Annotated in this window: 100 protein-coding genes and 1 pseudogene; 30 read left to right on the forward strand and 71 right to left on the reverse strand. The window is 66.3% G+C overall.

Translation table 11 applies throughout. The features are described from left to right. Positions 1–145: 145 nt before the first annotated feature. Entirely contained in the window at positions 146–1,321 is a 1,176-nt protein-coding gene (locus AC1DGP_RS02155) for a hypothetical protein (RefSeq protein WP_441507917.1), read from the reverse strand. A gap of 269 nt (positions 1,322–1,590) precedes the next feature. Further along, the gene (gene yghX, locus AC1DGP_RS02160) at positions 1,591–2,478 is read right to left on the reverse strand and encodes a YghX family hydrolase (protein ID WP_441507918.1); all 888 of its coding nucleotides are present in this window, start codon (positions 2,476–2,478) and stop codon (positions 1,591–1,593) included. 520 nt (positions 2,479–2,998) lie between these two features. Here yghX and AC1DGP_RS02165 point away from each other — a divergent pair. Next, positions 2,999–3,565, forward strand: coding sequence for a manganese efflux pump MntP (locus tag AC1DGP_RS02165; RefSeq protein WP_441507919.1), 567 nt, complete (start codon positions 2,999–3,001; stop codon positions 3,563–3,565). A 3-nt stretch (positions 3,566–3,568) separates the two neighbouring features. Here the strand turns inward: AC1DGP_RS02165 and AC1DGP_RS02170 are convergent, their stop codons facing one another. After that, positions 3,569–4,462: a LysR substrate-binding domain-containing protein gene (locus AC1DGP_RS02170; protein ID WP_441507920.1), complete on the reverse strand. Its 894-nt coding sequence runs from the start codon at positions 4,460–4,462 to the stop codon at positions 3,569–3,571. 467 nt (positions 4,463–4,929) lie between these two features. Between AC1DGP_RS02170 and AC1DGP_RS02175 the strand changes: the two genes are divergently transcribed. Then, complete coding sequence (locus AC1DGP_RS02175; protein WP_441507953.1) at positions 4,930–6,099, forward strand: mandelate racemase/muconate lactonizing enzyme family protein; 1,170 nt, start codon at positions 4,930–4,932, stop codon at positions 6,097–6,099. Between the two features lie 155 nt (positions 6,100–6,254). Continuing rightward, positions 6,255–8,072 (forward strand): chloride channel protein, encoded by a 1,818-nt coding sequence (locus AC1DGP_RS02180; protein ID WP_441507954.1) that lies wholly within the window; start codon positions 6,255–6,257, stop codon positions 8,070–8,072. 163 nt (positions 8,073–8,235) lie between these two features. Here the strand turns inward: AC1DGP_RS02180 and AC1DGP_RS02185 are convergent, their stop codons facing one another. The 6 genes from AC1DGP_RS02185 to AC1DGP_RS02210 form a co-directional block, all read right to left on the reverse strand. Then, entirely contained in the window at positions 8,236–9,117 is an 882-nt protein-coding gene (locus AC1DGP_RS02185) for a hypothetical protein (protein WP_441507921.1), read from the reverse strand. Positions 9,118–9,458: 341 nt separating this feature from the next. Then, complete coding sequence (locus tag AC1DGP_RS02190) at positions 9,459–9,821, reverse strand: hypothetical protein (RefSeq protein WP_441507922.1); 363 nt, start codon at positions 9,819–9,821, stop codon at positions 9,459–9,461. A gap of 299 nt (positions 9,822–10,120) precedes the next feature. Beyond that, entirely contained in the window at positions 10,121–10,252 is a 132-nt protein-coding gene (locus tag AC1DGP_RS02195; protein WP_113517473.1) for an ABC transporter, read from the reverse strand. A gap of 456 nt (positions 10,253–10,708) precedes the next feature. Then, entirely contained in the window at positions 10,709–11,146 is a 438-nt protein-coding gene (locus AC1DGP_RS02200) for a GNAT family N-acetyltransferase (protein ID WP_441507923.1), read from the reverse strand. A gap of 147 nt (positions 11,147–11,293) precedes the next feature. Next, a complete protein-coding gene (locus AC1DGP_RS02205; protein ID WP_441507924.1) occupies positions 11,294–13,384 on the reverse strand; it encodes a catalase in 2,091 nt (696 codons plus the stop codon). A gap of 335 nt (positions 13,385–13,719) precedes the next feature. Continuing rightward, positions 13,720–14,796 carry a D-alanine--D-alanine ligase family protein gene (locus AC1DGP_RS02210; RefSeq protein ID WP_441507925.1) on the reverse strand — a complete coding sequence of 359 codons (1,077 nt, stop codon included), beginning with the start codon at positions 14,794–14,796 and terminating at the stop codon, positions 13,720–13,722. 247 nt (positions 14,797–15,043) lie between these two features. Between AC1DGP_RS02210 and pdxR the strand changes: the two genes are divergently transcribed. Further along, positions 15,044–16,549 carry a MocR-like pyridoxine biosynthesis transcription factor PdxR gene (gene pdxR, locus AC1DGP_RS02215; RefSeq protein ID WP_441507926.1) on the forward strand — a complete coding sequence of 502 codons (1,506 nt, stop codon included), beginning with the start codon at positions 15,044–15,046 and terminating at the stop codon, positions 16,547–16,549. Positions 16,550–16,588: 39 nt separating this feature from the next. Here pdxR and AC1DGP_RS02220 read toward each other — a convergent pair whose 3' ends face one another. From AC1DGP_RS02220 to AC1DGP_RS02230, 3 genes are all read right to left on the reverse strand, one after another. Beyond that, positions 16,589–16,990 carry a GFA family protein gene (locus AC1DGP_RS02220; RefSeq protein ID WP_441507927.1) on the reverse strand — a complete coding sequence of 134 codons (402 nt, stop codon included), beginning with the start codon at positions 16,988–16,990 and terminating at the stop codon, positions 16,589–16,591. Positions 16,991–17,082: 92 nt separating this feature from the next. Then, on the reverse strand, positions 17,083–17,343 hold the full coding sequence (locus AC1DGP_RS02225; RefSeq protein ID WP_441488374.1) for a hypothetical protein: 261 nt from the start codon (positions 17,341–17,343) through the stop codon (positions 17,083–17,085). 309 nt (positions 17,344–17,652) lie between these two features. Further along, positions 17,653–18,525: a DMT family transporter gene (locus AC1DGP_RS02230; protein WP_441507928.1), complete on the reverse strand. Its 873-nt coding sequence runs from the start codon at positions 18,523–18,525 to the stop codon at positions 17,653–17,655. Between the two features lie 152 nt (positions 18,526–18,677). On the opposite strand from AC1DGP_RS02230, the gene AC1DGP_RS02235 reads away from it, so the two are divergent. Then, complete coding sequence (locus tag AC1DGP_RS02235) at positions 18,678–19,295, forward strand: TetR/AcrR family transcriptional regulator (protein WP_476769755.1); 618 nt, start codon at positions 18,678–18,680, stop codon at positions 19,293–19,295. Between the two features lie 89 nt (positions 19,296–19,384). Here AC1DGP_RS02235 and AC1DGP_RS02240 read toward each other — a convergent pair whose 3' ends face one another. The 9 genes from AC1DGP_RS02240 to AC1DGP_RS02280 form a co-directional block, all read right to left on the reverse strand. Continuing rightward, positions 19,385–20,872, reverse strand: a complete 1,488-nt coding sequence (locus AC1DGP_RS02240; RefSeq protein ID WP_441507930.1) for a mannitol dehydrogenase family protein — start codon at positions 20,870–20,872, stop codon at positions 19,385–19,387. Positions 20,873–20,876: 4 nt separating this feature from the next. Further along, positions 20,877–21,635 (reverse strand): glycerophosphodiester phosphodiesterase family protein, encoded by a 759-nt coding sequence (locus AC1DGP_RS02245; RefSeq protein WP_441507931.1) that lies wholly within the window; start codon positions 21,633–21,635, stop codon positions 20,877–20,879. Positions 21,636–21,666: 31 nt separating this feature from the next. Next, entirely contained in the window at positions 21,667–22,557 is an 891-nt protein-coding gene (gene ugpE / locus AC1DGP_RS02250; RefSeq protein ID WP_441488379.1) for a sn-glycerol-3-phosphate ABC transporter permease UgpE, read from the reverse strand. Between the two features lie 15 nt (positions 22,558–22,572). Then, on the reverse strand, positions 22,573–23,577 hold the full coding sequence (locus AC1DGP_RS02255; RefSeq protein WP_441488380.1) for an ABC transporter permease subunit: 1,005 nt from the start codon (positions 23,575–23,577) through the stop codon (positions 22,573–22,575). Further along, positions 23,561–24,874 carry an extracellular solute-binding protein gene (locus AC1DGP_RS02260; protein ID WP_113517495.1) on the reverse strand — a complete coding sequence of 438 codons (1,314 nt, stop codon included), beginning with the start codon at positions 24,872–24,874 and terminating at the stop codon, positions 23,561–23,563. Before AC1DGP_RS02260 ends, AC1DGP_RS02255 begins: the two co-directional genes overlap by 17 nt. 185 nt (positions 24,875–25,059) lie before the next feature. Next, positions 25,060–26,007: a sugar-binding transcriptional regulator gene (locus AC1DGP_RS02265; protein ID WP_441507932.1), complete on the reverse strand. Its 948-nt coding sequence runs from the start codon at positions 26,005–26,007 to the stop codon at positions 25,060–25,062. 6 nt (positions 26,008–26,013) lie between these two features. Then, on the reverse strand, positions 26,014–26,688 hold the full coding sequence (locus AC1DGP_RS02270; RefSeq protein ID WP_441507933.1) for an HAD family hydrolase: 675 nt from the start codon (positions 26,686–26,688) through the stop codon (positions 26,014–26,016). Between the two features lie 76 nt (positions 26,689–26,764). Further along, positions 26,765–28,225 carry a xylulokinase gene (gene xylB, locus AC1DGP_RS02275; protein ID WP_441507934.1) on the reverse strand — a complete coding sequence of 487 codons (1,461 nt, stop codon included), beginning with the start codon at positions 28,223–28,225 and terminating at the stop codon, positions 26,765–26,767. A gap of 209 nt (positions 28,226–28,434) precedes the next feature. Next, positions 28,435–29,475, reverse strand: coding sequence for a zinc-dependent alcohol dehydrogenase (locus AC1DGP_RS02280; RefSeq protein WP_441488384.1), 1,041 nt, complete (start codon positions 29,473–29,475; stop codon positions 28,435–28,437). Positions 29,476–29,691: 216 nt separating this feature from the next. On the opposite strand from AC1DGP_RS02280, the gene AC1DGP_RS02285 reads away from it, so the two are divergent. After that, entirely contained in the window at positions 29,692–30,639 is a 948-nt protein-coding gene (locus AC1DGP_RS02285; protein ID WP_441488385.1) for a sugar-binding transcriptional regulator, read from the forward strand. Positions 30,640–30,659: 20 nt separating this feature from the next. Here the strand turns inward: AC1DGP_RS02285 and AC1DGP_RS02290 are convergent, their stop codons facing one another. Continuing rightward, complete coding sequence (locus AC1DGP_RS02290) at positions 30,660–30,896, reverse strand: DUF1127 domain-containing protein (RefSeq protein ID WP_441488386.1); 237 nt, start codon at positions 30,894–30,896, stop codon at positions 30,660–30,662. Between the two features lie 127 nt (positions 30,897–31,023). Here AC1DGP_RS02290 and AC1DGP_RS02295 point away from each other — a divergent pair, with 127 nt between their 5' ends. After that, complete coding sequence (locus AC1DGP_RS02295; protein ID WP_441507935.1) at positions 31,024–32,538, forward strand: winged helix-turn-helix domain-containing tetratricopeptide repeat protein; 1,515 nt, start codon at positions 31,024–31,026, stop codon at positions 32,536–32,538. A 28-nt stretch (positions 32,539–32,566) separates the two neighbouring features. On the opposite strand, the gene AC1DGP_RS02300 is transcribed toward AC1DGP_RS02295, so the two are convergent. The 15 genes from AC1DGP_RS02300 to AC1DGP_RS02370 all read right to left on the reverse strand — a co-directional run bounded on the left by AC1DGP_RS02300 (position 32,567) and on the right by AC1DGP_RS02370 (position 49,321). After that, positions 32,567–32,956 (reverse strand): GFA family protein, encoded by a 390-nt coding sequence (locus AC1DGP_RS02300; RefSeq protein WP_441488388.1) that lies wholly within the window; start codon positions 32,954–32,956, stop codon positions 32,567–32,569. A 74-nt stretch (positions 32,957–33,030) separates the two neighbouring features. Next, complete coding sequence (locus AC1DGP_RS02305; protein ID WP_441488389.1) at positions 33,031–33,822, reverse strand: inositol monophosphatase family protein; 792 nt, start codon at positions 33,820–33,822, stop codon at positions 33,031–33,033. After that, on the reverse strand, positions 33,815–34,660 hold the full coding sequence (locus AC1DGP_RS02310; RefSeq protein ID WP_441488390.1) for a phosphodiesterase: 846 nt from the start codon (positions 34,658–34,660) through the stop codon (positions 33,815–33,817). The genes AC1DGP_RS02305 and AC1DGP_RS02310 overlap by 8 nt, the downstream gene beginning before the upstream one ends. Before the next feature lie 92 nt (positions 34,661–34,752). Continuing rightward, positions 34,753–36,024: an ABC transporter substrate-binding protein gene (locus AC1DGP_RS02315; RefSeq protein ID WP_441488391.1), complete on the reverse strand. Its 1,272-nt coding sequence runs from the start codon at positions 36,022–36,024 to the stop codon at positions 34,753–34,755. A gap of 108 nt (positions 36,025–36,132) precedes the next feature. Continuing rightward, the gene (locus tag AC1DGP_RS02320; RefSeq protein WP_441488829.1) at positions 36,133–36,897 is read right to left on the reverse strand and encodes a carbohydrate ABC transporter permease; all 765 of its coding nucleotides are present in this window, start codon (positions 36,895–36,897) and stop codon (positions 36,133–36,135) included. Between the two features lie 110 nt (positions 36,898–37,007). Next, complete coding sequence (locus AC1DGP_RS02325; protein WP_441507937.1) at positions 37,008–37,931, reverse strand: carbohydrate ABC transporter permease; 924 nt, start codon at positions 37,929–37,931, stop codon at positions 37,008–37,010. A gap of 2 nt (positions 37,932–37,933) precedes the next feature. Then, positions 37,934–39,115, reverse strand: a complete 1,182-nt coding sequence (locus AC1DGP_RS02330; RefSeq protein ID WP_441507938.1) for an ABC transporter ATP-binding protein — start codon at positions 39,113–39,115, stop codon at positions 37,934–37,936. Positions 39,116–39,190: 75 nt separating this feature from the next. Further along, positions 39,191–40,012 carry a metallophosphoesterase family protein gene (locus AC1DGP_RS02335; protein ID WP_441488394.1) on the reverse strand — a complete coding sequence of 274 codons (822 nt, stop codon included), beginning with the start codon at positions 40,010–40,012 and terminating at the stop codon, positions 39,191–39,193. A gap of 507 nt (positions 40,013–40,519) precedes the next feature. Further along, positions 40,520–41,656 (reverse strand): M24 family metallopeptidase, encoded by a 1,137-nt coding sequence (locus tag AC1DGP_RS02340; protein WP_441507939.1) that lies wholly within the window; start codon positions 41,654–41,656, stop codon positions 40,520–40,522. Then, complete coding sequence (locus AC1DGP_RS02345) at positions 41,653–42,873, reverse strand: M20 family metallopeptidase (protein ID WP_441488396.1); 1,221 nt, start codon at positions 42,871–42,873, stop codon at positions 41,653–41,655. Before AC1DGP_RS02345 ends, AC1DGP_RS02340 begins: the two co-directional genes overlap by 4 nt. A gap of 17 nt (positions 42,874–42,890) precedes the next feature. Then, complete coding sequence (locus tag AC1DGP_RS02350) at positions 42,891–44,513, reverse strand: dipeptide ABC transporter ATP-binding protein (protein WP_441488397.1); 1,623 nt, start codon at positions 44,511–44,513, stop codon at positions 42,891–42,893. 4 nt (positions 44,514–44,517) lie between these two features. Continuing rightward, entirely contained in the window at positions 44,518–45,342 is an 825-nt protein-coding gene (locus tag AC1DGP_RS02355) for an ABC transporter permease (protein ID WP_476831710.1), read from the reverse strand. After that, a complete protein-coding gene (locus AC1DGP_RS02360; protein WP_441488399.1) occupies positions 45,335–46,282 on the reverse strand; it encodes an ABC transporter permease in 948 nt (315 codons plus the stop codon). Before AC1DGP_RS02360 ends, AC1DGP_RS02355 begins: the two co-directional genes overlap by 8 nt. An 89-nt stretch (positions 46,283–46,371) precedes the next feature. Further along, positions 46,372–47,928 (reverse strand): ABC transporter substrate-binding protein, encoded by a 1,557-nt coding sequence (locus AC1DGP_RS02365; protein WP_441488400.1) that lies wholly within the window; start codon positions 47,926–47,928, stop codon positions 46,372–46,374. Between the two features lie 34 nt (positions 47,929–47,962). Further along, positions 47,963–49,321, reverse strand: coding sequence for a M20 family metallopeptidase (locus tag AC1DGP_RS02370; RefSeq protein WP_441488401.1), 1,359 nt, complete (start codon positions 49,319–49,321; stop codon positions 47,963–47,965). A 182-nt stretch (positions 49,322–49,503) separates the two neighbouring features. On the opposite strand from AC1DGP_RS02370, the gene AC1DGP_RS02375 reads away from it, so the two are divergent. Then, complete coding sequence (locus AC1DGP_RS02375; protein WP_441507940.1) at positions 49,504–50,268, forward strand: GntR family transcriptional regulator; 765 nt, start codon at positions 49,504–49,506, stop codon at positions 50,266–50,268. A 134-nt stretch (positions 50,269–50,402) separates the two neighbouring features. On the opposite strand, the gene AC1DGP_RS02380 is transcribed toward AC1DGP_RS02375, so the two are convergent. Further along, entirely contained in the window at positions 50,403–51,662 is a 1,260-nt protein-coding gene (locus AC1DGP_RS02380) for a flavin monoamine oxidase family protein (protein WP_441507941.1), read from the reverse strand. After that, on the reverse strand, positions 51,659–53,203 hold the full coding sequence (locus AC1DGP_RS02385; protein ID WP_441507942.1) for a cation:proton antiporter: 1,545 nt from the start codon (positions 53,201–53,203) through the stop codon (positions 51,659–51,661). Before AC1DGP_RS02385 ends, AC1DGP_RS02380 begins: the two co-directional genes overlap by 4 nt. A gap of 351 nt (positions 53,204–53,554) precedes the next feature. On the opposite strand from AC1DGP_RS02385, the pseudogene AC1DGP_RS02390 reads away from it, so the two are divergent. The 6 genes and pseudogenes from AC1DGP_RS02390 (at position 53,555) to AC1DGP_RS02415 (ending at position 57,958) form a co-directional block, all read left to right on the forward strand. Continuing rightward, positions 53,555–54,951: pseudogene (locus AC1DGP_RS02390) on the forward strand (metal-dependent hydrolase family protein). Positions 54,952–55,125: 174 nt separating this feature from the next. After that, complete coding sequence (locus AC1DGP_RS02395; protein ID WP_441507955.1) at positions 55,126–55,599, forward strand: VOC family protein; 474 nt, start codon at positions 55,126–55,128, stop codon at positions 55,597–55,599. A gap of 206 nt (positions 55,600–55,805) precedes the next feature. Further along, positions 55,806–56,081 carry an AbrB/MazE/SpoVT family DNA-binding domain-containing protein gene (locus tag AC1DGP_RS02400; protein ID WP_441507944.1) on the forward strand — a complete coding sequence of 92 codons (276 nt, stop codon included), beginning with the start codon at positions 55,806–55,808 and terminating at the stop codon, positions 56,079–56,081. Then, complete coding sequence (locus AC1DGP_RS02405) at positions 56,068–56,457, forward strand: type II toxin-antitoxin system VapC family toxin (protein ID WP_441488406.1); 390 nt, start codon at positions 56,068–56,070, stop codon at positions 56,455–56,457. The genes AC1DGP_RS02400 and AC1DGP_RS02405 overlap by 14 nt, the downstream gene beginning before the upstream one ends. A gap of 339 nt (positions 56,458–56,796) precedes the next feature. Beyond that, entirely contained in the window at positions 56,797–57,261 is a 465-nt protein-coding gene (locus AC1DGP_RS02410) for an Rrf2 family transcriptional regulator (protein WP_441507945.1), read from the forward strand. After that, complete coding sequence (locus tag AC1DGP_RS02415; RefSeq protein WP_441507946.1) at positions 57,251–57,958, forward strand: methyltransferase domain-containing protein; 708 nt, start codon at positions 57,251–57,253, stop codon at positions 57,956–57,958. The genes AC1DGP_RS02410 and AC1DGP_RS02415 overlap by 11 nt, the downstream gene beginning before the upstream one ends. Positions 57,959–57,990: 32 nt before the next feature. On the opposite strand, the gene AC1DGP_RS02420 is transcribed toward AC1DGP_RS02415, so the two are convergent. Next, entirely contained in the window at positions 57,991–58,572 is a 582-nt protein-coding gene (locus AC1DGP_RS02420) for a LysE family translocator (RefSeq protein ID WP_441507947.1), read from the reverse strand. A 154-nt stretch (positions 58,573–58,726) separates the two neighbouring features. On the opposite strand from AC1DGP_RS02420, the gene AC1DGP_RS02425 reads away from it, so the two are divergent. From AC1DGP_RS02425 to AC1DGP_RS02435, 3 genes are all read left to right on the forward strand, one after another. Further along, positions 58,727–59,662: a LysR family transcriptional regulator gene (locus AC1DGP_RS02425; protein WP_441507948.1), complete on the forward strand. Its 936-nt coding sequence runs from the start codon at positions 58,727–58,729 to the stop codon at positions 59,660–59,662. 95 nt (positions 59,663–59,757) lie between these two features. Further along, positions 59,758–60,528 (forward strand): class II aldolase/adducin family protein, encoded by a 771-nt coding sequence (locus AC1DGP_RS02430; RefSeq protein ID WP_441507949.1) that lies wholly within the window; start codon positions 59,758–59,760, stop codon positions 60,526–60,528. Between the two features lie 42 nt (positions 60,529–60,570). Continuing rightward, positions 60,571–61,524: a Bug family tripartite tricarboxylate transporter substrate binding protein gene (locus tag AC1DGP_RS02435; protein WP_441507950.1), complete on the forward strand. Its 954-nt coding sequence runs from the start codon at positions 60,571–60,573 to the stop codon at positions 61,522–61,524. Between the two features lie 137 nt (positions 61,525–61,661). Here AC1DGP_RS02435 and AC1DGP_RS02440 read toward each other — a convergent pair whose 3' ends face one another. From AC1DGP_RS02440 to AC1DGP_RS02515, 16 genes are all read right to left on the reverse strand, one after another. After that, a complete protein-coding gene (locus AC1DGP_RS02440) occupies positions 61,662–62,672 on the reverse strand; it encodes an aldo/keto reductase (RefSeq protein ID WP_441507951.1) in 1,011 nt (336 codons plus the stop codon). Positions 62,673–62,709: 37 nt separating this feature from the next. Further along, a complete protein-coding gene (locus tag AC1DGP_RS02445) occupies positions 62,710–62,952 on the reverse strand; it encodes a hypothetical protein (protein WP_441507952.1) in 243 nt (80 codons plus the stop codon). 79 nt (positions 62,953–63,031) lie between these two features. Further along, complete coding sequence (locus AC1DGP_RS02450) at positions 63,032–65,680, reverse strand: AMP-binding protein (RefSeq protein ID WP_476831745.1); 2,649 nt, start codon at positions 65,678–65,680, stop codon at positions 63,032–63,034. A gap of 307 nt (positions 65,681–65,987) precedes the next feature. Next, positions 65,988–66,392: a leucine zipper domain-containing protein gene (locus AC1DGP_RS02455; RefSeq protein WP_441504517.1), complete on the reverse strand. Its 405-nt coding sequence runs from the start codon at positions 66,390–66,392 to the stop codon at positions 65,988–65,990. Between the two features lie 188 nt (positions 66,393–66,580). Beyond that, positions 66,581–67,753, reverse strand: coding sequence for an acyl-CoA dehydrogenase family protein (locus tag AC1DGP_RS02460; protein ID WP_441488414.1), 1,173 nt, complete (start codon positions 67,751–67,753; stop codon positions 66,581–66,583). Beyond that, entirely contained in the window at positions 67,750–68,982 is a 1,233-nt protein-coding gene (locus tag AC1DGP_RS02465; RefSeq protein WP_441504518.1) for a dihydrolipoamide acetyltransferase family protein, read from the reverse strand. Before AC1DGP_RS02465 ends, AC1DGP_RS02460 begins: the two co-directional genes overlap by 4 nt. 2 nt (positions 68,983–68,984) lie before the next feature. After that, positions 68,985–69,767 carry an enoyl-CoA hydratase/isomerase family protein gene (locus AC1DGP_RS02470; RefSeq protein ID WP_441478142.1) on the reverse strand — a complete coding sequence of 261 codons (783 nt, stop codon included), beginning with the start codon at positions 69,765–69,767 and terminating at the stop codon, positions 68,985–68,987. Between the two features lie 17 nt (positions 69,768–69,784). Further along, positions 69,785–70,759: an alpha-ketoacid dehydrogenase subunit beta gene (locus AC1DGP_RS02475; RefSeq protein ID WP_441504519.1), complete on the reverse strand. Its 975-nt coding sequence runs from the start codon at positions 70,757–70,759 to the stop codon at positions 69,785–69,787. Further along, positions 70,759–71,772: a thiamine pyrophosphate-dependent dehydrogenase E1 component subunit alpha gene (locus AC1DGP_RS02480; RefSeq protein ID WP_441504520.1), complete on the reverse strand. Its 1,014-nt coding sequence runs from the start codon at positions 71,770–71,772 to the stop codon at positions 70,759–70,761. The genes AC1DGP_RS02475 and AC1DGP_RS02480 overlap by 1 nt, the downstream gene beginning before the upstream one ends. Before the next feature lie 133 nt (positions 71,773–71,905). Next, complete coding sequence (locus AC1DGP_RS02485; RefSeq protein WP_441504521.1) at positions 71,906–73,264, reverse strand: MmgE/PrpD family protein; 1,359 nt, start codon at positions 73,262–73,264, stop codon at positions 71,906–71,908. 18 nt (positions 73,265–73,282) lie between these two features. Next, positions 73,283–74,014, reverse strand: a complete 732-nt coding sequence (locus AC1DGP_RS02490; RefSeq protein WP_441504522.1) for an ABC transporter ATP-binding protein — start codon at positions 74,012–74,014, stop codon at positions 73,283–73,285. Beyond that, positions 74,011–74,763 (reverse strand): ABC transporter ATP-binding protein, encoded by a 753-nt coding sequence (locus AC1DGP_RS02495; protein ID WP_441488420.1) that lies wholly within the window; start codon positions 74,761–74,763, stop codon positions 74,011–74,013. Before AC1DGP_RS02495 ends, AC1DGP_RS02490 begins: the two co-directional genes overlap by 4 nt. Further along, entirely contained in the window at positions 74,756–75,544 is a 789-nt protein-coding gene (locus AC1DGP_RS02500) for an SDR family NAD(P)-dependent oxidoreductase (RefSeq protein ID WP_441504523.1), read from the reverse strand. Before AC1DGP_RS02500 ends, AC1DGP_RS02495 begins: the two co-directional genes overlap by 8 nt. Beyond that, positions 75,541–76,539, reverse strand: a complete 999-nt coding sequence (locus tag AC1DGP_RS02505; protein ID WP_441504524.1) for a branched-chain amino acid ABC transporter permease — start codon at positions 76,537–76,539, stop codon at positions 75,541–75,543. The genes AC1DGP_RS02500 and AC1DGP_RS02505 overlap by 4 nt, the downstream gene beginning before the upstream one ends. A 1-nt stretch (position 76,540) precedes the next feature. Then, a complete protein-coding gene (locus AC1DGP_RS02510; RefSeq protein WP_113517917.1) occupies positions 76,541–77,443 on the reverse strand; it encodes a branched-chain amino acid ABC transporter permease in 903 nt (300 codons plus the stop codon). 102 nt (positions 77,444–77,545) lie between these two features. Next, complete coding sequence (locus tag AC1DGP_RS02515; protein WP_441504525.1) at positions 77,546–78,805, reverse strand: ABC transporter substrate-binding protein; 1,260 nt, start codon at positions 78,803–78,805, stop codon at positions 77,546–77,548. Positions 78,806–79,007: 202 nt separating this feature from the next. Here AC1DGP_RS02515 and AC1DGP_RS02520 point away from each other — a divergent pair, with 202 nt between their 5' ends. Together AC1DGP_RS02520 and AC1DGP_RS02525 are read left to right on the forward strand one after the other, a co-directional pair. Next, a complete protein-coding gene (locus AC1DGP_RS02520; RefSeq protein WP_441504526.1) occupies positions 79,008–80,498 on the forward strand; it encodes an AMP-binding protein in 1,491 nt (496 codons plus the stop codon). Positions 80,499–80,553: 55 nt separating this feature from the next. After that, positions 80,554–81,192, forward strand: a complete 639-nt coding sequence (locus AC1DGP_RS02525; protein WP_441504527.1) for a TetR/AcrR family transcriptional regulator — start codon at positions 80,554–80,556, stop codon at positions 81,190–81,192. 88 nt (positions 81,193–81,280) lie between these two features. Here the strand turns inward: AC1DGP_RS02525 and AC1DGP_RS02530 are convergent, their stop codons facing one another. Then, on the reverse strand, positions 81,281–82,222 hold the full coding sequence (locus AC1DGP_RS02530) for a LysR family transcriptional regulator ArgP (protein ID WP_441488426.1): 942 nt from the start codon (positions 82,220–82,222) through the stop codon (positions 81,281–81,283). A gap of 69 nt (positions 82,223–82,291) precedes the next feature. Between AC1DGP_RS02530 and AC1DGP_RS02535 the strand changes: the two genes are divergently transcribed. After that, the gene (locus AC1DGP_RS02535; protein ID WP_441504528.1) at positions 82,292–82,930 is read left to right on the forward strand and encodes a LysE/ArgO family amino acid transporter; all 639 of its coding nucleotides are present in this window, start codon (positions 82,292–82,294) and stop codon (positions 82,928–82,930) included. Positions 82,931–83,081: 151 nt separating this feature from the next. Continuing rightward, a complete protein-coding gene (locus AC1DGP_RS02540; RefSeq protein ID WP_441504529.1) occupies positions 83,082–83,543 on the forward strand; it encodes a DUF6894 family protein in 462 nt (153 codons plus the stop codon). Between the two features lie 144 nt (positions 83,544–83,687). Here AC1DGP_RS02540 and AC1DGP_RS02545 read toward each other — a convergent pair whose 3' ends face one another. After that, on the reverse strand, positions 83,688–84,713 hold the full coding sequence (locus AC1DGP_RS02545) for an extracellular catalytic domain type 1 short-chain-length polyhydroxyalkanoate depolymerase (RefSeq protein ID WP_441504847.1): 1,026 nt from the start codon (positions 84,711–84,713) through the stop codon (positions 83,688–83,690). Between AC1DGP_RS02545 and AC1DGP_RS02550 the strand changes: the two genes are divergently transcribed. Next, positions 84,607–84,879, forward strand: a complete 273-nt coding sequence (locus tag AC1DGP_RS02550) for a hypothetical protein (RefSeq protein ID WP_441504862.1) — start codon at positions 84,607–84,609, stop codon at positions 84,877–84,879. The two genes, AC1DGP_RS02545 and AC1DGP_RS02550, sit on opposite strands and share 107 nt — an antisense overlap. Before the next feature lie 47 nt (positions 84,880–84,926). On the opposite strand, the gene AC1DGP_RS02555 is transcribed toward AC1DGP_RS02550, so the two are convergent. Next, positions 84,927–85,583, reverse strand: coding sequence for a hypothetical protein (locus tag AC1DGP_RS02555; protein ID WP_441504530.1), 657 nt, complete (start codon positions 85,581–85,583; stop codon positions 84,927–84,929). A 52-nt stretch (positions 85,584–85,635) separates the two neighbouring features. Then, positions 85,636–85,974, reverse strand: a complete 339-nt coding sequence (locus tag AC1DGP_RS02560; protein WP_441504531.1) for a hypothetical protein — start codon at positions 85,972–85,974, stop codon at positions 85,636–85,638. A gap of 399 nt (positions 85,975–86,373) precedes the next feature. Between AC1DGP_RS02560 and AC1DGP_RS02565 the strand changes: the two genes are divergently transcribed. Continuing rightward, the gene (locus AC1DGP_RS02565; RefSeq protein ID WP_441504532.1) at positions 86,374–86,556 is read left to right on the forward strand and encodes a DUF3606 domain-containing protein; all 183 of its coding nucleotides are present in this window, start codon (positions 86,374–86,376) and stop codon (positions 86,554–86,556) included. 440 nt (positions 86,557–86,996) lie between these two features. Here the strand turns inward: AC1DGP_RS02565 and AC1DGP_RS02570 are convergent, their stop codons facing one another. Continuing rightward, positions 86,997–87,320: a hypothetical protein gene (locus AC1DGP_RS02570; protein ID WP_441488432.1), complete on the reverse strand. Its 324-nt coding sequence runs from the start codon at positions 87,318–87,320 to the stop codon at positions 86,997–86,999. Positions 87,321–87,421: 101 nt separating this feature from the next. Beyond that, on the reverse strand, positions 87,422–88,321 hold the full coding sequence (locus AC1DGP_RS02575) for a LysR family transcriptional regulator (RefSeq protein ID WP_476831711.1): 900 nt from the start codon (positions 88,319–88,321) through the stop codon (positions 87,422–87,424). Positions 88,322–88,486: 165 nt separating this feature from the next. On the opposite strand from AC1DGP_RS02575, the gene AC1DGP_RS02580 reads away from it, so the two are divergent. From AC1DGP_RS02580 to AC1DGP_RS02595, 4 genes are all read left to right on the forward strand, one after another. Beyond that, complete coding sequence (locus AC1DGP_RS02580; protein WP_441504534.1) at positions 88,487–90,607, forward strand: hydantoinase/oxoprolinase family protein; 2,121 nt, start codon at positions 88,487–88,489, stop codon at positions 90,605–90,607. Then, the gene (locus tag AC1DGP_RS02585) at positions 90,604–92,325 is read left to right on the forward strand and encodes a hydantoinase B/oxoprolinase family protein (protein ID WP_441504848.1); all 1,722 of its coding nucleotides are present in this window, start codon (positions 90,604–90,606) and stop codon (positions 92,323–92,325) included. Before AC1DGP_RS02580 ends, AC1DGP_RS02585 begins: the two co-directional genes overlap by 4 nt. Before the next feature lie 91 nt (positions 92,326–92,416). Beyond that, the gene (locus AC1DGP_RS02590; RefSeq protein ID WP_441504535.1) at positions 92,417–93,232 is read left to right on the forward strand and encodes an NAD-dependent epimerase/dehydratase family protein; all 816 of its coding nucleotides are present in this window, start codon (positions 92,417–92,419) and stop codon (positions 93,230–93,232) included. An 82-nt stretch (positions 93,233–93,314) separates the two neighbouring features. Continuing rightward, positions 93,315–94,598: an NAD(P)/FAD-dependent oxidoreductase gene (locus AC1DGP_RS02595; RefSeq protein ID WP_441504536.1), complete on the forward strand. Its 1,284-nt coding sequence runs from the start codon at positions 93,315–93,317 to the stop codon at positions 94,596–94,598. 97 nt (positions 94,599–94,695) lie between these two features. On the opposite strand, the gene AC1DGP_RS02600 is transcribed toward AC1DGP_RS02595, so the two are convergent. Next, entirely contained in the window at positions 94,696–98,712 is a 4,017-nt protein-coding gene (locus AC1DGP_RS02600) for an ATP-binding protein (protein WP_441504537.1), read from the reverse strand. A gap of 189 nt (positions 98,713–98,901) precedes the next feature. Here AC1DGP_RS02600 and AC1DGP_RS02605 point away from each other — a divergent pair, with 189 nt between their 5' ends. After that, entirely contained in the window at positions 98,902–103,386 is a 4,485-nt protein-coding gene (locus tag AC1DGP_RS02605; protein WP_441504538.1) for an autotransporter domain-containing protein, read from the forward strand. Positions 103,387–103,512: 126 nt separating this feature from the next. Here the strand turns inward: AC1DGP_RS02605 and AC1DGP_RS02610 are convergent, their stop codons facing one another. The 3 genes from AC1DGP_RS02610 to AC1DGP_RS02620 all read right to left on the reverse strand — a co-directional run bounded on the left by AC1DGP_RS02610 (position 103,513) and on the right by AC1DGP_RS02620 (position 107,016). After that, entirely contained in the window at positions 103,513–104,187 is a 675-nt protein-coding gene (locus tag AC1DGP_RS02610) for a phosphoribosylanthranilate isomerase (protein ID WP_441504539.1), read from the reverse strand. A 122-nt stretch (positions 104,188–104,309) separates the two neighbouring features. Next, positions 104,310–104,927: a GyrI-like domain-containing protein gene (locus tag AC1DGP_RS02615; RefSeq protein ID WP_441504540.1), complete on the reverse strand. Its 618-nt coding sequence runs from the start codon at positions 104,925–104,927 to the stop codon at positions 104,310–104,312. Positions 104,928–105,228: 301 nt separating this feature from the next. Continuing rightward, a complete protein-coding gene (locus AC1DGP_RS02620; protein ID WP_441488441.1) occupies positions 105,229–107,016 on the reverse strand; it encodes a peptide ABC transporter substrate-binding protein in 1,788 nt (595 codons plus the stop codon). Positions 107,017–107,530: 514 nt separating this feature from the next. Between AC1DGP_RS02620 and AC1DGP_RS02625 the strand changes: the two genes are divergently transcribed. Further along, entirely contained in the window at positions 107,531–108,247 is a 717-nt protein-coding gene (locus tag AC1DGP_RS02625) for a carbonic anhydrase (protein ID WP_441504541.1), read from the forward strand. Between the two features lie 142 nt (positions 108,248–108,389). Here the strand turns inward: AC1DGP_RS02625 and AC1DGP_RS02630 are convergent, their stop codons facing one another. The 4 genes from AC1DGP_RS02630 to AC1DGP_RS02645 are packed head-to-tail and all read right to left on the reverse strand — an operon-like array spanning position 108,390 to position 112,439. Beyond that, positions 108,390–109,739 (reverse strand): LLM class flavin-dependent oxidoreductase, encoded by a 1,350-nt coding sequence (locus AC1DGP_RS02630; protein ID WP_441504542.1) that lies wholly within the window; start codon positions 109,737–109,739, stop codon positions 108,390–108,392. Positions 109,740–109,762: 23 nt separating this feature from the next. Continuing rightward, complete coding sequence (locus AC1DGP_RS02635) at positions 109,763–110,506, reverse strand: ABC transporter ATP-binding protein (RefSeq protein ID WP_441504543.1); 744 nt, start codon at positions 110,504–110,506, stop codon at positions 109,763–109,765. After that, positions 110,503–111,387, reverse strand: a complete 885-nt coding sequence (locus AC1DGP_RS02640; RefSeq protein ID WP_441504544.1) for an ABC transporter permease — start codon at positions 111,385–111,387, stop codon at positions 110,503–110,505. The genes AC1DGP_RS02635 and AC1DGP_RS02640 overlap by 4 nt, the downstream gene beginning before the upstream one ends. 8 nt (positions 111,388–111,395) lie before the next feature. Further along, positions 111,396–112,439 carry a PhnD/SsuA/transferrin family substrate-binding protein gene (locus AC1DGP_RS02645; protein ID WP_441504545.1) on the reverse strand — a complete coding sequence of 348 codons (1,044 nt, stop codon included), beginning with the start codon at positions 112,437–112,439 and terminating at the stop codon, positions 111,396–111,398. 405 nt (positions 112,440–112,844) lie between these two features. Here AC1DGP_RS02645 and AC1DGP_RS02650 point away from each other — a divergent pair, with 405 nt between their 5' ends. Further along, positions 112,845–113,321 (forward strand): CYTH domain-containing protein, encoded by a 477-nt coding sequence (locus tag AC1DGP_RS02650; RefSeq protein WP_441504849.1) that lies wholly within the window; start codon positions 112,845–112,847, stop codon positions 113,319–113,321. A gap of 147 nt (positions 113,322–113,468) precedes the next feature. On the opposite strand, the gene AC1DGP_RS02655 is transcribed toward AC1DGP_RS02650, so the two are convergent. Beyond that, positions 113,469–113,801, reverse strand: a complete 333-nt coding sequence (locus AC1DGP_RS02655) for a hypothetical protein (protein ID WP_441504546.1) — start codon at positions 113,799–113,801, stop codon at positions 113,469–113,471. Between the last annotated feature and the right edge of the window lie 94 nt (positions 113,802–113,895).

Here is a 113,895-nt window from a genome sequence, read left to right on the forward strand (position 1 = left end):
CACCGCAACCGGATCGAGCGATGCTTCAATCGCCTCAAGCACTTCCGCCGCTTCGCCACACGCTACGACCGCAGAACCATCCACTTCACAGGCTTCGTCCACCTCGCCGCAGCAATGATATGGCTACGCTGAATGTCGATCCGCTCTAGAACTCGTAGGAGATCTTCAATTTGGCCTGGTGACGGGCGAAGTTGTCGAGATCGAGCCGCCGGCCTGGCGTGGCTTCCGACTTCCCGGCAATCTGGGCGGAGTAGGCCGCGGAGATCGACACGGTCTCGCTGAGCTTGGCGTAGAGGGTCGGGCCGACGAAGACGGCGTGTCCTTCGAAGCTGTTCAACCCGAGCCCGGCATAGGAGCGCAAATAGCGAACCTCGCCGCCGATAAAGACATTGGGGTTGATCTGGATCGCGAGTGCTCCCGAGAGCCCGAGGAGAGAGGACCGCTCCGCTGACTTGCGCCGCGCGGACGCGACGCATGTCTCCAGGGCGTCGTCCTCGGCATAGGGCTGGCACGGCCCGGATAACACGCCTTCCAAGGGCTCGGCTTCGCCATTGAACAGGTTTACGCCGCGCGGGCGGAATTTCTCCAATTCGTAGATCAGGTTGAGTCCACCGAACAACCTCCTGGGAACAAGTTCGGCATCAAGCGCGATCCGCCCCTCCAGCCCCACGCCCCGGCCACGCCCGCCAGCCTCCGCGTCGCGAAAGCTCGCGCCCGGCTCGACGATAAAGGTCAGGCCGACGGGCGAGGCGTCTCCCCGCTTGATAGCCTGCCATTTCAACTCGGCGGCAAAGCCACCGAAGCCGCCGCCGTGGCGATTGTCCAGTCCCGGTACGTCGCGGATCGAGACGCGGTTGCCGACCGCCCCCAACTCGATGCTGAGCCCGTCGACCGGGGCGAACGCAAAGCTGCCACCCAGGCCTCCCGTCCGATACCGGCCGAGGCGCTTGCCGAATGCACCCTCGCCGGCGCCGGAGATTTCGAACTTGCCCTTTTCGAGGATGCTGGTGCCCTCCGTAAAGCCGAACATGTCCTCGGTTTCGGCGCCCTCCTCGGCGTCATCGTCATCCCGGCTGCTCTTGCCGCCGCCACTGGCGCTGGCCTTGAGGACCCCGACACAGTCGTCGAACTGGCGTTCGCCGGCCTCCCGCTCCGCCCGGCGCAGCGTGCCGAGAAGTGTGTCCCGGTCGGGAGGGGCAGGTCTTGCAGCAGTCGCGCTGCGCAGGCGCGCGATGCCGGCGAGGCACTCGCTGCGCTCATCGGCATGGGTTGGGAGAGCCGTGAACAGAAGAGCGGCAGTCGTGGTCAAGACAAGGCGCATGGGACCTCGCGGGAACGATAGGCTGCAGCGCTCGGGATCATGAGGCTGATTCGGCTATAAACCGAGCCCAAGCGTCACGAACAGAATGTGCGCTCTCGCGGAGCACGTCCCCGAACAGCGCGTGCCCACCCTTGGCCCTTGCACGCCCAGGCGCAGTACTCCGCGCAGAGCGAACGGCCCATGGCCGTCCTACCCCGTGCGGAGACCGCGAATTCTGGCGCGCCCCGGTCGCTCTCACCCACGCTCGGGCGGGATGAGGCTCCGCTCGTTCAACTCAGGTAGCGCTTGAACCAGGCGATGGTCCGGTCCCAGGCCAGCTTGGCGGCCGCTTCGTCATAACGGGGGGTGGAGTCGTTGTGGAAGCCATGATTGGCGCCTGGATAGATATAGGCCTCATAGGTTTTCCCGCCCGCCTTCAAGGCCGCCTCATAGGCCGGCCAGCCGGCATTGATGCCGGTGTCGAGAGCGCCGTAATGGATCAGGAGCGGCGCCTTGATCCGCGGCACGTCCTCGGCGCGGGGCTGACGGCCATAGAACGGCACGGCCGCGCCGAGTTCGGGATAGGCGACGGCAGCCGCGTTGGCGACGCCACCGCCATAGCAGAAGCCGGTGATGCCGACCTTGCCGGTGGTCTGATCGCTCTTCATCAGGAATTCGATGGCCGCGAAGAAGTCATTCATCAGCTTCTCCGGATTGACCTGCTGCTGCAGTTCTCGGCCCTTCTCGTCATTGCCGGGATAACCGCCGACGGAGCTCAGGCCATCCGGAGCAAGCGCGATGAAGCCGGCCTTCGCGACCCGGCGCGCGACATCCTCGATATAGGGGTTCAAACCGCGGTTCTCATGCACGACGACCACCGCGGGGACGCGGCCGGATAGTTTTGCCGGACGCACCAGATAGCCGCGGACATCGCCATTCCCCTTCGGCGAGGGGTAGGTGAGGTAACTGGCGGTGATATCGGGGTCCGTGAACGAGATCTGTTGCGCGAGCGCGTAGTCGGGGCTCATCGAGGCCAGGATCGACGCCGCCGTCATGCCACCCACGGCGAATTTGCCGGCGCGATCGAAAAACTCGCGCTTGGTGATCCGTCCGTGCGCATAATAGTCGTACAGTTCGAGCAGTTCCTGCGGAAAATCCTTGGCGGTCAGGCGCGGCACAGTCGTTCTCCCCTGTGGTGTTATTGGCATCACGCGGCCGATCCTACGCGCCGGACCATTCCTGTCTTGGGAATTCCGGTTGCTGCCGTTTCAAGATCGCGTGTTTGACGTCCGGCAGGGACAGGACTGGTGCAAGCGCGATAGTCGAGAGGCACGAAATCGGCCTGGCGGATGTGCCCCTCCCCGCGTGATCTCACCAGCCGTAGCCTTCGACGCAGAGGTCGTCGAGCGCGCCCGGCGTCGCTTCGGCAGGGCCGCGGCATTCTTCTACATGCAAATGCGTCTCAATGCTAAGAATTTGAAATCGTTATCGAATTGACATCATGAGCGTGATTCACTAGGTGCAGACGCATCGGGGAGTAGCGGCGTGCTTCGGCGCGCGATCGCATCAACACGCTCGCGGCGAGGACTGCGTGGTGCGATCAGCCGGATGATTTCGGCCAAGCGAGACCGTGACGGAGAGGCCTTGCGGACAAGGCCCGAGATCCGTCTGGTCCTCCGTCCGCAATTTGAGACTGCCATGTCACCTGCTTCTATCGCCGTGCTCGCCGTGGGCATGTCCGTCGACGCCCTGCTGGCCTCGATCGGGCGGGGCGCCGCCTCCAGCCGCCCGCGTTTCACGCAGGCGCTTCGCACCGGTGTGGTCTTCGGCATCGTTGAGGCCATCACGCCGCTCATAGGCTGGGCCGCGGGGTTTGCCGCAAGCCAGTATGTCGCGGCCGTCGACCACTGGATCGCCTTCGTTCTGCTCGGCATCGTCGGCGGGCGCATGCTCCTGCATTCCATGAAGCCTGCGGCCGAGCGCAATGATGCTGCGCATGGCAACTCGCTCTGGGCCCTGATGGCGACCGCGATCGGCACCAGCATCGATGCCATGGCGGTCGGCGTGTCGCTCGCCTTCCTGGACGTGAACATCTTCGTCGTCGCGCTGGCCATCGGCTTTGCGACATTCGTGATGTCGACGGGGGGCATGATGGCCGGCAACCTGGTCGGCGCCAAATTCGGGCGCTGGGCCGAGCGGATCGGCGGTCTCGCCCTCATCGGCCTCGGCACCTCGATCCTGTTCAGCCACCTGATAGCGGGCTGAACCTCAACCCCGCTCGAATGCGGCCCAGACGGCCTCGGCAACGGGCCCCTGACGGGCCATGGGACGAAACAGCCGGATCTCAATCGGTATGGCCAGGCCGGGATCACCGGCCTGGACCAGTCGGCCGAGCGACATATCCTCCTCCGCCAATGTTCGGGGCAGCCATGCGACCCCGTCTCCGGCGCGCGCCATCGAGAGCAATGTGGCGGCGAGGTGCGATGTAAAGACCGTCTCCAGCGCAACATTTCGATCTGCAGCGCGCCGAAGCCCGGTAATGATCCGCCCCAGGCCGGACTGCTCGCTGTAACCGAGATACTTGACCGGCACAGTGCGCTCGAGCCGCCAGCGCGGCGCCCCATCCTGGTCGGGCGCACAAAGCGGCACGAGCGTATCGGCCCCGACCACGATGCTCTTGAACTGGCTGGTTTCGACCCGGCTGCCAATGCTGGGGTGATGGTGGCAAAGCAGGAACTGCACATCCCCCCGCAGCATCATCTGCTCGCAGGCCTGCATGCTGTCGGAGATCAGGTTGAGGGTCCCAAGGGCCAGGATCTTCTCATTTCCACGAACCCATTTCGGAAAGAACGTGAAGGAAAGGGCGTGGGTTGCCGCGATAGACAACGGACCGGCGCCACGTCCGGCAACCTCCAGGGTATCGCGCCGCAACTGATGCAACGCGCGTGTCAGAACCTCCGCCTGATTGCGGAACTGCTCGCCTGCCGGTGTCAGCGCGACGCTATGCGTGGTGCGGATGAACAAGGGCGCACCGATCCAATCCTCAAGCGCGCGGATCCTCCGGCTGAAGGCCGGCTGGGTCACGTGCCGTGCAGAAGCGGCCCTGGAGAAATTCAAGGCATCAGCCAGCGCCAGGTAATCCTCAAGCCAGATCAGTTCCATTGGTAATGCCTAAAACGCATGATCAATTCCGGCAACAGCATTGGCGTTTGCCGCAAAGCAGTTCTAACCGTCGCTCCCGTCGTCATCTGCGGCTGTTCCCGCCCCTCAGCGGAGGTTCCGCCGGACGGCGCCCGAACAGAGGCAAGCAAGCGCCTCGCGGAACGGAATGGGGCGCCTTATCGAATGGAAAACTGGTCAATAATCAGCAGGATCAGCGAATTCTGCCTCCAGCGTCGATCGACCTTCGAGCAGGTTCGGACGGGCCTCGCCCAAGGTCGACACCAGCTTGCAGCGGATCGCCCAGGCTTCACCAGGCGAGCGAATGTCCCCAGCCTCCCCTCTTCGGAAACATTCGCTGTCGGCATAGCCAAGCCGAGCGGTCCCACGGAGGCCAGCAGGCCGGGATCGCGCCGGGCCTGGCGCATTGACGCTCCACCAGCACAAAATCCAGAACCGAACGGAAGGACCTGACCATGCGTATCGTCGATGTCGTCGAGATCACGAAGCCCATCGCCTCTCCCATCCGCAACGCCTATATCGACTTCTCGAAGATGACGGCGAGCCTTGTTGCCGTCGTGACCGATGTCGTGCGCGACGGCCGACGCGTAGTTGGATACGGCTTCAATTCCAACGGGCGCTATGGCCAGGGCGGCCTCATCCGAGAGCGCTTCCGCAATCGCATTCTCGAGGCCGAGCCGAAGAGCCTGCTCGATGATGCCGGCACCAATCTCGATCCCCAGCGCGTCTGGGCAGCGATGATGTCGAATGAGAAGCCGGGCGGACATGGCGAGCGCTCCGTCGCGGTCGGCACTCTCGACATGGCGGTCTGGGATGCGGTCGCGAAGATCGCCGGCAAGCCCCTGTTCCGCCTTCTGGCCGAGAAGAAGGGCCGCGAAGCCGATCCGCGTGTCTTCGTCTATGCGGCAGGCGGCTACTATTATCCAGGAAAGGACAACTCGGCGCTCCAGGCGGAGATGCGGGGCTATCTCGATCGTGGCTACACTGTCGTCAAGATGAAAATCGGTGGGGCCCCGATCGACGAGGACCGCGAGCGCATCGAGGCGGCGCTGAAGGAGATCGGATCGCAAGCCCAGCTGGCGGTGGATGCGAATGGCCGTTTCGACCTGGAGACCGGCATCGCCTACGCCAAGATGCTGCGGGATTATCCTCTATTCTGGTACGAGGAAGTCGGCGATCCGCTCGACTACGCCCTCCAGGCCGCCCTCTCGGAATTCTATCCGGGGCCGATGGCGACGGGCGAGAACCTCTTCTCTCACCAGGACGCACGCAACCTGCTGCGCTACGGCGGCATGCGCCCGGATCGCGACTGGCTTCAGTTCGACTGCGCCCTGTCATACGGGCTTGTCGAATATCTCAGAACGCTCGATGTCCTCCAGCAATTTGGCTGGTCGCCGTCCCGCTGCATTCCCCATGGCGGGCATCAGATGTCGCTGAATATTGCGGCTGGCCTCGGCCTGGGCGGCAACGAGAGCTACCCCGATCTCTTCCAGCCCTATGGCGGCTTCCCGGATTCGGTTCGTGTCGAGGACGGCCACATCGTCATGCCGGACCTGCCGGGAATCGGATTCGAGGGAAAATCCGACCTGATCAAGGTCATGCGAGCGCTGGCTGAGTGAGCGCGCGCTGATGCAGCCAATGCAGCGCGATCGTCAGGGGCAGCGGATCGACGAGAACCGTCGGCGGGTTGACGCGCAGGGGGCGGGCCATCTAGCACGCGGCAGGTTGACACGGCCGGGGCGGCTCGATGCGCCTCGTCGTGGTTCCCAGCCGAATGCGGCTAGCTGGGGTGACAGGCGTGGTGGAGCCAACGGTCTTCGGAACCCTCGGTCGCAACCGTCTGCGCCGCAACGCGCGTGCGGCCTGGCTACGCTTCAGACGGGACCTGCCACGGCGGCTGCGCAGCGACGAGATCGCGCTCGTCGTCTTCGCCGGCCTGGTCGGCATCGCGGCCGGCCTGCTCGTCGTTGCGATGGTCGGGGCTTCGAAATTCCTGCACCTGTCCTTTTTTGCGACCCATAAGGGCGACGTCAGCGGCGCAGCCCTGGTCGATCCGCTCCGCGCGGTCGCAATACCTGTCCTGGGGGGCCTCTTGATGGGAGTGCTCGGCGTGGTGCTGGCTCGCCGCAGGCGGGGCTCCGTCGTCGACCCGATCGAGGCCAATGCTCTCCACGGCGGGCGCCTGTCGCTTCGGGACAGCCTGATCCTCGTGGCCCAGACGCTGGTCTCGAACGGTTTTGGCGCGTCCGTTGGCATGGAGGCCGGCTATACGCAGGGCGGTGCCGCCTTCGCCTCCAAGATCGGACGCCTGCTGCAGGTCCGGCGCGCCGACTTGCGGGTGCTGGTCGGCTGCGGCGCCGCCGGCGCGATCGCCGCGGCCTTCGATGCGCCGCTGACCGGCGCCTTCTACGCCTTCGAGCTCATCATCGCGACCTATACCGTCGCGATGCTCGCCCCGGTCGTCGTCGCCTCGCTCTGCGCCATAGGCGTGACCCGGCTCTTCCTGACGCCGATGCCGTTCCAGGTCGACATCACCGCGCCGCTCACCGGGCAGGACTATGTCCTCGTGATGGTGATGGGGGCACTCTGCGCCGGCCTCGGCATCCTGCTGATGCGGGGCGTATCGCTGGCCGAGTACCTGTTCAGGCAAAGCCGACTGCCGCTCGCCCTGCGTCCCGCCATCGGGGGGTTGATGGTGGGCCTGCTGGCCCTGCTGACGCCGACCGTCCTGTCCTCGGGACACAGCGCGCTGCATGTCGGCTTCGCCGCCGACTACACGGCGTCCTTCCTCCTCACCGTGATCCTGCTGAAATCGATCGCCTCGGCGGTCTCGATCGGCTCCGGCTTTCGCGGCGGCCTGTTCTTCGCCTCGCTCTTCATCGGCGCCATGTTCGGCAAGCTGATGGCTCTGGCCTGGACCGCCGGGTTCGGGATTCCGGCCGCTTCGACGGTCTTCGCCGTCGTCGGCATGAGCGCGATGGCAACCGCAGTCGTCGGTGGCCCGCTGACCATGGCCCTGCTCGCCCTGGAGACGACGGGGAGCCTGCCGCTCACGGTGGCGGTGCTCGCCGCCTCGGTCGTCTCCTCGATCACGGTGCGCCGCACCTTCGGCTATTCCTTCGCGACCTGGCGCTTCCACCTGCGCGGCGAGGCGATCCGCAGCGCTGCCGATATCGGCTGGGTTCGCGACCTCGCCGTCGGGCGCATGATGCGCCGGGATGTCCGGACGGTCGCGGAAGGCACATCCCTCGAAGGCTTCCGCCGCGCATTCCCGCTGGGCGCGAACCAGCGCGCCGTGCTGGTCGATGGACAGGGCCGCTATGCCGGCCTGGTGCTGGTATCCGAGGCGTATGGCGCCGATCTGGAGGTCGCCACGGTCGCTGAACTCGCCCGCAACCAGAAGGACGTCCTGCTGCCTTCGATGAATATCCGCGAGGCTGCGGCGCTGTTTGCCGCATCGCAGAGCGAGGAACTCGCCGTCGTCGACAGTCGCGAGACGCTGCAAGTGATCGGCCTTCTGACCGAGCAGTTCGCCCTGCGCCGCTACAATGCGGAGCTCGATCGCCAAAGCCGCGACCTGACCGGCGGCTGAGCGCAACCCAAACAGGGGGGCTCCCGCCCCTCCGCTGCCGCGATTGCGGAGCCCCTGGGCCCGAGAACGCAGAAGGGCCGCCAATCCCGGCGGCCGCTTCATCCTGCCTGAACGCAAGGACAGGCCGAAACCCGGCGGGCTTCGACCTGTGGGAACGCCTGGATCAGAGACGGCGCCGGCCCCAACCCGGCATTTCGCGCTGCTCGTCACGGTGGCCACCTCCAAGCACCGCCCCGAACCAGCCCGCGGCAGCACCGACGAGAAGCACGGCGGCCGTCAGGAAGGCCGAGATGATGCCGACCTTCCGTGCCTTTTCGGCGGCCTGCTTCGCCGTCTCCTTGGCCTGGTTCAGTTTTGCCAGCGTGTCATCGACACGCTTTTCCGCCTCGGGCTTGCCGATCCCGGCACGGCTTGCCATGCGGGTCGCGATATAGTCGCGGTCCGCCGGATCGAGCGTGCCATTCCCCATCGCCGTCGACATCAGCCGGCTCAGCTCCGAACGCTCTTCGGGCGTCACCGGCGCACCGGCGCCGGGCGCCCGCAGGATGCCATCGATGGCCGAGCCGAGCGGATCCGGCTGCAGCTTCAGGAGCGAAGTCGCCCCCGAGGTTGCGGCTGCCGCGCCCTCAAGGGCTGTGCGGCCCGCGCCAACAGCCGATGACGTCGCGATGAAAGCCAGCAGGAGCGCCCCCGTTGCCCAGACCAGGAGGCCATGCGCTCCGTCACGCATCTCCCGTTCGTGGGCGGTGGCATCGGGAACAGGGCGCCGCATCCGGCCGGCCACATAGCCGCCGGCAATGCAGGCCGAGACGGTGACCCAGAGCGCCCATAGCGCTGCTGCGATGCCGAGCACGGCGAGCGAAGAGCTGCGCGAAGGCTCCGCCGAAACCAAGGAAAGCCCGATCGCCGATCCGAAGGCCGTCATGATCGAGGAGATGGCGGCTGCGAGCACCGCTCCCCCCAGGATGGGGGCCCATTCCAGATAGGAGGACGGAGCCGGCGCGACCGCGATCGAGACATCGGTTTCTGTGGGAAGAACAGCCATTCTCGCCTCCTCTCAACGCAGACCAAGGAACGAGAGGATGGCCATGACCACCACAATCAACCCGACGAGATAGATGATACCGTCCATTGCCCCCTCCTCCTGATTGCCCGTGGCCAGCGCCACAATCGAGCAACCTCCGGTGGGGCATTCGGTTCCCTGCGCTATGGGGCGGCCTCTCAGGCCAGCGAACGAGCGGCTACCATTGCTCAGGACGACCGGCTGAAGCTGCGCCGTGACGTCGCGATGCTCCCGGCTCCGCAGCGTGCTCTGTATTTCTCGTCCACGGGCATGTTGGGCTGATCCGCCCGCTCGTTGCTCCTCGCCCATACGATCGCGCGCAATTACGACCCCTGCCCGCACTTCGCGCCAATAAATCGTTTGGTCGATGCGGCGAGATGCTCGGTGCCTCGGTGGAAATCTCCGTCGTATAAAAATTCCTTGCTGCCCATGTGGAGAATAAATCTGCGGTATCCCACATAGGCGCCGAAGCTATTCTTTGAATCGATCCATCCGCAAAGGTATACGTTCTCAGACACAGGCCTGACATTTCTGATTTTAGTCGAAGTACCGTCGTTCATGTGCAGATCGATAGCCTCAATCAGGGTTGCTCGGTCTATCGGCTCCAGCTTGGCCAAACTGCCATCGATATCTTCGAATGCGACGACGCCTGTCACGAGCAGCGCCGCAATGACCACAATGGACATTCGCAACATCTGGCTTCAATCCTCTATGACAGGCCAAGTTCGCTGAACAGCAGGGTGTCGTTGCCAGCAGTTCGGATCGCGCGGTCGGCAGCCGATCATCCACCCCGCCCTCGATTATCGTCAACACCCAGCGGACGAGGCGCTCGGCCGTTCGGCAGCGGGTGCCACGCGCGGCTCGCTGTAGCGGCAGGTCGGGCCGATCCGCGGCAGGACCGGCACAGGCAGACAAAAAAAGACCCGCCGCCCCTTTCGGAGCAGCGGGCAAACTCGGGCGACCCGAGGGTCGCTGGATTCGGGCCTCAGCCCTTGGTCACGATCGGCGAAGCCACCGGCGGCGGGGCTTTGCCTTTGCCCTTGCCGTACATATCGGCGGCACAGCCACCAATGCCCATCAGCCCCACAGAAACGGCCAGAACCAGTATGGTTTTCATATCGGTTATCCCTCGTTGCCAGGACGACGACGCCGCCCATCCAATGTAGCATGACGGAAGGGAAATTCCCATTTCCCCGATCGGTTCCATCGATTGAGGAAGTTATCGTGCGAAGGTTAACGAAAAAGACCCACCATCTCTCTCGGGATGGCGGGCCAGTTCGTGGGAATCCTCGCGGATCACTGTGAAACGAACGGGCATCCCTCCGGTTCCCGATGGGCCGCCCTGGGCGCCCCGGTCGCCCGCGTCCTGGCCGGCACGGTGCCGGGACGCGACTGCTGACGGGTCAAGCGCAGGCCGGCTCTGCACATGCCGGATTGGCAAGGTTGCAGAGGCTAGACGAGCGATCCGAACCTTGTTGCCCGCGAATTTCATGAATTTCGTACCGAATTCAACGGCACCGGCTGAGCGCTCCGGAGACGGGCCAGTCGGCGGCGATCCGATGCCAGCGCGCGGCTAGAGCGTCTTGCGAAGAACCCATTCGCCATGGCGCGTGGTCTCATTCGCCTCTGTAAATCCAAGCGACAGGTAAAAGCCCAGCGGGCTGTGCTGGCCCAGAACAACGCTGGTGATCAAGGTATCGAAGCCGAGCGCACGCCATTCCGTAAAGGCCAATTCCATCGCGGCACGCGCATGGCCTTTTCCCTGGTGCTTCCTGTCGACCATGAAGCGCCAGAGATAAGCCGATTTCGGCTGTTCCCCGCTGCGCCACAGGATGAAGCCCACGGGCTCGTCATCCGCATAGATCGCTCGAAACATCGATGTCGGCTCGAAATGAGCCTGAGCTATCGATACCGCTACAGGCGCAACATAGGTGCGCTGTTCGTCGGCGACCTCCAGGCTGCAGATCGATCGAACGGTTGCGGCGGTCACTTCGCGCAGCTCGACGCCCATGCTTCGCCTATCCGCGTCCCACCCGATCTGCCGCATTCCTAGCAGCAAACCGCTTTGACGCCTCCTGCCCAACGGAAAGACCCACCACCGTTCTGCATGGTGGGCCCATCCCGCAGGCCGAGCCTTGCGGGTTCCCGACCTTCCGGCTCAAGCCAGGGTACGAACCTTTGGCTCGCGGCCCCATTGGCGCGTGCAGGCGGGGGCAAGAAAGGCCTGAGCCTTGGCACCGAGCTCCACGACGCCCGCATCCGCGACGATGCCCGCCTTGTCGAGGAGCGGTTTCGCTTCGGCGCTGAAGCCGATCGCCTTGAGATGGCCAAAGGCGTCCTTGGCGAAATCGATGGCTGCGCCCTCGCTGAGCAGGGCTGCGCAACCTGCTTCGGACAGCACGAGGGCGATAGCGTCGAACATCACCGACGGCGTGCCCGCCAGTTGACCGTCGGCCTTCAGCGTCCTGCCGCCCTTCAAGGTCACGCCGCCGATCCTTGGCGCGACGATCTTGACCGTGCCGCCCTCGCCCTCGACGGCCTTTCCAAGCATGTCGATCAAGGCTCCGTCCGCCCCGTCCGAAACCAGGACACCGACCACCCGGCCCTTCAGCGTCTCGGGATACTTGCCGACGATGCGCAGGGCTGGCGAAACCTCCATGTCCTGCGGGGCCACGGCCGGCGCCGATGCCTTGGGCAGCGCCATGTTCATGCCGTCCGCGACGCGACCGGCCAGTGTCTCGTCGACATTGCGTAGATTGGAGAGAACCCGCAAGCGGACATGGTCGAGCGAGACCTTCGACAGCTCGAAGACCAGCGCGCTGGCGATGTGGGCCTGCTCGATCTCCGTCTGCGATCGAAAGAACAGTCGGGCGTGCGAGTAATGGTCGGCGAAACTCTCCGAACGCAGCCTGAGCTTCGTCTCCTCCACCGGCAGGGCGAAGGTCCGGAAGCCGCCGTTCGGATCCTCGCGCGGCCCGCCGTCCTCGCCGGCCTCGCTGAGGCTGTTGGGCTCGTAATTCGCGCGCCCCGTGAACACCTTTGTCTGCATCTGCCCGTCGCGCTGCAGATTCTGGAAGGGACAGCCCTTGGCCTTGTTGATCGGGATCTGGTGGAAGTTGACGGTGCCAAGGCGCGAGAGCTGCGTGTCCTGATAGGAGAAAAGCCGCCCCTGCAGCAGCGGATCCTCCGAGACATCGATGCCCGGCGGCATGTTGGTCGGCAGGAAGGCGACCTGCTCCGTCTCGGCAAAGAAGTTGTCCGGGTTGCGATTGAGCACCATGCGGCCGATGAAGCGGATCGGCACGAGCTCCTCGGGTATCAGCTTGGTGGCATCGAGAATGTCGAATGGCAGCGCGTCCGCCTCCTTCTGGCTCAGGAGCTGGACACCGAACTCCCATTCCGGAAAATCACCCGCAGCGATGGCTTCATGCAGATCGCGACGGTGATAATCGGGATCKGCACCGGCGATCTTCACGGCCTCGTCCCAGCAAGTCGATTGCGTGCCGAGCTTCGGCCGCCAGTGGAACTTGACGAAGGTCGGCTCATCCTTGTCGTTCAAAAGCCGGAAGGTGTTGACTCCAAAACCCTCCATCATGCGCAACGAACGCGGAATGGCCCGGTCCGACATCGCCCACATGATCATGTGGGTGGCCTCGGGCATCAGGCCGATGAAATCCCAGAAGGTGTCATGGGCGCTGGCGGCCTGCGGATATCCGCGATCGGCCTCCATCTTCACGGCGTGAATGAGATCGGGAAACTTGATCGCGTCCTGGATGAAGAAGACCGGGATGTTGTTGCCGACGAGGTCCCAGTTGCCCTCCCGGGTGTAGAACTTGACCGCAAAGCCACGCACATCGCGCGGCGTGTCGACAGAACCGGCGCCGCCCGCGACGGTCGAGAAGCGCGTGAACAGCTCCGTCTTGACGCCGACTTCGGTGAGGATCCTGGCGCGGGTGAATTCGGCCAGCGACTCAGTCAGCTCGAAATAGCCGTGCGCCGCCGAGCCGCGTGCATGGACGATCCTCTCGGGAATGCGCTCGTGGTCGAAATGCTGGATCTTTTCCCGGAGCACGAAATCCTCGAGCAGGGTCGGGCCACGCCGCCCCGCCCTGAGCGAGTTCTGGTTGTCGCTCACCGGCACGCCGTGGTTCGTCGTGATCCGCTTGTCCGGAGCAGAAGCAGTCTGGTGCGTCTCGCCCCCGTTGCCGGGGTTTGCCCTTGGCGTTCCCGTCGATCTTGATTTGCTCATGATGGCTGCCCGTCGCTGGCTTGCAAGTCGTCGGGGCCAGGTTTGGCGCCGCCCGGATCTTGCATGTGCGGCTCCAACGTCCGAGCCGGCCGCCCGTTCCCACCGAGACCGCTCCCGAAGCCCTGGTCCGGCGCCGACAGCGCGGGATCGAGTGCTCGCCTGCGCTGACGGTTGCTCGCCCCGGTTCCTTGCCAAAAGCTCGCCCTCAGAGGTATCGAACTGCCGAACGGCGGCCAGAGTTGTCGGCAATGATCCGCTGAGAACAGCGACGCCGATCGGTCGGTTGCTCCAACCGCTGCTCGCCTCGGCCGCCCCGATCCCGTTCACCGGCAATGTCAGCCGGCCCGACCGGCGCGCGCCAGGCCATGCGAGACGAGACGATCGATGATTTCGGCATAGCTCACGCCGCTGGCGGCCATCGCCTTGGAATACATGCTGATATTGGTGAAGCCCGGAATCGTGTTCACCTCGTTCACGAGAGGCTGCATATCCGCCGTCAGGAAGAAATCGACGCGCGCCATGCCATCGCAGCCGAGAGCCCTGAATGCCCTGGCGGCCATCTCCCGCATCTGCGCCTCGACCTCTGCGGGCAATTCCGCCGGTACCTTCAACGCCGCACCGTTCTCGTCGATATATTTGGCGTCGTAGCTGTAGAAGCCATGGCTCACGGCCGGAACGATCTCTCCGGGCCGGGATACGAACAATCCGCCCCTTTGATCTTCCAGCACACTGAATTCGATCTCGCGCCCCTGGATGAATTCTTCGGCAAGCAACTTGCGGTCATGCCGGAACCCCTCGCTCAGCGCCGGCCTGAATTCCTGGCTTCCGGAGACCTTTCTGACGCCGATCGAAGAGCCCTGCCGCGCCGGCTTGATGAAAAGCGGTAGCCCAAGTTCTCGTTCCAAAGCAGGAAGGTCAGGTGCAGCATCGTCGCTAATGGTCACGGATCGGGCGACCGGAAGGCCGGCTGCCCGCAGCAGGCGCTTGGCGATATCCTTGTCCAGCGCCGCCGCAGAGCCGAGGATGCCGCAGCCCGCGAGCGGCACGCGCGCGACTTCCGCAAGCCCCTGTATCGAACCGTCCTCGCCATAGAGCCCGTGCAGGACGGGAAACAGGATGTCGATCGTCCCGGCGTCGACCATCCTGCCGCCGGCCTCGATCGCGATCATTCGCCCGCGTCCGCCCGGGACGAGGGAGACCTCCGTACCGCTCTCGGGTTTGGCGAGCATGCCCCCCTCGAGGCGGCTCAGCAGCCATTGCCCTTCGCGCGTCACGAAAATCGGTACCGCGTCATATTTCGCGGGCTCCAGGGCATTCATCACATTGGTGGCCGACAGCACGGACACGTCATGCTCGGCAGAGCGTCCGCCGAACAGCACGGCAATCCGCAATCGGGGCGAAGACATCGACATCAGGAACTCCAGGAGATTCGCTTTGCAGAAGGCTCAAAAACCGACCGCGAAGCCGTGATGGGCGAAGACGCGGTCGAAGAGGGCCTGCAGCGGCGTGGCGCCTGCATCTCCATCCCTGCTTCTCCTCGTCGATCTGCGGCGGCACTTTGAAAGTGGCTCAATCAGAATGCATTATTGATTCATTTTACAGAGCCACTATACGATTCCACCCTGAGCCACTTGGTGAGCCATTTGGATGGGAGGCTTGATGAACCTGAAGCGGCGCAGGGAAAGCCCATCGGCTCGCTTTCAGCCGGGTATCAATCCATCCTCCCCGGCATCCCTGGCGCGGCAGCTCTACCTTGCCCTGCGCGGTGCGATTGCCGACGGCCGGTTGGATGCGGGACAGCGCCTGCCCTCGACCCGCCTGGCGTCGCAGGAGTGGAAGCTGTCGCGCGGCACCATTGCCGAGGCCTATGAGATCCTGATCGCCGAGGGCTATGCCATCGCCCGCCACGGGTCGGGCACCTATATTTCTGCAGGCGTTCCGGATGGGCTCTTGAGAGCCGGTGAACGCAAGGAGCCAGCGGCTCATGCGACCAGCCGCGCGCTCTCGCAAGCGGTCACGCGGGTTCTGACCTGCGGACCCAGCCTCGAACCACAAAAGCCCCTGCCGTTTGTGACCGGCCGGATCGCCCATGATGAGCGGACCGCAGGCCTCCTGAGCCGCATTGCCGGCCGGCACATGAACTACGCCTTTGAAGGCTATGGCGATATTCAGGGGGAGCCCGCGCTTCGGGCCGCGATCGCCGCTCACCTGGCCGTTTCGAGGGGGGTGCGCTGTACGCCTGATCAGTTGTTCATCACGGCCGGAACGCAGCAGGCGCTCGACCTGGCTTTTCGCGTGCTGGCCTCACCTGGCGACAGCGTCGTTGTCGAGGACCCGTGTTATCCGCCGGCCAGACAATGCCTGACTCTCAATGGCGCGCAGATCGTCGGCCTGCCCGTGGATCACGAGGGGGTCATGACGGAGGTCTTGGCGGCCGGCTCGCTGCAACCACCGGCGCTGTTCTATGTGACGCCGTCAAACCAGTATCCGGTCGGCTCCGTTCTTTCCCTGCCGCGGCGGCTCGAGCTTCTCGCCTATGCAAGGGGGCATGGCTGCTGGATTGTCGAGGACGACTATGACAGCGAATTTCGCTATGACGGTCATCCGATCGCCTCGCTGCAAGGCCTGGATCAGGCCAATCGTGTCCTCTACACCGGCACGTTCAGCAAAGCCCTGCTGCCGAGCCTGCGGCTTGGCTATCTCGTGGTCCCGGCCGATCTGGTGCCGGTGTTCCGGGCGGTGCGCCCGGCGCTTGACCGCTGCCCGCCGACTTTCCAGCAACGCGTCGTCGGCGATTTTCTCAATGAGGGCTATTTTCCAGCCCATCTGCGCCGCCTCAGGGAGCGACTGCGCGCGTCGCGGGATCTGCTGACGGGCCTCCTGAGGGACCGTGCCAGCGAGCATCTTGCCGTCGTCGTTCCCGATCAGGGCATCAATCTCACCGCACGCAGCACGGGGACCTGGAGCAACGACAGGGCTGTCTCCGCGGCCGCCCTGGCGAAGGGCGTCGTCGTCATGCCGCTGTCCCGGATGAACGTCGCATCCTCCGATACATCGAGACTGCTGTTCGGATTTTCCGGGCTTTCCGAGGCGGAAGCCGATCTGGGAACGCGGCTTCTGGCGGAGGTGCTCGACGGTACGGATTTTCGCAAGGCGCCCGATTGAGGCGGCAATCCGGGAGGCGCGAGGCCGGTATCCGACCGCTCAGTCCGGGTCTCGCGGAAACGCCTGGATGCCGGTGGGCAGCGCAACCCATCCATGCCGCCGGATGTCGTAGACGGACACCTGGGGCAGCGGGAAATCCGGGTCGCCGAAGGCGCCGACAGCAACCGAGACCGCCCCGGTCGCCCCCTCCTCGCTGTGGAAGAGATTGCTCCCGCAGACCGGACAGAAGCGGAATTTGAACGCCGCTCCCTGGTCGCCGGTACGAACATATTCGAACGCCCGCCCGGACACCGTGTAGGGAGCGGCAAAGCTGGCCAGATAGGCGAAAGCGCTTCCCGTTCGGCTCTGACATGCCAGGCAATGGCACAGGCCGACCCCACGCGGCTCGCCTTCGACGGTGATGCTCAGCTGGCCGCATGTGCAGGAGGCGACGCGTTGCATGGGATCTCCCGAGCGTCAGAGCCACCTGCACGCAGCGGATGCCCGTTCGCCGCGTGGCATCCTGTTGCAGCGCGCTACGCGCCCGCGGGGGCTCAGTGCTTTGACGACCGGTGCTGGCCCGACTGGCGCTGCATCTCACCGGCCAGGCTTGTCTCGGAAGGGTGCCGCGTATCCGTCAGGGGCCTGCCGTCCCGCACGCAATAGCCCTGGGCCCGGCCGGCCAGTATCCATTGCTCGATCTGCTTGCCCAAAGCGTCGCCCTCGTCGTCATGGCCTGCGAGATAGTGCTCGCGCTGGGTTCGCTCCATGCGCTCCAGCACGGCCATCCAGTCTGTGTAGGTGGCTTTCGTCATCCCGGCCTCCCCTGCTGCAATCCCCGCGAAGCATGAATTGTGCCTGTCCGATATTCCTCCAGCCCGCCCGCGATCGAGCGCCGCAATCCATCCCATCTTTGCCCATTCCCGGACGACAGGGTCTGCCATATCCGACCACGCGTCCACGCCCGGTCAAACAAAAATCCGTGTTGGTTCATGGCCCGCCGATCGGGCTCGCTGATCACCGGACATTCCAGGGCCTCGGGATGATAAGGGGCCCGATCCGCAAGCGTAGCCAGACCCGGCGTTTCGAGCCGACCTGAACGACCGGGCTGGCCGCATGTCACATCAGGAACGGCTCAGCCGGCGGGTCCGCGTCAATTCGATCGCCGTATGGCAGACGACCGCTGCGAAGATGACCGCGCCCCCGATGACCGTGGCAACCGGCGGTTTCTCGGCCAGCAGGAGCCAGACCCACAAGGGGGTCATCACGATCTCCGTGGTCCCGATGAGCGCCGCCTCGGCCGGCGGCAGGTGACGTGCGCCCATGATGAAGAGCACCAGGGCTATCGAGCAATTCGTGGCGCCGAAGGCCGCGAGCACGACCCAGTTATGGAGGTCGAGCGAACCAGCCGAGCCGAAAGGGGCAAACAGCACGAAGGTCAAAAGCGCGCTGACGATGATGGGCGGCAGCGCCGGCAGGTCCGGGTTAAGCCTTGGCAGCACGATGACCATTGCGAACGAGGCCGTCATGACGAGGGCAAGCAGGTCTCCGACGACCCGCCCGCCGCCGATCGACGACGCCATGATGATGCCGACCCCGACCAGGCAGACCAGGCCCGTCGCCAGCGTACGCCAGGACGCGCGCTCCTTCAGGAGTAGCCAGCCCAGGAGCGCGGCAATGAACGGTGCGGTTGCATAGATGGCGGCGACGTTGGCGACGCTGGTCGTGTAGTAGGCGCCGATGAAGCTCGCCTGGCTGATCGTCTGGCAGGCGATCATGGCCAAACCCGCCGGCTGCACGACCGCCCGCCAGTGCCGGCGCGACAGGCCGCCGCCGAGCATGAGCAAGGGCCCAATCAGGAAGAGACCGGCGAACAGGGAGCGCCATCCGATCGCCGTCCAGACATCGGTGGTCAGCAGGCGCGAATAGAGCCCGCTGGCGCTCCAGCAGATCGTCGCCGCCAGGACGAGGAACGTCCCCCTGGAGCGCTCACTCATGTGTGTCGAATGCTGGGTCAAGCGCTGTGTCTGCCGGTGCGTCGGGTTCGGGGTCGTGGCGGGTCTTGTGGCGCGGGACTATGCGATTGTATAGCTACTATGCAAGCGCATAATATTGATCTGCTGACCCTGACTGCATCGGAGGCACAGTGATGACGGCGACATTCAGGCGGGCCCCCGACTTCAACCGACGCGCCGACCTGATCGAAGCCGCGCTCGACTGCATCGCGGAGCTCGGCATCCAGGGCACGACGGTACGCGCCGTGGCTGCCCATGCCGGCGTCAGCAACGGCCTGATCCGGCACCACTTCGCGTCGAAGGACAATCTGATGGTCGAAGCGTACCGTCGGACGATCGAGATCATCACCGGACCGCCTCTCGCGATCGTCGAGACGGAGGGCAGCGCGCATGAGAAGCTGCGCCGTTTCATCCTCGCGAGCATCAGCGGGCCGGTCGCCGATCCTCGCGTCCTGTCGCTATGGGCGACCTTCATCAGCCAGGTTCCGATCAACCCTGCCTTCGCCGAGGTGCATCGCGACAAATATCTCGCCTACCGATGCGCCTGCGACCACCTGATCGGAGAAGTGCTGACGGCCGAGCAGCGCAATCCAGGCCCATCCGAGCGGCAACGCCTCAGCATCGCGCTCAACGCCGTGATCGACGGCCTCTGGCTTGAAGGATGCCTCAGCGCAGAGGAGATCGACGAGAGGCTCCAGGCGGAGACCGGGATCAGGACGATCGAAAGCCTGCTGGACATCAAGCTTGCCTGATAAGCCAGATTCCCGCCCCGTTCCGCGAACCGGACTAGCCTGATGCCCCGAGTGTAGCCTGGCAGCGCGGCGCCCGAACGCCGACGCGCTCAGCCCTGGGCGCTGCGGGCCAGATAGTGGTCGAGGCTCGCCCGCGTGCCGACGTGCCAAATTCGTTGCAGGGTCTGACCAAAAGCCTCCCGGAAGCGCGCGTCGTCCGCCAGATCGCCATAGACATCCCGCATCGCGAGCCAGGACTCCGGCTGGATTCTGGCCTTGCGGGCCTGCTCCGTCAGCCTTTGCCAGCTCGGATCGTTCGGCGCGATCGCCTGCCCGCTTTCGGTTTCGCCATAGCAATAGCGGCACCAGAGCGCGGAGACGAGCGCGAGACCGTCGATGGGGCGGCCTGCCCCGAGCGCGTCGCGCAGCGTCGGCAGGATGAACTTGGGCTGGCGGTTCGACCCGTCCAGGCAAAGCCGGCGGATCGTGTCGCCGATCTTCGGATTGGCGAAGCGCCGCTCGATCGTCCGCCGATAAGCCCCGAGGTCGGTATTGGGCACAGGGGGCACGAGCGGGATGATCTCGTGATCGAGCAGGGCCCGGAGGAAACGCGCGATCTGCGGGTCCTCCATCGCCTCATGTACGAAATGGATATCGAGCAGGCCGGCGGGATAGGCGATCGCCGCGTGCCCGCCATTCAGGATGCGGATTTTCATCAGCTCGAAGGGCGCGACATCGGCGACGAATTCGACACCGACCTGTTCGAGCCGCGGCCGCCCGGCGGGGAAGCGATCCTCCAGCACCCATTGCCGAAAATCCTCGCAGAAGACCGGGCGCCGGTCGTCGATGCCGAAATCGCTGCGCAGGGCCGCGCGCTCGCGCTCCGAGGTCGCGGGCGTGATGCGGTCGACCATCCCGTTGGGAAAGGCGACGCTCTCGCGGATCCAGTGCGCGTCGGAACGGTCGACCAGTTCCACCAGCCCGGCGACGGCATTCTCCGTGACATGGCCATTGCCCGGCAGGTTGTCGCAGGACATCACCGTGAAGGGCGCAAGGCCGGCGGCGCGGCGCTGCAGAAGGGCGGCGCCGATCAGCCCGAAGGCGGTCTTTGGAGAGGCGAGCCTATCGGCGGCATCCGCAATGATATCGGGGTGGTTCGCGTCGAAGGCCTGCGTCGCCGGATCGATGTAGTAGCCGCCCTCGGTGACGGTGAGCGAGACGATCCGCGTGCGGGCATCGACGAGGCGAGCGAGCAGCCCTGCCCTGTCGCCGGGCGGGATGAAATCGATCATCGCACCGGTGATCCGCGCCTGCGCGGAGGTCGCTTCCTGCGCGACGACCGTGGTCAGGAAGTCCTGGGCGGCAAGCTCGCGCCCCATCGCCGCATCGCTTTCCTGCACGCCGGTGCCGATGATCGCCCAGTCGCGATCGAGCCCGCTCTCGAAGAGTTCGTCGAGATAGCAGGCCTGATGCGCGCGGTGGAAATTGCCGACGCCGAAATGGACGATGCCGGCGCTCAGATCCTCCGGCCGATAGCGCGGCCGGGCGACCGCGCTGCCGATTTCGCCGAGCCGGGCCCGCGACAGAGTGACGGCCATCGCCTCACCCAGCCTTCGCGGCCAGCAATTGCAGGGCGAGATCGGGGCGATCGCTGGTGATCTGCGCGATCGGCTGCCCCAGCCAGTAATCAAGCTCGCGCAGGGTGTTCGGCACCCAGACACCGAGTTTCTCGCGCCCGACAATGCCCAGCGCACGATCGAGTGCCAGCCGCAGCAGCGACTGCTCGACCGCGATGATGCAGCCGAGATCGACGAAGCGCCGCAAGGTGGCATCAACGCCGCCGAAGGCTTCGCAGGAGCGGCGATCGACCGAAGCGAGGCGGCGCATGTGCGGGGCCTTCGCCCGGATCTCCTCGATGACCTCGGGAACGAAGCAGGTCAGGACGACGCGCGAGGCCATGCCTCTGGCCTCGACCAGGGCGATGACCTTCTCCAGCAGTCCCGCATGGGGATTGCCGAGCGCGTCCATCTTCATCTCGATCTCGAGCTCTATGCCGGTCGGCGCGAAGACGTCGAGCACGGCCGCCAAGGTCGGGATCGTCTCGCCCAGCGTGTCGTTGAGCCGAACCTTGCGCAGCGCCTCGCGGGAGAGCCCGGCGACCGGCCCCTTATGGTCCGTGGTGCGCTCGAGCAGCGGATCATGGATCACCATGATCTCGCCATCGGCGGAGAGATGCACATCGAGTTCGACCGCGTCGACCTTGAGGTCGCAGACGTTCTTGAGGTCGCAKACTTGCCGGAAGCCGCTGAGACTGTTCTCCGCCCAGATATTGCGCGCGCCGCGATGTCCGATGATCCGCATGATGGTCGCCTTGGTTTTATGGTGCTGGCCGCTACTTGCCGCTGTCGACAAGTCCCTTCACGAACCAGCGCTGAAGGAGAAGGATGACGAGGGTCGGCGGCAGCATCGTCAGCAGGGCCGCGTTCATCAGGAGATGCCAGGTCGGCAGCGAGTCGGCCTGCGGCATCAGCTTCTTCAGCCCGATCACGGCATTGGCCATGGCGGGCTCGGTGGTGAGCAGCAGCGGCCAGAGATACTGGTTCCAGCCCATCAGGAAGAGGATGATCGCGAGCGCGACGATGTTGGAGCGCGAGAGCGGCAGCAGGATCAGGCGGAAGAACTGCCAGGGGCTGGCGCCGTCGATACGGGCGGCCTCGCAGAGTTCGTCCGGAATGGTCAGGAAGAACTGGCGGAACAGAAAGGTCGCGGTGGCCGAGGCAATCAAGGGCAGGATCAGGCCGGAATAGCGGTTGACCATGTTCCAGTCGAGATCGACCAGGACCTGCATGCCGAGCCATGAGCCGAGGATGTTGAGCGGCAGGGCGACATTCGCCGCCGATTCATAGGTCGGGACGATGCGGACCTCGATCGGCAGCATCAGCGACATGAAGATCAGCCAGAACACGGTCAGCCGGAAGGGAAAACGGAAATAGGTGACGGCGAAGGCCGCGATCACCGAGACCGAGAGTTTTCCGATGGTGATGCCGCTGGCGATGATGAAGGAGTTGAGCAGGAGCCGGCCGAAATTGGCGCTGCTCAACACGGTCTCCAGATTCGTGAAATAGGCGTCGCCAGGCAGCCAGGACATCGGCACCCGCATGACCTCCTGCTGGGTCAGCGTTCCCGTGACGAAGACGAAATAGAGCGGCAGGCAGACGAGTGCTGCGCCGACCAGCAGGATGAGATGGCAGACGACGTCAAGGACGGGCGTGCGCTCGTTCATGCTCAGGCGCTCCCCTTACACGCTGTAGTTCACGCGCCGCTCGATGAAGCGGAACTGCGCATAGGTGAGGAGCAGGGCCAGCCCCATCAGGATCACGGACTGGGCGGCGGACGAACCGAGATCGAGCGTGACGAAACCGTCCTGATAGACCTTGTAGACCAGGATCGAGGTCGCTCCGGCCGGGCCGCCGCGCGTCGTCGCGTCGACGATGGCGAAGGTCTCGAACAGCCCGTAGACGAAATTGATGACGATCAGGAAGAACAGCGTCGGCGCGATCATCGGCAGCGAGATGCGCAGGAACCGCTGGATCGGCCCGGCCCCGTCGAGATAGGCGGATTCCAGGATCGAATGGGGCACCGAAAGCAGCGCCGCGACCAGGAAGATGTAGTTGTAGCAGATGTGTTTCCAGGACGCCGCCATGACGATCAGGGCGAGCGCATGCGAGGAATTGCGGTTCGGATCCCAGTCGAAGCCGAGCCCCTGCAGCATATGGGCGACCGGGCCGACGCGCGGGTTGAACAGGAAGGCGAGCATGATGCCGGCGATCGCGGGCGCGATCGCATAGGGCAGCAGCAGGATGGTGCGGTAGGCACCGCGCCCGCGCAGGATGTGGTTCGAGGCGAAGGCGAGCAGCAGCGCGAGCGACAGCGTCAGCACGTTCTGCGCGACGGTGAACACGACCGTGACCTGGACCGAGGACCAATAAACGCTGCTGCGGAACAGCCGCTCGAAATTCTGGAAGCCGACCCATTGCGTCGTCGCGCCGAACGGATCGGTGAGCTGGAACGCCTGGATCAGCGCCCTGACGGAGGGGATGAAGAAGAACAGCAGGAGGATGAAGAGCTGCGGCGCCAGCAGCCAGAAGGGCAAGCGCCATTCCGTGAAATGGGCCCGCTTCAACCCGCTCTCGGCCTGCCCGTCGGAGAAAGCCGGAGCAGTCCGGCGCCGCAGCGGCCAGCGCAAGCGCCAGCCGCCGGCAGCCGCCGCGGGAAGCTCCGCCGCGCTATTTCTTGCCAGCATTGAGCTGCTCGTAGCGGCGCAACGACTCGTTGCCGCGCGAAACGGCATCGTCGAGCGCCTGCTGCACCGGCTTGCGGCCGAGGAAGGCGGCCGAGACCTCTTCCATGATCGCGACATTGATCTGGTTGCTGTTGCCGATACGGAAGCCCAGAGAATTGTCGCTCGGCGTGCCGCGCATCAGCTGCACGACCGCGATCTCGCGCGTCGGGTTCTTCTGGTAGTAGCCCTGCGCCTTGGCTGCGTCATAGGCAGCGACCGTGACCGGCACATAGCCGGTGGCCTGGTGCCACCAGACCTGCGTGTCGGTCTGGGCCAGGAAATTGTAGAAGGCGCCGATCGCCTTGTACTTCTCCGGCGTGTGCCCCTTCAGGGTCCAGAGCGCCGCGCCGCCGATGACGCTGTTCTTCGGCGTCACACCCTGCTCGAAGGGCATCTCGGCCGCGCTCCAGTCGAATTTGGCAGCGGCGACGACGGCGGCATGCGAGGCAGTCGAGGCGATGATCGTCGAGCATTCACCCGAGGTGAAGAGCTGGATCGGGATGACGCCCTGCCCCGCGAGCTGCATCACGCCGGGGCCGATCAGGCGCTTCATCCGCTCGACCTGGCCGACGAGCTTGCCCTTGTTGAAGACGAAGCTGGTGTCGAGCCCGTCCATGCCGTTGCGCTTGGTCGCATACGGGATGTCGTTCACGGCGCTGTAGTTTTCCAGGAAGCTCCACTCGTAGTCGCCCGGCAGCACCATGGCGCATTTCGACACGCCCTTGGCCTTGATCGCTTCGAGCTGCGGCTCGAGCTCCTGCCAGGTCGCGCCGGGCTTGTCGAAGCCCGCGGCTTTGAAATGGTCGCGGTTGTAGAACAGGATCGGCGTCGAGGAGTTGAACGGCATCGCCTGGAGCTTGCCGTCGATGGCGTAGTAGCTGACGACCGGCGCGATGTATTTCTTGACGTCGATCGGCTGGCCCTGCTGGGCCATCAGTTCGCTGGTCGGGATGATCGCCCCCGAATTGACCATGGTCAGGAAGGAGCGCTCGTTCGACTGCACGATCTCCGGCTGGCGCTTGGCCCGATAGGCGGCGATCGTGCCGTTCAGGACCTCGTCATAGGTGCCCTTGCCGACCGCCTTGACGACATAGTCCTTCTGCGAGTCGTTGAACTTCTTGACCAGCTCGTCGACGCGTTCGCCGAGCGTGCCGCTCATCGCATGCCAGAACTCGATTTCGGTTGCCGCCTGGGCGCAGGACAACCCCGCCAGAAGCATCGCACCCGCACCAGCGAGCGCACCAAAGACAGGTCGCATTCAAAGCCTCCCTCGTCGGTTTATATGAGCATCTGCTCTTGATTGAAGCATATGCTCGCACACTCCGCTTCTATGTCAACCATCGATGACAAAGCGATGACGGCCGCCGGCAATCGGGGGGCACGGGCCGGACATCAGGACGAAGCGGGAGTGACGCGATGGACGCAGGGAGCTGCTGGCCGGCCTCAGAGCGCCAGCAGGGCGCGCGCCGTATCCTCGTCCGTGACGAGGCCATTGATGAGACGACCGCTGAGCGCGGCACGCAGAGGAGCGACCTTGGCGGTACCCTGTCCGATGCAGATCCGCAGCCGGTCGCTGCCGGGCTCCGGCGGCACGGAGGTGACCCGCAGATTGGTACCGCGGTCGAGCAGCCTGCCCTCACCGTCGAAGACCCAGCCGGTAACCTCGCCGACCGCGCCGTGGCGCACCATTTCGAGCAATTCGCTGCGCGTCATGAAACCGTCCCGATAGAGCACGGCGTCCTCGCCGATCTGGCTGATGCCCATTAGCCAGAGATCGGCCTCGCCGGCGATCGCGCGGATACGCCGGATCGCCTCGATCTCGATCAGCTGCGCCCGCTCCTCGGGGCTCGAGACATAGAGCGGCAGCGGCATCGGGAAATGCTGGGCCTTGGTGATCTCGGCGAGCTTGACCAGCGTGTCGAACGGGCTGGCGGAGCCATCCGGCGAGATCGTGCCGACCAGCGAGACGAGCCGGTGCAGCGGGCAGGACATCGGCGACACCCGCTCGATGCTGGCGCGCATCGAACGCCCGGTACCGAGCGCCATGACCAGCGATTTGCGCGAGCGCAGCCAGCGCTCGATCAGCACCCCGCCGAGCGAGGCGACGCCGGCCGCAGCCGTCTCGGCCGAGCCGTCGGAGGGCGCGATCTCGCAGTGCTGCAGCTCGAAACGATCGCGCAGCCGTGCCGCAAGCTCCATGCAGGCGCCGATCGGATGGTTCATCTGGAAGCTGATCAGCCCCTCGCTGCGGCTGAGCGAAACCAGCCGCTGCGCGGCGGGGCGCGAAATGTTCAGGATCCCGGCGATGTCGTCCTGGGTGCGGCCGGCAATGTAGTAGAGCCAGCCGGCGCGGGCGGCATCGTCGAGGCGCGCGCTGTCATTATCGGCCATGACGCCTCAGCCCGCCGTTGCAGGCAGCGCGAGCTCGCGCCAGGCGCCGAGCAACCTGTCGGCGCCGGCCTCGACCAGCGCGCGCCGCTGGTCCAGCACCGCAAAATGACTGCCTGCGGTCAGGCCATAGGCGGTCATTCCCGCCGCCTTGGCGGCAAGCACGCCGCTGACGCTGTCCTCGATGACGAGGCAACGCTCGGGCGCTACGCCGCGCTCGCGCGCCGCAAGCAGGAAGAGGTCGGGCGCGGGCTTGCCGCGCTGGACGCGCGTCGTGCTGAAGATCCGCCCCTCGAACAGATTCCAGAGCTCCACCTTGCGCAGGCAATGCTCGATGCGCTCCTCGTCGCTGGAGGACGCGACGCAATAGTCGACATCGAAGGCCTCGACCGCCTCGCGCACGCCGGCAACGGGTTGCAGCGCCGCGCTGAAGGCGGAGAAGAGCCGCGCCCGCCAGTCCTGCCTGAAACTCTCCGGAGCCGGCCGGCCGGTCATGCGCTCATAATCCTCGACGACTGCGCTGGCGGGGCGCCCGAGATAGCGCCGCATCACCGCTTCCAGATCATAATCCGGGTCCAGTGGCGAGAGAATATCGACCAGGGTGCGGCAGCTGATCGTCTCGCTGTCGACGAGCACGCCGTCGCAGTCGAGGATGATGAGGTCGAAGCGTGGAAGCGGAGCCATGAGACAGCAACAATCTTGAACGGATGCTCCGATCAAGAGCATCCGCTCGCATTCCTGTCAAATCCTGCAACCGCGCCTACTGCAGCGCGCGACTGAATTCAGCGGCGCTCTGCCAATCGTCGTAGCGCTCCCGATAGGCCGCAACGAGATCCCGCTGCGGATTGAAAATCTCGGGGCTGCCCAGGGGTTGGGTACAGATTTCGCCGGAGTTCTCGCCGGTGCAGGCCAAGCGGGCGAGCCGCGCCGCCCCGAAGGCGGCGCCGGTCTCGGTCTGAGGATAGCGATGCAATCTCATGTCCAGGACGCTGGCGAGGATGGAGAGCCACAGGCCCGAACGCGCGCCGCCGCCAATGACCACGGCTTCCATGATCGGCCCGCCCGCGCTTTCCAGCGCCGCCTTGCCGTCCCTGAATGCGAAGGCGACGCCCTCCAGCACCGCCTGCGTCATGGCATTGCGGCCGGTTTCGTGACCGAGACGGGCGAAGCCGCCGCGCATCTGCGGGTCGTTATGGGGCGTGCGCTCGCCGGAGAGATAGGGCGTGAACAACACCGGCGATGGCGCCGTGACGGTCTCGCCGAGCGCCGCCAGCAACTCGGCCTCTGTATGCCCCGTCACGTTCGCCCACCAGTTCAGGCTCGCGGCGGCGGAGAGATGGACCGACATCTGGTGCCAGAGGCCGGGCAAGGCATGGCAGAAGGCATGAACGGCCCTGTCAGCCCGCGGCTCGAAACCGGCGGTGGTACGCCAGAGCACACCGGATGTGCCGAGCGACAGGAAACTCGCCCCGGCGGCGACGGCGCCCAAGCCAACCGCGCCGGCCGCATTATCGCCTGCCCCTCCGGCAAAGAGCGGCGGTGAATCAAAGCCGAGTTCGCGGGCGAGATCCGCGCGCATCCGTCCGGCGGGCTGCGAGCCCTCGACGAGGGCTGGCATCTGGCTGCGATCGAGCCCGGTCGCAGCAAGCATCCTCTGCGACCAGTCGCGGGAACCGACATCGAGCCAGAGCGTGCCTGATGCGTCCGACATCTCCTCGATCGCTTCCCCCGTCAGCACAAGGTGCAGATAGGCCTTCGGCAGCAGGACTTTTCGGATGCGCCGGAAGAGAGCGGGCTCATGCCGGCGGACCCAGAGCAGCTTTGGCGCGGTGAAGCCCGGCATCGCGATGTTGCCGGTGATGGCGCGCGAGGCCGGCTCGGCCGCCTCGAGCGCGGCGCATTCCGCGCTGGCGCGGCCATCATTCCAGAGGATGCAGGGACGCAGCGGCCGGTCGGCCTCGTCCAGGAGTACGGCGCCATGCATCTGCCCTGACAGGCCAATGCCCCTGCAGAGACGAAAGGCGGAGGGCGCAGCGTCCCTCAGGTCGTGCAAGGCGCCCAAGGCGGCGGCGACCCAATCGCCCGGCTCCTGCTCCGACCAGAGCGGCTGCGGACGATGCACGGTGAGCGCGCGCGCCGTATCGGCGACGACGCGTTGTTGCCCGTCGACCAGGATGGCCTTGAGCGACGAGGTGCCGAGATCGATGCCGATGAAGCTCACGTCAGGCGCCACCTCGCCAGTGTCGGACGCCCGTCATGTTTCCACGAGCGCTTCGGTCATCGGACCGGATATCGTGTCCGGTCTGATGATCTAAGCTTATGTGTTTGCATCGGCTTTCCCGAAAACCGCGATCCACTTTTCGGGCCGATGCTCTTATGTGCTTGCATCGGCTCTTCCGAAAACCGCAATCCACTTTTCGGGCCGATGCCTTAGCGCGCGTCATCAGCGGGCCCTCGCGGGTAGATCAGGCTCTTCACCATGCCGGGCTCGTTGGCGGCGTGGCGACGAAAGGCGTCGGGCCCGTCGGCAAGCGAGAAGCGGTGGCTGACGACCGCATCGACATCGACCTTGCCCTGCGCGACGAGTTCGATCGCCCGGGGATAGACATGGCCCATGCGCCGCGAGAACTTGATGGTGAGGCCGCGCCGGCGGGCTTCGGCGGCGGGAACGACATAGCTGTCGCCATCGGGAATACCGACGAGCACGACCCGCCCGCCGATGCGCGCGGCGCGAATGGCATCGCGAAAGCCTTCCGGTGCATTGGTGGCCTCGACCACCAGCGGCATGCCCTCGCCCTTCGTCCAGTCCGCGATCTCGGCCACGCTGGCGCCGGCCTTGCTCGCGCCGAGCTTGAGCGCCAGCGCGCGCCGATGCTGCTGCGGATCGCAGGCCAGAATCTCGCCGACGCCGACGGCCCGGAGCACCTGCAGGATCAGGAGCCCGATCGGGCCGCAACCAATCAGCGCGACGCGTTCGAGCAGGCGGGGCTTGGCGAGGTCGACCGCGTGGATCGCGACGCCGAGCGGCTCCAGCATCACGGCATCGCTCGGCGTGAAGCGTTCCGGCACGGGAACGATCTGCGATTTCGGCACCCAGATCCGCTCGGTCATCGCGCCATCATGCGGGGGCGCACCGATGAACACGACCTCGGGGCAGAGATTGGGGTGGCCGTCACGGCAATGCTGGCACTGGCCGCAGGCCTGATTCGGATCGACCGCGACCAGTGCGCCCCGCGCCAGGCCAAGCTCCGGCAGGTCCTCGGTCAGCCAGCCGCTGAACTCGTGGCCCGGCACGAAAGGGGTGGCAATCACGGCCGAACCGATGCCGCCATCCTTGTAATAGTGCAGATCGCTGCCACAGAGGCCGACGGCCGCGACATCCAGCAGGGTTTCACTGGCAGCCCCCTCGCGCAGGTTGAACGGCGCGAAGCGCGCGTCACCCGCGGCGTGAAGAAAGATGGCGTGGGACATTCTGCAACGCACTCCGGCTTCGCTGGGTCTTCTACAAATGTATTTGTGTATTTACATTAGTGAAGGTCAAGGCAAATCCGCAGCGGCAGGCCGCATCGCTGTGCGTTGTCGCAGCAAACGAAAGCGATGTAAGCCCGGTGCAGGAACGCAATCTCGACCGATTCCGCCGCGAAGGGCTGGCGGTCTCGACGCCGCTCTCGCCCTTGGGATGACGCGATGCCGGAGGATCCGCAAACCCAGGTCAGGGCCGCCTGGCTCTATTACATGGAAGGCCTGACCCAGGCGGATATCGCCGACCGGCTGAAAATGACGCGGCTGCGGGTCAACCGCCTGCTGAACGAGGCGCGCAGCAGCGGGCTCGTGAATATCACGATCAATTCGCGGCTGGAGAGCTGCGTCAGGCTGGAACAGGCGCTGGTCGAGGCGTTCGGCCTCAAGGACGCGATCGTCGTGCCGACGCCGAGCGACCCGGCACAGATCTCCGCGCAGATCGGCAAGGCGGCCGGCGAGCTGGTCTCGCAGATCATCGACGAGCATCCCTCGGGCGTCTTCGGCGTCGGCTGGGGCGGGACGCTGCGCGAGACGATCCGGCATGTGCGGGCCGGCCAGTATCGCGACCTGACCGTGACCTCGATGATGGGCGGGCTGACCTATGGCATCGAAATCAACACGTTCGAGATCGCCAGCCATTTCGCCAGGCTCTGGCAGGCGGAGTGCCATTATCTGGCGGCACCGATCTATGCCGGCACGCCGCAATCGCGCGACACCATCCTGGCGCAGGACGTGTTCGAGGCCGCCTTCGCCCGCATCCGCGCGACCGATGTCGCGATCCTCAGCGCCGGTGATCTGAGCGAGCGCTCGCTTTTGGTGCGCTACGGGCTACCCGGCGATGTCGGCCCCAGGGAATTGGCGGAGCATGGTGCGGTCGGCGACATGCTCGGGCAGTTCATCGACGCTGAGGGCAACGCGATCGACCACCCGATCAACCGCCGCGCCATCGCCCTGCCCCTGGACGGCCTGCGCCGCATCCCGACCGTGATCCTGGCATCCGGCGGCACGAACAAGGCCGCGGTGATCGCAGCCGCACTCCGCGCCAGGCTGGCGTCCGTGGTGATCACCGATGAAGACGCCGCCGCGGCGGTGCTGGCGCTGCATCGTGGCTGACGCGTGAGCGCGCGAGGCGCTCATCGCCGCCAGAAGGGCTTGGCGATCTCGGCCTCGACCTGCCATGTCGTCAGGCCGATATCCCTGATCAGACGCGGATTCTCCTGCAGGTTCCGCGCGAGCTGCCAGCGGAAGCGCAGCCGCCAGCGCCAGGTCGTGAGAATGCTGCGCAGGCTCGCCAGACTGGACTGCAAACGCGACATGCCCGGCGGCGCGGCCCGGTGCGGGACTGAGGCAAGGGTACAAGATCCGTCCATGACAACCTCCATCCGGTTTGAGGGGTCGGGAGCCCTCGGCCTGAATGAGGTTGAAGACTGCGGGAGACGAGCAGCGTCGTACTTAAGCCAGCCCAAATAGTTCCAAAAACTTCCAAACGGGCTATAAATGCGCCGCATGCAGGGATCGCGCTTTGCCTTTGGTCCGTTCGTGCTTGATTCAGGTGCGGGAACGCTGCTTCGCAACGATGTCCCCGTTGCCCTTGGCCAGCGCGGGCTGAAACTGCTTGCGGCGCTCGTCGAGCGGCCCGGCGAAATCCTGGAGAAGGCCGCGCTGATGGATGCGGCCTGGCCGGGTACGGCCGTCGAGGAAGGCAATCTCACCGTCCAGATCGCGCAGTTGCGGAAGCTGCTGGGCCCGGGCGCCGATAGCGGCGAATGGATCGTGACCGTTCCGCGCGTCGGTTACCGCTTCACGGGGGCGATCGAACAGCTTGACGGCGCGAGGCGCGCCCCTTTGGCGCTGCCCGGGAAACCCTCGATCGCCGTTCTGCCCTTCGTCAATCTCAGCACCGATCCCGAGCAGGAATCCTTCGCCGATGGCTTGACCGAAGACCTGATCACCGACCTGTCCCGCAATGCCGGCCTGTTCGTCATCGCCCGCAACTCGGCCTTTGCCTATAAGGGCAAGGCGATGGATGTGCGCGCGATCGCAAGCGATCTTGGCGTGCGCTACCTGCTGGAGGGCAGCGCCAGACGCGCCGCGGGCCGCGTGCGCATCAACGCACAGCTGGTCGACGCGGTGAGCAGCGAACATCTCTGGGCGGAGCGCTTCGATCGCAGCCTGGAGGATATCTTTGCCGTCCAGGACGAGGTCACCGGCAAGATCGTCGAGGCCCTGCTCGGCCGGCTCAGCGCCCCGCCGCCGCGCAACCGGCCCAAAAACCTCGAGGCCTATGACCTCTGCGTGCGGGCGCGCAAGCTGATCGATGAATCCCCGCAGACGGCGCGGGAAGCGCATCTGATGCTGACGCGCGCGGTTTCGCTCGATCCGGACTACGCCGAGGCCTATCGCTGGCTGGCCATGAACCACTGGATGGGCTGGGTGCATTGGGGCGAGCCGATGGAACCCGCCCGCAGCACCGGCCTGGCCCTGGCGCGCAAGGCGGTGGCGATCGACCCCAATGATGCCGGCTGCCGCTGGGTCCTGGCCTATCTGCTGGCCTATGACCGCAGCTTCGCCGAGGCGGATGCGGAATTCGCCCGGGCGATCGAACTCGACCCGAACGAGGCCGATATCTTTGCGACATTATCCGACATCGCGGTCCTCGCCGGGCGGACCGAGGACGGCCTCGCGCATATCGGCAAGGCGTTCCGGTTGAACCCGTATCCGGCGGGCTGGTACTATCTGACGCTCGGCCAGGCGCAATATGCAGCGGGCGACTACGAAGCCGCCGTCGAGACGCTGCGCAAGGACGAGACCTATCGCACGAGCTCACGCCGCTTCCTGGCGGCAAGCCTGGCCCAGCTCGGCCGGCTCGACGAGGCCGGCTCCGAGGCCGCGCTGTTCCTCGTCGGCAATCCGCATTTCACGACCAGGCACTGGGCCGCGACGGAGCCCTTCCGCGACGCCCGGACGCTCGCGCATTTCGTTGATGGCTTCCGCAAGGCCGGTCTGCCCTGACGTCGCTGGCGTGCACCGTTCCTGCGCCCTATTCCTCACGCCCCGGGGCGTCGCGATCGCGCTCGTAGCGTCTCGCAAGCGGAAAGGGCGGCAACCAGGATTCGCGCCGGATGATCCAGCTTTCATAGGTCGGCATCAGCTGGTCCGGGGCATCGAGCGAGCCCAGATTGACTTCGATTTCATCGCCGCTGCGTCCGAACAGGGGCGAACCGCAACGGGGGCAGAAGAAGCGCCCGCGATAGTCGCGGGTTTCGCCCTCGACCGTCACCGCATCCTCAGGAAACACCGCGGACGCATGGAACAGGGCGCCATGATATTTGCGGCAGTCGAGACAATGGCAGAGGCCGACGCGGTAGGGGCGGCCCGAGGCCACGATCCGGACATTGCCGCACCGACAGCCGCCCGTGAAACGGTCCATGCTGCGTCTCCTCGCGAGGTCAAGCCGCCGGAATGGTTACAGCGATCCCTGGGAAGCGTCCATGCGAGTGGGGCTCAGGCGCCCCTGATCGCCTCCAGGAGCTCCTCATGGATCAACCCGTTCGAGACGACCTTCTCCAGGTCCTCGTCGCGTGAATCCTGTCCGCCGACCGTCGTGACCTTGCCGCCGGCCGCGCGCACCAGCGGCATGGCGGCGGCGTGCGAGACGATGTCGGCCTTCAGCCCGATGAAGGCATCGAGCCGGCCTGCCGCCACCAGCGACATTTCAAGCCCGCCGGAGACGATGACGCGCACGCCGCGGCAGAGGCCCGACAGCCGCCGGATGACGGCGCAGGTCCGCTCCGTATCCTCAATCGAATAATGCGAGGTCAGGCAGATCGAGACGACCGCGTCGGCAAGGCTCTTGGTCCGGGAGACGGCGGCAGGCTCTCCATTGATGCTCGCGACGGAACCTTCGGCATAGCGCGCGACCAGCCCGGCGAGCGGGGCATGGGTCAGGCCGAGCACGGTGCGGCCCTCTTCCTGATAGGCGAGCGTCACCGAGAACCAGGGCAGGCCGCCGGCATAGTTCACCGTGCCGTCGAGCGGGTCGATGATCCAGCAGGGCGCGTCGGACGCGCCGGAGAAGCCGGCCTCCTCGGAGAGGATCGCCGCCTCCGGCGTCAACCGGCGCAGGCCCGCGATGACGAGACGCTCCGAGGCGAGATCGGCGGCGGTGACGACATCGCGCAATTCCTTGCGCGTCACGGAAAGCTGCTCGCCCTGCATCGCGACCAAGAGATCGGCGGCCTCGCGCGCCAGCGCGCCGGCCTGTTCGAGAAGGGAAATCAGGCGCTGGTCAGACATGGGCTGCCACCGCCTGCTGCTTGCCGGGATAGGCGGGGTCGAGCACGAAGGGCCGGCGCGGGCCGAAATCGCCGATCGGCTGGAGATGGCTGACCAGGCCGGTCTCCGGTTTCCAGACATGGATCGCGAGCGCGGGCGGCTCCATGACGAACCAGTTCTCCGTGCCCGGGCACAGGTCGAGCGCGACCTGATGGGCGGTGCCCGGCGCGACAAAGCCGATCGTGCCGGCGAAACGAAGCTGGATCGGGCGATGGTAATGGCCGCAAAGCACCCGCTCGATCTCGGGATGACGGGCGATCAGCGCGACAAAACCCGGCGAGACCCGGCAGGGCATGATGTCCATGCCGTCGACGCCGACCGCGAAGGGCGGGTGATGCATGAAGATCAGCGTCGGGCGGCCGCGCCCCTCGGCAAGGCGCTCAGCGAGCCAGGCCTCGCGCTCGGCACAGATCTCGCCGCCATCCTCGCCGGGAATGACCGTATCGAGCCCGATCAGCCGGACCGGGAAGTCCTCGATTACGTAGTGCAGGAAGCCGCTCTTCGGCAGGTAAGAACCGCCCTCCCCGAGCACGGAAGCGAAGACCTCGCGCCGGTCATGGTTGCCGGGCACGGCATAGACCGGCATCGGCAGCCGCGCGAGCTCGGCGCGGACGATCTCGTATTCCTCCGGCAGCCCGCAATCGCAGAGATCGCCGGTGACGAGCACGCAATCCGGCCGGGGCTCCAGCGCCAGCACCGCGTCGATCGCCCGTCGCGTCGCAGCATTGGTGTCGACGATGCCATAGGCCGGCTGGCCATGCGGGCGCACATGGAAGTCGCTGAGCTGGGCGATGATCATGAGGGCTCCGTAGGGCCAGGCAAGGATGATCGAAAGGATTTGCCGCCCGGCTGGCGCCGGGCGGCGTGGAGCGAAGCGTCAGGCGCGCCTGTTCACTTCATCAGCGCTTCGGTCTCGGAGACGATGCGCTCGATGCCGGCCTTGGGCTGGATGTCGCCGCGCATCACGCCGGAGATCACCTCGCGCTGTTGGCGCCAGATGCGGACCGAGTTGCCGCCGGGATAGCCTTCCCAGGGAGCAGCGCGCTGGACCTGGCCGTTGATCGTCCGGAAATTGGCGTTGTCCTTGTAGAACGGACCGAGATACGCGTCCCCGCCGGCGCGCAGGTTGGTCGGCATGTAGCCGGCGGTCTCGACGACGATCTTCTGGGCCTCGGGGCCGGTCACGAACTTGATGAATTCCCAGGCCGCCTTCTGCTTGGCTGAATCCTTCGCCGTGATCAGCGCGGCGTTGCCGCCGGTCGGCAGCTTGCCCTTGGCCTTGTCATCGACCGGGAAGAGCGCGGTCTTCAGGGTGAAGCGGTCGCCGATCAGGTCGGTGACCTGGCGCAGCCGTGCCGGCGTGTCGAAGAAGATGCCGATCTTGCCGGCGATGAACTGCTGGCGCGACTGGTCCCAGTCGATCACCGGCATGCCGCCTTCCGTGACGAGACTGCGCAGCAGGCCCAGCGTCTTCTCGCCCACCTCGCCGCCGAAGGCGACTTTCTTGCCGTCGGGCGACAGCATGGAATGGCCGCCCTGCAGGATCACGCCGCGCCAGAGCCAGTCGTCGGGCCAGTCATGGATATTGTAGGCGAGACCGGCGGTGTCGCCGCTACGGATCTTTTTGGCGAGCGCAACCACCTCGGCCCAGGTGTCGGGCAGTTTGTCGGGGTCGCCGCCCGCCTTCTTCACCAGCTCGGCATTGACATACATCAGCGGTGTCGAGGCGTTGAAAGCAAGGCCAGCCTGCTTGCCGCCGACCTGGCCGAGCGCGAGCAGCGCGTCGGAGTAATTCGCCTTGCGCCAGTCTTCCGGCTCCCCCTTCAGCAGCGGGCCGAGATCGACGACCTGCTTGCGCTTGTCGAGCGTCTCGACCAGTTCGCTCAAGAGATGGAAGCCGGAATAATAGACATCCGGCAGCTGGTTGGTGACGGACTGACGCAGCATCGCCTGATGCCCCTCGTCATAGCTCGCCGCCGGGGCGCGGAAATTGATCTTGATCTTGGGGTGCGCCTTCATGAATTCCGCGGCTATCGGCTCGTGGAACTTGGCGAAGGCCGGGAAGGCATAGAGCACGTCGAGCGTGACATCCTGGGCGCGGACGGCCGTGGATGCGACGAGGGCGAGCGCTGCCGCAGCAAGCGCCTTGCCAAAGGGTTTCATGTTTGATCTCCGTGACATGGACAGCGAAGCTGCCGGGTTGAATCGATGCGTCAGGCCTGAGCGTCTTGCGGTTGGAGCTTGGCAGTGCCGGTCCTTGTCGGAGCCTGCCTACTTCACCCCGGTCATCGTGATGCCGTCGATAAACCTCCGTCTGGCGATGAGGAAAGCGAGGACGAGCGGCGCGGTCAGGATCGTCGCCGCGGCAGTGAGCGCGCCGTAATTCGAGCCGGTCTCGGCATCGGCGAAGAACATCATCCCGAGCGGCGGCGGGGCGAGCTTGGCATCGGAAATGACGATCAGCGGCCAGTACAGGTCGTTCCAGTGCGCCACCGCCGAGAAGACCGAGAAGGCGGCGATGGCCGGCCAGGCGCTTGGCGTCACGATGCGCCAGACGATCTCGAACTCGCTCATGCCGTCGAGCCTTGCCGCGTTGATGATGTCGTCCGGGAAGCTGCGGAAGAACTGGCGGAACAGGAAGATGGCGAAGACCGAGAGGAAGAACGGCACCATCATCGAGAAATAGGTGTTGAGCAGGCCGAGCTGGGCGAGCGCGATATAGAGCGGCATGGCCGGCACCTGCACGGGGATGCAGAGCCCGAGCAGCACCAGGACGAAGAGCGCGTTGCGGCCGGGAAAGTTCAGCTTCGCCAGGGCATAGGCGCAGGGAATGGCCACCAGCAGTTGCACGACGAGGATGCCGGCGCAGAGGATGACGCCGTTCAGCGCGAAGCGGAGCAGCGGCGCCTTCTCCATCGCGAAACCGTAATTCTGCAGGCCGTAGAACTGCTTTGGCCAGAGCGAGATCTCGGCGCTGAAGATCTCGGCCGGCGGCTTGATCGAGGTCACCAGCATCCAGATGAAGGGCGCCAGCATGAAGATGGCGCCCGCGATCAGCACGCCATGGACCAGGGCGAGCGAAAGGAAACGGCGCAGCACCGAATGCACGGGCGTGACGGCGGCGGGGGCAAGCGCAGGAGCGGCCATCAGTAATGCACCTTCTTGTCCAGCGCGAAGGTCTGCACGGCCGAGAAGACGAGGATGAAGGCGAGGAAGATGAAGGTCAGCGCCGCGGCATAGCCGGTGTGGAAATACTGAAAGCCTTCGAGATAGATGTTGTAGAGCAGCACCTCGGTGGAGCCGACCGGGCCACCGCGCGTCATCACCGCCACCGTGTCAAAAATCTTGAAGGCGGTGATCATCGTGGTGACGAGCACGAACATCGTTGTCGGCCCGAGCAGCGGCCAGGTGATGGTAAGGAAGCGGTCGATGCCGCTGGAGCAGCCATCGATATCGGCCGCCTCGTAGAGATCGCGCGGGATCGCGGTCAGCCCGGCGAGGAACAGGATCATGTTGAAGCCGAGCAGCTGCCAGATGCCGATCACGGCCAGCGTCGCCAGCGCCGTCGATGGCTCGCTCAGGAAGGCGACCGGCGCAAAGCCGAGCCATTTCAGGAGACCATTGACCGGGCCGAGCGAGGGGTGGAGCAGGAACTGCCAGACGGTCGCCATCGCGATCAGCGTCGAGGTCACCGGCAGGAAATAGATCACCTCGTAGAAGGACCGGCTGCGGCGGCGCCGATGCACCATGACCGCGATCAGCAGCGCGCCGAAGACGCCGCCCGGCACGACGATCGCGACATAGAGCAAGGTGTTGACGACAGAGCGCCGGATGATCGGATCGGCCAGCGCCTTCTGGAAATTGGCGAGGCCGACCCAGTCCATGTCGACGCCGCCGAACTCGTAATTCGTCAGGCTGAGCAGCATCAGCACCGCAAGCGGCAGCAGGATCGTCAGCAGCAGCAGGATGAAGGCCGGCAGCGCGAAGCCGAGCCCGGTCAGCCGCTCGATCAAGGCCCGCCGGCGGGCGACTGGCGCGAAAGCGGCGGGCGATGAGAGGGCAAGCGTCATGCTCAGGCCCTCAGCGGCACGACGGAGGCGCCGCCCTGCCCGCGCGGCTCGAGCCTGTCGCCGTCGGCATCGAAGATATGGCTCGCCGCTTCATCGAAGCCGAGCGTGACCTCGGCCGCCTCGTTGACGCCGGCGGCGACCGCGGGGCTCGCGCGCATGGTGACGCCCGGTGCATCGCGCCCGGCGAGATCGAAATGCAGGATATATTCGGAGCCGAGATTCTCCTTGCGCCTGAGCCGCGCCGAGAACCAGGCGCGGCCTGCGCCGGCCGGCTCGCCATGGATAAGCGTCAGCGCCTCCGCGCGGATGCCGAGGGTGACCGCCTGCCCCGCCGCCGGCGCCACCGCAAGCGCCATTGGCCGGCCAAACAATTCGAGGCGGCCTGCAGTGCCGACCGTCGCGGGCAGGAGGTTGATCGCCGGGCTGCCGATGAACTGCGCGACCTTGAGCGAGGCCGGTTTCTCATAGAGCTGCGAAGGCGTGCCGAGCTGCAGAATCTCGCCTGAATCCATCATCGCGACGCGGTCCGACATCGTCATCGCCTCGACCTGGTCATGCGTGACATAGATGAAGGTCGCGCCCAGGCGCTTGTGCAGCTCCGCCAGCTCGGTGCGCATATGGACGCGCAGCTTGGCGTCGAGATTGGACAGAGGCTCGTCCATCAGGAAGACATCGGGGCTGCGCACCATGGCGCGCCCGAGCGCAACGCGCTGGCGCTGGCCGCCCGAGAGCTGGGCCGGCTTGCGGTCGAGCAGATGGCCGAGCTGGAGCTGGGTCGCGACCGCGTCGACATCCGTCATGATGCCGGCCATGGCCTTGCGCCGCTGGCCCGAGAGCAGGCGGAGCAGCGGCAGGCGCTGCCAGAGTTTCAGCCGCGCCATCATCAGCGGCAGCGCGATATTCGCCCGCACGCTCATATGCGGATAGAGCGCATAGGACTGGAACACCATCGCGACGCGCCGCTCATGCGGGCGCAGATGATCCACGCTGGCCCCGCCAATGGCGACGCTGCCGGAATCCTGCTGTTCCAGCCCGGCGATGATCCGGATCAGGGTCGATTTTCCGCAGCCGGAGGGGCCGACCAGCGTCAGGAATTCGCCATCGGCAATGTCGAGTTCGACCCCGCCGAGCACCTGTGTCGGCCCAAACGCCTTGGCGATGGAAGACAGTGCGACTGTGGCCATGTCGTTCGCCTCTTGAACTGTGAGGGATGGCGGGGCGGTGTCGAACGCGGCCGCGAGGCGCGGCCGACGGCGTCGTCAGGCGGCGCGCGGCGGGTAGACCTCGTGGATCACATCGTCGATCCAGAGCGTTGTCAGCGCGGGAATCTCATGGATCGCGGCGGTGAAATCCCGACCGTCGAAGCTATAAGTGACGGCGCCGAGCGTGCTTGAACCGGCCATGCCGGGCTGCAATTCGGGGCCGACGACGAAGCCCGAGGACGGCCCCCAGATGTAGCGCGTGCCATCGATCATGAAATCATGGGCCCGGTGCAGATGGCCGCTGGCGACGAAGGCGACGTCATGCCTCCGCACGAGATCGAGCAGATGGGCCCGGGGCCTCGGCGGCACGCTCCAATAGCCCTTGTCGCCTTCATCCGGCGTCTCGACGAAGAGCGGCCGGTGCAGGAACCAGCCGAGACGGCGCCCCTCGGCCTCGGCGATCTCGCGCTCGAGCCAGGCGAGCTGGCGCTCCTCATCCGCCTCGTCGCTGCCGAACAGCATGGAATTCAGGCCGATCAGCCTGAAGCCCTCGATATCGCGGCTCCAGAAATCCGCGCCGAGATGGCTGCGCCAGCGCGCGAGACGCTCTGCATTGACCGGCTGATGCGGATGCCAGGCCTCGCCGACATCATGATTGCCGGGAATGCTCAGCACCGGCAAGCCGAGCCCGTCCAGCAATTCGCGGCAATGGCGCATATCCTCGTCGACATCGGCGCCATCGACCGTGACATCCCCGGTATGAATGACGAGGTCCGGCCCCTGCCCCGCCAGCCAGGCTCTCAGCGGCTCCCAGTTGCAGGCAAAATGCGGCTTGCCCGGGCTGAGATGGGTGTCGGAAATCTGCACGAGCCGCTGCATGGTCCCCTCCCAAAGGGCGCTCCCGGTAGGAAGCGGCCTGCCGCCGTCAGATGCAGGGCAGTGCTTTTGCAGTGGATCATACAAATGAATGTTTTATGACACAAATGTATTTTGCGAGATGACGTGGCTTGCCGCGCGGGCGTTGTGCACCGGGCTGGAGGCGCTCGGTCACCGCAGGTTCGGCCGGCTGAGGGGGGGATCAGAGGGTGGCGCCGACCACGCGCCCCTCAGCGGCGCCTGCGCCGGACCGAACGCCCAGCCTTGATCTCTAGCCTACGGAACCGCACGCCTCGCCCACGCCAGAGATCGCCCACGCGGCGCGGGGACGAGCCGCCTTGCCCTCTCCGTTCGCAGGCGTTCGACTTTGCAGCCACACCCGTCCGTATTGCGTCAAGTTCCAACATTCGGCGCCTGTTGCTGAGCGGACATTCGCCGCAACATTGGAGCCAAGGGCACCTTACCAAATCGCAATCCGGACCCAGACCGAAACCGATGAAGGACGAAGCTTCAATGCACGGTGCTTGAGAGCAGCTTGCGGGGCAGCGAGCTCATTCTCCTGCAGCCATCGGTTTCGACTACGATGGTTTCGCTGAATCCCAGGCCGCCGGCCGTCACATACATGTGAAAGACCATGCCCTCTTCGAGTCTCCAGCGCGCGTTCGGCAGGAACACGCGAGAGAAGTCGCTGGGCCGCGGGGTGCGGGCGTAGAGGCCGAGCGTGTAGCCGGTGACGTTATCGTAGGCAGGACGCAAACCCTCACGAAGCACGGCTTCACGCAGCACGGCATCGATCTCGCAGGCCAGGGCGCCCGGACGCATGGCTGCGAACTGCTCGTCCTGGAGCGCGACCAGACGCTCGGCGAGCAGTGAAAGTCCACGCTCGTCCCCGCCGATAAGCACCGGACGCATCAGTCGGGCGCCGTAATTGCGCAGTTTCGGGATCAGTTCGACATGGAGGATGTCGCTCTCGCCGAGCGGCTGCGCCGTCATCACGCCGTGCAGGAATTCGTGGTCGCCAATGCCGGGCAGGATCGGGCCGGTTTCGCCTGTATCGGCGCCGTTCTCGAGAAAGCAGGCAGCGGCGACGGCTGAGGCTGCCCTTGGCGAAAGCCCGGGCCGCGCCCTTTCCGCGATTGACCTCATCGCCTTGTCGGCGATGCTGGCGGCCTGGCCGATCTGGTTGATCTCGGCCGGCGACTTCACGGCCCGGAGCAGGTCGCTCGCCTGCGGCAGGTCGACAAAGCGAGCCTGCGGCAGAAGCGCCGCGAACCGGTCGCGCGTCGCGGCCGTAAAGCCATAGGAGAGATGATCGGCGCCGATCCGCGCGTTGCCGAGGCCCCGTCGACGGATTTCATCGGCCATCACGGCGTGGGGCTCAGCCGTATCGGGAAACCCGACGATATCGGCAAACCAACAGGCGGCGCGGCAGGGCCCGGCGTCGAGCTCCCGCAGGACGAACCACGGCTCGCCCTCGAGCGGCAGGAAAGCCGCGCGATACATTGTCTCCGAGACCGTGAAGCCTGTCAGCCATGCCAGGCATTCGGCATGGTCGACCAGCAGAAGCTCCGCGCCGACTTCCGCCATCGCGGCGCGGGCACGCGCCACCCGCCCCGCAAATTCCTCGCGCGAGAAGAGCGGGCTCACGCCACCTCGCAGATATCCAGGATGGTCAGCATGTAGATGCGGACCATGTCGAGGAAGTCGCGGATCTCGACGCGCTCGTCGGGCATGGTGTTGTAGCGCCCGCCGGGCCCGCAGACGATGCCTTCCATACCGGCTTCGGCATAGAGATGGCCGGCATCGGTGCCGAAGAAGCCCGGCGGCTTGATCGCGCCGGTCGGCTGCTTTTCGCCGCGCACCGCCTCATAGGCCGCATTGACCGTCTTGACGATGCGCGCGTCCCTGGCGACCTCGAAGGCCGGCATCGACTGGTGGCCTTCCTTCTTCTCGATGCGGATCGTGGTCTTCAGGCCGGGGAAGCGGGCCTCCAGCGCGGCGAGCTCGCGCTGCATGTCGGCGAGCGCGCCTTCTTGCGTCTGGCCGGGCGCATAGCGGCCGGAACCCTTGAGCTTGCAATAGTCGGCGACCTGCGGCGCGCGCCACTCGTGCAGTTCCTTGCCGAGCGCGCCATGGACGACGCCGACATGGACGCGGTTGATCGATTCATGCTCGGCGGTCAGAGCGCCGGAGAAGGTCATGCCGTTCAGCCGCGGGATCAGGTCGCAGGCCGCCATGACCGCGTCGACCGCCTGCTCGCGCTTCGAGAGATGGCGCGTGTTGCCGACGAGTTCGATGACGAAGGAGAAGGCGCAGGCGTGCATGGTCACGGCCTGCACGTCGGTCGGCTCGCTGTTGACGAAATAGTCGGCGCGGATGCCGCTGCGGATCGCAGCGACGGTGCCGACCCCGCCCTGAAGCTCGCCGACGACATAAGTCAGGACGACGTCGCCCTTCAGCTTCACGCCGGCATCGAGCAGCGTCTTCACCGCGCAATAGGAGGCCGCGTCGCCCGCCTTCATGTTGGATACGCCGATGCCGTAGATGAACTCGTCGTCGACGAGCCCGCCCCAGGGATCGACCGTCCAGCCCTCGGTTGCCGGGTTGGTGTCGAGATGGCCGTTGAACATCAGGCTCTTGCCGCCGCCTGTCCCCTTCCAGCGCCCGATGGCATTGGCGCGGCGGCCCTCATCGAAGGCCTGCGCCTCCGCCTCGATGCCCATCGCCTTCATCTGGTCGACGACATGATGGACGAGCGCCCGCTCGCCGTCGGTCTCGGAATAGCTCTTGTGCCTCGCCCAGTCTGAGAGGAGCGCGAGGCAGGCCTTCTCATCGAGGGAATGGATCAGGTCGCGGGGATTCATCGTCAGGGCCTCGAATGTCAGGCTGCCGCCGCGGCCGGAGCCGGCACGGCGTCGAGCAGGGAGCGGGTATAGGGGTGGAGGGTTCCGTCGGTCAGCGCGGTGACATCGACGAGGTCGACGAGGTCGCCGCGATACATCACCGCGACCCGGTGAGCGATCTGCCGCACCAGGTTGAGATCGTGGGTGATGAAGAGATAGGCCGTGCCGAAGCGCTTCTGCAGGTCGACCAGGAGCTCGACCACCGAGGCCTGCACGGAGACATCGAGCGCCGAGGTGATCTCGTCGCAGATCACGAGTTTTGGCTTCGAGGCGAAGGCGCGCGCGATCGCGACGCGCTGCTTCTCGCCGCCGGAAAGCTGATGCGGATAACGGTCCGCGAAAGCGGCCGGCAGCCTGACCTGCTCCAGCAGTTCGCCGATAGCAGCCGCATCCTTGCGCGCGCCCGGCTCGCCATAGAGTTCGAGCGGCCGCGACAGGATCTCGCGAATGCGCTGGCGCGGATTGAGCGAGGAATCCGGATGCTGGAAGATGATCTGGACGTCGCGGCGATAGGCGCGGTCCATGTCGTGGAGCCCCGCGATCCGGCGCCCGGCGAAGCGGATCTCGCCCTCGAAGCGGTTGAGGCCGGTCATCGCCCTGGCGAGCGTCGACTTGCCCGAACCGGACTCGCCGACGATGCCGAGGATCTCGCCCGGCATCACCGAGAGGCTGACCTCGCGATTGCCGGTGAACTGAGTGTTGGCGCGCCCGAGCAGCCGGCCGAGAAAGGGTTTGCGGCCGTAATGGACGCTGACCTTCTCGACCTCGACCAGCGGCGTGCCGGCGGCAGGCTTCGCCGTCTCGACGAGGCGGTGGTCGGGCCGGGGCACGGCGGCGAGCAGCTTTTGCGTATAGGCGTCGCGCGGGCGGGCGAAGACTTCGCCGACCGCGCCCTGCTCGACGATCTTGCCGCGATGGATCACCGCGACCTTGGTCGCGATCTGCGAGACGAGCGCGAGATCATGCGAGATATAGAGCGAGGCGACGCCGGTCTCAGCCTGCAGTTCCTTGAACAGGTCGAGGATCTGGCGGGCCGTGATCACGTCGAGCGCCGTCGTCGGTTCGTCGAAGATGATGCATTCCGGCTGGCAGGCGAAGGCGGTCGCGATGACGACGCGCTGCTTCTCGCCACCCGAGGCCTCGTGCGGATAGCGTCGCATCATCTGGCCGGGCACCTTCAGGCCGACATGGGCGAGACGCTCCTCGCCCTCGGCCCAGGCCTGCCTGGGCGTCAGGCCGCGATGGCGCACCAGCACCTCGGCCAGTTGCGTACCAAGCGAGAGCGTCGGGTTAAGCGAGGTGCTCGGATCCTGGAAGACCATGCCGATGCGCTTGCCGCGGATCGCCTCGATCTCGTCTTCCGAGACCTTCAGCAGATCCTGCCCGGTCAGCCGGATGGCACCGGCCTCGCGCGCGCTCTTCGGCAGGTGGCGCATGATCGCCCAGGCGAGCGAGGTCTTGCCCGAGCCGGATTCGCCGACGAGGCCGAGCACCTCGCCCCGGGCGATGGAGAGCGTCACGTCGTCGAGCGCGCGGGTAAAGCCCGCAGGCGTCGCGTAGTCGAGGCCGTAGCCGGCAATGTCGAGGATCGGGGTCGCCATCACCTCAGCTCCTCGGGTTCAGCGCGTCGCGCAAGCCATCGCCGAGCAGGTTGAAACCGATCGCGACCAGCGCGACGGCAAGGCTCGGCCACAGGATCATCCAGGGGCTCAGATGCATGAAGCGGCGGGCCTCCGCGACCATCAGCCCCCATTCCGAGGCCGGTGGCTGGGCGCCGAGCCCAAGGAAGGAGAGCGTCGCAAACAGCATCACCGCGAAGGCGACGCGGATCGTCATCTCGACGACGATCGGGGCGACGACATTCGGCAGCATCTCGCGCCCGACGATATAGGCGGCGMTCTCGCCGCGCGCGATGGCGGCGTTGACATAGTCCTGCTTGCGCACGGCGAGCGCGACCGAGCGTGTCACCCGCGCCATGCCGGGCGCGAAGGCGAGCGCGATGGCGAGAAGTGCGTTCATGCTGCTCTTGCCGAGCAGGTTCACGATCAGCAGCGCCAGCAGCAGGCTCGGGATCGACATGATGGCATCGACAGTGCGCATGATCGCCTCGTCGCTGCGCCCGCCGAGAAAGGCCGAGACCGTGCCGACCACGGCGCCGACCAGCGTGCCGAGCGCAGTTGCGATCACCGCCATGACGACCGTGGCGCGTGCCCCATGCAGCAGGCGGCTCAGGATATCGCGGCCATACTGGTCGGTTCCGAGCCAGAACTGCGCGCTCGGCGGCTTGTAGCGCATCAGCGGCGCCATCTTCTCGGGGTCGTAGGGCGCAAACCACGGCCCGACGATAACGGCGAGCAGGATCAGGCCGACGATGATCAGGCCGAGCGCACCTTGCGGCGAACGCAGCATCCGCTTGAGGATCTCAATCATACTGGATCCTCCGGTCGAGCCAGGCATAGGCGATGTCGGCGAGGAAATTGGCGACGGCGTAGGTCGTCGCAAGGATCAGCGCGCCGGCCTGGATGGATGGCAGGTCGCGCGCCTGGATCGCGACGATGAGCTGGCGCCCGATGCCCGGCAGCGCAAAAATCTCCTCGACGACGATGACGCCGCCGAGCAGATAGCCGACATCGAGCGCGACGATGGTGATGGTCGGCAGCAGCGCATTGCGCAGCGCGTGCTTGAACAGCACTTGCCGCTTCGACAGGCCCTTGAGGCGCGCTGCGCGGATATAGTCGGAATGCAGCACATCGACCAGTTCGGAGCGCACCATGCGCGAGACATGGGCGATCAGGATCAGCGAGACGGTCAGCACCGGCAGGACGAGATGCCTGAGGCCGCGCAGCGGATCCTCGGTCAGCGGCACATAGCCCGTCGCCGGCAGCCATTGCAGCCAATCCGCCAGCACCAGCACGACGAGCGTGGCGGTGACGAATTCCGGAAGCGAAACACCGACATAGGAGAGAAAGCTCACCCCCAGATCGGCGGCCCGGCCGCGTCGCACCGCCGCGATAATGCCGAGCGGGATCGCCAGCACCAGCATCAGCACGATCGAGAACAGCGCCAGCAGCAGCGAGCGCCCGAGCGCCTCGAGCATTGCGGGCGCAACCGGCTGGCCGGTGCGCATCGAGAGGCCGAAATCGCCGTGCAGGACGCCTGCGAGCCAGTGCAGGTACTGCAGCCAGATCGGGTCGTTCAGCCCCATCTTGACGCGCAGCGCCGCGAGCGCATCCGGCGTCGCGTTCTCACCCAGCATCATGACCGCAGCATCCGCCGGCAGGATCTGGGTGATCGCGAAGACGATCAGCGACACGACCAGCAGCGTGTAGCCTATCAGCAGGATCCTTTTGAGGATATAGGCGGGCGACACGCGCTTATGCCTCGCTTTTCGCTTGGAGCCGGATCCGATCAGATTGAATCAATCTGATCGGTGAAGCCGTCTCTCGCTTTGGAACGGGCTCAGCCGCGCTTCGGCGCGTTGGCGCCGAGCGAGACGAAATCCAGCCGGAAGACGGCGCCGCGCGGATGCAGCTGGTAGCCCTGTACCCAATCGCGCTGTCCGCCGAGCAGGTCGAAGAAAGCGGGAATGATCGAGGGCACCTCGTCATACATCAGCTTCTGCGCCTGCGCGTAGAGCGCGCGGCGCTTGGTCTCGTCGACCGTGGCGCGCGCCTCGAAGATCAGCTTGTCGAAGGCGGTATTGTTCCAGCGCGTCTCGTTCCAGGCAGCGTTCGAGGTGTAGAGCAGCGAGAAGATGGCGTCGGCCGTCGCCTGCATGTTGTAGAAGCCGACATAGAACGAGCCCTTCTTCCAGACCTGGTCGAGATAGGTCGCGTGCGGCATAGTCTCGACCTTGATGTCGAAACCGGCGGGCTTGGCCATCTCGCGCAGGGCCACGGCCAGCTGCGTGCGTTGGCCCGGACGATCCGAGGCGATCAGCGTCGCTTCCAGCCCCTTGGGATAGCCGGCCTCCGCCAGCAGCGCCTTGGCCTTGGCGATGTCGGCCTTCTTCGCCGGCAGCTCGGCGAAGAAGCGATAGGCCGGGCTGAGCGGGGTATCGTTGCCGGGCGAGCCAAAGCCCTCGGTGACGAAATCGACCATCGCGGCGCGATCGACGGTGAGCGCCAGCGCCTGGCGCACGCGCACATCGTTAAAGGGTTTTTGGTCGCAGCCGAAATTGACGTTGCAGAACTGGCCCGACGGCACGCGCAGCGCCTTGACGCCCGAGGCCTTCTGCAGCCGGCCGAACTCGGTCGGCGGCGTGGTGCTGATCAGATCGGTATCGCCGGCGATCAGCGCCGAGGCTTCGGCACTGACATCGGGGAAGACCACGACCTCGACCTTGTCGAGATAGGGCCGTGCCTTGTCGTAATAGGCCTCGTTGCGGGCGACCACGATCTGCCGCTCCGGCTCGAAGGAGACGAGCTTGAACGGGCCGGTGCCGATCGCCTGGCGGTCAAGCTTCTCCAGCCCGCCCTTGATGACGGCAGCCGGCACGATCTTGGCGTTGGTATAGGCTAGCGTCACCGGCAGATCGGCGAAGGGCGCCGACAGGGTGAAGACGACGGTCGCGTCGTCCTTGGCCGCGACCTTGGCGATCGGCCCGACATTCTGGCGTGCTGGCGAGGCAGTCTTGGCGTCGAGAATGGCCTCGAAGGTCGCGACCACATCGGAGGCCGTGCAAGCCGAGCCGTCATGGAAGGTCAGGCCCTTGCGGAGCGCGAAGCTCCATTCGGTCAAATCGGCGGAATTCGTCCAGGATTCAGCGAGATCGGGCTCGGCGCTCATGTCAGGATTCAGGCGCGTCAGGCCGGAATAGAGCAGTTCGGCAACGAGATATTCCGGGTTCACCCGGGTGACGAGCGGGTTGAGCTTGGAGACGGCCTGATCGACGCTGACGCGCAAGGTGCCGCCGCGCCGGGGCGCATTCTGGGCGAAGGCCGGCAGACCGGTCAGGCTAAGCCCGCCGAAGGCGGCGGAGGCGGCGAGGAAATCACGACGGTGGATGCTCGGCATGGAACGCTCCTTCAGCTTCGGGATATGAGAGGGGTCAGGCAAGGTCGGGGTTGAGCTCGGGCCTGAACTCGGCGGCGAGATAGGCGAGCACGGCGCGCGCCAGCGCGATGATGTCGGAGACCGTCGTGTACTCGCCCGGCGCGTGGATATTGCGGTCGGGGCGGCCGAGCCCGCCGAGCAGCACTTCCGACCGGCCGGTTGCGCGCTGGACCCAGCCGAAATCAGAGCAGCTCGCCGCGCCCCAGCGGCGGAAATCCTCCGGCGCATAGCCGAAGCCCGCGCCGACGGCGGCCTGCCAGCGCGGCCAGTGCGGCCCGGCCGGATCGCTGGTCGGAGCGAGATGTCCGATCAGCGCCGTCTCGACGGTCAGGCCGGGGACGGAAGCGACGGCGCGGCGCACCGTCTCCTCGATCTCGGCCAGCGCGTCCTCAAAAGCTTCCTCCGGCATGTAGCGGCGGTTTAGCGTGAGTTCGAGCAGGGCCGGCACCTGCCCGCCGGCCGTGCCGCCGCCAATGGTCGCGATGTTGAGCTGCGCGGCCAGTGCCGGTTTTCCCGGCGGTGGCGGCAGTGCGGACAGGCGGGTCGCCACCTCCGCCTTGAGACCAGCCAGCGCGTTCAGCAGCGGCAGCGAACCCTCGATCGCGTTGAGGCCGCTGCCGCGCCGGTTGCCTTCGCCGGCATGGACCGCCTGCCCGCGGACCCGCACCAGCAGGTTGAAGAGCCCGAAGCAGCCGGCCCAGATGCGCGCCTCGGCGCTGCCGTTGAAATTGATGATGGGAGCGTGGAGCCTGCCCAGCTCGGCGCCGACAGGGCCGTCGAGCCGGCCCTGCTCTGCGAGATAGCGGATGCCGGGATAGAGGCCGCCCTCCTCGTCGGTGCAGAACAGCAGCATCGGATCATAGGCGAGTGCGATGTTGCGGGCCTTGGCCGCCCGCAGCGCCAGCAGCACGGCTGCGATGCAGCCCTTCATGTCGGCAGCGCCGAGGCCGATCAGGCGTTCGCCATCGCGGGCCATCGAGAGCGGATCGGTCGTCCAGCCCGGTGCGGCCGGGACCGTGTCGACATGGAAATAGAGCCCGCAGACCGGCTTTCCGGTCTTGGCGGTCGCAATCAGATTCGTCCTGGTGCCAGCGGCCGGGCCGTTCGGGACACGCCAGAGCTCGTCCGGCACATCGACGCGCTCGGTTTCCAAGCCGAGCGGGCGCGTCAGCGCCTCTATCAGCGTCGCGAAGTCGCCATAGCCCTGCCCCGGCGGAAATGAGGTATCGACCGCGATCATCGCTCCGAGATCGGCGATCGCCGCCTCGACCGCCTCAGCAATCCAGGCGCCGGCGCGCTCCAGCCCCGCCGTCTCGCGCACAGCCTCGCGCGCCTCCTGCCCGTCACGGCTCATCGGACCGCCCTGCCCCGGCGCGGTGGCTGGGCGGCGCGGACGCGATCTGCCATGGAGATGGCTGAGGTAGCGGAGTGCATGGCCATTGGCGCTCAAGCAGCTTTCATATAAACTATATAGAAATAGGACTCAGCCTCATGCCTCCTGTCAATGCCAAAAAAGCGACCGCGCCTGCCGCGGGATTGATCAGCGGCGGCGACGTGGCGTCCACGCTGCCGAACCTCGTCTCCCTCGATTCCGCACCGCTCTATGAGCGCGTGAAGCGGCATATGTCGGAGGCGATCCTCGTCGGGGAATGGCAACCCGGCATGGTGCTGCCCAACGAAACCGCATTGGCGCAAGGGTTTGGCATCGCTGTGGGCACGGTGCGCCGGGCGATGAGCGACCTCGTTGCCGAGGGTTTGCTGTCACGTCGGCGCAAGACCGGCACGGTCGTCACCGGCCGCGCGCCGCATCATTCGCTGCGCTTCTTCTTCCAGTATTTCCGTCTCCACCGGGCTGACGGCAGCCTGGTGCGGTCGACAAGCCAGTTCCTGACGGTAGAGACGCGGCAGGCTACGCCCGAGCAAGCCCAGCGCCTACAGATCAGAGCTGGCGGTGTGGTCGCGATCCACCGCATTCGGCATGCGGACGGCCGCCCCGTCATGCATGACAAGTTGCTGCTCGCAGAAGAAAGAGTCCCAGGCCTACCCCGCGAGCCGGCAGCTCTGCCGCCGCTACTCTACCTTCATCTGCTGGAGCATTACGGCATTCGCATCTCAGCAGTTCGCGAGCAGATTACCGCTGAACTTGCCAATGATGAGGACATCGCCCTCCTCGATCTCGCCGGGCCGGAAGCAGTGCTCGCCATTGACGAGGTCGCCTACGATCAGGCGGGCCTGCCGACCATTCTCGGCCGGCATCGCGCCAGTACGCGCGCGCATGCTTACATCAATGAGGTTCGGTAGGCGCCGCAACCGGGCATGGGAGGGTCGGCCAAAAGCTGACGTTGGGTGCCTGCACGGGCTATATCGGTTGGCGGCCCATCAGGACGCGAACGTCCTGGCCAACGGTCAGCGCCTTCCTTGGGTGTGGCAGCGATTTACCCATCGCGCCGCAGATGGCCACCGTTGCGCGCGAATTGACGGCCGCCCAAAACGCCCTCCGCCGCATCGAGCCCCGTCTGATAGGCCCCGTGCGCAGTCGAGAAATCCTGCGTTGAACAGGCCTCGCCCGCGAAGAAGATGCGCTCGTCCCATGGGCTTGCCAGAATGGCGCGCGCCTCGACGCAGCCGGGGAGCGCGTGGCTGTAGGAGCCCCTGATGAAGAGCGATTTCGCCCAACGCGTCTGGGCGACCGGTTTCAGCCGGCGGCGGATGCCGGCGCCGAAAAGGCCGGCGAGCTCGTCCTTGGCGAAGGCGACCATGTCCTCGCCCGATTCGAGTTCGCGCGCCGCGGCGCCGCAGATGAAGCCCTCGATCAAGGGTCGGCCGAACGGGCGCAAATGGTAGCTGCCGGTCTTCGCTTCATGCGGGTTTCCCAGCACCTGCGTGTCCGGCTCCAGATCGTCCGGGCGGTCGATCGCGAAGGAGACCTTATCGGCGAGGCCGAGCGGCAGGCGGGACGCCGCCTCGATGTGGTCGGCAAGCGCCGCCGGCAAGCGGATTGCGCCTGAAGCCAGGACATCGGTCGAGACCGTGATGATCGCAGCCCCTGCCCTGATCGTGCCCGAGCCCGTGACGATGGCGAGTTGGGATTGGTCAGCCTCGATTGCCGAGACGGGCATGCCGAGCGAGATCGGCAGCCCGGATGCCGCCCTGGCGATGAGCGCGCCATAGCCCTCGATGACGCGCCAGTTCACGCCCGTATCCGCATCGGCGAAGGCGAGATAGTCGCGGATCGAGAGCGTCTCGAGGTCAGTTCCGTTGATATAGCTGCTGACGGCCTCGAGATAGGGATTCCAGGTGCCGCCCTCCTCCAGCAGATCGGAGGCCCGGTCAGTCTCGGCCGGGGCCTGGCGCAGGCGCTGCTCGAAGCCGGCGAAGGCGGCGCGGGCCGCCATCTGATCGGCGGCGGGGAAGCCGATATTCCTGAACTGGCGCCCCCAGGGCGGCAGCGTCCTGTCGATGGTGAAGCCGAGATCCGGCGCCAGCGCGGTCCAGGGATTGCGCTCGGCTGAGTGCAGCCAGCCACAGCCGAGATCGATCGGCAAACCCTCGTGCCGGATGGTCCAGGCGCGGCCGCCGACCCTGTCGCCGGCCTCGATGACGGCGAGCGACAGACCGGCTTCGCCAAGCCGTCGCGCTGCCGCGATCCCGGCCGCGCCGGCGCCGACCACGACGACATCGAGTTCCGCGCTCATTCGACCGTCCTTGCTGCTGCGCCCAGTTCCAGCCAGTCGAGCTCTTCCTCGAGCCGATGGAAGGCATCGTCGCCGATCGTGCCGTCGCGCCGCAGGGCCAGCGCCTTGTCGCGCGCCGCGGCGAGTGCATCGCGCCGGAGTTGGTTCTGCGTGGTATCGAACTCGTCGCTGTCGCGCGTCTGCGCGAGCATGTCGTCATATTCGCGGCGCACCGCCAGCGCGGCCTCCGACGGCGCATCGCGGATCGTTGCAATGGCCGCCTTGAGGGCGAGCTTTCGCGCCATGCGAAACTCGCGCTCGACCGGGCGGTCGTCCCGCGGCGACAGCCGGCGCAGCAGCAGCGGCAGGGTCAGCCCCTGGATCAACAACGTCCCGACCACAACTGTGAAGGCGCAGAGCAGGATCAGGTCGCGGTGCGGAAAACCGCCCGGCAGGGCATAGGCGGCCGCAAGCGTGACGATGCCGCGCATGCCGCACCATGCGATGATCAGGCCATCGCTGCCAGCCGTTGACGCCGGGCGCGTCTCGTCCTTCGCGCCCTCCGTGGCCCGGCGCGTCAGTTTCGCGATCGCCTGATAGGTCATGACCCAGCTCAGGCGCACGATGATGACGGTTGCCAGGACGGCCAGCGCAATGACGGGAAAGGCGCCGATCTCACGCGGGCTGAGATTGGCGAGGATAGGCCGCAATTGCAGGCCGATCAGCACGAAAGCCAGGGTCTGGAGCACGAAGACGGTCGTCTCCCAGACCGCATAAGACGGGATGCGAAGGCGCGCGCTGGTGCGGGCGGGCGCGGTGCGCGCAATCACCATGGCATAGACGACGATGGTGATGATGCCCGACAGATGCAGCCGCTCCGCCAGGATCCAGACCCCGAATGTCGTGATGAACTGCAGGATGATGGCGCTCGGCGGGTCCTTGAACGCGCCGAGGAAGCGGACCAGCGACCAGCCGAGAAACGCGCCGAGCCCGATACTGCCGATGACGACGAGGCCGAAGGTCGGCAGCGCCGAGGCTGGCGAGAAGCCCCCGACGAGCACGGCCCCGACGGCAACGCGATAGATCAGCAGCGCGGTCGCGTCGTTCAGCAGGCTTTCGCCTTCCAGGATGACGAGGAGCCGATGCGGCGGGCGCAGGCGGCGCAGAACGGCGGTCGCCGCGACAGCATCGGGCGGCGCGACGATCGCGCCGAGCGCCACGGCGGCGGCCCAGGGCAGATCCGGCACCAGCCACCGGGCGACCGCCGCGACCGCGACCGTCGTCACCCCGACGGCAACGACGACGAGACTGCCGACGGAGAGCCAGTTCCGGCGCAGGTCGCGCGGCGAGGTATCGAAGGCGGCGTCGAGCAGGATCGGCGCGACGAACAGGGCGAGCACCAGTTCGGGATCGAGCGCGAATTCCGGTGCGTTCGGAACCAGCGCCAGCGCCGTCCCGGCGACCGCGAGCACGACCGGATAAGGCACGCCGATGCGCCGCGCGCCCGCCGAGAGCAGCACCGCCCCCAGCATGATGGCCAGGATCGACTCGAAGAAGATCATCGCCGGATTTTGCGCGGGGCCGCCGGCATTGTCGATTGGCGGGCAGATCAGTTTGGCGGCAAGCCCGATCGCAGGAGGCGGACCGCAGGATGAGCGCGGCTGAGGCCGTCACGCGCATATCCTCGCGCCCCTGCCCTGCCGCTGCGGGCAGCCTGCACTCTGGCGGATGACCGGAGCGCCATGACAGGAACGCGCTAGAGCATCGGACCGAAAGGTGGAATCCGGTTTTCGGAAGAATCCGATGCTCGAACAAAGAGCGAGATCGCCGCTCCTGTCCGAACGGACGCACGGCGATCTGGGCTGGCAGTTTGCATCCGGGCTCTCCTGGGATACGCCTTTAGGCCTGTGGGCATGGCGTTCCCCCATCTGGCTTCGGGAGGTTGCAGCGTGGCACTTTTGACCCGACGGCGTTTCGTCGCCTCACTTCCGGCTCTGGCATCCGCGCTGGCATCGCCGCTGCGCGCGCAGGTCGGCACCCCGACAGGCACCGGCACGACACTGTTCCAGGACGTCCGCATCTTCGACGGGACGGGCAGCGGGCTCTCGGCACCGTCGCATGTGCTCGTCCGCGGCAATCTGATCGAGCGCATCGCGACGGCCCCAATCACTGCGGAGCCCGGCACCGTGGTCATCGCGGGCGGCGGGCGAACGCTGATGCCGGGGCTGACCGACATGCACTGGCACGCGATGCTGGTGCGCTCGACGCCGTCGCAATCGCTCTTCGGCAATCTCGGCTTCAATTATCTGACGGCCGGCGCCGAGGCGACGAGACCCTGATGCGCGGCTTCACCACGGTCCGCGACATGGGCGGCCCGTCCTTCGGCCTCAAGCAGGCCATCGATGGCGGCGTGCTGCCCGGGCCCCGCATCTATCCCTCCGGTGCGGTCATCACGGTGACCAGCGGGCATGGGGATTTCCGCCAGCTGACCGACCTGCCGCGCGCGCAGGGCTCACTGTCGCGGATGGAGCAGGTCGGCGGCAGCATGGTCGCCGACAGCCCCGACGAGGTGCGCATGCGGGTGCGCGAGCAGCTGATGCAGGGCGCCTCCCAGATCAAGCTGACGGCCGGCGGCGGCGTCGCCTCGCCGTTCAGCCCGCTCGATGTCTCGACCTTCACCGCAGACGAGCTGCGCGCCGCCGTGGAGGCCGCCGAGAACTGGGGGACCTATGTCACCGTCCACGCCTACACGCCGGCGGCGATCACCCGCGCGATCTCCGTCGGGGTGAAATGCATCGAGCACGGTCACTTGATGGACGAGGCGTCGGCTCGGCTGATCGCGGAAAAGGACATCTGGCTGAGCACGCAAGCCTTCCCGGACGAGATGGCGGAGGCCTTTCCGCCGGGCTCGGGCGAGCGGGCCAAGGCCTATACCGTGTTTGCCGGCACGGAGAAGACCTTCGCGCTGGCGAAGAAATACAAGCTCAAGCTCGCCTTCGGCACCGACATCCTGTTTTCGCCGCAGCTTGCGAAGCGGCATGGCGAACTTCTCGCCAAGTGGACGCGCTGGTTCACCCCCGCCGAAACCCTGGCCATGGCGACCAGCACGAATGCGCGGCTGCTCGAACTGTCCGGCCTGCGCAATCCCTATCCGGGAAAACTCGGCGTGGTTGCGCCCAACGCCCTGGCCGATCTGCTGCTTGTCGACGGCAATCCGCTCGAGAACATCAATCTCGTCGCTGATCCGCACCGGTCTTTCGTCGTGATCATGAAGGACGGCAAGATCTACAAGAATGCGCTGCCGGGCTGAGGGCCTAAGGCGGCTCTGATGCCGCCATAGTCTTTCCTGCCCTGCTGGCGGAACCCCGATGGGGCCAGGGCATTCCAAGGTCGTGGGGGACTTTTGACGAACCGTGAACCGCCTTCGTCTGCGTGGAAACCAGGCCGGAACTGGCCGTAAACAGCGAAAGGACAAGCCGTGACGATCGCCAAGAACACGATCTGCCTCTGGTACGACAAGGACGCGGAAGCGGCCGCCCGCTTCTACGCCGAGACCTTTCCGGACAGCGCGGTGGGGGCCGTCCGCCGCGCCCCGACCGATTTCCCCTCCGGCAAGGCGGGCGACGTGCTGACGGTCGACTTCACCGTCGCCGGCATCCCTTGCCTCGGCCTGAATGGCGGGCCCGCCTTCAAGCATAACGAAGCCTTCTCGTTCCAGATCGCCACCGACGACCAGCAGGAAACCGACCGCGACTGGAACGCGATCGTCGGCAATGGCGGGCAGGAAAGCGCCTGCGGCTGGTGCCGGGACAAATGGGGCATCTCCTGGCAGATCACGCCGCGCGTGCTGACCGAGGCCATGGCGGCCGGCGGCGAGGAAGCAAAGCGCGCCTTCACCGCGATGATGACCATGAAAAAGATCGATGTCGCCGCGATCGAGGCGGCGCGGCGCGGCTGAGGCTCGCAAGGGGGTTTTGCCCATTGTAGCCCCGCCGGCCATTGCGATACCGGGTCGTGTCCGGCGCAGATCCAGAGACGCTGCGTCGCGCTGGCGCGGCGGGCGCAGCTTGGGGATGCCGGATCCCCGCCGCGGCTCGATCCCGCTTGAAGGCCAGCCCATGCGGCATTATCTTACCATCGTCTTACCCACGGCATTTGGACACCATGGCAAGCGCGCCGAAATTGACAACGACGGTCTCCACGAAGGGCCAGGTCATTCTGCCCAGCTCCATTCGCCAGCGGCGCGAATGGGGGGCCGGAACGCGCCTCATCGTCGAAGAGACACTCGATGGCGTGCTGCTGAAGCCGGCTCCTGCCTTTGCGGAGACCCAGCCTCAGGACGTCTTTGGCGTTCTCCCGCCTGTCGGCAGGGCGAAGACGCTGGAAGAGATGGCGGCGAGTGTTCTGGCTGAGGCAAAGCGCCGGCATGCTCGCGATTGATACCAATCTGATCGTTCGCTACCTGACGGGCGACCATCCCCGGCAATCAGAGCGCGCGCGCATTCTGATCGACGGACAGCCGGTTTTCGTCGCGCAAACCGTGATGCTCGAGGTCGAATGGGTGCTGCGCAGCGCCTATGAGTATGATGCGGCCGATATCACCCGGGCCTTGAGAGCCTTTGCCGGCCTTCCCACAGTGACGGTCGAAGACGGCGCGGTGGTCGCTGCTGCCTTGGATCTGACTGAGCGCGGCATGGACTTCGCCGATGCCCTGCATCTCTGCAAGTCGGCCCATTGCGAGGGTTTCGCGACGTTCGATCGCAAGTTCATCACATTGGCGAAGGCGGCGGGCTATCGGCAGGTGCGAGAAGCCTGACAGGCAGGTCAGCGCGCGCCCCCAAACGAAAACGGCCCCGCATCACTGCGGAGCCGTCTTCCGTCGGGAGCTCACGCGGGGAGCTCGACCTTGGATGCCGCAGGTCTGACCAAGCAGGCCAGGAGCGAGCGGCCCGACTGCCTTACGACCTTCTGCTGCGCCGGGCCAGCGCCATAGCCGGCCACGATGCCGCAGTTGACGCCTCTGAGCTTCTCGTTTCCCCGCAGCGGTCGGTCGCCGCTCTATCCCCGGCGACGGCATAGCCGTCAGGACGGCGCCCCTGCCCTGTCCACGCGGAGGCTCTTGACGCCGCCTCAATCACGCAACATATGAAGTTACATGAATCGCGACAGTCGTTTGTCCGGGGTGCTGCACGTGCTGCTGCACATGGCGGACCAGAACAGCCCCGTGACCTCGGAAGCGCTGGCGCGGATGATGCGGACCAATCCCGTGGTGATCCGGCGGGTCATGTCGGGCTTGCGCGACCAGGGCTATGTCCGTTCCGAGAAGGGTCATGGCGGCGGTTGGACAATCGCCCGAGACCTCGCCGAGATTACCTTGCGCGACATCTATGACGGCATCGGCTCGCCCGCCCTCTTCGCCATCGGCAACCGCAGCGAGGCGCCGGCTTGCGCCGTCGAGCAGGCGGTCAATGCGGCGCTTGATGGCAGCTTGCGCGAGGCGCAGGCGCTGTTGCTGGCCTCGCTCGAGACCGTGACGCTGGCAGCCTTGAGCGCGGATTTCCGGCAACGCCTGGCGCAACGCGCGCGGCTCCAGCCCGAAGGATCCACCTGTGTCGACTGAACGCGCGGCTCGCGAAGAGCCCTTCCTCAGGAATTTTTCCGATCCCGAAGCCGTCTCGCGCTATGCAGAGGGGCCGCGGCGTTTCGTGCCCGGTCTCGACGCGCTGCACCGGATGACCGGCCTGCTGCTGGCAGAAAGCGCCCCCGACGACGCGAAGGTGCTGGTGCTCGGGGCGGGCGGCGGCAGCGAGATCCGCGCGCTTGCAGAGGCGCATCCCGGCTGGAGCTTCGTCGGGGTCGATCCGGCAGCCGCGATGCTGCGCCTCGCCGAACGCACGCTGGGGCCGCTGATGGATAGGGTCACGCTGGTCGAAGGCTATATCGACGATGCGCCGGCCGGCCCCTTTGACGCGGCGACCTGCCTGTTGACGCTGCATTTCCTCGCCGCGCCCGAGCGCGAACGGACGGTGCGCGAGATCCACGCCCGGCTTCGCCCCGGCGCGCCCTTCGTCGCTGCACATGCGAGCTTTCCCCAGGGCGCCGACGAACGCGAAACCTGGCTCGATCGCTATGCCGCCTACCCGATCGCGTCCGGCGCCGATCCCGAGCAGGTGCAGCGCGCCCGCGCGGCCGTCGCGGCCAGCCTGCAAAGCTTCTGCCCCGAACAGGACGAGGAGATCCTGCGGGCCGGCGGCTTTGCCAATGTCAGCCTGTTCTACGCAGCCTTCACCTGGCGCGGCTGGGTCGCGAACGCCTGAGGGGGGCACGGTCCGAGAGCGGACGGGGCCCGTCAGAGCGAAACCAGAGTCCGCGCGGCCATCATGCTTGCCAGCAGGCCAAGCACGGCTGCGCTGGCGCGATAGCCGATCCTGGCCCTGGCCGGGTCCTGCAGACTGCGCTGCAACGTGCTGCCAAGCAGCACCCAGCCGAAGCCGATCGCGACGATCTCCGCCGACAGCAGGGCGAGCCACGGCAGCAGCGCCGGGAACCCTGCCGGGGGCAGAAGGGTGGAGGCGAAGATGAGCCCTTTCGGATTGAGCAGCGTCGTCAGGAACACGCGGGCGAAGGTGATCGAACGGCCGTGAGCGAGAGGCAGGCTGCTGCGCTGCCAGAGCGCCGTTGCCAGGTAGACCAGATAGAGCGCAACGCCTGCCTGGAGCGCCGTTGCGACGATCGGCCGGGATGCGATGAACGGTCCCAGGGCCAGGCGCAGGATGGCGATCGCCAGGAGATAGCCGAGGAGCTCGGCTGCAAGCAGGGCGGCGGACCGGCGCCAGCCGATCTCCGCGCCGGAGGTCGCGAGAAGCGTATTGGTCGGTCCCGGCGTCGCCAGAAGCGAGGCACAGACCGCGATGAAGGCGAGCAAGCTCATGCCGAGCTGATGCCGCAGACAGGCCCTCCCCGCCTTGATCTCGATCAGATTCCTGCGGTTCGCCCAGGCCGCCGCTCGAGCGCGGCAGACTCGTCAGAGCAAGCGCCTTCGTGGCAGGGTTCGCCGTCCGAAGCAGCCGATCCCGGAGCGGGCGTTGAACCTCCGCCAACTCACCTATTTCGTCCGTGTGGTTGAGGCCGCCAATATGACGCGCGCGGCCGATGAGCTGCGGATCGCGCAACCGGCGCTCGGCATGCAGATCAAGCAGCTCGAGGAAGGCCTCGGCGTCACGCTGCTGACGCGCCATTCGCGCGGCGTCTCCCCAACCGCCGCCGGCGAAAAGCTGTTCCGGCGCGCCGTCGAGATCCTCGACCTCGTCGCGCTGACGCGCCGTGAACTGCGCGAGGACGCACGCGAGGCCGTGCGCTTCGGCCTGACCCCGAGCCTGATGCAGATCATCGGGCCGGAGCTGCTGTTACGGATCTCGGAGCGCGCGCCTCACCTTGCCGTCAGCCTGACCGAAGAGATGAGCCATCTCCTGGTCGACAGCCTGCATCGGGCCGAGCTCGACCTGATCCTGGCCTATGAGGTTCCGGACGCACCGGGCTGCTGGAGGCGCGCCCTCTACCAGGAAGACCTCGTCCTCGTCACCGCGACGGGAGACCGGGACACGGCCCCCATCAGCTTCACCGAGGCTCTCGCCCATCCTCTCATCCTGCCGGAGCCGCGCGATGGCGTGCGCTCCCTCGTCGAGAAGACCGCCACCGAACACGGGCTCGTCCTCCGGCTCGAACACGAGGTCCGTTCGATTTCCGGCATCAAGACGCTGGTCGCGCGCGGGCCTGCGGCCGGCATCCTGCCCTATGGCACCGTGCTCGCGGAGGTCGCGGCCGGAACCTTGTCGGCCCGCCCGATCATTGCACCGGTGCTCAGGCGCACGCTCTACCTCGCGGGCTCCCGCAAGGCCGGGCAGCTTGCCGCGCTCCCGATCATCCGCGACGCCGTTGCTGCGGCGATGACGACGCTGTCGGCGGCGGTGATCGGGTTGGGGCACCCGCTACCGGCCGCCGAGCCACAACAAAACGCTTAGCGCTGACCTAAGCGCTTCGCATTGGATTTCGTCCGGCAGAATGAGTGACCCTGCCGCGACGGCGCAGATCCGCGCATTTCAATCGAGGGCGTCCCATGCTGTCGAACGCGCCTGCCGGAGCCAGCGAGGCTCCGCTCCCACAGGGCACCCGGGAGCTTGATGCGGTGGTCGCCGAGATCGTTCTCGCGAGCCGCATCCTCGCCCGCGAAGGCATCGTCGACAGTTTTGGACATGTCTCGGCGCGCCATCCCGATCGCAGCGATCATTACCTGATGCCCAGAACCCGCGCGGCCGAGCTGGTGGCGCCCGAGGATGTGCTGGTCTTCGACCGCGAGGATGCCCTCGTCTCGGTGACGCAGGCCCGCATCTTCGCCGAACGCAGCATCCATGGCGCGATCTACCGCGCACGCCCGGATGTGCAGGCCATCTGCCACCACCATGCGCCGGCGATGATGCCGTTCTGCACGAGCGATGCCGAACTCGTTCCCGTCTTCCATCTGGGCGCGACCATGGGCGCGACCGTGCCGCTCTGGGACAGCCAGGACGAGTTCGGCGACACGAACCTGATCGTCTCGACGCAGGCGCAGGGGGATTCGCTTGCGCGTGCCCTTGGGGCAAACTGGACCGTGCTGATGCGCGGCCACGGCGCCACCGTCGCGGGCCGCTCGCTCCGGGAGGTGACCTTTCGGGCGATCTACGGCGCTCGCAATGCCGAGGTGCAGTTGAAGGCCGCCCAGCTCGGCGCGGTTCGCCGACTGACGACCGCCGAAGCGCTCTCTGCCGCCGAATTCAACCTGAAGCCCTTCGCCATGGACCGCGCCTGGGAGCAATGGACCCGGCATGTCGACGCGCCCGGGCCCTTCTGAGCACCGACCCAACGACCCTGAACAACTGGATGGGAGGTCACCATGTCCGAGCCGATGTCTCGCCGCGCCGCCCTGGCTCTCCTCGGTGCGGGCTCTCTCGCCCTGCCGGCGCTCGCCCAGAGCCAGACCGGCTATCCCACCAGGCAGATCCTGCTGATCGTGCCCTACCCGGCCGGAGGCGCGGTCGATCTTGCCGCGCGGCTCGTCGCCGAGAAACTGCGCCTCGAATTCGGCCAGCCGGTCGTCGTCGAGAACCGGGCCGGCGCCAACGGCATGGTCGGGGCAGCGGCCGTCGCGCGGGCAGAGCCTGACGGCTACACACTGCTGATGGCGCCGCGCGAGGTCTTTGGCATCAATCCGATCCTGATGCCGCAGCAGGCTCTCGATGGCAAACGGGACTTCGCCTATGTCGGGGTGGTCGCGACGGGCCCCTATGTGCTGGTCGTAAATCCCGGGCTCGGCGTCGGCAGTTTCGCCGAGTTCGTCGCCCTCGCGAAGCAGCGCGAGCTGCCCTATGCCAGCTTCGGCAAGGGCAGCATGGCCCATCTCAACATCGAGGCGCTGGCACGCAGGCTCGGCGTCAGGATGGTGCATGTGCCCTATCGCGGTGCGCCGCCCGCCGTCACGGCGGTGGCGACGGGCGAAGTCGCGCTGACCATCTCCACGCCGCCGGCCGCGCTCTCCCTGATGCAGGACGGAAAGCTGAAGGCGCTCGCCGTCGGGAACGAGCGGCGGCTGCGCGACATGAGCGAGGTGCCGACGATGACGGAACTCGGCCTCTCCGATGATCCGCTGATCCCGAATTTCTTCGGCCTCGTTGCCCCCGCCGGGACTCCAGCGCCGATCGTCGCGCGCCTGAATGCGGCGGCCGCGCGCGCGATCATGGCTCCCGAAATCGCGACAAGGCTCGCGGCCAGCGGGCTCGACCCCGCTCCCGGCTCCCCCAGGACATGGCGCGCCTGGTCACCGGAGACATCGAGCGTTTCGGCCGGCTGATCCGCGAACTGGATATCAAGGTCACGGAATAGTTCACCGGACAGGAAATCGGATCCGGTGCGATGACCTAACCTCTTGTGTTTGCATGCCTTCGATTTTTCATCCGGCGAGACGGCAGCCGTCAGCTGCCTGACATGCTACGCGCCGGGCAAGGGCGCGTCGGGATGGACCAGCCCGGCCTCCCGCAGCTCCCGCCAGAACGCGGCAGGCACCACCTCCTGCAGCGCAGCCCGGTCTTCGGCGATGCGGCTCGGCTGGCTGGCGCCGGGGATCACCGCAGCGACCGCGGGATTGGCGAGCGAAAACTGCAGGCCGGCCGCCTTCATGCTGACGCCGTGGCGGTCGGCGATGGCCTTGATGCGCGCGACCTTGGCGCGGATCTCCGTCGTCATCGGTGCGTATTCGAAGTTCGGGCCGCCGACCAAGGCACCGGAGCTGTAGGGGCCGCCGACGACGATGCCGAGCCCGCGCTCGGTGACCAGCGGCATCACGCGCTGGAGGGCGCGCGCATGGTCGAGCAGCGTGTAGCGTCCCGCCAGCAGGAAGCCGTCTGGGCGCGGACCGTCGAGCCCGAGCAGCAGCTCGATCGGCTCCACCCGGTTGACACCGAGGCCCCAGCCCTTGATCACGCCTTCGTCGCGCAGCCGGTCGAGGGCCCTGAAGGCGCCCTTGCGCGACGCCTCGAACACGCCGAGCCATTCGTCGCCGTAGAAATCCTGGGCGACATCATGGACCCAGGCGATCTCGATACGATCGGTCTTCAGTCGCTTCAGGCTGTCCTCGATGGACCGCAAAGTTGCGGCCTCGGAATAGTCGTTCACGATCCTGTTGGGGCGGCCATGCTTGAAGACCTCGCCCTTCTCGCCGAGATCTCGCGCACTGACATCCTCGATCTCGTCGAGGATGACGCGGCCGACCTTGGTGCTGATGACGTATTCGTCGCGCGGCCGGCCATTGAGCGCCTCGCCCATGCGGATTTCGGCGAGGCCGGCCCCGTAAAAGGGAGCGTTGTCGAAATAGCGGATGCCGTCCTTCCAGGCAGCCTCGACCGTTGCGAGCGCCTCCTGCTCGGGAATGTCGCGGAACATGTTTCCAAGCGGGGCGGCGCCGAAGCCGAGCTTGCCCGGAAGAATATCCTTGAGTGACATGGTTTGATCCTTTCGTTGGAATGCCCGGTCGCGTCAGTCAGGCAACCCGCAGGGCGTCGAGCACGAACGCACAGCGGTCCGCGAGGTCGGCAATCCCTGCATGGTACAGGATTTCGATCCGGCACAGACGCGGCGGCTCGTGACCATCGCAGCGAACAGCTATGTGGTTGCGCCCGGCATCAGGCTGCGCCTCATGCTCTACGGCACCGATCTGGCCGAGACCGGCGCCATCTCCGGCACGGCTGCGATGGTGCTGGGTCGCATCGTCGGCCAGCGCCACATGAGGCCGGGATGCCTCGCCTGCGCCGATACCTTGAGAGCGTCGCCGCTGCCGAGGGAAACGTCCACCGGAGGTTGCCCTATCCGCCGCTCGCCAGGAAGGCGTGCTCGATCAAGGGGCGGTTATGGCCGAGGTGCGGTTCAATCAGCATATCGAGATGCCCGCCGACGATCGGKACCACGTTCAGATCGGTGAAGAGCTCGCCCCAGCCCAGATCTAACGGAACGCCGGGCCGTCGKCATCGAAACAGGGTGGCGGCTATCGGCAGCGCGGTTTTCGGCTGGCGGAGCCAGTGGTCGAAGGCGCGCATGCGCAGCACCTCCTCGAGCTCGAGGCGCAGAATGAAACGTGGCCGGGCGAGGATCTCCCATTTCAAGCGCTCGATGCCGCTGGCGAGCTGGGCCTCTGCGCCGAAACGGGCAAAGATCTTGGCGACGGCCCGCAACATCATGCGATCGATGGTCACCCGGTGCGCCCGGATGCGCTGCGCCGTGCGGGCCAGGGTCTCAGCGTAGCTGTGATGCCCGGCGCCGATATTGGTGTCGAGGATTCCCAGGAAGGTGACCGACCGGCCCGCCGCGACGAGCGTGGAAGCAACCTCGAAGGCGACGCCGCCGCCCAGGGAATAGCCGATGAGCTTCACATTGCCCTCGGGCTGGGCATGGTTGATCTGGTCGACAACGGCATCGACCATCCGGGGTATCGTTCCCTGTCCGGCCAGCAGGTCCTTCAGGTTCTCGTAGCGCACGGCGACAACCCGGGCGACCTTGCCCATCTCCAGCCCGAAGGCCGCAAGGCTAGGGCCGTAGCCGATCGATCCCGGCACGATGAACAGGACGGGCCGCGTGTCGGAGGGGGCAGGCGGATGTCTCGTCGCCTCGTCGCCGGACGCTGCCCTGACGATATCGGCAAAACTCATGTCGATGGTGAACAGGTCCAGATCGAGTTCCCGCCCAAGCGCCTCCTCGAGTTCCATGACGAATTGCAGCAACTTCAGGGAATCGCCACCCGCTTCATCCCAGCGGCTGCCTGCCGCTCCCTTGCCCTGGAGTATCCGTTCCCAAAGGGTCCCGACCACCGCCTCGACAGCATGAGGGTTTCCCATTTGTCGGGATTCCGGAGCGTCATCGTTGTCCTTGGGCGGGCGCAGCCCGCCATCCAGCTCCCGCAGCCGGATACTGTCGATCTTCCCGCCCCGAAGCCGTGGCAATTCGGCAAGACTATGCAGCCGCGTCGGATGGACGGCGGCCGGCAGCGACCGCCTGATCAGCGCGCGCAATTCTGGAATCAGGTCCGTGCCCGCCTGTTCGGCGGGAACGACAAAGGCCACCAGTTCGTTTCCGTCCGTCACGACCGCGACGGCATCGCGGATGCCGGGCGCGCGCCGCAGGACAAGTTCGAGTTCGGCCGGCTCGACGCGCCGTCCATTGATCTTGATCTGGCGCCCTTTGCGTCCAACGACCCGCATCAAGCCGGTTTCGTCCACTGTGACGAGATCGCCCGTTGCGAAGAGCCGAAGCTGCGGATCGGGCAGGCCCGCCTGAAGCGGGAGATTTCTGCCGCGTTCCCAGTATCCAAGGGCGACGTAGCTGCTGCGGAGCAGCAGCTCGCCCTCCTGCCCTGGAGCGACCGGATCTCCGTTCTCGTCGACCACGGCATAATCAACGCCGGGCAGGACGAAACCGACCGGAACCGTTGCACCCTGTTCCGGATAGTCCCTCGGCAGGAACCACTGTGTTCCCGTACTCTCGGTCGACAAATAGCTGATCTGGATGAAGCAGGTCTCCGGCACCGCCGCGCGGAGGCGATCGATATCGGCCCAGAGCACCCTTTCGCCGCCGACCCGCACCACGCGGAGCGAGGCAAACGTGTCGGGCTGGGCGCCATTCATCAAGACGCGCAACAAGGCAGGCACGAGATAGGCGACCGTCACCTGCCAGGTCTGGAAATGCTCGCGAACGGCGCGAATGCCGGCGCTCTCGACATCCAGCAGATACAATGTCGCGCCGCAGAGCATCGGCGTCATCATTTCCCGGCATCCCGCGATGGTCGCAGGCCCGGTCAGCGGCATGAAGACATCATCGGGGCCGATATGGCCGGCGTTTACATATTGCTGAACACGCTGGAGGAGCGCGCGTTGGCTGTTGACCACGCCCTTTGGCGTTCCGGTGCTGCCCGATGTGTAGAGAACGATGGCCGGCGCATCGACGGAGATCTCGGATTGCGACAGCGGGACCCTGCCAGGCGGCGCCTCCGCGAGACATTTTGCCGGGTCGATCCATTGCAGCGGCACCGCATCCGGCCAGTCCTGCGGTTCGCCAGGGCCGACCCTCACGATGGCCTTTAGGCGCGCATCCGCCGCAATGGCCGCCAGGCGCGGCACCGGGTCCCGCGGATTGAGCGGCACCGCGGGCCTGCCGGCGCGCATGGCAGCCAGCATGGCCACCGGGTACCAGAGGGCGTTGCCGAGAAGCAGTCCGACCGTCTCTCCGGGCGGGACCGCATCGGCGATGACGGCGGCGAGGATCTGAACCGCGTGCAACAACCGCAGAAAGGTCAGCGATGTCGTGCCGTCACTGAGCGCGATCTTGTCTGCGTGCTTCTGGACAACTCGTTCCAGATGTTCGAACGCCGGTGCGTCCGAAAAATCGTCGCTCATCTCTGCGAAGGGATGGCTGGTGGGGCCGTCCCTGTCGAGGGCGCGCGCCGATGCCCCTGCCCAGGCCACATCGTCCAAGATGCTGTTTCGGACGGTCGTTGCGTCCTGCGGCCTCCCATCACCTGGAATGGACCGCACGGCATGAGAAGGCGAACCTTCTGAACGTCGGCGCCCGATCGCTTCCAACATTGCCCCCATTGTTGACCGAGTTCTGCCGCATTCTGCGTTGCCGCTGCGGCAACGGCATCGTCAGAACGAATGAACCCGACGGGGGGCCTGCCGGCGGCGTTCGCATCTCCTCAAATCCTGTTCGGGCGTGGCTCCCCGGCTGCCGGTGCTGGCCGGACAGCCCGCATCGCATCGGTGCTCAGCGCCCCTAGATGTGGAGCGTCAACAGGTTGTCCTCGTCGCGAGCGAGTCTGCTGATGGGTGTCTTGGCCTGGATTCCGCCGTGGGGGCGATGCCAGTTGTAGTGATGGAGCCAGCGCGGCAGCTCTTCGGCTCTGCGCTCTGAGTGGCCGCTCAGCCGCTGGCGCCGCAGTGCGATGATCTGCTCGACCTGGCCTGCCGGCGTCGGGCGATGCAGCCGGTGCGGACGCGACGAGCGGTCCGCCAGCCCGGCCATGCCCTCGGCGGCGAAGCGGGCGATCCATTTATGGACGGTCTTGAGGCTGACGCCGGCCGCCTTGGCGATCACGCCAGAGGCCGTGCCTGCCGCCGCCATGCGCACGATCCGCTCTCGACCCAACTGCGTCAGACGGGCATTCTTGTGGATGTTCATCCGGTCCTCCTTCGATGGAGACTGAAGCTTCGCAACCTCAGCTTCCTCGCTCGGGACCGGATGGACAACCTATTGAGAGCTCACACCTACATCATCAGACAGGGAAATCGTATCCGGTCCGATGATCTAACCCTTTGTGATGGCATCGGCTTTCCCGAGAACCGCAATCCACTTTTCGGGCCGATGCCCTAGTAGGAGCGCGGCAGCCCCAGGTCATGCTGGGCGACATAGTTGAGGATCATCTCCTCCGAGACCGGAGCGACGCGGAACAGGCGCGCGTCGCGCCAGAGCCGCTCGACATGGTATTCCTTCGCATAACCCATGCCGCCGAGGGTCTGGATGGCGCGGTCCGTCGCCAGCCCCGCGGCGTGGCCGGCAAGCCATTTCGCCATATTGGCCTCGCTGCCATAGGGCTTGCCCTGGTCGTAGAGCGCCGCCGCCTTCTGGTTCATCAGCCTGGCGCATTCCAGCTGGATATGCGCCTCGGCGAGTGGGAACTGGATGCCCTGATAGGAGCCGATCGCCGCGCCGTTGAAGATCTTGCGTTCGCGGGCATAGTCGGCTGCAAGCCGGATCGCGAGTTCGGCCGTGCCGACCAGCCCGGCCGTGGTGACGATGCGCTCGGTGTTCAGCACGTCGAGCAATTCGCGAAAGCCGCCATCGAGCGTGCCGACGAGCTCATGCCCCTCGACGCGCACATCCTCGAAGAACACGGCGCTGGAGGGCAAGGTGTTGGTGCCGACCTTCTCGATCGCCTGATGGGTCAGCCCCGCCCTGTCGACATCGATGAGGAAGAGACTGATGCCGTCGGTCTTGCGGCTGACCTCCTCGAGCTTGCGGGTGCGCGCGACGACCAGCATCTTCGTGGCCTGGGGCACCGCGGTGATCCAGATCTTCTGGCCGTTGAGGCGCCAGCCATTGCCGTCAGTGCGGGCGAATGTCTTGAGCGCGAGCGAATTCGTACCGGCATCCGGCTCGGTCAGCGCCATCGCGAACAGCGCGTCGCCCGCCACCAGCGCCGGCAAGAGCTCGCGCTTCATCGCCTCGGTGCCGAAGCGGCTGATGGTCACCCCGCCAAAGACCGGATTGCACATGAACATCTGGCTCAGCGTCGACCCGCCGGCCGCCGCGCAAAGGTTCTCGACCGCGATCGCGACTTCGGCCATGCCGAGCCCGGCGCCACCATATTCCTCCGGGATCGCGATGCCGCAGAGCCCGGCCGCGCAGATCTCGCGCCAGACGGCGCTGGGAAATTCCTTCTTCGCGTCGAGCTCGCGCCAGTAGTCCAGGCCGAACTTTTCGCCGACCCGCCGCGCGGTTTCCGCCAGCATCTGTTGCTCGTCGCTGCGGTCGAAATTCATGCTGGCCTCCGCTCCGCCGCGCGCTGGCGCAGCAGCCGCAACGGGTTTTCAAGGGTGTTGACGATGTGATCGAGGAAGCGCGCCGCCCGCACGCCGTCGAGCACGCGGTGGTCGCAGGAGAGAACCAGACCGATTTCGCGCCGCAGGCTCGGCAGGCCATTCGCATCCGGCCGGAAGACCGGCTTCTGCGCCGCGACGCCGAGAATGGCCGACTGGCCGGGATTGATGATCGGCACGAGATGCGAGGCGCCGAACATGCCGACATTGGAGACAGAGATGGCGCCGCCTTCGAGCTCGGCGCTCGCGAGGCGTCCGGAGCGGGCGCGGGCAACGAGATCGCCGCACCCGTCAGCGACCGCATCCAGGCTTAGGTGGCCGGCCTCACGAAGCACCGGCACGAGCAGGCCCCGTTCGCTGTCGACCGCGAGCCCGACATCCGGACTGGCGAGCTCGATGATCTCGTCCTCGGCCCAGAGCAGGTTGCAGGCCGGCATCTCGACCAGGGCCCGGCCCACCGCCGCCATGATGAAATGCGTGATGCTCAGGCGGGTCTGCCCGCCGCTGCCGTTCAATTCCTCGCGCAGGTCCAGCAGCCGCGAGATATCGGCCTCGGCATGAACGTAGAAATGCGGGATCGTCTGCTTGGACAGGGTCAGCCGGCGCGCGACGATCCTTTCCATGGTGCTGGCGGGGCGTCGCCGGTCGGACGTCGCTCGCACGGCCGGAGTCGGTCGGGCGTTCGCCTCGGTCGGTGCGATGGTCGCTGCCAGAGCCGCCTGGACATCGGCCTGCTTGATCCTGCCGCGCGGGCCGGAGCCTGCGACCAAGGCCAGGTCCAGGCCATGCCGGCGGGCGATGCGCCGCGCCAGCGGCGTCGCGATCACGCGATCCCCCGCAACTGGCGCGGGCACGGACACCGGTTCCGGTGCCGGCTTGGCCGCGGTCATCTCCGGAGCTGCGGCCTTCTGCACCCCGGCAGCCGGGGCCGCGCCGGCCCAGGTTGCGAGCACGGCGCCGACAGGGACCGTCTCGCCTTCCGGGATCAGGATTTCGCCGATGCTGCCGGCCTGCTGGGCCTCGATCTCGGTCGCGATCTTCTCGGTCTCGACGATGAACAGGATGTCGCCGGCCGCAACCCTGTCGCCCGGACCGACGCGCCAGGACGCGAGCAGGCCCTCGGTCATGGTCAGGCCGAGCTTGGGCATCACGATGGGGGCGGCGCTCGACATGGTCACACGCCCCGGAAGCTGGCTTGGCGCTTCTGCAGGAAGGCCTGGCAGCCTTCATGTGCGTCGGCGGAATCGAGCACGAGGCCGATCATCGCCTGCTCATGGCGCAGCGCCGAGGGCAGCGGCATATCCGCACCGTCATTGAGCGTGCGCTTCAGGAGTTTCAGGACGAGCGGGGATTTGGTCGCGATGCTGGCCGCAAGCGCCAGCGCCTGGTCGAGCAGTTCGGCATCGGGCACTACGCGGTTGATCAAGCCGAGCCGCTCCGCCTCGGCCGCATCGATGCGGCCGCCGGTGAACATCAGCTCCTTCGCCCGGCACAGCGGGATCTGGCGGATCAGCCGCTGAGAGCCGCCTGCGCCGGGGAACAGGCCCAGATTGATCTCGGGCAGGCCGAACTTGGCCGAGCTCGCGGCAAGGCGAATATCGAGGCAGAGCAGCAATTCGGTGCCGCCGCCCAGCGCCCAGCCGTTCACCGCGGCGATCGTCGGCTTGTCCAGCGTCTCGATGCGGCGGAAGACGCTGTGCAGCCGCTCGCCGAGCTCGAGATAATGCGGCAGGCCCTGGCGGCTATCGAGATCGGCGATATCGCCGCCGGCGACGAAGGCGCGCTCGCCGGCTCCGGTCAGGACGACGACCTTGACCAGCGGATCGGCCCCGGCGCGGCCCACGGCCTCGTCGAGCGCCGCAAGCGTCGCCATGTCGAGCGCATTCAGCGTCGCTGGCCGATTGATCGTGATCAGGGCGGTGGCGTCACGGCGCTCATAGAGAATGCTGTCGGACACGGGTGTTCCTCTCGATCTCAGGCGAGTGTGCGGCGCACGGCTTGCACCACCCGCTCGGCGGAAGGCAGGTAGGCCGTCTCCAACCCCTTGGAGAACGGCACCGGCATGAAGGGTGCGCCGACCCGTACGATCGGCCCGTCGAGTTCGTCGAAACCGATATCGGCCATCCGGGCGACGATCTCGGCGCCGACGCCAAAGGCCTCGACGGCCTCGTGCACCACGACGAGGCGATGGGTTTTGGCGAGCGAGCGCAGGACGGCCTGCTCGTCCCAGGGCTGGATGCTGCGCAGGTCCAGGATTTCGGCCTCGACGCCCTCCCCCGCGAGCTGGGAGGCAGCGGCCAGGGCCGTGTGGACGGCGGCGCCATAGGCAATGATGCTGACATCCCTGCCCTCGCGCAGCGTCGCCGCCTGGCCGAGCGGGATGACCGGCAGCTCGGCCGGCACGTCGGCCTTCATGGCGTAGAGCGCCTTGTTCTCGACGAAGACGACCGGGTCGGGATCGGCGATCGCGGCGCGCAGCAGGCCATAGGCGCTGGCCGGGTCGGAGGGGCAAACGACCTTCAGCCCCGGCACATGGGCAAACCAGGCCTCCAGGCATTGCGAATGCTGGGGGCCGGCGCCAAGGCCGCCGCCATGCGGCGTGCGCAGCACCATCGGCACGGAGCTCTGGCCGCCGAACATGAAGCGCGCCTTGGCTGCCTGGTTCACCATCGCGTCCATGACCAGCGTGGTGAAATCCATGAACATGATCTCGACGACCGGCCTGAGGCCGCTGAGCGCGGCTCCCACGGCGGCACCCGCGATCGCGGCCTCGGAGATCGGCGTATCGACGATGCGTTCGGCACCGAAGCGCTCGCGCAGGCCGCGGCTGGCCCCGAAGGCGCCGCCGGCCTCGGAGACATCCTCGCCGATCAGGATGACGGTGGGGTCGGCCGCCATCGCGTCGGCCAAGGCGAGGTTGATCGCCTTGAGATAACGAAGCTCCGGCATCAGTGTGCCTCCATCCCGGCTGGCGCCGCTGTGTAGACATCCGCGAGCGCAGCCTCGAAACCGGGGCCAGGTGCCGCGCGCGCCGCCTCGACCGCGGCATGAATGCGCGCCTTGACCTCTTCGGTGATGCTGGCCAAGGCGTCCTCGGCGATGCCGGCCTCAACCAGCTGCGTCGCGGTGATCCGCAGCGGGTCGCGTTCGCTCAGCGCAGCGAGGTCGGCGGCATCACGGTATTTCTGGGCATCGCCCTCGAAATGGCCACGCACGCGCGTCGTCATGCATTCGAGGATGCGCGGGCCGTCCGCCCGGACCTCGGGCACGATCCGCGCGGCGGCCTCGGCAACGGCAGCGACATCGTTGCCGTCGACCAGGACATGCGGGATCCGGTAGGCGGCGGCCAGATCCTTCAATGCAAAGGAGAGCTGCTTCGAGGTCGGCAGGAATTCGCCCCAGCCATTGTTCTCGCAGACGAAGAGCATGGGCAGCCGCCAGAGCGCCGCCATGTTCAGGCATTCATGCACGAGGCCCTCGGCCAGCGCCCCGTCACCGAAGAAGGCAACCGCGATCGCGCCGTTCTTCTGCGTCCGATGCGCGAGCGCGCTGCCGAGCGCGATCGAGAGCCCGGCCCCGACAATGCCGTTGGCGCCAAGCATGCCGACCGACATGTCGGCGACATGCATCGAGCCGCCGCGGCCGCGGCAGAGCCCGGTATCCCGGGCCAGCAGTTCCGCAAAGAACCCGTCGAGCGAAAGCCCCTTGGCGATGGCATGGCCGTGGCCGCGATGGGTCGAGGCGATCGTATCCTGCGCCGTCAGGGCCGCCATGACGCCAACCGACACCGCCTCCTGGCCGATGCTCAGATGGATGAAACCCGGCACCTCGCCATCGGCGAACATCGCGCTCAGCCGCTCTTCGCTGCAGCGGATCAGCACCAGCGAACGATAGAGCGCGAGCAACCCGTGGGCGGCGTTGTGGCCGGCCGGCGCGACGGAAGGGTCCAATGGTTCTGTCATGAAGCTCTCAATCACCAGGAGTCGCATTTAACATAAAATGATTTATGAGTCATAATTCATTTTTTGAGAATGCAACTGCTTCGATGCCAGGACGTTGATGCGAAGCGGGTCACGCCAAGTGGATCACGCCGGGCTACGCCGCCCGGCGCCGGCCTTCGATCTCCGAGAAGAGCCCGACGACCTCCGCGATGGCGCCATGCGGCAGGGCATCGACGACGGCCTCGATCCGCTCGAACAGAGATCGCGGCAGCCCCTGCTCGCTGCCGATGCGACCGAGCAATTCACGCAAGGTCGCGCGATCGAAGGCATAGTCGGCGGGCGTCATCCGCTGTTCATGGATCAGGGTCTCGCCGTCCAGCGTGTCGGCCTCGAGCACTGCGCTGAGCACCGGCACGCCGGGATCGGTGACGAGCGCGATCCTCTCGACCAGCGCATTCACCGCGGCATCGTCATAGGTCGTCATCTGCCGCGTGCTCGGCGCGCCGTGGACCAGGGTCGTGGCAATGCAGAACGGAATGCTCATCAGCGTGCCTGAAATCGAGCTGAACGGGCCGGTCGCATCCATGCCGGCATAACCGGTCTCATAGGGGTTCATCCGCACGCGCACCGCCGCGAGCGGCCTGCTAGCCAGCACCTCGCGCAGGGCGAGCGCACCGGTCACCGGCGTCTGGTTGAAAGCGCAAACCGGAAAGGGCTTGAAGGTGACGCGCAGGATCGCCCAGTCGCGGCCGAGGCTGGCGGCGAGACCGGCCGGCGCCTCCACCCCGGCAAAGCTGCGCGCGAGCCCCGCCCTGCCCTCCACGGCATGCGGCGCGGAGACCGAGCCGGCCGCGGCAAGCTCGGCGGCGGCCAGGCCGTTGCGGGCGACGATGCCGACCTGGTAGCGCCATTCGTCGGTGCCGTCGGCAAAGGATTGCAGGACGCCGCCGGTGAACGAGACGGCATTGGCCAGCGCTGCCGCGAGCGTCGCCTCGTCAAGCTCCATCAGCGTGCCGGCCGCAGCCGCAGCCGCAACGGTGCCATAGGTCGCGGAGGAGCGGAACCCGGCCGGCGTCGTGCGGCCGGCGAAGGCCTGCTCCAGCAAGCCGCCAGCCTCGTAGCCCGCGACCAGCGCCGGAAGCAGCCTTGCAAGCGGATAGGCCCTGGCCTCGATCATCGCCAGCAGCATCGGGATCAGGATCGTGCCGAAATGCGCCGCCCCGCAGGTATCCTCCTGGGCCCGGCCATGGAACAGCGCTGCATTGGCGAGGCAGGCAGCGCCGATCGTGCTGCGCCTGCCATCGCCGAGCAGGGTCGCCCCGTGGGCGATCTCGCCATCGAGCGCCAGGGCGGCCTTGCGCGCCACCGGCGCATAGGGCGTATCGAAGCCATTGACCGCCATGCCGAGCGCATTGACGAGGCAGGACCGGGCCTTGGCCACAACCTCGGGCGGCAGGGTCTCCGTGCGCAGCTGCACGACAAAACGGGCGATCTCGCGGGTGAGCGTCGGCACGAGCAATCTCCTGGGCGATCAGAGCGCGAGATAACGCTGGCGGATGTCGTCATTCGCCTTCAGGGCCGCGATCGAGCCCTTGAAGACGATCTGGCCCTTGTCGATCACGGTCGCGTCCGTCGCGAGGCCGAGGCAGAAATGCATGTTCTGCTCGGCGATCAGGATCGTGACGCCGGTCTGGCGCAGCGTGCGGATCAGCTCGCCGATGCGCTGCACGATGATGGGCGCGAGGCCTTCGCTGGGCTCGTCCAGAAGCAGCACCGAGGGGTTGCCCATCAGCATGCGGGCGATCGCGAGCATCTGCTGCTCGCCGCCTGAGAGGCGCCCGGCCATGCGCTGGCGCAGGGGCACGAGCAGCGGGAACACCTCGTAGATGCGTTCGAGGTTCCACTCGTCCCGCCCATCGGGGCCCTTCTTCGCGGCGATCAGCAGGTTGTCCTCGACGCTGTGCTGCGGAAAGACCTGCCTGTCCTCGGGCACGAAGCCGAGCCCGGCGCAGGCGATGCGATGCGGTTTCTGGCGCGTCGTCTCGGCGCCGTTCAGGCGCACGCTGCCGCGCCGCGGCGGGGCAAGACCGGCGATCGCCTTCATCGTCGTGCTCTTGCCGGCGCCGTTGCGGCCGAGCAGCGCCATGGTCTGGCCCTGCTCGACGGAAAAGCCGACACCGAACAGGATCTGGCTCGCCCCATAGAAGACGTCGACGCCGGACAGCGCGATGACCGCAGGGCTGGTGACGGAACCGCCGCTCATGCCGCCACCTCATGCTCGCTGCCGAGATAGGCCTCGATCACGGCCGGATTGGTCCGGATCTGCTGCGGCGTGCCTTCCGCCAGAACCCGGCCATAGCTCAGGACGCGGATCGACGGGGCGATCTTGAAGACGATGTCCATGTCGTGCTCGATGAAGACCACGGTCATCTTCTGCCGTTCCCAGAGCTCATGGACCTTGTCGATGACGCGCCAGCGTTCCTCGGGGCCCATGCCGGCGGTCGGCTCGTCGAGCAGGAGCACGCGCGGCTCGAGCACCAGGGCAAGCGCGATATCGAGCAGCTTCTGGTCGCCATGCGAGAGATTGGCCGAGAGGATGTGGCGCTTGTCGTGAAGCCCGACCATCGCGACGCAATGGCCGGCATGGGCGCGCGTCGAGGCGAGCGGGAAACGCGTGCCGAGGCGGCCCGCGTGGCGGTGATGCGCGGAGACCGCGGCCAGCAGGGTTTCCTCGACCGTCAGCGACGGGAAGATGCTCGCGACCTGGAAGGCCCGCCCGACCCCGCGCCGGACGATCTCACCGATGCTCAATCCGACGAGGTTCTGGCCATCGAGCCGGATCTCGCCGCTATCGGGCCGGATCGCCCCCGAGAGCTGGTTGAAGAAGGTGCTCTTTCCCGCGCCGTTCGGCCCGATGATCGCGGTCAGCGAGGCGGTCTCGAAGGTCAGCGTGACGTCGTCGGTCGCGCGCACCCCGCCAAAGGCCTTCACCAGATTGCGGATCTCAAGCATCGCTGCCGTTCCCCGGATCGCGGAAGCCGCCATAGCTGTGCCAGGAGGTGCCCGCGAGCCAGCCGCAATCGACGGGAACGTCGATGCCCGTGATCGCGGACGCGTCGGGCGAGGCCAGGAAGGCGACGACGCGCGCGACCTCGTCAGGCTCGACCAGGCGGCCGAGCGCTGCGCTGCCKACGAGGTTGGTGATGTCGCGCTCACCCTTGTCGATCGCGGCCTGCAATGCCGGCGTGCGGGTATAGCCCGGCGAGACGCTGTTGACGCGGACCTGGGCTGGTCCCCATTCGGCGGCGAGCCCGCGCGTGATCGCGATGACGGCGGCCTTGGCCGGCGCATAGGCGTGAAGCGGGACCGAGCGCGAGCCGGTGATCGAGGCGATGTTGACGATGCTGCCGGCGCGACGCGTCAGCATCGCCGCCCCGAAGACGACGCAGGCCAGATAGGTCCCGCGCTGGTCGATATGGATGACATGGTCCCAGACCGCCATCGGCAGCTCGGTCGGCCGCAGGGGCGGCTGCAGCACGCCGGCGCTGTTGACAAGAATGCCGACCGGGCCGATCTCGGCCTCGATCCGCGCCGCCACGCGCCGCAGCCCCTCCTCGTCGCCGACATCGCCCTGGACGGCGTGGCCGCCGAGCTCGGCGGCGACGCTTTCCGCCAGCGCCAGGTCGCGGTCTAGGATCACGATCCGGGCGCCGCGCTTGGCCAGTTCGCGGCAGCAGGCGGCGCCGATGCCACTTGCGCCCCCGGTGACGACGGCGATGGTCTTCTCGGTCATGTCGACGTCCCCTTCACTGCGACGGGAGCAGGCGTGGCGGCACCGCGCGTGCGCCGCGCCGCCAGCCATTCCATCACGAAATCCAGCAGGCCTTTGCGCAGGCCGAGCGCGAAGAGCAGGATGACCGAGCCGAGCACGAGCCCGTGATGCTCGGCCGTGCGCGTGACGAAATCGTTCAGCAGCAGCAGGATTCCGGTTCCGACCAGCGGCCCGAGGAAGTTTGCCGTGCCGCCGAGCATGACGATGAAGACGGCCTCGCCCGACATCGTCCAGAAGGCGAACTCGGGATAGGCGCCCGAGACGAACAGACTCATGATCACGCCGCCGAGGCTGGCGAAGGCGCCGGCGAGAACGAAGGCGGTCAGCCTCGTGCGATAGACATTGATGCCGAGAAAGCCAGCGCGGGTGGCGTTGTCGCGGACCATGCGCAGCGCATAGCCGAAGGGCGAGGACACGATGTGCCGCATCGCCAGGAGCCCGAGCACCAGCAGCGCGGCGCTGAACAGATAGAGCTGCTTCTGGTCGGAGAGGTTGATGCCGAGGAAGGCCGGGCGCGGGATGCCGCCGCGCAGGCCCTGGTCGCCACCGGTGACCGGCACCCAGGCGATGATCATGCTGTGGATCAGCATCTGGAAGGCCAGCGTCACGAAGGCGAAATAGATCTCCTTCAGCCGCACGCAGATCGCGCCGACGACGAGCGCGACCAGCGCCGAGATGCAGAGCGTCAGCAGGACGGCGAGCGGGATCGGCATGCCGGTGCGCTGCATCAGGATGCCGAAGCTGTAGGCGCCCATGCCGAAGAACAGGCCATGGCCGAAGGAGACCATGCCGCCATAGCCGACGAGCAGGTTGAGCGAGGTCGCAAACAGGCCGAGCGCGGCGCAGCGGATGACGAAATCGATCAGCGCGCTGCTGCTGGTGATGAGCGGCAGGATGGCCAGGACGAGGAAACCGGCAAGGGCGAGCGCGGCGTCGCGAAGGGCTGGGCGGGTCATCTCAGGCCGCCTCGCGTCCGAACAGGCCGGTCGGCTTCACGATGAGGACGAGCGCCATGCAAAGATACATCAGAGCCTCGGTGAAGAGCGGAAAGCCGAGCGCGCCAAAGGCCCTGATCAGCCCGATCAGGATCGCGCCGACCAGCGCGCCCATGATCGAGCCCATGCCGCCGATCACGGTGACGATGAAGGACTCGATCAGGATCGAGAAGCCCATGCCCGGCGTCAGCGAACGGACCGGCGCAGCAAGCCCGCCGGCGAGACCCGCGAGCAGGCAGCCGAGCGCAAACAGGGCCGTGAAGAGCAGGCCGGTATTGATGCCCAGCACGGAGACCATCGCCGGGTTGTGAGCAGCCGCACGGATCGTCTTGCCGATCCTCGTCTTCGCGATGGCCAGGCCGAGCACCCCCGCCATCAGCAGCGCCGCGGCGATCAGGAACAGATAGAAGGGCGGAACGACCCCGCCCATGATGAAGAGCGGCGGCACCTGGAAGGCCGGCGGCATGCCCATGGCGCGGAATTCCGGCCCCCAGACGATCCGCACGAGATCGTCGAGGATCAGCACCAGCGCGTAGCAGACGAGCAGCTGCATCAGGACGTTGCCGCCATAGATGCGCTGCATGAAGAAGCGCTCGATGACGATCCCGATCAGGCAGGTCCCGACCGCGGCACCGAGCAGTGCGAGCGCATAGCTCTGCGTCGCCTGGAACACCGTCATCGCGAGATAGGCGCCGATCATGTAGAAGGCGCCATGGCTGAAGTTCACGATCTTCATCACGCCGAAGATCAGCGTCAGCCCGACCGCGACGAGGAAGAGCAGCATCCCGATAATGAAGCCGCTCGTCGCCTGCGTCACGAGGCAGGATGACGAGGACAGGCAGTCCGTCAGGGCGTTGAGGTCCATCGCGCGCTCGCCGGGAGGAAATGGGCCGGGCCGCGCGCCAGGGCGCGGCCGGATCTGATGGGACGCAGGCGTCGGGTCGACCCCGACGGATCAGGACGGGCTTCAGACGAAGCCCTTGTCCTTCTTCCACTCGGCCTCGAGCTCGAAGATGCGCTGCCAGGACACGCTCTTCATCTCGGGAACATAGGGCTCCTTGGCGATCGTCGTGCCCCAGCCGACGGCATAGTCGACGAGCGTCTGGTCGTCGGCCCGCATCGTGACCTTGCCCTCGGCGCCAAAGGGCGACTCGATCGTCAAGCCGCGCAGGACCTCGGCCAGCTTCTTGCCGTCGGCCGAATTCGCCTTCTTCGCGGCAGCGGCGAGGAAATTGACCGCCAAGGCGTTCTGCCAGGCCCAGTTGGTCGGGTACTCGCCATATTTCGCGCGATAGGCGTCGCCCCAAGCGGCGTTCTGGGGCGTCGCCGGGAAGGTCTTGATGTAGCGATTGCCGGAATGGATGCCGGGCGGCAGGTTCTTGACCGTGGTCAGCGCCGTGTAATCGGCCATGTTGACCGCGAAGAACTGCATCTGCGCGAAGAGCGCATAGATGCCGGCCTGGTCGATGAAGGAGGTCAGGTCGCCGCCCCAGAGGCAGGAATAGAGCGCCTGCGGCTTGGCCTGCAGCAGCTTGGTGATCGACTCGGTATAGTCGGGCTGGAAGATCTTCGGCCAGGATTCCGCGACGACCTCGGCCTTGGGCGCGAAACGCTTGAGATACATCACGAATTCGGCGGTCGTATCGCGGCCGTAGGCGTAGTCCGGCGAGCAGGTCGCCCAGCGCGTCAGCCCCTTGGCATTGACGATCTCGGCCGCATAGGTTCCGCCCGCGACGGAATCATGGATGCCCTGGCGCGCGCAACGGAAGGCGTTCGGCAGTTTGAGCTTGGGATCGGCCGTCAGGGACGAGGTTTCGGAATTGCTGTGAATGCAGAGAACGCCGAGATCGCGCGCCACCTCATGGACGGCGAAGGCGCCGGTCGAGGCTTCCGCGTCGATCAGGATCTCGCAGCCGTCGGAATTGACCAGTTCGCGGGCGACGCGGGCGGCCTCCTGCGGCTGCCCCTTGGTGTCGCGCACCACGAGCTCGATCGGCCGGCCGGCAAGCCCGCCGGCGGCATTGGCCTTCTCGACCTCCATCTGCGCGGCATTGCGCGAGGATGTGCCGAGCTGGGCGACGCGCCCCGACAAAATGGTCGGCATGCCCACCTTGACGGCCTTGGCCTGGGCGCGGGCGACCCAGGGCGCGGCCATCACGCCGGCGGCTCCGGCCGTCAGCGCCAGAACGGCGCGCCGATTCATCGGCAAGGACGGTGTTTTGGTCATCACGCTTCTCCCTGGGGCCTTTGGCCGTTTCCTTTCCGGGTTGATCCGGAAGGCGGCATCTTGTCGGCGCCGCTGTGCGGCACGCGCTTCTTGCAGCGATATTCGGCAGCCGCCGGGGTGACGTCAAGAGAAAAATGAATTACGAGTCATAAATCAGAAAAAGGAGATGGCGAGGCCTCGCGAGCTTTGCCAAGAGGGTGGAATGATCAATCTCTCGAGCTTCGTCCGCTACCACGCGAGCCGGACGCCGGACCGTACCGCTGTCATCTTCGACGAGGCCCGCATCTCCTATGGCGCGCTTGCCGGGCGGGTCGCGCGGAGCGCCGGCTGGATTGCCGCGCGCGGCATCGTGGCGGGCGATGTCGTTGCCGTGCTGATGAAGAACAGCGCCGCCTTCGTCGAGCTGGCGATCGCGGTCGGGCATCTCGGCGCCGTCTTCCTGCCGATCAATTTCCGCCTCTCCGCCGACGAGGTGCGCTACATCGTCGAGGATTCCGGCGCCAGGCTGCTGATCGCCGATGAGGAGCTTGCAGCCTCGGCCCGCGAGGCCGGCCCGGTCGTCCTGGTCGATGCGGCAGCGCGCGCCGACAGCACGCGGCTCGGCTCCGGGGCTGCGCCTGCCGATCCGGTGCCGCGCAAGCCGTCCGACCTGTTTCGGCTGATGTACACGTCGGGGACCACCGACCGCCCCAAGGGCGTGATGCACAGCTACGAGAATTTCTACTGGAAATGCAGCGACCATATCGTGGCGCTTGGCCTCACCCGGGAGGACCGGCTTCTCGTCGTCGGGCCGCTCTACCATGTCGGAGCCTTCGACCTGCCCGGCCTGGCCGTGCTCTGGGTCGGCGGCATCCTGTGCATCCAGCGCGAGTTCTCGCCGGTTGCCGCGCTCCAGGCGATTGGCAGGGAACGGTTGAACTGCGCCTGGCTCGCCCCCGTGATGATGAGCGCGATGCTCGCAGCCACGGAAGAGGTAGGCCAGGATCTGTCCAGCCTGCGCTGGGTCATCGGCGGTGGCGAGCGCACGCCCGAGGCGCGCATCCGCAGCTTCAGCGCCGCCTTCCCCAATGCCCGCTATATCGACGCCTACGGCCTGACGGAGACCTGCAGCGGCGATACGCTGATGGAGGCAGGTCGCGAGATCGAGAAGATCGGCTCTGTCGGCCGGGCGCTTGCCCATGTCGAAATCCAGATCAGGGACGAGGCCGGCAGGGTCCTGCCGCCGGGCGCGACCGGAGAGATCTGCCTGCGCGGCGCCAAGATCACCAGCGGCTACTGGAACGATGCGGCCAAGACCGAAGCCGCGTTCTACGGCGACTGGTTCCGCAGCGGCGACATGGGCTATCTCGACCCGGACGGCTTCCTCTATCTGACCGACCGCATGAAGGACATGATCATCTCCGGCGGCGAGAATATCGCCTCCTCGGAGGTCGAGCGCGCCATCTTCGAGCTGCCGCAGGTGCGCGAGGTCGCGGTGATCGGCGCGCCCGACGAACGCTGGGGCGAAAGGCCGGTTGCCTTCGTCGTTCTCGAGCCCGGCAGCGCCCTCACCCTCGATGCGCTCGCCGCCCATTGCCGCAGCCGGCTCGCCGCCTTCAAGGCCCCGCGCCAGCTGATCCTGCGGGAAAGCCTGCCGCGCAATCCATCGGGCAAGATCCTGAAGCGGGTCCTCCGCGACGAGTTGCGATCCTAGCCCGATCTGCGAGTTTGATCACACGTCAGCCCAAGAGCCCCGGATACGAGACCGCATGACGACACAAGCCCGTGCGAGCAGCAGCGCAAAACGCCCGAAGCTGACCCGCAGCGAGAAGAATGACGACGTCAAACGCCGCCTGTTCGGCGCCGCGGCGAAGGTCGTCGGCAAATACGGCTATGCCGAGGCCTCGGTGGCCCGCATCACGGACCTGGCGGGCGTGGCGCAGGGAACCTTCTACAATCATTTCGAGAACCGGCAGGAACTGCTCGAGCAATTGCTGCCGGTCATCGGCCAGCACATGGTCGACTTCATCCGCGAGAAGATCGAGGCGTCAGCCTCCGAGCTCGAGAAGGAGGTCGCCCGCTTTCGCGCCTTCTTCGAATTCCTGCAGGATACACCTGAATTCCTGCGCATCCTGAACGAGGCCGAGGTTTTCGCGCCGCTCGGCTACCAGCAGCATCTCGACAATATCTCCGCGGCCTATGTGCGGCTGCTCAAGCGCGCACGCGGCCCCGGCAAGATCGGCGACTACAGCGACGAAGAGCTGGAGGTCATCGTCCATATCCTGATGGGTGCACGCGGCTATCTCAGCCGGCGCTATGCCTATGGCGAGGACGGCGTGAACCCCGTCCCCGAGCATGTCATCACCGCCTATGAGAAGCTGATGCGCTCAGGCCTGATCGAGGGATAGGCCGCGAACGCCGCCGGCCGGTCGGATCATCATGCCGTGTTTGCATCGGCTTTACCGAAAACCGCGATCCACTTTTCGGGCCGATGCTTTAGGGCCGTTCGGCGGGGCAGCTGCCCGGCCCGCGTCCTTCGTTTCCGGCCCTGGCCAGTTCGAGCGCGCTGATCGACCGGACGCAATGCGTCAGCCGGTCGAGCAGTCGCGCGGCCAGGCGCGTGCGCTGCCAGTACAGCGTGACGGAGATAGGCCGATGCGGCGGCAGCTCCACCAGGCGACCGGCATCGAGATGCGGCGTTGCCAGCGGCAGCGGCGTCATCGACCAGCCCAACCCGGCCAGCGTCATGTCCAGCATGCCCTGGGTCGAGGGTATCCAATGGACGGGGGGCGAAACCGGCGTCCCCCAGGACTGCCGCACCCAGCGCGCCTGCAACTCGTCGCGACGGTCGAAGCGCAGCATCGGCGCTTCCTGAAGGCTCGCGGCATCGACGCCGTCGGGAAAGAACCGGCTGATGAAGCCGGGGCTGGCCGTCGCCACATAGTCGATGGCGCCGAGCGGATAGATCTTGCAACCGGGAACGGGGGCGGGATCGGCCGTCACAGCCGCCAGAACCTCTCCCGTGCGTAGCCGCTCGGCCGTATGGGCCTCATCATCCATGACGAGGTCGAGCATCGCACCGGTCTGCGCCGCGAACTGTGCCGCCGCCCGGGGAAACCAGGTGCTGACGCTGTCGGCATTGACGGCGACCCTGACCGTGGTCGCGCCGGGCTCCTGAACCGCCAGTCCCGGCAGATCATGGACGACTTCGCCTTCGAGCAGCCGAACCTGCTCGACATGGGCGCAGAGCTTGGCGCCGATCTCGGTCGGGCGACAGGGAACGCCCCTTGTCAGCAGGATCGCGCCGAGCCGTTCCTCCAACCCCTTCACACGCTGAGACACAGCCGATGGCGTGACGCCGAGCGCCACTGCGGCCTTCTCGAAACTGCCCTCGCGGGCGACGGCAGCGACGGCCGCCAGGGACGCATAGTCCAGCATTAACTTGCCTAATTCATGATTAGCTTCTTTAGCTAGACTACATCGGCAGTCGCGCGCATCAAGGCCGGCATGACCAGCTCTCTCATGCCCTCTCTTTTGCCCGCCTTCGCCAAGGGTTTTGCCCTTTCCGCCGGCCTGATCATGGCCATCGGCGCCCAGAACATGTTCGTGCTGCGCCAGGGGCTCAAACGGGAGCATGTCTGGCCTATCGTCCTGTTCTGCGCGGCGGCCGACGCTGCGCTGATCGTGGCAGGCGTCAGCGGCCTCGGCAGCGCACTCGCCCTCATTCCCGGCCTGTCGCTCGGCCTCAGCCTGGGTGGCGCGGCCTTTCTCAGCTGGTACGGCGTTTCGGCGCTCAGGCGGGCCGCCAACCCTTCCGTCCTCCTTGTCGAGCAACAAGGCGGCATGACGCTCGGCGCAGCGCTGGCCGGCACCGCCGCCTTCACCTTCCTCAACCCTCACGTCTATATCGACACGGTCATGCTCATGGGGGCCGTCGGGACGAGCCTTCCGCCGATCGAGCGGCCTCCGTTCATGGCCGGCGCGGCGATTGCCAGCTTTGCCTGGTTCGCTTCGCTTGGCTTCGGCGCGCGCTTCCTCGCCCCGCTCCTGTCCCGGCCCGCCTCCTGGCGCGTTCTCGACCTCGGCATCGGCGCGATGATGCTGGCGCTCGCGGCAAGCCTGCTCCGCGACGCGCTGATCCCCTGACCCAACGCCCTCGCCGAGCGGCCCACTCCGCGGAAAAGGCGGGAGCGCCCTAACAAAATTCGCATTCCCTTCCCCCCGACCGGGAACGGGCAGTGTTCTGGCACGTTCTCAAACAGGAGCCCGCCCATCTCTCCTTCGCCAGGAGCGGAGCATGAGCCGTTATTTCTTCGACAGCACGGATGGCGACTTCGTCGATATCGACGAGGACGGAATCGAACTTGCCAGCGACGGAGAAGCGCGGCTGTCGGCTTTGGACGCCTTGCCCGACATGGCCCGCGCGGTGATGCCAAACGGCGACTGTCGGTTGTTCGTGGTCAGCGTCCGCCGGGACGATGGCGGCGTCATATATCGGGCGAGCATGGAACTCTTGGGTGAGCGGACCGAACGCTGGACCGCAACGGAGGTCGACATGGCGAAGGCAGATCAAGACAAGCCGACCGGACAGCCCGGCAGGACAAGCGATAGCCGCCCACGGCCGGGGACAGGCATACCCACGGACGATCGGGCGAAGCCGGCGGCGGACGCGAATGTCGTTGCGCCAGCAAAGGGCGATCCAAAGCCCTCCAGTTCACCGAGCGCCCTCGACCCTGGGCGTCCCGTGAAGAAGAACTGATTGCGGTGGCGATGGACCTTGCGATGGCGGTGGAACACTCGGGATTCTGCGAGTGGACGGGTTTGGTGGCATGCCAGCCCGACCATGACAGAGGTCCGCTTCCCGGCTGCGCCGACGGACCTGCGTCAGGACGCGTATCAGGCCTCAAGCCGGACTGAAGCTCTTCCCTTTGGAAGCGGTTGGTCGTCGGGCCTCGGGTGCACGTAGCGCCGTCTTGATCTTTAGCCTTCGAACGAGGAAGAAGCGCGCCATCTCCTTGGAGGCGTCGGGTCCGGCACTGTCCGTAAGCGCCCCAAAGACTTTGCCGCCGGACCAGGCGTGTCCAGTACCATGGACAAGCCATGTCTCCAGCAGGACATCGCCGCCAAGGGGACGGTAGCTTGTTCGGGTGAAATCACGCCCTCGATCAGATCGTCCGGTGCGGGTCTCGACCGCAAGCGTCGATCCGCAGGACTGTCGCAATCGATGGACAAAGCCGTCCGCATTCGCCGGATGTACCGTCGTGTCGCGATCGCCGTGAAAGAGGATCGTCGGAGGCGGCTGGGCGATCTGTCCGGTCGGAGCCGGAGGATTTGATCCTGGCCCCTGCCGCATGGCCAGGCGGGCTTGCGTCAGGCCGCTGACGGCCTCGCCCGAGAGGCCGGAATGGACGCCTACCGCGGCATAGAGATCGGGATACGCCGCGCCAGCGATCGCCGCTGCCGCGCCTCCCGCGGAGATGCCCGCAATATACACGCGCGTGGGGTTACCCTTGCAGAGGGTGAGCACGTTTCGCGTCAGCGCCGCGATCATCGCGGGTTCGCCGGAGCCCCGCTTTTGATTGGCAGGCCGATGCCAGTTCCAGCAGCGTGCCATATTGGCCGACGCCGCCTGCTCGGGATACAGCACGAGGAAGCCGAGTTCGTCCGCGACATCGTTCATGCCTGTTCCGGACGCGAAGTCCGAAGCCGATTGAGTGCAACCATGGAGCATGACCAACAGGGGCAAGCGCCTGCGGGTTGAGCCAATGGGCGTGTAGAGCTTGTAGCGCAGTGTGCCCTTGGCTCCACTGAATCGATCGCTGATGAAACTGCCCGCCGCGGGTCTGCGCGGCGGAACCGCGCTCCGTTTGGCCGTTTTGGTGGTCTTCTTGGCGCGTGCCGGCTTCGGCAGCTTTGTCAGCTTTCGGATGAGGGCAGTTGAGCGGGCCGCGCTCCTGTTTGCGGCGCGCGTTGCTCTCAACAGCGATCGAAAAGGATTTCTCAGGCGCAGATCCCCTGCCGGGCGCTTTCAACTGCGCATGAGAGCCCAACCGTTCACGGCTCGAAATGATCCCGCACTGCAGCATTGTTTTTGAACGGCGCACCACTCCCGTCCCCTCGTCAGCGATCGGTCGCTGCCGCGCTAAGGAACGACCGGGAGATCCCCTGGATTCACCGCCCCGAGCTGGCTGTGAAAGGTCAGCGTCCGGTCGAAACTCTGTTGTTGCGAAACCCCGGAAATGACGTGTTCGCCGGTGTCGTAGACCGTTCGCCTAGTTCCATCATCGATGACCAGGCGCCGCGCTGTCGGGAAGAACGCATACCGCATGTCGTTTTGGCTACCAGCCGTTGCCGCGTCCCCAAATTCTGCTGGCCAGCTCCTGGATTCCCGGTCTTTCCGCGCCTCGGCTTCGTTTGCGGCATGTGGCGCTTCCATCGCGCCTTCGCCGCGCCGAAGCGCGTCCGCCAGATCCCCAAGAACACCGTCGAATTTCGCCTTGGTCGCAGTATTGAACATGTCACCGATCATGCTCATTCCGCCGGTCGACCATTGGGCCATGCCGCCGAAGGCAGGGTGAGAAAACTGGGCCATCGTCCCCCGACCTCGACGAAGCGCTGCCAACGCCGCCTCCACAGCGTCGACGGCGACCCCATGATTCTGCGCCGTCCGTGTGATCAGGTCAGATGTCCCGTCCGCCAGTCCCTCCTCGGACGGGCGGGCATCGGTTCGGGATGTAAAATCCTGCTCGGGGGGAAGAGGGTTTCCGTGTCCGTCTTTCACCATGACGTCGTCCTCCATCTAGCACACCAAAGGGCCGGTCGGAACGCGGTCTCAGTCGATCTCGAGACGGTCACTGGTCCGAGAGCGTAACCCACGCCATGGCTGATCCCTGGACCAGTCTCGCCCGTGCGACGGCGCAATCCTCGACATAGAGCCGTCGCGCTGCCGACGTGTTGCGCAGCCCATGATCCGAGAGCCATTTCAGGAGCGGGGTGCGCCGAACCGTCACGATCTGGATTGCCATTCCCGCGTTCAAGAACCGGGAATAGACGCCCGAAGCACGCTGGTGCCACTCGGAGTAGGACCGCGGCAAAACTGCTCGGTCTTCCGCAAGCGCCCAGAGTTCATCGAAATCCGACTGCTTGTACCAGGGAAGCGCAAGCCGATAGGTTTCAGACGGTGTATCCATGAAAACGTCTACCTACCTCGTGCGCATATCCTAATAGTGAACGCTTGATCGAGCTTTCATTCGATACTCGAAAGATGTGTCAGAAGAGAGTCCCTCCCTTCTTCGGATTGTCTGGCCAACAATTCGATCGACGATCCGATGGCCGGCGCAGTCGTCTCCACGAAAGGGGAACCGCTGTTCAAGTCCTTTGTTCCCACCGGCTGATCCATCAAGAATCCGCGAGTCCATTACAGCCCGCGCAGAATCACGCCCAGTCGCTCGTTACCGCACCAGAGCGAGGCGCCCTTGCGTACGAGTGCGCTTCAGCCGCAAGGCCGAGCCAGAACGCCACAGGAAGCGTTCGTCGCTGAGGAACATCGTTGCGACATTGCGGTTCCATGGGGCTCCAAGGAGGTTACCATGCCGGACGATCTTACCAACCGCGACGCGCAAGACCGCGCCCGCATCAATCTGAATGAACCTCACGACGTCAAATACTGGACCCAAAAATGGGGCGTGAGCCTTGAGCAATTGAAGATGGCCGTTGCAAAGGCGGGCTCACGCTCGGCCGCGGTCGCGAAGCTATTGGGCCGACCCCTCTAGCGCATCGCAGGGAGTAGGCCTTTTCCGCGTCGGCAGTCGCCAAACGTCCGCCGGTCAGCGACCCTTCCGGAACACTCTCTGTGGGTGCGGGTTCAAAGGCCTCCACCGGGAGAGATCATCATGGGTCGCGGTATTTTGCTTTGGATGCTCGGCATTCCTCTTCCGCTCATCATCCTCCTCGCGTTCTTTCGGTAGCGACCTGAAGCGTCGTTCGATCGCCACATGACGTTCGGACGCTGGCCGCGCATCGCTGGATTTGTGCGATCACTCGACGTTTCCGCTGACTGCGGAAACGTCACGGGGACCATTATGGATGTCGGCTGGTTCCTGGCTCGCGTCCGAGACGCCAGTGCAGACTCGCGGCGCGTCGCCCCAGCAACGACCGTGTGAAGTCAGCCTCGACCGCCTGCCGAAATCGGGGCGCAACGTCCCGGCCCGCATCAGGGAGCGTGATTGCGTCGTCGTTGCCACCACGCCCGCAGCCTGATCCATAGATTCACGGTGGCAAGAGCAAAGCGCGCCATCGGCTTTCTCAATGGCGGGAAGTCTGCGGCGATCAGCAACAGGCCAAGAGGCAGCATCCAAAGCCCGAGCGCGGGTAAGATCGAAAAGATGCCGCCGACGATCAGGAGAAGCCCCACGGGCAGTCGAACCCAACGCGAGGCCGGGTGCCGCAGCCAACGCAATGTTGCTGAGAACCGCTCTGGAACCTCCCGCTCGATGTGCTTGAATGCCCGCCGGAGTTCCTGCTTCCCCTCGTCCATCATGCCTCCCGAACGCTCGCGCCGGTGGACAACGCGCGACGCCGGAGTTCGTTCATCGCACGGGCGCAGCCGACCTGGTCTCAGCATTGACGATCAACCGGTCAGGCCGCGTTCGGCTTCCAGTCGGCGACCGCGACGGCGAGTTCCGCCGCGGCCTCGACGATCGGCCGCGCCGGCATCGTCACATAGGATGCGGTGAAACTCATCGGGGTCGGCACCCAATCGCAGTTGAGGGCGACGAGTTCGCCGGATTCGACGAAGCGCTCGACCAGCGGCGACGGCAAGGTCGCGATGCCGAGGCCATCCAGCGTCATGTTCAGGCAGGCCGCCAGATTACTCGACGAGACCGGGCGGCTGAGCCGGCTGCTGTTGCGCTTGAAGTAGTCGACGACCTCCGCATAGGGCCGCGTGTTCTTGGCATGGGTCAGGATCGGAAACCGGGCGAGGTCATCGGCCTCGACGGGGTCGGGCAAGGCTGCGGCAAACCGGGGGGCAGCGACCCAGGGCAGCGCCACCGTCCCCAGCGGCAGATTGGTGACAGAAAGGTCGGAGATCGGCCCGTTGAGGAAGGCAATGTCGAGTGAGCCGTCCATGAGGTTGCGCTGGAGATTGCAGGTCAGGTCGACACTCAGCTCGACCACGACCTCGGGAAAGCGCACGGCCATCTCGCGCAGGAAGCGATGCAGCCAGGTCTGGGCCACGGTTTCCGCGACGCCGAGCTTCAGGATGGATTGCCGGCTCGCCGCATCGCCCGCCTGGAGCAGCGCCTCGGTCGCCTCGAGCGCCCGCGCCGCGAGCGGAAGCACGCTCTTGCCTTGATCCGTCAGCACGACCGATCCGGCATCGCGTTCGAACAGGCGCAGGTTCAGGACCGTCTCGAGCGCCGATATCCGCGCCGAAATATTCGGCTGCGTCGTGTTCATCTGTTCGGCGACGCGGCGGAAATTCCTGAGCGAGGCCAGCCGGACGAAGGTTTCGATCTGCTTGAGCGTGATCTGCATCGAGAACCCCGGTCTGCGCCGCCTGGGACCGCGCCACAGGATCAATATTTTCTATCATCACGAGACAATCAAATAATTAGACGTGATCATCGATCGCGGCCATCTTTTTGGAGGTTCGGCTCTCCCGCAGCGCCGGGCATCTCCTTGCACTGAAAGGTGGTTTCGATGAGGGGCGCTGCATCCTCCCAAGGCAATCTGGGCGCCGATATTGGCGGCACTTTCACGGATGTCGTGCTGGAAATCGGGGGCGAAAGTTACTCCGCCAAGGTGCTGACCACCTATGACGCACCCGAGCGCGCCATCATCGAGGGCATGCACCGCGTCTGCGCCAAGGCGGGCGTGACGCCCGCCGCCATCGGCCGGATCATCCACGGCACGACGCTTGCGACCAACGCTCTGATCGAACGCCGCGGCGCGAAGACGGCGCTGATCACGACCGAAGGTTTTCGCGACGTGATCGAGATGCGGACCGAAAGCCGGTTCGAGCAATACGACCTCAACCTGACGCTGCCCCAGCCCCTGCTGCCGCGCAACCGGCGCTACACGCTGCGCGAGCGCGTCGCGGCCAGCGGCAAGACGCTGATCCCGCTCCGGCGCACGGATATCGTCGCGCTGGCCGAGCAGATCGCAGAAGCGGGCTATGAGAGCGTCGCGGTCGGGCTGATCCATTCCTATCTCGACCCCAGCCATGAGCGGCTGGTCCGCGAGGTGCTGCTGGAGCGGATGCCGGGTCTTGCGGTCTCGATCTCGTCGGAGGTGTCGCCGCAGATGCGCGAATACGAGCGCTTCAACACGGTGGTGGCCAATGCCTATGTCAAGCCGATGATGAAGCGCTATCTCGCCAGCCTGGCCGCAAGACTGGCTGGCGAAGGTGCGGACTGCCCGATATTCCTGATGCATTCCGGCGGCGGCATCATGTCGCTCGAAGGGGCGGCGGAGTTCCCGGTTCGCCTCGTCGAATCCGGCCCGGCCGGCGGCGCGATCTATGCCGCCGATGTCGCCGCGCGCTTCGGCCTCGACCGGGTGCTCTCCTTCGACATGGGTGGGACGACGGCCAAGATCTGCCTGATCAAGAACCAGACACCGAAGACGAGCCGGGTCTTCGAGGTGGCACGGAGCTACCGCTTCAAGAAGGGCTCGGGCATGCCGATCTCGATCCCGGTGATCGACATGGTCGAGATCGGCGCTGGCGGCGGCTCGCTCGCCCAGGTCGATTCGATGCGCCAGATCCGCGTCGGGCCGGAGAGCGCCGGCTCGGAGCCCGGCCCCGCCTGCTATGGCCGCGGCGGCACACGGCCCGCCGTGACCGATGCCGACCTCCTGCTCGGCAAGATCGACCCTGCCAATTTCGCCGGCGGCAGCATGGAGCTGGACACAGCCGCCTCGCGCACAGCCGTGACGGCTGCGATCGGCGAACGGCTCGGGATGAGCGGCGAAACCGCCGCCTTCGGCATCGTCGAGGTCGTCGACGAGAACATGGCGAATGCCGCCCGCGTCCACGCCGTCGAGAATGGCGATGATCTCTCCGGCTATACAATGATCGCCTTCGGCGGCGCGGCGCCGCTCCATGCCGGACGGCTCTGCGAGAAGCTCGGCATTGCGCGCCTGCTGGTGCCGCCCGGGGCCGGTGTCGGCTCGGCCATCGGCTTCCTGCGGGCGCCGTTCAGCTTCGAGGCGACGCGCAGCGTCTATATGCGCCTGGCGGATTTCGACGCCTCGCTGGTGCGCGGCCTGCTCGCAGAACTCGAAAGCGAGGCTACGAGCTTCGTCCGCTCCTGCGACGCGCAGGCGCCGCTCAGCGTCGAGACCAAGGTCTATATGCGCTATGTCGGCCAAGGCTGGGAAATCCCGATCGATGTCAGCCGGGCCGCACCGACGATCGATGCCTATCGCGACCTGTTCGAGGCCGAATACGCCAAGCTGTTCTCAAGGACCGTCCAAGGTCTGGACATAGAGATCACCGTCTGGGCGGTGAATGCGAGCACGGCGAAGACGGTGCCGGTGCGGGCCGAGGGGCTGGGCGCCCTGGCGCCGCTGACGGCGACCGCACAGCGCGAGGTCTTCGACCCTGCGCTCGGCGTTCGGGTGACGGCCGGCGTGTTCGCGCGCTCGGAGGTCGCAATCGGCCGGCTCGTGGCCGGCCCCTGCGTCATCGTCGAGGATGAAACCACGATCATCGTGCCGGCCGGCTGCGCGGCGACCTGCCGCTCGGATGGTTGCATCGAAGTCTTCAAGCAGAGCACCGACGCGGTGGAAGCCCGTCTCGCCGACATGATCGAGGCCTGACCATGATGACGCTCTCCACCGTCTCGCTGCAGGTGATGTGGAACCGCCTGATCTCGATCGTCGAGGAGCAGGCCCAGGCCCTGATCCGCACGGCCTTCTCGACCTCGGTGCGCGAGGCAGGCGACCTCTCGGCCGGCGTCTACAACCGGGCCGGGCTGATGCTGGCCCAGGCCGTGACCGGCACGCCGGGCCATGTCAACGCCATGGCCGACGCGGTCGCGCATTTCATCCGTGAGATCGGCCCCGGCAACATCCTCGAAGGCGATATCTACATCACCAACGACCCCTGGATGGGGACCGGGCACCTGCACGACATCACCGTGGTGACGCCCTCCTTCTACCGGGGGAGGCATGTCGGCTTCTTCGCCTGCACGGCCCATGTCGTCGATATCGGCGGCCGCGGCTTCGGGGCGGACGCCAATTCGGTCTATGAGGAAGGCCTCTATATCCCGATCATGAAATTCGCCGACCAGGGCAAGGTCGACCAGCCCTTCGTCAGGCTGGTGCGCGGCAATATCCGCGAACCCGACCAGGTCGTCGGCGACATCTTCGCGCTGGCGACCTGCAACGATGTCGGCCATCGCCGGCTGACCGGCATGCTCGACGAATTCGCCCTCGACGGACTGGAGCAGGTCGGCGATTTCATCCTCGAGAACTCGCGACGGGCGACACTGGAGAAGATCGCGGCGCTCAAGCCCGGCGCAGCCGAGGGCGCCATGCTCAGCGACGGCTTCGCTACGCCGATCCTGCTCAAGGTCAAGGTCACGATCGGCGCCGACGAGGTTTGCGTCGATTTCGCGGGCTCGTCGGGCGTCGACCCCAAGGGCATCAACTGCCCGATGGTCTATTCCAAGGCCTATGCCTGCTATGCCTTGAAATGCGCGATTGCGCCCGAGATCCCCAATAATGCGGCCTCCCTCGAGCCCTTCCGCATCACGGCTCCGGAGAACACCATCGTCAACGCGCTGCATCCGGCGCCCGTCGCGCTGCGCCATGTCATCGGCCATCTCATCCCCGACACGGTCTATGATGCGCTCGACAAGCTCCTGCCCAGGACCGTTCCAGCCGAAGGCGCAGGACCGCTCTGCAATTTCCAGGTCTCGCTGCGTCCGGCCTCGGAGGCGGCGCGTCTTTCCGGGGCGAGGCGCGCCGAGGTCTTGATGTTCAATTGCGGCGGATCGGGCGCACGCCCGACGCTCGACGGCATGAACACCACCGCCTTCCCCTCAGGCGTCATGACCATGCCGATCGAGGCAACCGAGCATGCCGGCCCGATCATCATCTGGCGCAAGGAATTGCGGCCCGATTCCGGCGGCGCCGGCCGCTTTCGCGGCGGGCTCGGCCAGTTCATGGAGGTCGGCGCGGTCGAGGGCCATGTCTTCGACATGTCCGCGATGTTCGACCGCGTGAAGCATCCGCCGCGCGGGCGCCTTGGCGGAGCCGATGGCGGCGCGACCGAAATCCGCCTCGACGACGGCAGGGCCATGGCCGGCAAGGGGCGTCAGGCCGTTCCCGAGGGCCGCAAGGTCATGCTGTCGCTTCCCGGTGGCGCCGGTTACGGCCCGGCCGCCGAGCGCAGCCGCGCCGCGGTGTTGCGCGACCTTGCGCTCGGCTATGTCTCGGCCGAGATGGCCAAGGCCGCATATGACGTCAGCGACGCCGAGATCGCGGCGGTCGAAGCCGGACTGAAGCGCGGCGAACTGCCCTCCCCCGGATGACGCCGTGCCACGAGATCCGGAACGCCGATTCTCCCCATCGCCGCCGCGCTGGCCTGGTGCGGCGGTCAGCCTGTGACGACGCGAGGACCGCATGCCCCATTATGACCGCATCCTGATCACCGGCGCGGCCGGCCGCCTCGGCTCTCATCTTCGCACCGGGCTTGCGCATCTCGCCGGGACGATCCGTGTCGCCGATCGCGAGCCGCTCGGCCCGCTTGCCTCCCATGAGGAACAGGCGATCTTCGATCTTGCGGATATGGAGGCGACGATCGCGGCGACCGAGGGTTGCGATGCCATCGTCCATTTCGGCGGCGCGCCGACCGAGCGGGACTGGCAGACCATCCTCGATTCCAGCATTCGCGCCTCCTACCACATCTATGAGGGCGCCCGGAAACACGGGATCAAACGCGTCGTCTATGCCTCATCCGTCCATGCGATCGGCTTCCATGAGATCGGCGCGCAGATATCGGTCGATGCGCCGGTTCGGCCTGACTGCCTCTACGGCGTCGGCAAGACCTTCGTGGAAAGCCTGAGCCGGCTCTATTGGGACAAGTTCGGCATCGAGACGGCGTGCCTGCGCATCTTCTCGTCCTTCCCCGAGCCCGTCGACCGGCGGATGCTGTGGTCCTATCTCTCCTTCGCCGACTGCGTGCGCCTCGTCGAAGCCTCGCTGACGGCGCCTTTCGTCGGCCACACCATCTCCTTCGGCACCTCGGACAACACGGTGAAGGCGGTCGACAATAGCGGCGCCAACCATCTCGGCTATCACCCGCAGGACAGCTCGGAGCCGTTTCGCGGCAAGGTCGAGGCGAATGCGCCGGCTCTCGACCCCAAGTCTCCGACGGGCCGCTATCTCGGCGGCAAGTTCTGCGAGATGGGCCACCCCGACGACGAAGCGAAGGCCTGACATCTGCGGGCGCCCTCCGCGCCTGCACAATGTTGCGCCTGCACCAAGCCATTCACGGACCTGACAGAGCGGAGCCGATTCAATGCTGGGGGACAAGCGTTCGCACGGGCTCTGGGAACTCTCAGCCCCTCCTGCCCCGCCGACCACGGTCCTGGGCGAAGCCGCATCCGCCGACGTCGCCATCGTCGGCGCCGGCTATACCGGGCTCTCGGCGGCGCTCCATCTCGCCAGGGGCGGCAAGAAGGTCATGGTTCTGGAGGCGGTCGAGATCGGCTTCGGCGCATCCGGCCGCAACTCGGGCTTCGTCAATGCCGGTCTCTGGGTGATGCCCGACGACCTGATCGCCACGCTCGGCCCGGTTCATGGCAACCGCCTGATCGCACTGCTCGGCGAAGCGCCGCGCGAGGTCTTCGCGCTCACGGAACGCTATGGCATGGAATGCCAGACCGACCATCGCGGAACCTATCATTGCGCCGTCGGCGCAAGCGGCCTGAAGCAGCTTCAGGCCCGCCAGGCGCAGTGGAGCAAGCTCGGCGCCAAGGTCGAGCTGTTGAGTGCCGACGATACGCAGGCGAGGACCGGGGCTGCGGGCTATACCGGCTCGCTGTTCGACCCGCGCGCCGGCACGATCCAGCCGCTCGCCTATGCGCGCGGCCTGGCGGGCGCCGCGATGACCGAAGGCGCGATCATCCACACCGGCAGCGCGGTGACCGGCTTCGAGCGCAGCGGCAACGCCTGGCTGGTCAAGACCGCCGGCGGCAGCGTCAGCGCCGACTGGCTCATCCTGGCGACCGACGCCTATTCGACCGGCGCGACCGCCAACATCCGCGAGGAGCAGGTGCATCTGCCCTATTTCCACGTCTCGACGGCTCCGCTCGGCCACAATATCCGCAAGACCATCCTGCCGCAGGGCGGCGCGGGCTGGGACACCAAGACCATCTTGAGCGGGTTCCGGCTCGATGCGGAGGGGCGCCTGATCGTCGGCAGCGTCGGCGCATTGCGCGGGACGGGCTTGAGCGTTCATCGCGCCTGGGTGAAGCGGCATATCCGGAAGCTGTTTCCGCAACTTGGCGAATTCGAGCTCGAAACGGAATGGTACGGCAAGATCGGCATGACGCCGGATCACCTGCCGCGGCTGCACAGCTACGGACCGAACGCGATCGGGTTCAGCGGCTACAACGGCCGCGGCATCGCGCCGGGCACCGTCTTCGGGCGCGAACTTGCCCGGCTCATCCTTGGCGAGATCGATCTCGCCGGCATGCCCTTGCCGGTATCCGAACTCGCCATCCCGGCCTTCCGGGGCGTCAGGGAGGCCTATTACGGGGTCGGCGCGCAAGTGGCGCATCTCCCGATCGCACCGGCCTGAACCACGCAGTCGCGCCATCGGCGAGATCGCGCGGTCGCGATGCAGTGCCTCCACGCTGCCAGGCCTTCATGCCGTGAGCCGGCCCCGAGGCCGCCCGCTATGGCAACTGATCCGCCGCCTCATTGGCCTGATCCAGCCAGAAGCGCATGCCCATCTCGCGGTACATCGTCGTGGCGATCTCGAGCTGGTTGCGAGCCTCGGCCGGCCGGCCTGCGCGCAGGTGCAGATGTCCGAGGCCATGATGGCAGCGCGCCACAAGCGAGCCCAGTCCAAGTTCCGTCGCGAGCGCGAGCGCCTCGCGGTAGTGAATTTCGGCCTGTCCTATGGATTCGGTGCGGACCAGAACGTCGCCAAGCAGATGGAGGGCCCCTGCCTCGCCACGACGTTGACCATTCTCCCGCGCCGTGGCCAGAGCCCGTCCAGCATATCTGAGAGCGTCCGCATGCTGGCCGGCGAGCAAATGCGCATCCCCGAGGGGCACCAGGAACAGGGCCTGGCCAAAGCGATGCCCCATGGCTTCCAGAGCGCTCAGCGCCTGCTCCAGCAGAGGCAGGCCTCGCTCGGTCTGCCCCAGCAGGGCATAGGCATAGCCGAGCGTGCCCGTACTGCCCGCGGCCATGAAGGGCAGGTCGAACTCGCGGGCCACGACGCAAGCGCGCTCCAACCGCGTTATGGCTTCGGCGAACTCGCCGCGAATGACCAGGAGGTCGGCGAGACACCAATAGGCGATCGTCAGGCCGAGCGGATCATCGACCGCCAGCGCGATGCGAATGCCCTCCTCGCCATGCAGGATGCCCTGCTCGAACCTGCCTTGCTCGGCATGGATCCGCGCCAGGAAAGCACGGACCGTCACGGCTGGATATCCAGCGAGACCAAATCGCTCGAAGCGGGGCTGACGATCGAGCAACTCCAGCGCTCGCACGAAGAGCGGCTCGACCTGGGGGAACTCAAGCGTCGAGAAGCAGGCCGTCCCGAGAAACAGGGTCGCCGCCATCTGGAGTGGGACGTCGCCAAGCGAATCCGCCAGCGCCAGCGCCTGCTGGCCAAAACCCGCGGCTTCCGCGGAATCGCCGCCCAGCGCCAGGGTCTGGCACATATGGAAGGCGAACCGCGCCAGGCGGTGTTGATCGTCCAGGCGTCTGGCCAGGCTTTCGGCCTCGCGAAGATGGCCGATGATGCGCTCGAACTGTCCGAGCGGAAGAAGCGATGCCTTCGATTCGAACCGGAGATCGATGGCCTGCTCGTGCGTCTCCCGGGTCTCGGGGAGTGTGGCCAGAACACGCAAGGCCTGCTCGAAGAACCCGGCGGCCTCGCGGTTGGCCCAGCGCGCCTGCGCCAGCCGGGCTGCCTTGACCCAGTAGCCGACCGCCTCGCCCCCGAGCCCGGCTTCCGTGAAATGGTGAGCGACGAGCTCGGGCTGGTCTTCGACCCAGGCCTGGAACTGATCGATCAGCGTCCGGGCGATCGTCGCATGCAGGTCGCGTCGCCGGCTCCTGAGCATCGTGGCATAGGCAGCATCCTGCACGAGCGCGTGCTTGAAGACGTAGCCTTGCCCTGACGATGCACTGCGGCGCGAGACGAGGCCGGATTCCAGCAGCCGCGCGAGCGCTGTCTCGAGCTCCGCGGAGGCAAGACCCGACACCGCAGCGATCAGCTCGTGCGAGAACTCCCGTCCGATCGCGGCGCCGATCATGGCTGCGTCCCTTGCCGGGCCGAGCAGGTCGAGCCGGGCCACCAGCGCGGCCTGCAGCGTCGTCGGGATCGCCACTGACGGCAGGGGCCCGTCGAGGACCCAGCCGTCCCCGGTCTGACGCAACAGCCCGCTTTCAAGGAGCGAGCGTGTCAGTTCCTCGATGAACAGCGGCACGCCATCCGCCCGCGACAGAATCTGGCCGATGACAGCATTGGGGAGCGCCCTGTCCCCGGCGACGCCGCGCATGATGCCGGTGCTGTCGCCCGGGCCAAGGCGGCTGAGCGACAGCGCAGTGACATGTGGCTGGTCGAGCCAGCCGGGCTGGAATTGGGGCCGGCAGGTGACCAGCAGCAGCAGAGGCAGCCGGGCGGCGCGGCTCACCAGGCGCTCGAGCAGATCGAGCGACGACGGATCGAGCCAGTGCGCATCCTCGAACAGGATCAGGACCGGCTTCCCGGCTGCGGCGCGCTCGATCCGGTCGAGGAGCAGACCGAGCGTCATCTCGCGCTTCTGCTGCGGACTGGCCGCCAGCGGGGGGTAGCGGTCCTCCAGCGGCACTCCGGTCAGCTCGGCAAGGAGCGCCACGTCGCGCGGCATATCGAGCGATGTCGGCGCGAGCAACGCCTCCAGCCTGTCGAGCCTCGCGCCGGCGCTGTCGTCGGGGCTGAAGCCGGCATCCTGCTGGACACGGGCAATGAACGGATGCAGCGGGCTCTGTGCAAGATGCGGAGCACAGGAATAGCGCAGGAGGGAATCGGGCCCGGAGCCGGTCCGGGCCGGCACGCTCTCGGCCAGGCGCGACTTGCCGATGCCAGGCTCGCCCGAGATCAGAACGACACGCCCTTCCCCCGCACCGGCCTGATCCCACCGGCGAAGCAGCAGCGCGATCTCTTCCTCGCGGCCGATGAGCGGGCTGAGAACGGCGCCGCGCCGTGCATCGAAGCGGCTCACCCCGGCGATCTCGCCAAGGACCTGCCACGCTTCAAGAACCTGCCATGCTTCAAGGACCTGCCATGCTTCCGGCTGTTGCGCGTCGCTGCGGACCGCGGGCGCCCGGCAGGCGAACTGCCGACCCACAAGCTGCTGCGTGCTCGCGGCAATGACGACTTCGCCCCCTGCCGCACTGCCCTGCAGACGCGCCGCCAGGGCCGGGGCCTCGCCCGTCGCGACATGCTGCCGATTCTTGTCCGCTGTCGATTTCTCCCCGACGACGACGAGCCCGGTGGCGATGCCGACGCTCGCCTGCAGCGCCCCGGCCAACGGCGCGGCCAGGCTGCCGATGGCGGCAAGGAGAGCAAGGCCGGCGCGCACGGCGCATTCGGCATCATGCTCATGGGCGGCCGGATAGCCGAAATACACGACAACGCCATGGCCCTGGTAATGGGCGACGAAGCCGCCAAATCGCGCCGCGACATCGGCGACGGTCGCGTGGAAGGCGGCGATCAGATCGTGGATATCTTCGGGATCGGGGCTCGCTGAGGGGCTGATCGCGCCGACCAGATCGCAAACCAGGATCGTCAGTTGGCGCTGCTCCAGAGCATCCGGGCGAAGCCCCTTCGTCGGGGCCTCGCCGTCTCGCGCCGCCACGATCCCTGCTGCGACAGGCGGTTCTACTGTCCCGGAAGCTGTGGGATGCCGTTCGCCGCTCGCGCGCGGCGCGCTTGCAACACTTGGCACACTTGGCGGCGCTGCGCTGCGAAGCTCAGCTGCCAGCGCCTGCGTGACCGCATCGGGCGCCGCGCCGAGCTCGCGCCTCAGCAGCGCTGTGAGATCCTGATAATGCCTGAGCGCCTCGGCCTTGCGTCCCATCGCGACGAGCGCCTGGAGGGCGACCCGATGCGCATCCTCACGCAGGGCATTCACCTGGATGGCCCGATGAGCCGCCTTGAGCGCAGCCTCCTCGTTCCCCGCCCGCATCGCGTCCTGGCTCTCGCTGACCATGGCGTCGAGCGCCAGGCCTTCGAGGCGTCCTCGCAGCGAGGCGCGCCAACTCAGCCACGCGTCTTCTTCGATATTCAGGTCGGCCAGAAACGAACCCCGGTGGAGATCGGCGGCCGCGGCGAGCGACGCAGCCCCTCCCTCGGTGATCAACGCCTCGAAGCGAACAGCATCGCAATCGATCGCGCCGGGCGCGAGCCAGACCTCGTCGTCGGTACTGACGAGCGTTTCCTGGCCTAAAATCCGACGCAGCCGAAAAATCGCCTGCCGCAGGTTCTGTCGGGCCTGTGTCTCGAAATGCGAGCCCCACAGCAGGTGGGCCAGCCTTTCACGCGGCTGGGGTTGAGGCGCCGTGCAGGCCAGATAGGCCAACAAACCCGACAGTTTCCGGCTCGGCAGCCGGACGATGCCATCGCGCGTTGCCAGCTCGAATCGTCCGAGCAGCGAGAGACGAAAATGGGGAAGAGCGACACCGTCCTTCATTCTGCCGGCAACACGAACAGGTCGATCCTTCTCGAAAAGCACAGATTCTGCCCGGCGCGAACGCAGAGGCAGGCAGAATTAACGCTCGTGTCACGGTGCAATAACGGCCTGACGACGGCGCACGAACTTAAACAATAGCCAGAGATTGCTGCGCCGGACAGCGATGTTTTGCATGCATGAGACGGACTGATGACATCGACCTTGTTGACCAACGCATCGCGCGGTTTGCGCCGCGGGCGGCTCTTGTCCACCACCGCGTTGGCTGGATTGGTCCTGATGTTTCCGGGCGCGGGCAGCTACGCCCAGACCCTCGTGACGGATGGCATTTTGGTCGTGAGCTCCGACGCTCAGCTCGGCGCCGATACCGTCACCGTCGACAATTCGACCAACAAGAATGCCACGCTGCAGATCAATGCCGGCGTCAGCATCGGCAACGAGATCACCGTCAACAACGGTGGCACGCTGAGCAATGCGGGCACCCTTTCGCGCCTGGCTGCGGGGCAGGTTGGCGTGCTGTCCATGGCAGGGGGCGCCACGGTGCATAACCTGCAAGGCGCAACGATATCCGGGCAAACGCAAGGCGTGTTGGTGCACGGAGGCGGCACGCTGACCAATACCGGCGGCACGATCACCGGTGCGACGCTCGATGGGGCGTCGTTCGGCGGAGACGCGACGGTCACGAACACGCAGGGCGGAACGATCAGGGGCAAGCGAGCCGGCGTGCTTGTTTTCGGAAACGGAACAGTGACCAACACCGGAGGCACGATCATTGGCACCGACGTTTCCGGCGTGCAAATCGACACAGGAACGATCTCGAATACGCTGGGCGGAACCATCACGGGCCGGGACAGCGGCGTGACGGTGACTGCCGGCGGCACGATCATCAATGGTGCCGGCTCGACGATCGAGGCCGCGCTGGGGGCCCTGGCGGTGAGCTCGGTCATCGGAAACGTCTCGCTCAGCAATGCGGGCAAGCTGATCGGGCACGTGGCCCTGCGCTCCAACGCCAATGGCGATGAAATCCACGATGTCACGCTGTTCACAGGCTCCAGCATCACGGGCAATCTGAGCTTCGGCGCCAATGCCGCCTCCACGCTGACGCTGGATGGCACCGGCACGCAGCTCTATTCGGCGGCCGTCGGCGGCACGACCAGCTTCAGCGCCGGCACGCTTATCAAGCAGGGCAGCGGCACCTGGACGCTGGACAAGGCGATGACGCGCAGCGGCGCCACGCAGGTCAAAGCCGGAACCCTGGCGGTCGCCAATAATGCGGGCCTGGGCAGCGGCTCCGTCACGGTGGACAACAGCGGCGCTCTCGGCGCCACGCTGAAGATCAATGCGGGCATCAGCATCGGCAACGAAGTCATCGTCAACAACGGTGGCACCCTGAACAACGCTGGCACCATTTCGCGAACGGCTGCAGGGCAGGTCGGCGTGCTGTCCACCGCGGGCGTCGCCACGGTGGTCAACGCAGCCACCGGGCGGATCGAGGGGGATTATGTCGGCGTGCAGCTCGGTGATGGCGGCACGGTGACCAACCAAGGCGGCACCATCACAGCCGTGAGCCACGGCGTGCTGCTCGACAAAGGTGGCGACGTGAGCAATCTCGGCGCCACGAGTGTTATCCGCGCCAGCGGCACTGATGGCCTCGGCGTGTTCATCAATACAGACGGCACTGTGACCAACGGGACCGGCGCGAGCATTGCCGGCGGGTTGGGCGGCGTCCGCATCTGGGGTGCCGGCACGGTGACCAACACCGGCGGCACCATCAGCGTGACCGCGGACAACCAGGGTCACGGCGTGGAGATCGTCGTCGGCCAGGGCACCGTCACCAACGAGGGCGGCGGCAGGATMACGGGCAAGCTCTACGGGGTGAGCTTTGCCGATGGCGGGACGGTGACCAACACGGCAAGCTCGATCATCGCCGACGGGACAGATGCCCTTGCCGCGGGCGTGGGCATCAGCGGCGGGGCGGGCACGGTCACCAATACCGGGTCGGGCAGCCTCATCAAGGGCCCCTCGGCGGGGGTCCGTCTGATCAATGGAGGCACGGTGACCAACGGCGCTGGCGCCACCATCGAGGGCACGGCATCGGTGCAGGCTATCGGCGGCAACACCGCGCTCAGCAATTCCGGCGCACTGAAAGGCAATGTGGCGCTGCGCGCCGCGGGCACCAACACGGTCACGCTGTTCACCGGATCCAGCATCACGGGCAACCTGGGTATCGGCACCAACGCAGCCTCCACGCTGACGCTGGATGGCGCGGGCACTCACCTTTACTCGGCGGCCGTCGGCGGCACGACCAGCCTCAGCACCGGCGCACTCGTCAAGCAGGGCAGCGGCACCTGGACACTGGACAAGGCCCTGACGCGCAGCGGCATGACCCAGGTCAAGGCCGGGACGCTGGTGGTCGCCAATACGTCAGGCCTCGGCTTCGGCGGCAACGCGACGATATCGGGCGGCAGGCTGCAATTCGGTGACGGCGCAGCGGCTGGAACCTACACTCTCGCCGGCACGATCGACGTGACCGGTGGCAGCCTGGCGATCCAAAACCTGGCGGCGGTGAAGGTCGCGCAGGATGTCCGCTTTGCCAATGACACGGCATTGTCGATCATCGCTTCCACCGGCGGTCCCTTGCTGCAGGCCGAACGCGTCACGCTCGGCAGCAATGTCGCCTTCAACCTCAGCGGCATCAGCGACGCGAACGGCCTGGACAAGCTCCTGATCGATACGCGCTCGGGCCTCAGCGGCGACTTCGGCACGGTCACGGTCGGCGGCTTCCATGGGACGGTGGACTATCTGACGCTGGCGACCCGGAAGTCGGACGACAGCAAGCACTATCTCGCCAGCTATGGCTTGAGCTGGACTGCGGGCAATTCTCGCGCGCATGGCACGTTCACGCTGACCAATGCTGCCGACAGGTTCGATATGGGCGCAGCGCTGAGCGACCGGGCGCCCAATGCCGCAACCGGCTGGGACGGCAGATCCCTGACCAAGGCGGGCGCCGGCACGCTCGTGCTCACGGGCGCCAACACCTTTACCGGCGCAACCACGGTCAATGCCGGCACGCTCGTCGTCAACGGCTCGACCGCGAGTGCGACGACCGTGAATGGCGGTGGCACGCTCGGCGGCTCGGGCACGATCGGCGGCCTTGCCGTGATGAGCGGCGGCACGGTCGCGCCCGGCAACTCGATCGGCACGCTGACCATTGCCGGCAATGTCGCCTTCGCCGTCGGCTCGACCTATCAGGTCGAAATCAATGCGGCCGGACAGAGCGACCGGATCAATGCGTCGGGCATTGCGACACTGTCGGGCGGCGCCGTCCAGGTCCTGGCAGAGAACGGCAATTACGCGGCCTCGACGAACTATACCATCCTGACGGCGGGCGGCGGCGTCAGCGGGCGGTTCACCGGCGTCAGCTCGAACCTCGCCTTCCTGACGCCCTCGCTGGCTTATGACGCGCAGAACGTCACGCTGACGATGAGCCGCAACGGCACGTCGTTCGGGCCGGGCGGCGGCGGAGCCTTCATCGCCTTGACGCGCAACCAGAGCGGGATCGCGGTCGCGGCGGAACGGCTGGGTGCCGGCAATCGGATCTATGACAGCTTGATCTCGGCGACAGCCGATGAGGCGCGCGCCGGTTTCGACCAGCTCTCGGGCGAGGCCCATGCCCAGGGCGTCGCGGTCGCGATCGCCGAAAGCCGGCTGCTCCGCGAGGCGATCCTCGGGCGCCTGCGCGGGCCGCTGCTGGTGGCGCCAGGCCAGAGCGTCGCGGCGGAGTTCACGGCCGATCTGCCGAACGCGAAGGGCGCAATCATGCTGCCAGCGCCGCGCTTCGAGGAGCGCTTCACCATCTGGGGCGAAGCGGTCGGAGCACAAGCGAACACCAATGGCGACGGCAATGCGGCGAGCCTCTCCCAGCGCACCGGCGGCGCCATCCTCGGCGCCGACCTCAAGCTCTACGAGACGGCGGCGGGCTCGCTTCGGGTCGGCGTTGCCGGCGGCTACACCCGCTCGAATTTCGATGTCGACGCCAGGCTGTCCTCCGGCCGGTTGGAGAGCGGCCATGCCGCACTCTATGCCGGCGCCCGCCTCGGCGCATGGCGGCTCGATGGCGGCCTGGGATATTCGTTCGGCGAAACCAGCCTGACCCGCCAGGTGCAGCTCCGCGGCTTTGGTGACAGGCTGCGCTCGGATCGCGACAGCCAGGTGGCCCAGGCCTTCGCTGAGCTGGGCTATGCCTTCCGTTTCGAGCAGTTTGCCCTCGAGCCCTTCGCCCAGCTCGTCCTGCTCCGGGTCTCATCCGGCTCCGGCCTCGAGCAGGGCGGCGCGGCCGCACTGCGCGTCTTCTCCGGCGACCAGAATCTCGGCTTCACGACCTTGGGCCTGCGCGCCGAGGCGCAGATCGGCACGATGCCGCTCTTCGCCCGCGGCCTGCTCGGCTGGCGCCATGGCTTTGGCGAGCTGACGCCGCGAGCAGCCACGGCCTTCCTTGCCGGCACGACCCCGGCCTCGGTCTACGCGACGGCCATCGATCGCAATGCGCTGGTCGCCGAAGCCGGGCTCGACTGGCGCGCCACCGCCTCGACCACGGTCGGGATCACCTACTCCGCTGCCATCGGCGAGCGAACCCGCGATCACGCCCTCAAGGGACGCATCGACATCAGGTTCTGAAGGCGAGCGCAGGCCGGTTCCGGCGCCGTGGGTCGCGCGGCCGTGCCAGGCGCCGGGAAACGAGATGGGCCTTTTGCGCGGGGGCAGGATGCCCGGGTTGGCCAAGCGCGCCCCGCGCGCCCGCCTCTAGGCCGGGTTCAGAGCGTCATCCGCCTTCCGCACGGCCAAGGCAAAATCCGCCAACTTGACCGGGTCGAGCTGGCCTGCTGTCCGGACGCCCGAAGACAGATCCACGCCGAACGGCCTGACCTGTCGGATGGCAGCGCCGACATTTGCCGGGGTAAGCCCGCCCGCGAGGAACACCGGCAGAGGGCTGGCATCGACGAATTCGGCGCTGATCGCCCAGTCATGCGGGCGCCCGGTGCCGCCCAGTTCCGGCGTCGCTGCGTTCGGACTCCCTGAATCGAGCAGGAAGGCGTGAACATACGGGCTGTAGGCCTGGATCATCTCCAGCGCTGCGCGGCTCTCGACATGGACGACCTGAACGCGGCGCAGATCAGGCTCGATCTCGGCCAGGCGGGCGGACTCCGCCGGATCGATGTTCCAGAGAATCTGGACCGTACTCGGACGCGTCCGGCGCACATGGGCCGCGATCGCCTCGGCTGTCCGCTCGACGGTCAGCAGGAATGTCGCGACGGGAGGCGGCGTGAGTGTCGTGATCGCGGCGACTGTCGGGTCCGCGACATGGCGAGGACTGGAAGGCCCCACACAATTGAAGCCAAGAGCGTCGACGCCAGCCGCTACCGCGAGGCGGGCTTCATCGGCTGACGCGATCCCGCAAACTTTGATCCGGGTTCTCATATCCCAGCAATCCGCCAAATCGGTTCATGACGCAATCTCGGCTCTTCGCCCCGCGGATAGCCTTCGTGCTCGTGGACAGCAGACATTGGCGCATGGGCAGGAGCCGATTTCCGCCCTGCCCCCTATGCCAAGGATATCACCGGCTGGCGAAGGACCGTTTTGAGCCTGGCCGCTTCAGTCTTGCGCGGATCGCTCAGATAGATTTCGTGGTGGGGGCCGTTGAAGGTCACCCCCTTGCGCGGCATCACCTCATCATGGAGCCGGGCCAGGATCGGCCCCTCCTCATCATAGCTGCCGACATGCAGGGTCTGGAGCGAGAGCCCTTCAGCATAGAATTCGTGGCGCAGGCTTTGCGGGCGCTGCCCAAGCTTTCCCTCCGTTTTGGCCACCGCCTTCTCGAACATGTCATGGGTGACGAATTCAGGAACCATAATCATCATCGTCCAGCGCCACAGGTTCTTTTGGCGGGTGATGAAGCTCCGGGGATCGTCGGTCCACCACAACCCTTCCAGCGGCGGCACCACATAGTCCCTGCCGAGCGCAGCCTTTGCGGCGAACTTCACGGCATAGCTGACCCCGTAGAGCCATTCGATCGCCGAACGGTAAGCCGGTGCGGTGTTGGGATCGCCTTCAGCGTTCACCTTCACAAACGGCATCTGCGGCACGTCGACCAAAGCGAAGTCCCCGGTGGGCGGGTCATAAAGTGGTCTGAGGGCTTTCTTGAAATCGATCTTCGCCATCCGCGTCCCCCGTTCGCTGTCACCGAAACGACTGTGCGATGACAAGGAATGGCAGCAGTCGCTCGCGGAACGGGCCCAATGTGCCCGCAGCCGGACATGGGCGTTCAGAACAGGCCAAATCTGTTCGCGTGCCAGATCTATTCGCGTGCAAGTCGGAGGCCGGCCAGATTTCATCGAAAGCCTGGTCGATGAATTCGCCGGGCCCTGCCGCAGCGGGGTCGCGACGCCGTGCGGATGCCGGCGCCGCGGATATCGGTTGCGGCCCCTCACCGAGATGTCCCGGTGAGGGGCTGCTTCGTGCTTAGTTGCGATACCAGGAAGCGAGGTTCCAGGTGTCCACGTCCCAGCCGCTGTGATCATGCGCGAGGGTCAGCGCCGCAGCGACGACCTTGGTCCGCGACAGGACCGGCAGGATCACGTTGGCCTCGCAGAAGATCTCGTTGACCTTGATCAGCAGCGCAGCGCGCTTGGCCGGGTCGAGTTCCTTCTGCGCGGCCTTGTAGGCCTCGTCAGCCGCCGGGTCGGAGTAGCGCGAGACGTTGCGGCCGAGCCACTTGTTCTCCTTGTTGGCGATTTCCCAGGACACGAACTGGTTGAGGAAACGCTCCGGATCCGGCTGCGGCTGCGTCGTGGTGTACATCTCCATGTCGACATAGAGCTTGGTGTAGGTGTCGGGGTTGGCGACGTCCGAGGAGAAGAACACGGACGCAGTCACCGACTTCAGCTCGAGATCGATGCCGGCGCGCTGGCAGGCCTGCTTGATGATGGCCTGGACCTTCTGACGCGGCGCGTTGATCGAGGTCTGGAAGACGAACTTGAGCTTCTTGCCATCCTTTTCGCGGATGCCGTCGGCACCCTTCTTCCAGCCGGCGTCGTCGAGGATCTTGTTCGCCTTCTCGAGGCTGAATTCGTATTTCAGCTTCTCCGACTTGAACTGCTTCGGCTGGTTCACGAAGCTCGCCGTCGCGATGCCGCCGCGGCCATAGATGAACTTCTGGATCGAATCGCGGTCGATCAGCAGGTTGATCGCCTGGCGCACGGCCGGATCGCTGAGCGTCGGATGCTTGGTCTTGACGCTCGAACGCTCGCCATCGACCTCGGTCCACGGGTCGGTGGTGTTCAGGGTGATGAATTCCACGTCGCCGGCCTGCGCTGCACTGATCCTGCCGCGACCACCCGTCTCCATGCGCTTGAGAACTTCGTCCTCGACCAGCGTATCCCAGGCATAGTCGTATTCGCCGGTCTGCAGCACGGCGCGCGCCGCCGAGATCGCGTCACCGCCGCCCTTGACCTCGAGCGTGTCGAAATGCGGCTTGTTCTGGACGTGGTAATTCTCGTTGCGCGTGCCGGTGAGCACGTCGCCCGGCTTGAAGTCGACGAACTTGTAGGGGCCGGTGCCGACCGGCTTCAGGTTGGCCGGAGCCTCACGCGACTTGGCGCCCTTGTACTCGCCGAAATGGTGCTTCGGGATGATCATGCCGGCGACGCCGACGAAAGCATCGGCCCAGAACGGCGTCGCTTCCTTGAAGATCACCTTGACGGTGTGGGAGTCGATCTTCTCGACCTTGATGTCCTTGTAGGCGCCGGTGGTGTAGGCGGCAGTCGCCGGATCGGCGGCATATTCCCAGGTGAAGACGACGTCATCGGCCGTGAACGGCTTGCCGTCATGCCAGGTCACGCCCTGCTTCAGCTTCCAGGTGACGCTTTTGCCGTCCTCGGAGAGGCCGCCATTGGCCTTGGTGGGAGCTTCGGCCGCGAGCTGCGGGAAGAGATTGCCCTCCTTGTCCCAGCCGGCGAGCGGCTCGTAGAAGACGCGCGAGGCGACCTGGTCCTTGGTGCCGGAGGCGAAATGCGGATTCAGCAGGGTCGGTGCCTGCCAGAGCAGGATCTTCAGCGGCCCGCCGCCGCCAGCCTTCGTCGGCTTGTATTCGATCGTTGCGTTCGCCATTGCGACGCCGTTCCAGGCGAGGATCTGGCTCGCGATCGGCGCAGTAATACCCACTGCCGCCATTCGCTGAATAAAGGAACGCCGCGAGAGGCGACCTTCCTTCAGATTGTTCACCATCCCCTGGATATCTTGACTATTCATGACTTACCCTCAGATTCATCTGACAAGAGACCGGTCAATAGATTGACCGGATCCAGCCTTCTTTTATTAAATCTAAAGCGTGACGATGCTTTGGATTCAACGCTGGTGGTAAGAGCTACAGAATTAAGCCCGGCTTAAGGCAATCGGCGAAGGTGGCGCTTAAGGTCCGCTTCCGGCACAAGCCAGATATGCGGGAGCCGCGCAGCGCGACCACGCCGGACACCGGATGCTCGCCGATCGGCCAGAAGTGGAGCGACTGCCCCCTCGCGGACCACTGAGGCCTTCAGCGGGCCGCCAGCCCGGACTCAGGACGGATGGAATGCCGCAATGGGCCGGGTTCAGGCGGGCTACCCATGAGGAAGCCCTGCAAAATCCCCACTTCGCAGTATCCCCATCCTGTAGCAGTAATAGGGCGCAGGCTGCGTCTGCGAGCCTGGCGGCAAGGATCGTGAATCGCCGCGCTCAGCGGCCGGGGCTGCGCGCCATGCAGGCCGTTCTGGAGGAGACTTCCGTCATGTGTGATCTCTGCTGCTCGCCCGCGCCCGGCCTGTCCCGCCGTGGCCTGTTTTCCGGCATGGTGGCCCTTGCCGGCGCCGCCGCCCTGCCCCGGCAAGCCTTCGCCCAGGCCGCGCCCCCGCAGAATGCGATCTCGCCCGACGAAGTGCTGAAGCGGCTGATGGAGGGCAATGCCCGCTATGCCGCGAACACCCCGACCAATCAGGATTACTCGGCCGGCCGGGCTGCCCGCGCCAGCGCCCAGTATCCGGTGGCTGCGATCCTGAGCTGCGCGGATTCGCGGGTCTCGCCGGAACTCGCCTTCGACCAGGGCCCCGGCGACCTCTTCGTGGTTCGTCTCGCCGGCAATTTCGTCAATGACGATGGCCTGGCCAGCCTCGAATATGCCGTGAAATACCTCAACACGCCGCTCGTCATGGTCCTTGGCCATTCGGGCTGTGGCGCCATCGACGCCACGATCAAGGTCGTGCGGGACAAGGCGACCCTGCCGGGCCATCTCCAGGAAATGGTGCGCGAGCTCAGGCCGGCGGTCGCGGCCGCCAAGGCCGGCAAGCCGGACGACCTCCTTGCCGCGGCGATCGCGGAAAACATCCGCCGCGGCAAACGCCGTCTCGAGACCGCCAAACCGATCCTCGCGGAGTTCGTTGCTAGCAGGAAGATCAAGGTCGTCGGGGCACATTACGAGCTGGCGAGCGGCAAGATCACGCTGCTCTGAGGCATGACCGGGGCCGGGCGGTCCCTTGCGACGTGACAAGCCCCCTCACCCGCGCCGTTGTATCGGGTTGATCGTAGCACCTCCCCAGGACCACCCGCCCGAGACAGCTCCCGTAGCGCGGTCTCGGCGCGCGCTGCGGCGATCAGGCGGATCTTTGCAGCGGCGCCTGCTGGTCGAATTGGCTCGGCACCGGATCGAGCCCCAGGCGCTGGCGTAAGGTGCCCTCGCCATACTCGGTCCGGAACAGTCCGCGCTTCTGCAGCAATGGCACGACCTCGCTGGTGAAGAGAGCGAACTGGCGCGGCAGGATCGGCGGCATGACGTTGAAGCCGTCGGCCGCGCCCGAGACGAACCAGTCCTCGATCACATCGGCGATCTGCTCGGGCGTGCCGGTCGCGGTGAAATGCCCGCGCGCTCCGGCAAGGCTGTGCAGCAACCCGCGCAGCGTCGGCCGCTCGCGCCCGACCAGGGCGGTGATCGCCTGCGCCCGGCTGCGCGAGGCCTGCACCTGCGAGGGATCGGGAAAATCGTCGACCGACAGGACCTGGTCGAGCTGCAGATGCGAGAAATCATGGCCGCCGAAGCGGTTCGACAGGCGCGACAGGCCAACTGTCGGGTGGGACAGCTCGTTCAACTCCTCCCATACCCGCTTCGCCTCGACTTCAGTCGAGCCGATCGCAGCGCTGATCCCGGGCAGGATGACGATCTGGTCGCCCCGGCGGCCGAGCACGCGGGCTTGCGTCTTGATGTCGGAATAGAAGGCAATCGCGCTCTCCTTGGTGAGATGCGCGGTGAAGATCGCCTCGGCATAGCGGGCCGCGAAAGCACGGCCATCGGTCGAGGCGCCCGCCTGGACGAAGACGGGCCTCCCCTGCGGCGAGCGCGGGATGTTCAGCGCGCCGGCAACCCCGAAATGCGTGCCGCGATGGTCGGCGCGGCGGATCCGGTCGGGCCTGGCGAAATGCCCGGTCTCGCGGTCGTCGAGGATCGCGTCCGCCGCCCAGCTGTCCCAGAGTTTCGAGGCAACCTCGACGAACTCGTGAGCCCGCTCATAGCGCTGGTCGATCCCGGCCTGCCGCTCCTGGCCAAAGTTCCCCGCGGCCGCCGGCGCCCAGGAGGTCACGATGTTCCAGCCGATGCGGCCGCCGCTGAGATGGTCGAGCGAGGCGAGCTGCCGGGCGAGATTGTAAGGCTCGCTATAGGTCGTCGAGGCCGTCGCGATCAACCCGATGCGCTCGGTCAGCGCCGAGAGTGCGCCGAGCAGGGTCAGCGGTTCGAGTTCCCCGCGCGCCGCATGTTCAAGCTCGTCGCCCAGCGCGACATGGTCGGCGAAGAAGACGGAATCGAGCTTTGCCGCCTCAGCCGCCAGCGCCAGGTCGCGGTAGTAGGCGACGTCGGTCAGCGCCCGCTGCGTCGAACCGTCGTGACGCCAGGCCGCCTCGTGATGGCCGCGACCGTTGATGAAGAGATTGAGGTGAAGTTCACGGGTCATGGGTTCGCTCTCTCGGGTGTCGGTCAGATGGGATCGGTGACGCCGAGGGCGGCGAGGAGTTCGCCACGCAGCACAGCAAAGCCCGGGTGCCTGGCGCGCGGGTGGGCCAAGGAAACCGGCTGGTCGAGGGTGATGCGTCCTTCGTCGATGACGAGCACGCGATCGGCGAGCTTGATCGCTTCGTCGACGTCATGGGTGACGAGCAGGACGGTCGGGCGATGCTGCCGGATCAGGCGGAAGAGGAGATCGTGCATCCGGATCCGCGTCAGCGCGTCGAGTGCGCCGAAGGGCTCGTCCGCCAGAAGCAGGCGCGGCTGGCGCACCAGGGAGCGGGCGAGCGCCACCCGTTGCTGTTCGCCGCCGGAAAGCGCGTTCGGCCACGCCTCCTCCCGCCCGGAGAGGCCGACATCGGCCAGCGCCTGCCGCCCGCGAGCGTCGCTGTCGGCCGCATGCAGGCCGAAGACGACATTCTGCAGCACGCTCTTCCAGGGCAGCAGCCGCGAATCCTGGAAGAGGACGGAGCGGTCGGCCGGCACCGTGAGCGTGCCCTCGCCCTCGACACCATCGTCGAGCCCGGCGATGGCGCGCAGCAACGTGCTCTTGCCCGAACCGCTCTTGCCGATGAGCGCGACGAACTCGCCCGCGGCGAAATCCAGCGAGGCGGGCCCGAGCACACTGCGGCCGGAGAAGCGGCGCGTGACGTCGCGCAGGCTGACCGCGAGGGCGTCCGGCTGCGGCAGGCGGAGCGGATGAGCCGAGGCGTTCATGACGCCAGCGCCTTGCGATAGGACAACGCCTTGCGCTCCCAGAGCCGGACGGCGAAATCGGAGCCGAGGCCGAGCACCGCATAGATCGCGAGGCCGACCACGATGATATCGGTCTGGCCATAGTCGCGGGCGCGGTTCATCAAGTAGCCGATGCCCTGGCTGGTATTGATCTGTTCGAGCACGACGAGCGCCGTCCAGCAGGTGGTCACGGCAAGTCGCAGGCCGGTGAAGAAGCCCGGCAACGCGCCGGGCAGCGCCACCTCGCGCAGGAAGGCGCTGCGCGTCAGCCCGACGCTGCGGGCGAGCTCGACATGGCGGATATCGATGCCCCGCAGCGCCGCATGGGTGTTGATATAGATCGGCACGAAGACGCTGGAGGCGATCAGGGCCACCTTCATGGCCTCGCCGATCCCGAGCCAGAGGATCGCGAGCGGGATCAGCGCGAGCGTCGGGATCGCCCGCTTGATCTGGACGAGGCCGTCGATCGAGGCCTCGCCGATCCGGCTGAGACCGGATGCGAGCGCCAGCAGCAGGCCGACCGCGACGCCGATGCCGAGCCCCAGATAGGCGCGCCCCGCCGATGCCAGGAAATGGTCGGCAAGCGTGCCCGATTGCAGCAGCTCGAAGCCGGTGAACAGGGCGATCGACGGCGCCGCGAGGAATTTCGGCGAGAGCCACCCCGTCAGCGAGGCGAGCTCCCAGAGAACGACCAGCGCGACCGGCCCGAACAGGATGGCGCCCGCAGGCAGGCGGCCCGGCGCCAGTTTCGGGAGCTTGCCCTGCGCGGGGGGCGTCGGGTTTGCCTGCGCCGGAACGCCCGCAATCGCGGCGAAGGGCACCGAATAGGCCGTGGCAATCAGCGCGTGGCTTTGATCGGACATGGACAGCCTCAATTGGATTTGGCGGCGATGATGTCGTCGAAGCGCAGATCGAATTCCTCGCGTGCATCGAGCCGTTTCGGCAGGTCGCCAGCCTCGTGGATGACGTCGATCAAGGCCTGCTGCTTCGGGATCAGGCTGGCGAGCAGGGGAAATTCGAAGCGCCCCTCGGCTTCGACGATCCTGCGCCCATCCGCCGGCTTGAGGTTCTGGCGCTTGACGTAATAGGCCTCGACCCAGCCCTCGGCATTCGCATGCGACCAGCGGTTGGCATCGATCCAGGCCGCCACGAACTCGCGAATGGCTGCGAGCTTGGCCGGATCGTCCAGGGCCCGCTTGCTCGCATAGAGATAGGTCAGGCTCTTCGGCAGGCGGTCATTCTGGTCCTTCGGCAGGGCGCTCGCGCCGCGATCGGCGAAATCGGCGAGATAGCGCGAGAAATGCGGCTCGTTCAGCGCCGCTACATCGACCTGCCCCGTTCGCACCGCATCCGGGAAATCGGCGGCCCGCAAGGGCACGAGCCGCACATCCTTCTTCGTCAGCCCCGCGAGCTTCAGCGCGTTGAGAACGAAGGGCTGACGGCCCGTCCCCTCGCCATAGGCGATGCTCTTGCCGCGCAGTTCCTCCAGCGAGGCGATCTTCAGCCCGGGGCGTACGGCCAGCGCGTAGTCGGTTTCGGACGAGGTGCGCGCCGCCACGATCGGAATCTGCTCGCCAGCCGCATGGGCCTGGATGGGCGGCGTGTTGCCGACGGTCGCGAGATCGAGAGCCCCCGCCCGGAAGGCTTCGAGAATGGCCGGGCCGCCGAGAAAATTGGCATAGGTCACCTGGCTCGACAGCCTGTCATGGGCGCCCGACGCCCGCATCAGGCTCTGCAGCGCCTCATTCTGATCGGCGACGACCAGCCTCGTGCCGACCGGAGCCTTCGCAAGTGGTGCGGGCTGCCCCTGGGCCGCCGCAAGACCGGGGGCGGCGACCGAAAGCAGGAGCGACATGGCCAGGATCGTGCGGCGCCTCAGCCCTTGTGTCCCTGCGGAAAGCGCATCGCTCGACATGGTTGTTCCTCACTCAGCTCGTGCCCGGCCAGGGATGAATGTCGCGACCGGCCGTCGAAATACTGGCGAAGAATCGTTCTTTTAGTCAAACAGAATGTTCTTTCTGAAATACAACGAAACGGCGAACGTCATTCTCCTGGAGCTGCGCATGCGAGAACGCTGCTGCTCGGCGAAAAATTCTGTCTCCGGGAGGACGATGACGGAGCAAAGCGTTCGCTGTTGCTGCGGAGGCACGGCCAGTATTGCGGCGGCACCGGAAAAGGGCCTTCGACGCCTGCCGGCCGAAACCCAATCCGGGATGCCGATCCGGGGTCCGGAGTGAAGCGGTGAGCTCCCCCTATGGGTTATGCCGAGAACGCCAATCAGGTTATCGCTGGTGAGACGAGACCCAACAGCGAACCGGACATGGGCACAGAGATTGAACGCAAATTCCTCGTCATCGCCGACGATTGGCGGGAGAAAGCTGGCCCGGGGCAGCCCCTGCGCCAGGGCTATCTTACGCCGAAGGGGACAACCAGCGTCCGCATCCGCTGTGCCGCCGCTGAGGCGTTCCTCACCATCAAGGGGGAGACTCATGGTCTGGCCCGCCCGGAGTTCGAATACGAAATCCCCGTCGCGGAAGCCGAGGAGATGCTGCTGACGCTGTGCATCGGCCCACCCCTCGAAAAGACGCGATACAGGGTCGAGCATGGCGGGTTGACGTGGGACGTGGATGTGTTCTCAGGCCGCCATGCAGGGCTTGTGATCGCCGAGGTCGAACTGATCGAGGCCGCTCAGCATGTCGATCTTCCGTCTTGGGTCGGACTCGAAGTCACGAATGATCCTCGCTACCGAAATGCCGCGCTCGCCGAGGGGGACGTTCTGCCTCCAGCGTCGCCATAAGTTCGCCCCTCTTCCAGCGGTGACGGGCATTTTTGGGTTTGCCGCCTTCCGCCCCCCGGAGATATCGAGGATCAGTGGCAGGCGACAGCCTTCTGCCTCTGCATCGGCTGCCCGCAAAAGCCGCAATCCGCTTTTCGGGCCGGCGCCCTAAGGCTCCCCGCCATTGGGGTTCGGCCCCTCGCCGCCTCGCCGCGGCTGATCGCCAAGGCGCTCGGCCACGGCCTCCCGAGCCTGCGCAAAGATCATCCCGACCGTCGCGACGATATCGTTGAGCAGACGAGCATCCTCTTCGATGGAGACGCCTTCAATCGTTGCGTTCTTGGCGTCGTTCAGAAACCGCTGCTCCAGGGCATCGAGACGCTCCGGCCCGCCCAGAATGGCGATCTCGACCAGGGCGTTCCTGGCGAGGCTCGCGGCACCGGCCAGCGACGCTGCCAGCGTGTTGATGAAGGCCTCTTGGCCATGGGGACCGCCGTGCATGGTTCCCTCCCGGTTGCGGGCAATGATCGCACCGAGCGAGACGCCGTGTCGAATCCAGCTGCCACTCCCAGCAGATTGCCGGAGCGGCCATCTG

This window comes from Allobosea sp. 05T433 (assembly GCF_056396065.1).

Excerpts from the sequence above, each read along its gene's own strand:
- AC1DGP_RS02155 (WP_441507917.1), bottom strand. The coding sequence starts at position 1,321 with ATGCGCCTTGTCTTGACCACGACTGCCGCTCTTCTGTTCACGGCTCTC.
- AC1DGP_RS02165 (WP_441507919.1), top strand. The coding sequence starts at position 2,999 with ATGTCACCTGCTTCTATCGCCGTGCTCGCCGTGGGCATGTCCGTCGAC.
- AC1DGP_RS02170 (WP_441507920.1), bottom strand. The coding sequence starts at position 4,462 with ATGGAACTGATCTGGCTTGAGGATTACCTGGCGCTGGCTGATGCCTTG.
- AC1DGP_RS02180 (WP_441507954.1), top strand. The coding sequence starts at position 6,255 with ATGCGGCTAGCTGGGGTGACAGGCGTGGTGGAGCCAACGGTCTTCGGA.
- AC1DGP_RS02185 (WP_441507921.1), bottom strand. The coding sequence starts at position 9,117 with ATGGCTGTTCTTCCCACAGAAACCGATGTCTCGATCGCGGTCGCGCCG.
- AC1DGP_RS02190 (WP_441507922.1), bottom strand. The coding sequence starts at position 9,821 with ATGTCCATTGTGGTCATTGCGGCGCTGCTCGTGACAGGCGTCGTCGCA.
- AC1DGP_RS02195 (WP_113517473.1), bottom strand. The coding sequence starts at position 10,252 with ATGAAAACCATACTGGTTCTGGCCGTTTCTGTGGGGCTGATGGGCATT.
- AC1DGP_RS02200 (WP_441507923.1), bottom strand. The coding sequence starts at position 11,146 with ATGGGCGTCGAGCTGCGCGAAGTGACCGCCGCAACCGTTCGATCGATC.
- AC1DGP_RS02210 (WP_441507925.1), bottom strand. The coding sequence starts at position 14,796 with ATGTCGATGTCTTCGCCCCGATTGCGGATTGCCGTGCTGTTCGGCGGA.
- pdxR (WP_441507926.1), top strand. The coding sequence starts at position 15,044 with ATGAACCTGAAGCGGCGCAGGGAAAGCCCATCGGCTCGCTTTCAGCCG.
- AC1DGP_RS02220 (WP_441507927.1), bottom strand. The coding sequence starts at position 16,990 with ATGCAACGCGTCGCCTCCTGCACATGCGGCCAGCTGAGCATCACCGTC.
- AC1DGP_RS02225 (WP_441488374.1), bottom strand. The coding sequence starts at position 17,343 with ATGACGAAAGCCACCTACACAGACTGGATGGCCGTGCTGGAGCGCATG.
- AC1DGP_RS02230 (WP_441507928.1), bottom strand. The coding sequence starts at position 18,525 with ATGAGTGAGCGCTCCAGGGGGACGTTCCTCGTCCTGGCGGCGACGATC.
- AC1DGP_RS02235 (WP_476769755.1), top strand. The coding sequence starts at position 18,678 with ATGACGGCGACATTCAGGCGGGCCCCCGACTTCAACCGACGCGCCGAC.
- AC1DGP_RS02240 (WP_441507930.1), bottom strand. The coding sequence starts at position 20,872 with ATGGCCGTCACTCTGTCGCGGGCCCGGCTCGGCGAAATCGGCAGCGCG.
- ugpE (WP_441488379.1), bottom strand. The coding sequence starts at position 22,557 with ATGAACGAGCGCACGCCCGTCCTTGACGTCGTCTGCCATCTCATCCTG.
- AC1DGP_RS02255 (WP_441488380.1), bottom strand. The coding sequence starts at position 23,577 with ATGCTGGCAAGAAATAGCGCGGCGGAGCTTCCCGCGGCGGCTGCCGGC.
- AC1DGP_RS02260 (WP_113517495.1), bottom strand. The coding sequence starts at position 24,874 with ATGCGACCTGTCTTTGGTGCGCTCGCTGGTGCGGGTGCGATGCTTCTG.
- AC1DGP_RS02265 (WP_441507932.1), bottom strand. The coding sequence starts at position 26,007 with ATGGCCGATAATGACAGCGCGCGCCTCGACGATGCCGCCCGCGCCGGC.
- AC1DGP_RS02270 (WP_441507933.1), bottom strand. The coding sequence starts at position 26,688 with ATGGCTCCGCTTCCACGCTTCGACCTCATCATCCTCGACTGCGACGGC.
- AC1DGP_RS02280 (WP_441488384.1), bottom strand. The coding sequence starts at position 29,475 with ATGTCCCACGCCATCTTTCTTCACGCCGCGGGTGACGCGCGCTTCGCG.
- AC1DGP_RS02285 (WP_441488385.1), top strand. The coding sequence starts at position 29,692 with ATGCCGGAGGATCCGCAAACCCAGGTCAGGGCCGCCTGGCTCTATTAC.
- AC1DGP_RS02290 (WP_441488386.1), bottom strand. The coding sequence starts at position 30,896 with ATGGACGGATCTTGTACCCTTGCCTCAGTCCCGCACCGGGCCGCGCCG.
- AC1DGP_RS02295 (WP_441507935.1), top strand. The coding sequence starts at position 31,024 with ATGCGCCGCATGCAGGGATCGCGCTTTGCCTTTGGTCCGTTCGTGCTT.
- AC1DGP_RS02300 (WP_441488388.1), bottom strand. The coding sequence starts at position 32,956 with ATGGACCGTTTCACGGGCGGCTGTCGGTGCGGCAATGTCCGGATCGTG.
- AC1DGP_RS02305 (WP_441488389.1), bottom strand. The coding sequence starts at position 33,822 with ATGTCTGACCAGCGCCTGATTTCCCTTCTCGAACAGGCCGGCGCGCTG.
- AC1DGP_RS02310 (WP_441488390.1), bottom strand. The coding sequence starts at position 34,660 with ATGATCATCGCCCAGCTCAGCGACTTCCATGTGCGCCCGCATGGCCAG.
- AC1DGP_RS02315 (WP_441488391.1), bottom strand. The coding sequence starts at position 36,024 with ATGAAACCCTTTGGCAAGGCGCTTGCTGCGGCAGCGCTCGCCCTCGTC.
- AC1DGP_RS02320 (WP_441488829.1), bottom strand. The coding sequence starts at position 36,897 with ATGCTGGCGCCCTTCATCTGGATGCTGGTGACCTCGATCAAGCCGCCG.
- AC1DGP_RS02325 (WP_441507937.1), bottom strand. The coding sequence starts at position 37,931 with ATGACGCTTGCCCTCTCATCGCCCGCCGCTTTCGCGCCAGTCGCCCGC.
- AC1DGP_RS02330 (WP_441507938.1), bottom strand. The coding sequence starts at position 39,115 with ATGGCCACAGTCGCACTGTCTTCCATCGCCAAGGCGTTTGGGCCGACA.
- AC1DGP_RS02335 (WP_441488394.1), bottom strand. The coding sequence starts at position 40,012 with ATGCAGCGGCTCGTGCAGATTTCCGACACCCATCTCAGCCCGGGCAAG.
- AC1DGP_RS02345 (WP_441488396.1), bottom strand. The coding sequence starts at position 42,873 with ATGAATCCCCGCGACCTGATCCATTCCCTCGATGAGAAGGCCTGCCTC.
- AC1DGP_RS02350 (WP_441488397.1), bottom strand. The coding sequence starts at position 44,513 with ATGGCGACCCCGATCCTCGACATTGCCGGCTACGGCCTCGACTACGCG.
- AC1DGP_RS02365 (WP_441488400.1), bottom strand. The coding sequence starts at position 47,928 with ATGCCGAGCATCCACCGTCGTGATTTCCTCGCCGCCTCCGCCGCCTTC.
- AC1DGP_RS02370 (WP_441488401.1), bottom strand. The coding sequence starts at position 49,321 with ATGAGCCGTGACGGGCAGGAGGCGCGCGAGGCTGTGCGCGAGACGGCG.
- AC1DGP_RS02380 (WP_441507941.1), bottom strand. The coding sequence starts at position 51,662 with ATGAGCGCGGAACTCGATGTCGTCGTGGTCGGCGCCGGCGCGGCCGGG.
- AC1DGP_RS02385 (WP_441507942.1), bottom strand. The coding sequence starts at position 53,203 with ATGATCTTCTTCGAGTCGATCCTGGCCATCATGCTGGGGGCGGTGCTG.
- AC1DGP_RS02400 (WP_441507944.1), top strand. The coding sequence starts at position 55,806 with ATGGCAAGCGCGCCGAAATTGACAACGACGGTCTCCACGAAGGGCCAG.
- AC1DGP_RS02405 (WP_441488406.1), top strand. The coding sequence starts at position 56,068 with ATGCTCGCGATTGATACCAATCTGATCGTTCGCTACCTGACGGGCGAC.
- AC1DGP_RS02410 (WP_441507945.1), top strand. The coding sequence starts at position 56,797 with ATGAATCGCGACAGTCGTTTGTCCGGGGTGCTGCACGTGCTGCTGCAC.
- AC1DGP_RS02420 (WP_441507947.1), bottom strand. The coding sequence starts at position 58,572 with ATGAGCTTGCTCGCCTTCATCGCGGTCTGTGCCTCGCTTCTGGCGACG.
- AC1DGP_RS02430 (WP_441507949.1), top strand. The coding sequence starts at position 59,758 with ATGCTGTCGAACGCGCCTGCCGGAGCCAGCGAGGCTCCGCTCCCACAG.
- AC1DGP_RS02435 (WP_441507950.1), top strand. The coding sequence starts at position 60,571 with ATGTCCGAGCCGATGTCTCGCCGCGCCGCCCTGGCTCTCCTCGGTGCG.
- AC1DGP_RS02440 (WP_441507951.1), bottom strand. The coding sequence starts at position 62,672 with ATGTCACTCAAGGATATTCTTCCGGGCAAGCTCGGCTTCGGCGCCGCC.
- AC1DGP_RS02455 (WP_441504517.1), bottom strand. The coding sequence starts at position 66,392 with ATGAACATCCACAAGAATGCCCGTCTGACGCAGTTGGGTCGAGAGCGG.
- AC1DGP_RS02460 (WP_441488414.1), bottom strand. The coding sequence starts at position 67,753 with ATGAATTTCGACCGCAGCGACGAGCAACAGATGCTGGCGGAAACCGCG.
- AC1DGP_RS02465 (WP_441504518.1), bottom strand. The coding sequence starts at position 68,982 with ATGTCGAGCGCCGCCCCCATCGTGATGCCCAAGCTCGGCCTGACCATG.
- AC1DGP_RS02475 (WP_441504519.1), bottom strand. The coding sequence starts at position 70,759 with ATGCCGGAGCTTCGTTATCTCAAGGCGATCAACCTCGCCTTGGCCGAC.
- AC1DGP_RS02480 (WP_441504520.1), bottom strand. The coding sequence starts at position 71,772 with ATGACAGAACCATTGGACCCTTCCGTCGCGCCGGCCGGCCACAACGCC.
- AC1DGP_RS02490 (WP_441504522.1), bottom strand. The coding sequence starts at position 74,014 with ATGAGCGGCGGTTCCGTCACCAGCCCTGCGGTCATCGCGCTGTCCGGC.
- AC1DGP_RS02495 (WP_441488420.1), bottom strand. The coding sequence starts at position 74,763 with ATGCTTGAGATCCGCAATCTGGTGAAGGCCTTTGGCGGGGTGCGCGCG.
- AC1DGP_RS02505 (WP_441504524.1), bottom strand. The coding sequence starts at position 76,539 with ATGACCCGCCCAGCCCTTCGCGACGCCGCGCTCGCCCTTGCCGGTTTC.
- AC1DGP_RS02510 (WP_113517917.1), bottom strand. The coding sequence starts at position 77,443 with ATGGACCTCAACGCCCTGACGGACTGCCTGTCCTCGTCATCCTGCCTC.
- AC1DGP_RS02515 (WP_441504525.1), bottom strand. The coding sequence starts at position 78,805 with ATGACCAAAACACCGTCCTTGCCGATGAATCGGCGCGCCGTTCTGGCG.
- AC1DGP_RS02520 (WP_441504526.1), top strand. The coding sequence starts at position 79,008 with ATGATCAATCTCTCGAGCTTCGTCCGCTACCACGCGAGCCGGACGCCG.
- AC1DGP_RS02525 (WP_441504527.1), top strand. The coding sequence starts at position 80,554 with ATGACGACACAAGCCCGTGCGAGCAGCAGCGCAAAACGCCCGAAGCTG.
- AC1DGP_RS02530 (WP_441488426.1), bottom strand. The coding sequence starts at position 82,222 with ATGCTGGACTATGCGTCCCTGGCGGCCGTCGCTGCCGTCGCCCGCGAG.
- AC1DGP_RS02535 (WP_441504528.1), top strand. The coding sequence starts at position 82,292 with ATGACCAGCTCTCTCATGCCCTCTCTTTTGCCCGCCTTCGCCAAGGGT.
- AC1DGP_RS02540 (WP_441504529.1), top strand. The coding sequence starts at position 83,082 with ATGAGCCGTTATTTCTTCGACAGCACGGATGGCGACTTCGTCGATATC.
- AC1DGP_RS02550 (WP_441504862.1), top strand. The coding sequence starts at position 84,607 with ATGAAACTGCCCGCCGCGGGTCTGCGCGGCGGAACCGCGCTCCGTTTG.
- AC1DGP_RS02555 (WP_441504530.1), bottom strand. The coding sequence starts at position 85,583 with ATGGAGGACGACGTCATGGTGAAAGACGGACACGGAAACCCTCTTCCC.
- AC1DGP_RS02560 (WP_441504531.1), bottom strand. The coding sequence starts at position 85,974 with ATGGATACACCGTCTGAAACCTATCGGCTTGCGCTTCCCTGGTACAAG.
- AC1DGP_RS02565 (WP_441504532.1), top strand. The coding sequence starts at position 86,374 with ATGCCGGACGATCTTACCAACCGCGACGCGCAAGACCGCGCCCGCATC.
- AC1DGP_RS02570 (WP_441488432.1), bottom strand. The coding sequence starts at position 87,320 with ATGGACGAGGGGAAGCAGGAACTCCGGCGGGCATTCAAGCACATCGAG.
- AC1DGP_RS02575 (WP_476831711.1), bottom strand. The coding sequence starts at position 88,321 with ATGCAGATCACGCTCAAGCAGATCGAAACCTTCGTCCGGCTGGCCTCG.
- AC1DGP_RS02580 (WP_441504534.1), top strand. The coding sequence starts at position 88,487 with ATGAGGGGCGCTGCATCCTCCCAAGGCAATCTGGGCGCCGATATTGGC.
- AC1DGP_RS02590 (WP_441504535.1), top strand. The coding sequence starts at position 92,417 with ATGCCCCATTATGACCGCATCCTGATCACCGGCGCGGCCGGCCGCCTC.
- AC1DGP_RS02595 (WP_441504536.1), top strand. The coding sequence starts at position 93,315 with ATGCTGGGGGACAAGCGTTCGCACGGGCTCTGGGAACTCTCAGCCCCT.
- AC1DGP_RS02600 (WP_441504537.1), bottom strand. The coding sequence starts at position 98,712 with ATGAAGGACGGTGTCGCTCTTCCCCATTTTCGTCTCTCGCTGCTCGGA.
- AC1DGP_RS02610 (WP_441504539.1), bottom strand. The coding sequence starts at position 104,187 with ATGAGAACCCGGATCAAAGTTTGCGGGATCGCGTCAGCCGATGAAGCC.
- AC1DGP_RS02615 (WP_441504540.1), bottom strand. The coding sequence starts at position 104,927 with ATGGCGAAGATCGATTTCAAGAAAGCCCTCAGACCACTTTATGACCCG.
- AC1DGP_RS02620 (WP_441488441.1), bottom strand. The coding sequence starts at position 107,016 with ATGAATAGTCAAGATATCCAGGGGATGGTGAACAATCTGAAGGAAGGT.
- AC1DGP_RS02625 (WP_441504541.1), top strand. The coding sequence starts at position 107,531 with ATGTGTGATCTCTGCTGCTCGCCCGCGCCCGGCCTGTCCCGCCGTGGC.
- AC1DGP_RS02630 (WP_441504542.1), bottom strand. The coding sequence starts at position 109,739 with ATGACCCGTGAACTTCACCTCAATCTCTTCATCAACGGTCGCGGCCAT.
- AC1DGP_RS02635 (WP_441504543.1), bottom strand. The coding sequence starts at position 110,506 with ATGAACGCCTCGGCTCATCCGCTCCGCCTGCCGCAGCCGGACGCCCTC.
- AC1DGP_RS02640 (WP_441504544.1), bottom strand. The coding sequence starts at position 111,387 with ATGTCCGATCAAAGCCACGCGCTGATTGCCACGGCCTATTCGGTGCCC.
- AC1DGP_RS02645 (WP_441504545.1), bottom strand. The coding sequence starts at position 112,439 with ATGTCGAGCGATGCGCTTTCCGCAGGGACACAAGGGCTGAGGCGCCGC.
- AC1DGP_RS02650 (WP_441504849.1), top strand. The coding sequence starts at position 112,845 with ATGGGCACAGAGATTGAACGCAAATTCCTCGTCATCGCCGACGATTGG.
- AC1DGP_RS02655 (WP_441504546.1), bottom strand. The coding sequence starts at position 113,801 with ATGCACGGCGGTCCCCATGGCCAAGAGGCCTTCATCAACACGCTGGCA.